At 69.2% G+C, this 114,302-nt stretch carries 96 protein-coding genes, 2 tRNA genes, 3 rRNA genes and 1 riboswitch (1 of these 102 running past the window's edge); of the genes, 40 read left to right on the forward strand and 61 right to left on the reverse strand.

Annotated features, from left to right (window positions below):
• Window positions 1-18: 18 nt before the first annotated feature.
• The 7 genes from rrf to ACQQ2N_RS00035 all read right to left on the reverse strand — a co-directional run bounded on the left by rrf (window position 19) and on the right by ACQQ2N_RS00035 (window position 6,136).
• Window positions 19-133, reverse strand: a 5S ribosomal RNA gene (gene rrf / locus ACQQ2N_RS00005).
• 118 nt (window positions 134-251) lie between these two features.
• Window positions 252-3,128: ribosomal RNA gene (locus tag ACQQ2N_RS00010) — 23S ribosomal RNA — on the reverse strand.
• Window positions 3,129-3,322: 194 nt separating this feature from the next.
• Window positions 3,323-3,398 (reverse strand) — tRNA-Ala (locus ACQQ2N_RS00015).
• Window positions 3,399-3,424: 26 nt separating this feature from the next.
• Window positions 3,425-3,501, reverse strand: a tRNA-Ile gene (locus ACQQ2N_RS00020).
• 146 nt (window positions 3,502-3,647) lie between these two features.
• Window positions 3,648-5,184: ribosomal RNA gene (locus ACQQ2N_RS00025) — 16S ribosomal RNA — on the reverse strand.
• Together the 16S, 23S and 5S rRNA genes with 2 tRNA genes alongside form the textbook arrangement of a ribosomal RNA operon.
• Window positions 5,185-5,606: 422 nt before the next feature.
• A complete protein-coding gene (locus ACQQ2N_RS00030) occupies window positions 5,607-5,816 on the reverse strand; it encodes a hypothetical protein (RefSeq protein ID WP_440223611.1) in 210 nt (69 codons plus the stop codon).
• Window positions 5,817-5,932: 116 nt separating this feature from the next.
• Window positions 5,933-6,136, reverse strand: a complete 204-nt coding sequence (locus ACQQ2N_RS00035; protein WP_440223612.1) for a rubredoxin — start codon at window positions 6,134-6,136, stop codon at window positions 5,933-5,935.
• A gap of 105 nt (window positions 6,137-6,241) precedes the next feature.
• On the opposite strand from ACQQ2N_RS00035, the gene thiE reads away from it, so the two are divergent.
• A complete protein-coding gene (gene thiE, locus ACQQ2N_RS00040; protein WP_440223614.1) occupies window positions 6,242-6,883 on the forward strand; it encodes a thiamine phosphate synthase in 642 nt (213 codons plus the stop codon).
• The gene (hemL, locus tag ACQQ2N_RS00045; protein ID WP_440223615.1) at window positions 6,880-8,166 is read left to right on the forward strand and encodes a glutamate-1-semialdehyde 2,1-aminomutase; all 1,287 of its coding nucleotides are present in this window, start codon (window positions 6,880-6,882) and stop codon (window positions 8,164-8,166) included. The genes thiE and hemL overlap by 4 nt, the downstream gene beginning before the upstream one ends.
• A gap of 4 nt (window positions 8,167-8,170) precedes the next feature.
• On the opposite strand, the gene ACQQ2N_RS00050 is transcribed toward hemL, so the two are convergent.
• The 8 genes from ACQQ2N_RS00050 to ACQQ2N_RS00085 all read right to left on the reverse strand — a co-directional run bounded on the left by ACQQ2N_RS00050 (window position 8,171) and on the right by ACQQ2N_RS00085 (window position 16,016).
• Window positions 8,171-9,391, reverse strand: a complete 1,221-nt coding sequence (locus ACQQ2N_RS00050; RefSeq protein ID WP_440223616.1) for an acetylornithine/succinylornithine family transaminase — start codon at window positions 9,389-9,391, stop codon at window positions 8,171-8,173.
• A 105-nt stretch (window positions 9,392-9,496) separates the two neighbouring features.
• Complete coding sequence (locus tag ACQQ2N_RS00055; protein ID WP_440223617.1) at window positions 9,497-10,150, reverse strand: hypothetical protein; 654 nt, start codon at window positions 10,148-10,150, stop codon at window positions 9,497-9,499.
• Window positions 10,151-10,221: 71 nt separating this feature from the next.
• Window positions 10,222-11,040 carry an SDR family oxidoreductase gene (locus ACQQ2N_RS00060; RefSeq protein ID WP_440223618.1) on the reverse strand — a complete coding sequence of 273 codons (819 nt, stop codon included), beginning with the start codon at window positions 11,038-11,040 and terminating at the stop codon, window positions 10,222-10,224.
• 7 nt (window positions 11,041-11,047) lie between these two features.
• A complete protein-coding gene (locus ACQQ2N_RS00065; RefSeq protein ID WP_440223619.1) occupies window positions 11,048-11,638 on the reverse strand; it encodes an LON peptidase substrate-binding domain-containing protein in 591 nt (196 codons plus the stop codon).
• A gap of 34 nt (window positions 11,639-11,672) precedes the next feature.
• Entirely contained in the window at window positions 11,673-12,347 is a 675-nt protein-coding gene (locus ACQQ2N_RS00070) for a response regulator (protein ID WP_440223620.1), read from the reverse strand.
• On the reverse strand, window positions 12,344-13,876 hold the full coding sequence (locus ACQQ2N_RS00075) for an ATP-binding protein (protein WP_440223621.1): 1,533 nt from the start codon (window positions 13,874-13,876) through the stop codon (window positions 12,344-12,346). Before ACQQ2N_RS00075 ends, ACQQ2N_RS00070 begins: the two co-directional genes overlap by 4 nt.
• 193 nt (window positions 13,877-14,069) lie before the next feature.
• The gene (gene mpl / locus ACQQ2N_RS00080) at window positions 14,070-15,425 is read right to left on the reverse strand and encodes a UDP-N-acetylmuramate:L-alanyl-gamma-D-glutamyl-meso-diaminopimelate ligase (protein ID WP_440223622.1); all 1,356 of its coding nucleotides are present in this window, start codon (window positions 15,423-15,425) and stop codon (window positions 14,070-14,072) included.
• Window positions 15,426-15,449: 24 nt separating this feature from the next.
• On the reverse strand, window positions 15,450-16,016 hold the full coding sequence (locus ACQQ2N_RS00085) for an adenylate kinase (protein ID WP_440223623.1): 567 nt from the start codon (window positions 16,014-16,016) through the stop codon (window positions 15,450-15,452).
• Between the two features lie 140 nt (window positions 16,017-16,156).
• Between ACQQ2N_RS00085 and ACQQ2N_RS00090 the strand changes: the two genes are divergently transcribed.
• The 8 genes from ACQQ2N_RS00090 to ACQQ2N_RS00125 all read left to right on the forward strand — a co-directional run bounded on the left by ACQQ2N_RS00090 (window position 16,157) and on the right by ACQQ2N_RS00125 (window position 29,912).
• A complete protein-coding gene (locus tag ACQQ2N_RS00090; protein WP_440223624.1) occupies window positions 16,157-17,416 on the forward strand; it encodes a 6-phosphofructokinase in 1,260 nt (419 codons plus the stop codon).
• A 75-nt stretch (window positions 17,417-17,491) separates the two neighbouring features.
• Window positions 17,492-18,364 (forward strand): bile acid:sodium symporter family protein, encoded by an 873-nt coding sequence (locus tag ACQQ2N_RS00095; protein ID WP_440223625.1) that lies wholly within the window; start codon window positions 17,492-17,494, stop codon window positions 18,362-18,364.
• An 80-nt stretch (window positions 18,365-18,444) separates the two neighbouring features.
• Complete coding sequence (locus ACQQ2N_RS00100) at window positions 18,445-19,494, forward strand: DUF3617 domain-containing protein (protein WP_440223626.1); 1,050 nt, start codon at window positions 18,445-18,447, stop codon at window positions 19,492-19,494.
• Complete coding sequence (locus ACQQ2N_RS00105; protein WP_440223627.1) at window positions 19,494-20,300, forward strand: D-alanyl-D-alanine carboxypeptidase family protein; 807 nt, start codon at window positions 19,494-19,496, stop codon at window positions 20,298-20,300. Before ACQQ2N_RS00100 ends, ACQQ2N_RS00105 begins: the two co-directional genes overlap by 1 nt.
• The gene (locus ACQQ2N_RS00110; RefSeq protein ID WP_440223628.1) at window positions 20,287-21,690 is read left to right on the forward strand and encodes a hypothetical protein; all 1,404 of its coding nucleotides are present in this window, start codon (window positions 20,287-20,289) and stop codon (window positions 21,688-21,690) included. Before ACQQ2N_RS00105 ends, ACQQ2N_RS00110 begins: the two co-directional genes overlap by 14 nt.
• Window positions 21,691-21,749: 59 nt before the next feature.
• On the forward strand, window positions 21,750-23,141 hold the full coding sequence (locus ACQQ2N_RS00115) for a hypothetical protein (RefSeq protein ID WP_440223629.1): 1,392 nt from the start codon (window positions 21,750-21,752) through the stop codon (window positions 23,139-23,141).
• Window positions 23,142-23,248: 107 nt separating this feature from the next.
• A complete protein-coding gene (locus tag ACQQ2N_RS00120) occupies window positions 23,249-25,345 on the forward strand; it encodes a sodium-translocating pyrophosphatase (RefSeq protein WP_440223630.1) in 2,097 nt (698 codons plus the stop codon).
• Window positions 25,346-25,745: 400 nt separating this feature from the next.
• Window positions 25,746-29,912, forward strand: coding sequence for a beta strand repeat-containing protein (locus tag ACQQ2N_RS00125; RefSeq protein ID WP_440223631.1), 4,167 nt, complete (start codon window positions 25,746-25,748; stop codon window positions 29,910-29,912).
• A gap of 342 nt (window positions 29,913-30,254) precedes the next feature.
• Here the strand turns inward: ACQQ2N_RS00125 and ACQQ2N_RS00130 are convergent, their stop codons facing one another.
• The gene (locus ACQQ2N_RS00130) at window positions 30,255-31,616 is read right to left on the reverse strand and encodes a hypothetical protein (protein ID WP_440223632.1); all 1,362 of its coding nucleotides are present in this window, start codon (window positions 31,614-31,616) and stop codon (window positions 30,255-30,257) included.
• Between the two features lie 226 nt (window positions 31,617-31,842).
• Here ACQQ2N_RS00130 and ACQQ2N_RS00135 point away from each other — a divergent pair, with 226 nt between their 5' ends.
• Window positions 31,843-32,205 (forward strand): nuclear transport factor 2 family protein, encoded by a 363-nt coding sequence (locus ACQQ2N_RS00135; RefSeq protein ID WP_440223633.1) that lies wholly within the window; start codon window positions 31,843-31,845, stop codon window positions 32,203-32,205.
• A 69-nt stretch (window positions 32,206-32,274) separates the two neighbouring features.
• Here ACQQ2N_RS00135 and ACQQ2N_RS00140 read toward each other — a convergent pair whose 3' ends face one another.
• Window positions 32,275-35,073 carry a protein kinase domain-containing protein gene (locus tag ACQQ2N_RS00140; RefSeq protein WP_440223634.1) on the reverse strand — a complete coding sequence of 933 codons (2,799 nt, stop codon included), beginning with the start codon at window positions 35,071-35,073 and terminating at the stop codon, window positions 32,275-32,277.
• On the reverse strand, window positions 35,070-35,645 hold the full coding sequence (locus tag ACQQ2N_RS00145) for an ECF-type sigma factor (protein WP_440223635.1): 576 nt from the start codon (window positions 35,643-35,645) through the stop codon (window positions 35,070-35,072). The genes ACQQ2N_RS00140 and ACQQ2N_RS00145 overlap by 4 nt, the downstream gene beginning before the upstream one ends.
• 194 nt (window positions 35,646-35,839) lie before the next feature.
• Between ACQQ2N_RS00145 and ppa the strand changes: the two genes are divergently transcribed.
• Complete coding sequence (gene ppa / locus ACQQ2N_RS00150) at window positions 35,840-36,379, forward strand: inorganic diphosphatase (RefSeq protein ID WP_440223636.1); 540 nt, start codon at window positions 35,840-35,842, stop codon at window positions 36,377-36,379.
• Window positions 36,380-36,418: 39 nt separating this feature from the next.
• Here ppa and ACQQ2N_RS00155 read toward each other — a convergent pair whose 3' ends face one another.
• The 13 genes from ACQQ2N_RS00155 to gspG all read right to left on the reverse strand — a co-directional run bounded on the left by ACQQ2N_RS00155 (window position 36,419) and on the right by gspG (window position 49,829).
• Complete coding sequence (locus ACQQ2N_RS00155; protein WP_440223637.1) at window positions 36,419-37,474, reverse strand: kelch repeat-containing protein; 1,056 nt, start codon at window positions 37,472-37,474, stop codon at window positions 36,419-36,421.
• 221 nt (window positions 37,475-37,695) lie between these two features.
• The gene (locus tag ACQQ2N_RS00160; protein ID WP_440223638.1) at window positions 37,696-40,101 is read right to left on the reverse strand and encodes a winged helix-turn-helix domain-containing protein; all 2,406 of its coding nucleotides are present in this window, start codon (window positions 40,099-40,101) and stop codon (window positions 37,696-37,698) included.
• A 28-nt stretch (window positions 40,102-40,129) separates the two neighbouring features.
• Window positions 40,130-40,405, reverse strand: a complete 276-nt coding sequence (locus ACQQ2N_RS00165) for a GNAT family N-acetyltransferase (protein WP_440223639.1) — start codon at window positions 40,403-40,405, stop codon at window positions 40,130-40,132.
• 31 nt (window positions 40,406-40,436) lie between these two features.
• Window positions 40,437-41,450: a DUF2333 family protein gene (locus tag ACQQ2N_RS00170; RefSeq protein WP_440223640.1), complete on the reverse strand. Its 1,014-nt coding sequence runs from the start codon at window positions 41,448-41,450 to the stop codon at window positions 40,437-40,439.
• Between the two features lie 112 nt (window positions 41,451-41,562).
• Window positions 41,563-42,171, reverse strand: a complete 609-nt coding sequence (locus ACQQ2N_RS00175) for a ferritin-like domain-containing protein (RefSeq protein WP_440223642.1) — start codon at window positions 42,169-42,171, stop codon at window positions 41,563-41,565.
• Window positions 42,172-42,348: 177 nt separating this feature from the next.
• Window positions 42,349-43,608: a hypothetical protein gene (locus tag ACQQ2N_RS00180; RefSeq protein ID WP_440223643.1), complete on the reverse strand. Its 1,260-nt coding sequence runs from the start codon at window positions 43,606-43,608 to the stop codon at window positions 42,349-42,351.
• 325 nt (window positions 43,609-43,933) lie between these two features.
• On the reverse strand, window positions 43,934-45,811 hold the full coding sequence (thiC, locus tag ACQQ2N_RS00185) for a phosphomethylpyrimidine synthase ThiC (RefSeq protein WP_440223644.1): 1,878 nt from the start codon (window positions 45,809-45,811) through the stop codon (window positions 43,934-43,936).
• A 55-nt stretch (window positions 45,812-45,866) separates the two neighbouring features.
• Window positions 45,867-45,961: riboswitch (TPP riboswitch) on the reverse strand.
• Between the two features lie 46 nt (window positions 45,962-46,007).
• Window positions 46,008-46,694: a class I SAM-dependent methyltransferase gene (locus ACQQ2N_RS00190; RefSeq protein ID WP_440223645.1), complete on the reverse strand. Its 687-nt coding sequence runs from the start codon at window positions 46,692-46,694 to the stop codon at window positions 46,008-46,010.
• Window positions 46,695-46,725: 31 nt separating this feature from the next.
• Window positions 46,726-47,679, reverse strand: coding sequence for a type II secretion system minor pseudopilin GspK (gspK, locus tag ACQQ2N_RS00195; RefSeq protein ID WP_440223646.1), 954 nt, complete (start codon window positions 47,677-47,679; stop codon window positions 46,726-46,728).
• Window positions 47,676-48,446 carry a type II secretion system minor pseudopilin GspJ gene (gene gspJ, locus ACQQ2N_RS00200; protein WP_440223647.1) on the reverse strand — a complete coding sequence of 257 codons (771 nt, stop codon included), beginning with the start codon at window positions 48,444-48,446 and terminating at the stop codon, window positions 47,676-47,678. Before gspJ ends, gspK begins: the two co-directional genes overlap by 4 nt.
• The gene (gene gspI, locus ACQQ2N_RS00205) at window positions 48,443-48,814 is read right to left on the reverse strand and encodes a type II secretion system minor pseudopilin GspI (protein ID WP_440223648.1); all 372 of its coding nucleotides are present in this window, start codon (window positions 48,812-48,814) and stop codon (window positions 48,443-48,445) included. The genes gspJ and gspI overlap by 4 nt, the downstream gene beginning before the upstream one ends.
• Complete coding sequence (locus ACQQ2N_RS00210; protein ID WP_440223649.1) at window positions 48,811-49,359, reverse strand: GspH/FimT family pseudopilin; 549 nt, start codon at window positions 49,357-49,359, stop codon at window positions 48,811-48,813. The genes gspI and ACQQ2N_RS00210 overlap by 4 nt, the downstream gene beginning before the upstream one ends.
• Window positions 49,360-49,373: 14 nt before the next feature.
• Window positions 49,374-49,829: a type II secretion system major pseudopilin GspG gene (gene gspG / locus ACQQ2N_RS00215; protein ID WP_440223650.1), complete on the reverse strand. Its 456-nt coding sequence runs from the start codon at window positions 49,827-49,829 to the stop codon at window positions 49,374-49,376.
• A gap of 57 nt (window positions 49,830-49,886) precedes the next feature.
• On the opposite strand from gspG, the gene ACQQ2N_RS00220 reads away from it, so the two are divergent.
• Both ACQQ2N_RS00220 and ACQQ2N_RS00225 read left to right on the forward strand, forming a co-directional pair.
• Window positions 49,887-51,260: an adenosylmethionine--8-amino-7-oxononanoate transaminase gene (locus tag ACQQ2N_RS00220; protein ID WP_440223651.1), complete on the forward strand. Its 1,374-nt coding sequence runs from the start codon at window positions 49,887-49,889 to the stop codon at window positions 51,258-51,260.
• A 71-nt stretch (window positions 51,261-51,331) separates the two neighbouring features.
• On the forward strand, window positions 51,332-52,066 hold the full coding sequence (locus ACQQ2N_RS00225) for a 16S rRNA (uracil(1498)-N(3))-methyltransferase (RefSeq protein ID WP_440223652.1): 735 nt from the start codon (window positions 51,332-51,334) through the stop codon (window positions 52,064-52,066).
• An 86-nt stretch (window positions 52,067-52,152) separates the two neighbouring features.
• Here the strand turns inward: ACQQ2N_RS00225 and ACQQ2N_RS00230 are convergent, their stop codons facing one another.
• The 8 genes from ACQQ2N_RS00230 to ACQQ2N_RS00265 form a co-directional block, all read right to left on the reverse strand.
• Window positions 52,153-52,815, reverse strand: a complete 663-nt coding sequence (locus ACQQ2N_RS00230) for an AbiU2 domain-containing protein (RefSeq protein WP_440223653.1) — start codon at window positions 52,813-52,815, stop codon at window positions 52,153-52,155.
• A 365-nt stretch (window positions 52,816-53,180) separates the two neighbouring features.
• Entirely contained in the window at window positions 53,181-53,645 is a 465-nt protein-coding gene (locus tag ACQQ2N_RS00235; RefSeq protein ID WP_440223654.1) for a chemotaxis protein CheW, read from the reverse strand.
• Between the two features lie 10 nt (window positions 53,646-53,655).
• Window positions 53,656-56,058 (reverse strand): chemotaxis protein CheB, encoded by a 2,403-nt coding sequence (locus ACQQ2N_RS00240; RefSeq protein ID WP_440223655.1) that lies wholly within the window; start codon window positions 56,056-56,058, stop codon window positions 53,656-53,658.
• Window positions 56,045-63,037: an Hpt domain-containing protein gene (locus tag ACQQ2N_RS00245; RefSeq protein WP_440223656.1), complete on the reverse strand. Its 6,993-nt coding sequence runs from the start codon at window positions 63,035-63,037 to the stop codon at window positions 56,045-56,047. Before ACQQ2N_RS00245 ends, ACQQ2N_RS00240 begins: the two co-directional genes overlap by 14 nt.
• 182 nt (window positions 63,038-63,219) lie before the next feature.
• Window positions 63,220-65,247 (reverse strand): methyl-accepting chemotaxis protein, encoded by a 2,028-nt coding sequence (locus ACQQ2N_RS00250; RefSeq protein ID WP_440223657.1) that lies wholly within the window; start codon window positions 65,245-65,247, stop codon window positions 63,220-63,222.
• A 61-nt stretch (window positions 65,248-65,308) separates the two neighbouring features.
• Window positions 65,309-65,860, reverse strand: a complete 552-nt coding sequence (locus tag ACQQ2N_RS00255) for a chemotaxis protein CheW (RefSeq protein ID WP_440223658.1) — start codon at window positions 65,858-65,860, stop codon at window positions 65,309-65,311.
• 11 nt (window positions 65,861-65,871) lie between these two features.
• Window positions 65,872-66,237 (reverse strand): response regulator, encoded by a 366-nt coding sequence (locus ACQQ2N_RS00260; RefSeq protein ID WP_440223659.1) that lies wholly within the window; start codon window positions 66,235-66,237, stop codon window positions 65,872-65,874.
• Window positions 66,238-66,277: 40 nt separating this feature from the next.
• Complete coding sequence (locus ACQQ2N_RS00265) at window positions 66,278-66,634, reverse strand: response regulator (protein WP_440225689.1); 357 nt, start codon at window positions 66,632-66,634, stop codon at window positions 66,278-66,280.
• Between the two features lie 370 nt (window positions 66,635-67,004).
• Between ACQQ2N_RS00265 and gshB the strand changes: the two genes are divergently transcribed.
• Both gshB and ACQQ2N_RS00275 read left to right on the forward strand, forming a co-directional pair.
• Window positions 67,005-67,952 carry a glutathione synthase gene (gene gshB, locus ACQQ2N_RS00270; protein ID WP_440223660.1) on the forward strand — a complete coding sequence of 316 codons (948 nt, stop codon included), beginning with the start codon at window positions 67,005-67,007 and terminating at the stop codon, window positions 67,950-67,952.
• Window positions 67,949-68,806 (forward strand): energy transducer TonB, encoded by an 858-nt coding sequence (locus ACQQ2N_RS00275; protein WP_440223661.1) that lies wholly within the window; start codon window positions 67,949-67,951, stop codon window positions 68,804-68,806. The genes gshB and ACQQ2N_RS00275 overlap by 4 nt, the downstream gene beginning before the upstream one ends.
• A gap of 3 nt (window positions 68,807-68,809) precedes the next feature.
• On the opposite strand, the gene ACQQ2N_RS00280 is transcribed toward ACQQ2N_RS00275, so the two are convergent.
• Entirely contained in the window at window positions 68,810-69,370 is a 561-nt protein-coding gene (locus ACQQ2N_RS00280; protein ID WP_440223662.1) for a type 1 glutamine amidotransferase domain-containing protein, read from the reverse strand.
• Between the two features lie 345 nt (window positions 69,371-69,715).
• Between ACQQ2N_RS00280 and ACQQ2N_RS00285 the strand changes: the two genes are divergently transcribed.
• The 4 genes from ACQQ2N_RS00285 to ACQQ2N_RS00300 are packed head-to-tail and all read left to right on the forward strand — an operon-like array spanning window position 69,716 to window position 73,392.
• Window positions 69,716-70,279: a YqgE/AlgH family protein gene (locus tag ACQQ2N_RS00285; protein WP_440223663.1), complete on the forward strand. Its 564-nt coding sequence runs from the start codon at window positions 69,716-69,718 to the stop codon at window positions 70,277-70,279.
• Window positions 70,263-70,739 carry a Holliday junction resolvase RuvX gene (ruvX, locus tag ACQQ2N_RS00290; RefSeq protein ID WP_440223664.1) on the forward strand — a complete coding sequence of 159 codons (477 nt, stop codon included), beginning with the start codon at window positions 70,263-70,265 and terminating at the stop codon, window positions 70,737-70,739. Before ACQQ2N_RS00285 ends, ruvX begins: the two co-directional genes overlap by 17 nt.
• Window positions 70,736-71,677, forward strand: a complete 942-nt coding sequence (locus ACQQ2N_RS00295) for an aspartate carbamoyltransferase catalytic subunit (RefSeq protein WP_440223665.1) — start codon at window positions 70,736-70,738, stop codon at window positions 71,675-71,677. Before ruvX ends, ACQQ2N_RS00295 begins: the two co-directional genes overlap by 4 nt.
• 26 nt (window positions 71,678-71,703) lie before the next feature.
• The gene (locus ACQQ2N_RS00300; protein WP_440223666.1) at window positions 71,704-73,392 is read left to right on the forward strand and encodes a hypothetical protein; all 1,689 of its coding nucleotides are present in this window, start codon (window positions 71,704-71,706) and stop codon (window positions 73,390-73,392) included.
• Between the two features lie 24 nt (window positions 73,393-73,416).
• Here the strand turns inward: ACQQ2N_RS00300 and ACQQ2N_RS00305 are convergent, their stop codons facing one another.
• The 4 genes from ACQQ2N_RS00305 to ACQQ2N_RS00320 form a co-directional block, all read right to left on the reverse strand.
• Window positions 73,417-74,163, reverse strand: coding sequence for a class I SAM-dependent methyltransferase (locus tag ACQQ2N_RS00305; RefSeq protein WP_440223667.1), 747 nt, complete (start codon window positions 74,161-74,163; stop codon window positions 73,417-73,419).
• Between the two features lie 46 nt (window positions 74,164-74,209).
• Window positions 74,210-75,340 (reverse strand): PilT/PilU family type 4a pilus ATPase, encoded by a 1,131-nt coding sequence (locus ACQQ2N_RS00310; RefSeq protein ID WP_440223668.1) that lies wholly within the window; start codon window positions 75,338-75,340, stop codon window positions 74,210-74,212.
• Window positions 75,341-75,444: 104 nt separating this feature from the next.
• Window positions 75,445-76,062: a hypothetical protein gene (locus ACQQ2N_RS00315; protein WP_440223669.1), complete on the reverse strand. Its 618-nt coding sequence runs from the start codon at window positions 76,060-76,062 to the stop codon at window positions 75,445-75,447.
• Between the two features lie 79 nt (window positions 76,063-76,141).
• Window positions 76,142-77,467, reverse strand: coding sequence for an MFS transporter (locus tag ACQQ2N_RS00320; RefSeq protein ID WP_440223670.1), 1,326 nt, complete (start codon window positions 77,465-77,467; stop codon window positions 76,142-76,144).
• A gap of 129 nt (window positions 77,468-77,596) precedes the next feature.
• Between ACQQ2N_RS00320 and ACQQ2N_RS00325 the strand changes: the two genes are divergently transcribed.
• From ACQQ2N_RS00325 to ACQQ2N_RS00340, 4 genes are read left to right on the forward strand one after another with little or no spacing between them, the layout of a single operon-like run.
• On the forward strand, window positions 77,597-78,124 hold the full coding sequence (locus ACQQ2N_RS00325) for a hypothetical protein (RefSeq protein ID WP_440223671.1): 528 nt from the start codon (window positions 77,597-77,599) through the stop codon (window positions 78,122-78,124).
• A complete protein-coding gene (locus tag ACQQ2N_RS00330; protein WP_440223672.1) occupies window positions 78,121-78,792 on the forward strand; it encodes a PspA/IM30 family protein in 672 nt (223 codons plus the stop codon). The genes ACQQ2N_RS00325 and ACQQ2N_RS00330 overlap by 4 nt, the downstream gene beginning before the upstream one ends.
• Window positions 78,789-79,484, forward strand: a complete 696-nt coding sequence (locus tag ACQQ2N_RS00335; RefSeq protein WP_440223673.1) for a YqiJ family protein — start codon at window positions 78,789-78,791, stop codon at window positions 79,482-79,484. The genes ACQQ2N_RS00330 and ACQQ2N_RS00335 overlap by 4 nt, the downstream gene beginning before the upstream one ends.
• A gap of 9 nt (window positions 79,485-79,493) precedes the next feature.
• Window positions 79,494-81,170 (forward strand): flotillin family protein, encoded by a 1,677-nt coding sequence (locus ACQQ2N_RS00340; RefSeq protein ID WP_440223674.1) that lies wholly within the window; start codon window positions 79,494-79,496, stop codon window positions 81,168-81,170.
• A gap of 518 nt (window positions 81,171-81,688) precedes the next feature.
• On the opposite strand, the gene ACQQ2N_RS00345 is transcribed toward ACQQ2N_RS00340, so the two are convergent.
• Window positions 81,689-82,726, reverse strand: a complete 1,038-nt coding sequence (locus ACQQ2N_RS00345; protein ID WP_440223675.1) for a type IV pilus twitching motility protein PilT — start codon at window positions 82,724-82,726, stop codon at window positions 81,689-81,691.
• Between the two features lie 73 nt (window positions 82,727-82,799).
• Between ACQQ2N_RS00345 and ACQQ2N_RS00350 the strand changes: the two genes are divergently transcribed.
• A complete protein-coding gene (locus ACQQ2N_RS00350; RefSeq protein WP_440223676.1) occupies window positions 82,800-83,483 on the forward strand; it encodes a YggS family pyridoxal phosphate-dependent enzyme in 684 nt (227 codons plus the stop codon).
• Window positions 83,484-83,559: 76 nt separating this feature from the next.
• Here the strand turns inward: ACQQ2N_RS00350 and ACQQ2N_RS00355 are convergent, their stop codons facing one another.
• A complete protein-coding gene (locus ACQQ2N_RS00355; RefSeq protein WP_440223677.1) occupies window positions 83,560-86,115 on the reverse strand; it encodes a protein kinase domain-containing protein in 2,556 nt (851 codons plus the stop codon).
• Window positions 86,116-86,226: 111 nt separating this feature from the next.
• Between ACQQ2N_RS00355 and ACQQ2N_RS00360 the strand changes: the two genes are divergently transcribed.
• Entirely contained in the window at window positions 86,227-86,529 is a 303-nt protein-coding gene (locus ACQQ2N_RS00360; RefSeq protein WP_440223678.1) for a hypothetical protein, read from the forward strand.
• Between the two features lie 40 nt (window positions 86,530-86,569).
• On the opposite strand, the gene ACQQ2N_RS00365 is transcribed toward ACQQ2N_RS00360, so the two are convergent.
• Window positions 86,570-87,130 (reverse strand): ECF-type sigma factor, encoded by a 561-nt coding sequence (locus ACQQ2N_RS00365; RefSeq protein ID WP_440223679.1) that lies wholly within the window; start codon window positions 87,128-87,130, stop codon window positions 86,570-86,572.
• Window positions 87,131-87,775: 645 nt separating this feature from the next.
• Between ACQQ2N_RS00365 and ACQQ2N_RS00370 the strand changes: the two genes are divergently transcribed.
• Window positions 87,776-88,543, forward strand: coding sequence for a lysostaphin resistance A-like protein (locus tag ACQQ2N_RS00370; protein WP_440223680.1), 768 nt, complete (start codon window positions 87,776-87,778; stop codon window positions 88,541-88,543).
• Between the two features lie 571 nt (window positions 88,544-89,114).
• Here ACQQ2N_RS00370 and ACQQ2N_RS00375 read toward each other — a convergent pair.
• Entirely contained in the window at window positions 89,115-89,486 is a 372-nt protein-coding gene (locus tag ACQQ2N_RS00375; protein ID WP_440223681.1) for a hypothetical protein, read from the reverse strand.
• 140 nt (window positions 89,487-89,626) lie between these two features.
• On the opposite strand from ACQQ2N_RS00375, the gene ACQQ2N_RS00380 reads away from it, so the two are divergent.
• From ACQQ2N_RS00380 to ACQQ2N_RS00390, 3 genes are all read left to right on the forward strand, one after another.
• The gene (locus tag ACQQ2N_RS00380; RefSeq protein WP_440223682.1) at window positions 89,627-90,604 is read left to right on the forward strand and encodes a transposase; all 978 of its coding nucleotides are present in this window, start codon (window positions 89,627-89,629) and stop codon (window positions 90,602-90,604) included.
• Window positions 90,605-90,838: 234 nt separating this feature from the next.
• The gene (locus tag ACQQ2N_RS00385; RefSeq protein WP_440223683.1) at window positions 90,839-91,126 is read left to right on the forward strand and encodes a hypothetical protein; all 288 of its coding nucleotides are present in this window, start codon (window positions 90,839-90,841) and stop codon (window positions 91,124-91,126) included.
• Between the two features lie 198 nt (window positions 91,127-91,324).
• Window positions 91,325-94,174, forward strand: a complete 2,850-nt coding sequence (locus tag ACQQ2N_RS00390) for a reprolysin-like metallopeptidase (RefSeq protein WP_440223684.1) — start codon at window positions 91,325-91,327, stop codon at window positions 94,172-94,174.
• 256 nt (window positions 94,175-94,430) lie between these two features.
• Here the strand turns inward: ACQQ2N_RS00390 and ACQQ2N_RS00395 are convergent, their stop codons facing one another.
• Window positions 94,431-94,832 carry a hypothetical protein gene (locus tag ACQQ2N_RS00395; protein ID WP_440223685.1) on the reverse strand — a complete coding sequence of 134 codons (402 nt, stop codon included), beginning with the start codon at window positions 94,830-94,832 and terminating at the stop codon, window positions 94,431-94,433.
• Between the two features lie 203 nt (window positions 94,833-95,035).
• Here ACQQ2N_RS00395 and rlmF point away from each other — a divergent pair, with 203 nt between their 5' ends.
• Window positions 95,036-95,989, forward strand: a complete 954-nt coding sequence (rlmF, locus tag ACQQ2N_RS00400) for a 23S rRNA (adenine(1618)-N(6))-methyltransferase RlmF (RefSeq protein WP_440223686.1) — start codon at window positions 95,036-95,038, stop codon at window positions 95,987-95,989.
• Between the two features lie 507 nt (window positions 95,990-96,496).
• On the opposite strand, the gene ACQQ2N_RS00405 is transcribed toward rlmF, so the two are convergent.
• From ACQQ2N_RS00405 to ACQQ2N_RS00415, 3 genes are all read right to left on the reverse strand, one after another.
• Window positions 96,497-96,820 carry a hypothetical protein gene (locus tag ACQQ2N_RS00405; RefSeq protein WP_440223687.1) on the reverse strand — a complete coding sequence of 108 codons (324 nt, stop codon included), beginning with the start codon at window positions 96,818-96,820 and terminating at the stop codon, window positions 96,497-96,499.
• Window positions 96,820-97,128 (reverse strand): hypothetical protein, encoded by a 309-nt coding sequence (locus ACQQ2N_RS00410; protein ID WP_440223688.1) that lies wholly within the window; start codon window positions 97,126-97,128, stop codon window positions 96,820-96,822. Before ACQQ2N_RS00410 ends, ACQQ2N_RS00405 begins: the two co-directional genes overlap by 1 nt.
• Before the next feature lie 756 nt (window positions 97,129-97,884).
• The gene (locus ACQQ2N_RS00415) at window positions 97,885-98,337 is read right to left on the reverse strand and encodes a hypothetical protein (protein WP_440223689.1); all 453 of its coding nucleotides are present in this window, start codon (window positions 98,335-98,337) and stop codon (window positions 97,885-97,887) included.
• A gap of 237 nt (window positions 98,338-98,574) precedes the next feature.
• Between ACQQ2N_RS00415 and proC the strand changes: the two genes are divergently transcribed.
• Genes proC through ACQQ2N_RS00430 form a run of 3 tightly spaced genes read left to right on the forward strand, consistent with a single transcriptional unit; the run spans window position 98,575 to window position 100,353 of the window.
• Window positions 98,575-99,402, forward strand: coding sequence for a pyrroline-5-carboxylate reductase (proC, locus tag ACQQ2N_RS00420; RefSeq protein ID WP_440223690.1), 828 nt, complete (start codon window positions 98,575-98,577; stop codon window positions 99,400-99,402).
• Window positions 99,399-99,977: a YggT family protein gene (locus ACQQ2N_RS00425; protein ID WP_440223691.1), complete on the forward strand. Its 579-nt coding sequence runs from the start codon at window positions 99,399-99,401 to the stop codon at window positions 99,975-99,977. The genes proC and ACQQ2N_RS00425 overlap by 4 nt, the downstream gene beginning before the upstream one ends.
• A 4-nt stretch (window positions 99,978-99,981) precedes the next feature.
• Window positions 99,982-100,353 carry a DUF4426 domain-containing protein gene (locus ACQQ2N_RS00430; RefSeq protein WP_440223692.1) on the forward strand — a complete coding sequence of 124 codons (372 nt, stop codon included), beginning with the start codon at window positions 99,982-99,984 and terminating at the stop codon, window positions 100,351-100,353.
• A 35-nt stretch (window positions 100,354-100,388) separates the two neighbouring features.
• On the opposite strand, the gene ACQQ2N_RS00435 is transcribed toward ACQQ2N_RS00430, so the two are convergent.
• Together ACQQ2N_RS00435 and pdxH are read right to left on the reverse strand one after the other, a co-directional pair.
• Window positions 100,389-101,204, reverse strand: a complete 816-nt coding sequence (locus tag ACQQ2N_RS00435) for an ABC transporter substrate-binding protein (protein WP_440223693.1) — start codon at window positions 101,202-101,204, stop codon at window positions 100,389-100,391.
• Window positions 101,201-101,824 (reverse strand): pyridoxamine 5'-phosphate oxidase, encoded by a 624-nt coding sequence (gene pdxH, locus ACQQ2N_RS00440; RefSeq protein WP_440223694.1) that lies wholly within the window; start codon window positions 101,822-101,824, stop codon window positions 101,201-101,203. Before pdxH ends, ACQQ2N_RS00435 begins: the two co-directional genes overlap by 4 nt.
• Between pdxH and ACQQ2N_RS00445 the strand changes: the two genes are divergently transcribed.
• Window positions 101,823-102,671, forward strand: a complete 849-nt coding sequence (locus tag ACQQ2N_RS00445) for a kinase (RefSeq protein ID WP_440223695.1) — start codon at window positions 101,823-101,825, stop codon at window positions 102,669-102,671. The two genes, pdxH and ACQQ2N_RS00445, sit on opposite strands and share 2 nt — an antisense overlap.
• Window positions 102,672-102,677: 6 nt before the next feature.
• Here ACQQ2N_RS00445 and ACQQ2N_RS00450 read toward each other — a convergent pair whose 3' ends face one another.
• The 6 genes from ACQQ2N_RS00450 to xrtH all read right to left on the reverse strand — a co-directional run bounded on the left by ACQQ2N_RS00450 (window position 102,678) and on the right by xrtH (window position 108,438).
• Window positions 102,678-104,219 carry a hybrid sensor histidine kinase/response regulator gene (locus ACQQ2N_RS00450; protein ID WP_440223696.1) on the reverse strand — a complete coding sequence of 514 codons (1,542 nt, stop codon included), beginning with the start codon at window positions 104,217-104,219 and terminating at the stop codon, window positions 102,678-102,680.
• The gene (locus ACQQ2N_RS00455) at window positions 104,216-104,716 is read right to left on the reverse strand and encodes a Rab family GTPase (protein WP_440223697.1); all 501 of its coding nucleotides are present in this window, start codon (window positions 104,714-104,716) and stop codon (window positions 104,216-104,218) included. The genes ACQQ2N_RS00450 and ACQQ2N_RS00455 overlap by 4 nt, the downstream gene beginning before the upstream one ends.
• A complete protein-coding gene (locus ACQQ2N_RS00460) occupies window positions 104,713-106,410 on the reverse strand; it encodes a hypothetical protein (protein ID WP_440223698.1) in 1,698 nt (565 codons plus the stop codon). Before ACQQ2N_RS00460 ends, ACQQ2N_RS00455 begins: the two co-directional genes overlap by 4 nt.
• Window positions 106,411-106,431: 21 nt before the next feature.
• Window positions 106,432-106,977 carry a hypothetical protein gene (locus ACQQ2N_RS00465; protein WP_440223699.1) on the reverse strand — a complete coding sequence of 182 codons (546 nt, stop codon included), beginning with the start codon at window positions 106,975-106,977 and terminating at the stop codon, window positions 106,432-106,434.
• A gap of 113 nt (window positions 106,978-107,090) precedes the next feature.
• Window positions 107,091-107,798, reverse strand: coding sequence for a response regulator transcription factor (locus tag ACQQ2N_RS00470; RefSeq protein ID WP_440223700.1), 708 nt, complete (start codon window positions 107,796-107,798; stop codon window positions 107,091-107,093).
• A gap of 112 nt (window positions 107,799-107,910) precedes the next feature.
• The gene (gene xrtH / locus ACQQ2N_RS00475; RefSeq protein ID WP_440223701.1) at window positions 107,911-108,438 is read right to left on the reverse strand and encodes an exosortase H; all 528 of its coding nucleotides are present in this window, start codon (window positions 108,436-108,438) and stop codon (window positions 107,911-107,913) included.
• An 81-nt stretch (window positions 108,439-108,519) separates the two neighbouring features.
• On the opposite strand from xrtH, the gene ACQQ2N_RS00480 reads away from it, so the two are divergent.
• The 5 genes from ACQQ2N_RS00480 (at window position 108,520) to hemE (ending at window position 112,441) form a co-directional block, all read left to right on the forward strand.
• Window positions 108,520-109,071, forward strand: coding sequence for a shikimate kinase (locus ACQQ2N_RS00480; protein WP_440223702.1), 552 nt, complete (start codon window positions 108,520-108,522; stop codon window positions 109,069-109,071).
• Window positions 109,068-110,153 carry a 3-dehydroquinate synthase gene (aroB, locus tag ACQQ2N_RS00485; protein ID WP_440223703.1) on the forward strand — a complete coding sequence of 362 codons (1,086 nt, stop codon included), beginning with the start codon at window positions 109,068-109,070 and terminating at the stop codon, window positions 110,151-110,153. The genes ACQQ2N_RS00480 and aroB overlap by 4 nt, the downstream gene beginning before the upstream one ends.
• Window positions 110,154-110,212: 59 nt before the next feature.
• Entirely contained in the window at window positions 110,213-110,473 is a 261-nt protein-coding gene (locus tag ACQQ2N_RS00490) for a WGR domain-containing protein (RefSeq protein WP_440223704.1), read from the forward strand.
• A 595-nt stretch (window positions 110,474-111,068) separates the two neighbouring features.
• On the forward strand, window positions 111,069-111,386 hold the full coding sequence (locus ACQQ2N_RS00495; RefSeq protein ID WP_440223705.1) for a hypothetical protein: 318 nt from the start codon (window positions 111,069-111,071) through the stop codon (window positions 111,384-111,386).
• A complete protein-coding gene (gene hemE / locus ACQQ2N_RS00500) occupies window positions 111,383-112,441 on the forward strand; it encodes a uroporphyrinogen decarboxylase (RefSeq protein ID WP_440223706.1) in 1,059 nt (352 codons plus the stop codon). The genes ACQQ2N_RS00495 and hemE overlap by 4 nt, the downstream gene beginning before the upstream one ends.
• On the opposite strand, the gene ACQQ2N_RS00505 is transcribed toward hemE, so the two are convergent.
• Window positions 112,438-114,302: the 3' portion of a two-component regulator propeller domain-containing protein gene (locus ACQQ2N_RS00505; RefSeq protein WP_440223707.1), read on the reverse strand. 1,696 nt of this gene lie beyond the right edge of the window; 1,865 of the gene's 3,561 nt are visible here — the last part of the coding sequence; its start codon lies off the right edge, out of view — the gene reads right to left on this strand; the stop codon is at window positions 112,438-112,440. The genes hemE and ACQQ2N_RS00505 overlap by 4 nt on opposite strands.

Raw genomic sequence — 114,302 nt, forward strand, 5'->3', positions numbered from 1 at the left:
GGGGGCGTTGGATAAAGCGCTCAGCGATGACCTACTCTTGCATGGCTTAAGCCACACTACCATCGGCGCAGCTGCGTTTCACTTCCGAGTTCGGGATGGGATCGGGTGGTTCCACAGCGCTATGTTCGCTGAGCAAGCGGTGGAGACAGCGCACGGATGCGCCGGTCTCACGTTGGGTCTTGGGACGTAATAAGTGGGTTTCGGCTTTCCGATCGACGTGACGTCGAGGAAGCGAAGCAACTTGGAGTTATATGGTCAAGCCGCACGGATCATTAGTATCGGTTAGCTCGGCATTACTGCGATACACACCCGACCTATCAACCACGTAGTCTTCATGGTTCCTTCAGGGGACTTGTGTCCCGGGAGATCTCATCTTGAGGCGCGCTTCCCGCTTAGATGCTTTCAGCGGTTATCGCTTCCGAACGTAGCTACCCGGCAGTGCCACTGGCGTGACAACCGGAACACCAGGGGTTCGTCCACTCCGGTCCTCTCGTACTAGGAGCAGCCCCTCTCAAATCTCCAACGCCCACGACAGATAGGGACCGAACTGTCTCACGACGTTCTGAACCCAGCTCGCGTACCACTTTAAATGGCGAACAGCCATACCCTTGGGACCGGCTACAGCCCCAGGATGTGATGAGCCGACATCGAGGTGCCAAACACCGCCGTCGATATGAACTCTTGGGCGGTATCAGCCTGTTATCCCCGGAGTACCTTTTATCCGTTGAGCGATGGCCCTTCCATACAGAACCACCGGATCACTAGGACCTACTTTCGTACCTGCTTGATCCGTCGATCTCGCAGTCAAGCGCGCTTATGCCCTTACACACACTGCACGATGTCCGACCGTGCTGAGCGCACCTTCGTGCTCCTCCGTTACTCTTTGGGAGGAGACCGCCCCAGTCAAACTACCCACCATACACGGTCCCCGATCCGGATTACGGACCTAGGTTAGAACGTCAAGCACATCAGGGTGGTATTTCAAGGATGGCTCCGCCAGAACTAGCGTCCTGGTTTCATAGCCTCCCACCTATCCTACACAGACGAACTCAACGTTCAGTGTAAAGCTATAGTAAAGGTTCACGGGGTCTTTCCGTCTTGCCGCGGGAACGCTGCATCTTCACAGCGATTTCAATTTCACTGAGTCTCGGGTGGAGACAGCGCCGCTGTCGTTACACCATTCGTGCAGGTCGGAACTTACCCGACAAGGAATTTCGCTACCTTAGGACCGTTATAGTTACGGCCGCCGTTTACCGGGGCTTCGATCAAGAGCTTCGCCTTGCGGCTGACCCCATCAATTAACCTTCCGGCACCGGGCAGGTGTCACACCCTATACGTCCACTTTCGTGTTTGCAGAGTGCTGTGTTTTTGATAAACAGTCGCAGCGGCCTGGTCACTGCGGCCCAGTCCCGCTCAGCTACGCATGTAGCCACGGATCTGGGCGCACCTTCTCCCGAAGTTACGGTGCTATGTTGCCTAGTTCCTTCACCCGAGTTCTCTCAAGCGCCTTGGGATTCTCACCCTGCCTACCTGTGTCGGATTACGGTACGGTTCTATCGCAGCTGAAGCTTAGAGGCTTTTCCTGGAAGCGTGGGATCAGTGACTTCGTCCTGAAAGGACTCGTCTCGGTGCTCGGCATGGATGGGAGCGGATTTGCCAACCCCCAATGCCTACCTCCTTTCCCCGGGACAACCAACGCCCGGTACACCTACCCTTCTCCGTCCCCCCATCGCACTGCGATAAAGTGCTGGAATATTAACCAGCTTCCCATCGACTACGCGTTTCCGCCTCGCCTTAGGGACCGACTCACCCTGCGCCGATGAACGTTGCGCGAGGAAACCTTGGGCTTTCGGCGGGGGGGCTTTTCACCCCCCTTATCGTTACTCATGTCAGCATTCGCACTTCCGATACCTCCAGCAGACTTCTCAATCCACCTTCACAGGCGTACGGAACGCTCCTCTACCGCTCACACATAGTGTGAACCCCGAGCTTCGGTACACGGCTTGAGCCCCGTTAAATCTTCCGCGCGGGCCGACTCGACCAGTGAGCTATTACGCTTTCTTTAAAGGATGGCTGCTTCTAAGCCAACCTCCTGGCTGTCTATGCCTTCCCACATCGTTCACCACTTAGCCGTGATTTTGGGACCTTAGCTGCGGGTCTGGGTTGTTTCCCTTTTCACGACGGACGTTAGCACCCGCCGTGTGTCTCCCGTGCTTGCACGTGTTGGTATTCGGAGTTTGCAATGGTTTGCTAAGTCGCGATGACCCGCTAGCCATAACAGTGCTCTACCCCCAACAGTGATACACGAGGCGCTACCTAAATAGCTTTCGAGGAGAACCAGCTATCTCCGGGTTCGATTAGCTTTTCACTCCTATCCACACCTCATCCCCTACCTTTGCAACGGGAGTGGGTTCGGGCCTCCAGTCCGTGTTACCGGACCTTCACCCTGGGCATGGATAGATCACCCGGTTTCGGGTCTACGCCGTGCGACTATGCGCCCTATTCAGACTCGGTTTCCCTTCGCCTCCCCTAGACGGTTAAGCTCGCCACACAACGTAAGTCGCTGACCCATTATACAAAAGGTACGCCATCACCCTTACGGGCTCTGACTGCTTGTACGCATACGGTTTCAGGTTCTATTTCACTCCCCTCTCCGGGGTTCTTTTCGCCTTTCCCTCACGGTACTGGTTCGCTATCGGTCGGTCAGGAGTATTTAGCCTTGGAGGATGGTCCCCCCATGTTCAGACAGGGTTTCACGTGCCCCGCCCTACTCACTTTCATCATGCAGGCCCTTTCGAGTACCGGGCTATCACCTTCTATGGCCGGCCTTTCCAGACCGTTCCTCTAGAACCTGCAAGACTTTTGGGCTGTTCCCCGTTCGCTCGTCACTACTTAGGGAATCTCGGTTGATTTCTTTTCCTCCAGGTACTGAGATATTTCAGTTCCCTGGGTTCGCCTCACATGCCTATGTATTCAGCATGAGATACTCCTTGCGGAGTGGGTTTCCCCATTCGGACATGACCGGATCAAAGCTTGTTGCCAGCTCCCCGGCCCTTTTCGCAGGCTGCCACGTCCTTCATCGCCTCTGACCGCCAAGGCATCCACCGTATGCGCTTAGTCGCTTGACCATATAACCCCAAGTCGCCTCAGGATCACATGCAAACAACTCGTATTACTTCGCCTACTTGCCTCAACGACACGTTCGACTCGTTCGAGCCAAAACGCTTATTACGTCCCAAGTTTTCAAAGAACACGGTGCCGACCTCAACGTCGGTCCGTTTCAAATCATCAATTCGTGTGCGCGCCGTTCAATGCGAGAATCTGGTGGAGCCAGTCGGGATCGAACCGACGACCCCCTGCTTGCAAAGCAGGTGCTCTCCCAGCTGAGCTATGGCCCCAGATGTGTGCCATCGGCATGACCAAATGGTGGGTCTGGGAGGACTCGAACCACCGGCCTCACCCTTATCAGGGGTGCGCTCTAACCACCTGAGCTACAGACCCAATCTGGAACGGGCCGTGTGACCCGTGGCGCCAACGCATCAACGAACCGTCCTCTCGGACCGTTCGAGCATGTGCCGCTGCCGGCTTTCTCGTTGAACGTGCAAGTGCCTTGTGTGGACGCCTTGGGATGGCGAAGTCTTATCTCGAAAGGAGGTGATCCAGCCGCACCTTCCGATACGGCTACCTTGTTACGACTTCACCCCAGTCATGAACCACTCCGTGGCAAGCGTCCTCCTTGCGGTTAGACTACCTGCTTCTGGAGCAACCCACTCCCATGGTGTGACGGGCGGTGTGTACAAGGCCCGGGAACGTATTCACCGCGACAATGCTGATTCGCGATTACTAGCGATTCCGACTTCACGGAGTCGAGTTGCAGACTCCGATCCGGACTGAGATTGGCTTTCTGGGATTGGCTCCACCTCGCGGTCTTGCAACCCTCTGTACCAACCATTGTAGTACGTGTGTAGCCCTGGCCGTAAGGGCCATGATGACTTGACGTCATCCCCACCTTCCTCCGGTTTGTCACCGGCAGTCTCCCTAGAGTTCCCACCATTACGTGCTGGCAACTAGGGACAAGGGTTGCGCTCGTTGCGGGACTTAACCCAACATCTCACGACACGAGCTGACGACAGCCATGCAGCACCTGTGTTCCGATTCCCGAAGGCACTCCCGCATCTCTGCAGGATTCCGGACATGTCAAGGCCAGGTAAGGTTCTTCGCGTTGCATCGAATTAAACCACATACTCCACCGCTTGTGCGGGCCCCCGTCAATTCCTTTGAGTTTCAGTCTTGCGACCGTACTCCCCAGGCGGCGAACTTAACGCGTTAGCTTCGACACTGAGCACCTAAGTGTGCCCAACGTCCAGTTCGCATCGTTTAGGGCGTGGACTACCAGGGTATCTAATCCTGTTTGCTCCCCACGCTTTCGTGCCTCAGCGTCAGTGTTGTCCCAGATGGCCGCCTTCGCCACTGGTGTTCCTCCCGATCTCTACGCATTTCACCGCTACACCGGGAATTCCACCATCCTCTGACACACTCTAGCTGGCCAGTATCCACTGCAGTTCCCAGGTTGAGCCCAGGGCTTTCACAGCAGACTTAACCAACCGCCTACGCACGCTTTACGCCCAGTAATTCCGAGTAACGCTTGCACCCTTCGTATTACCGCGGCTGCTGGCACGAAGTTAGCCGGTGCTTATTCTTTGGGTACCGTCATTCCCGCCGGGTATTATCCGACAGGTTTTCTTCCCCAACAAAAGTGCTTTACAACCCGAAGGCCTTCTTCACACACGCGGCATGGCTGGATCAGGCTTGCGCCCATTGTCCAATATTCCCCACTGCTGCCTCCCGTAGGAGTCTGGACCGTGTCTCAGTTCCAGTGTGGCTGATCATCCTCTCAGACCAGCTACGGATCGTCGCCTTGGTGGGCTTTTACCCCGCCAACTAGCTAATCCGGCATCGGCTCATCTTATCGCGAGAGGCCTTGCGGTCCCCCTCTTTCACCTTACGGTCGTATGCGGTATTAGCGTAAGTTTCCCTACGTTATCCCCCACAACAAGGTAGATTCCGATGCATTCCTCACCCGTCCGCCGCTCGCCGCCAGGTTGCCCCGCGCTGCCGCTCGACTTGCATGTGTTAGGCCTGCCGCCAGCGTTCACTCTGAGCCAGGATCAAACTCTTCAGTTGAACTCTTTGGTCAAGGCCGAAGCCCCAACCGATTTCTTCCGAGCGTGATCCAAGCATTTGGTTAAAGCTATGCTTTGACTTCTTGCTTGGACGCTCTTGATAACATCGATGGACTGTCATCCACCTCAAGGCGCCCACACAAGTCACTTGCGCACACTGTCAAAGATCAATGGCTTGCGAGGTCTTCTTCACCTCGCACCCCAGGACATTTCGTCCGAGGGAGCCGCTCACTATACAACCATTTTCGAAACCGTCAACACCTCGCAGCGATCTTTTTCAGCACCACCGCGTCAGTCCAGACCGCCTCTCCAACACCCCGCCGACAACCCCGTTCCCAGGGCCCCGCTGCGAGGGGGGCGAATCCTAACGAGGCATCGACGACTTGGGAAGGGGAAGCTGCGAACTTTTTGTCGCACCCCACCTCAAGCCAAGGCGTGATGCGGTTCTGCGGTGTCGACGGAGGTCTCGACGCGACGTTCGCGGGTCGCTGCGGAGCCCTCGACGGCCTTCGCGGCCACCTCGGCACGCTCGAGCAACGCGTGCTCGCAGACGACGCCGCACTGGTATGGCACGAGCATCGCCATCATCGCCGCATCGAACGGCACGTCTTCCATCGGTACGAACACACGCATCTGTCGCCTCCGCCTCGCGGGCTCTGCTGGGAGTGGCATCCAGTCCAGCAGGCGCAGATGCCGTCGTGGTGACAGGATGTGGCGATACGCGGGCAGCCCGCGCACGCCGGGTGACGTCAGATCTCGACCATCTCGAAATCGGACTTGGTGACGCCGCAGTCCGGGCACGTCCAGGTCTCGGGCACGTCTTCCCAGCGCGTGCCGGGGGCGATGCCGTCGTCGGTCCAGCCCTCGGCCTCGTGGTAGATCAGGCCGCAGACGACGCACATGAAGCTGCGGTAGGGCACGCCGTCGGGTGCCGTGGTGGGGTTCGGTGCCATCGTTGCCCGGTCTTGCTGAGGGGGAAGCCCGGGATTCTCGCAGCGCCACGCCGCGCTTCCAAGCGCGGGCGGCGGCCCGCACTGTCGCAGGGTTACCATAGCCGGATGCCCGTTCCGACCCTGCCGCCCTGCGGCCTCTACGCGATCACCGACGGTCCGCGCGACGACCTGCTCGACGTGTGCGCGCGCGTGCTCGAGGGCGGCGCACGCCTCGTGCAATACCGCGACAAGACCCGCGACGACGCGCGCCGCCTCGCCGAGGCCACGCGCCTGCGCGAGCTCTGCGACCGCCACGGCGTACCGCTGATCGTCAACGACGATGTCGAGCTCGCCCTGCGATGCGGTGCCGCGGGCGTCCATCTCGGCGAGGACGACGGCGACCTCGCGTCCGCGCGCGCGCGTCTCGGCGCGTCCGCGATCCTCGGCGTGTCCTGCTACGACGATATCGACCGCGCACGCCGCCTCGCCGCCGAAGGCGCCGACTACCTCGCGTTCGGCGCGTTCTTCGCCTCGACGACCAAGCCGCTCGCACGACGCGCGACGCCCGCCTTGCTGCGCGAGGCGCGCGCGTTCGGCAAGCCGCTCGTCGCGATCGGTGGCATCACGCCCGGCAACGCCGCACCGCTGATCGACGCCGGTGCCGACTTCCTCGCCATCGTCTCGGCCGTCTTCGCCTATCCGGACACACGCGCCGCCGCGCACGCGTTCGCCTCCCTCTTCCACCAGGATCCCGTTTCCACACCATGAGCACGAACCAGGAACTCTTCGACAAGGCCACCCACCTGCTGCCCGGCGGCGTCAATTCGCCCGTGCGCGCGTTCAAGTCGGTCGGCGGCACACCGTTCTTCACGGCGCGCGCGGATGGCGCGCACCTGTGGGACGTCGAAGGCAAGCGCTACATCGACTACGTGGGGTCGTGGGGCCCGATGATCGTCGGCCATAATCATCCGCACGTGCGCGACGCGGTCGCGCGCGCGATCGCCGACGGTCTGTCGTTCGGCACGCCGTGCGCAGCCGAAGTGACGATGGCCGAGGCGATCACGCGCCTCGTGCCGTCGATCGAGATGGTGCGCATGGTCAACTCGGGCACCGAGGCGACGATGTCGGCGATCCGCCTCGCGCGTGGTTTCACGGGCCGCAGCCGCATCGTCAAGTTCGAGGGCTGCTACCACGGCCACGGCGATGCGTTCCTGGTCAAGGCCGGCTCCGGTGCGCTGACGTTCGGCACGCCGACCTCGCCGGGCGTGCCCACCGCGCTGGCCGACCTCACCCTGACGCTGCCGTTCAACGACTTCGAAGCGGCGACGAAGCTGTTCGACGAAGCAGGCAGCGACATCGCCGGCCTCATCGTCGAGCCCGTGCCCGGCAACATGAACTGCATCCCGCCGCGCGAAGGCTACCTGCAGCACCTGCGCGAGCTGTGCACGCACCACGGCGCGCTGCTGATCTTCGACGAGGTCATGACCGGCTTCCGCGTCGCCCTCGGCGGCGCGCAGGCGCACTACGGCATCACGCCGGACCTCACCACGCTCGGCAAGATCATCGGCGGCGGCATGCCGGTCGGCGCCTACGGTGGTCGCCGCGAGATCATGCAGCGCATCGCGCCGGCCGGCCCGATCTACCAGGCCGGCACGCTGAGCGGCAACCCGGTCGCGATGGCCGCCGGTCTCGCAATGCTCGAACTGATCCAGGCCCACGGCTTCCACGACGAGCTCGCGCGCCGCACGCGCCTGCTCACCGACGGCCTGCAGGCGATCGCCGACGGCGAAGGCATCGCCTTCAGCACGACGCGGGTCGGCGCGATGTTCGGCCTGTTCTTCACGGCCGAGAAGGTCGAGACCTACGCACAGGCGACGGCCGCGGACACCGCGATGTTCAACCGCTTCTTCGGCGCGATGCTCGAGCGCGGCGTGTTCCTGGCACCCTCCGCGTACGAGGCCGGCTTCATGTCCGGCGCGCACGACGAGATCGTCATCGCGGAGACGCTCGAGGCGGCACGCGGCGCGATGCGCGCCGCGAAGGCGGGCTGACGACTCAGCCCGCGACGAATGCGCGCAAGGCCTCGCCGAGACGCGCGAGGCCGTCTTCGACTTCGTCGGAGGTGATCGTGAGCGCCGGCACCACCCGCACCACATCGGGGCCGGCCTGCAGCACGAGCAGGCCCGCGCGCGCGGCGTGGTCGAGGATCGCGCCGGCCTTGCCGGCGTAGGCTGGCGCGAGTACCGCGCCGAGCATGAGCCCGCGACCGCGCACGCCCGTGAACACGCCCGTCTCGTGGCCGAGGCGCTCGAGGCCCACCTGGAGTGCCACCGATTGGCGGCCCACGTTGCCGGCGACCTCGCGCGACGACAGCTTGCGCAGCGCGACACGCGCGACCGCCGCAGCGAGCGGATTGCCGCCGAACGTGGTGCCGTGCGAGCCGAACGGCAGTGTCTCGGCGACCTTCGAACCGACCAGCATCGCGCCGATCGGAAAACCGCCGCCGAGTGCCTTGGCGACCGTCATGACATCTGGCACGACGCCATCGGCCTCGTGCGCCCACAGCGTGCCGGTACGGCCCATGCCGCACTGGATCTCGTCGAACACGAGCAGCGCCCCGAGCGCGTCGCAGCGCTCGCGCAGTGCGCGCAGGAATTCCGGCGTCGCCGGGACGACGCCGCCCTCGCCCTGCACGGGCTCGACGAGCACGCCGGCCACATCGTCGCCGAGCAGCGCGTCGAGGCCGTCGATGTCGTTGAACGCGCCGTAGCGGAAACCACCCGGCAGCGGCTCGTAACCGTGCTGGTACTTCGGCTGCGCGGTCGCCGTCACCGCGGCCAGAGTGCGGCCGTGGAACGAGCCCTCGAACGTGACGATGACGCGACGCTCGGGCGGACGCCCCTGATCGGACGCGTGCCGGCGCACGAGCTTGATCGCAGCCTCGTTGGCCTCGGCGCCCGAGTTGCAGAAGAACACGCGCGACGCGAACGGCGTCGCCGCGACGAGCTCTTCGGCGAGGCGCAGCGGCGGCTCGCTGTAGAACACGTTGCTCGTGTGCCAGAGCTTGCCGGCCTGCGCGTGCAGCGCCGCGACGAGGTCGGGATCGGCATGGCCGAGCGCGTTGACCGCGATGCCGCCGGCGAAGTCGACGTAGTCGCGCCCGTCGAGATCCCAAAGCCGCGAGCCTTCACCGCGGTCGAGGATGAGCTCGCGCTGGCGGTACACGGGCACGAGGTGGCGTTGCGCGCTCGCGACGAGGTCGGCGGTATCGGACACGGAGGGATCTTCCTGCAGCGGGACGCGGATGGTCGCACACCGCGCCATGCGCTTCGATGCGACACGCGGCCTCGCCGTCCACCGCAGCGCGTGTGATGGCTGCCGCTACGGCCCCGACAGCGGGCAGATCGACTGCCCGACCGTGTCCTCGCGCAGGCCCGGCTCGATCTGCACGGCGGCGCCATCGGCCGCGGCGGCGACCGCATCGGGCTCGTAGCTCGCGATCAGCGAGGCGAGGAAGCTGTTGCAGTTGTTCGAACTCGTGTACTGCGTGATCGCGACCTGCGGCGCGGCGAGGTTGTCCACGTACACGCCGTCGACGCCGTCGGTGCGCATGAGGTAGTCGAGCGTGTAGCCGAGCACGACACCGGTCAGGCGCAGCGTGCACGAGCCCACGAAGCCTGCATCGATCGGCACCGCGATGTCGGCCGCGCTGCCGGGGCCGACCAGATGACCTGCGGCGAGGTCGCCCGAGAACGCGCCGGCCTGCAACGTGACCGGGCAACCCGGCACGCCGGTCCCGCAGCCGTTGGGGACGTTGCACGTCGTGTAGGTGATGCCGAGCTCTGTACCGCTCTGCGGCGCGATGCAGCCTTGCGTCCCATCGATGCTCGCGCGCACGCGCTCGAGGAACACGGGCCGCGTGACGGCCGTGTTCCAGCACGCGTCGTAGCCGTCGTGGAAGATCAGTGCGGCGTCGGCGGCCGACGACGCGACCAGTGCCGGTACGAGCACCGCGAGCATGCGGAATCCGCGCATGGCGTCCCCTCCCTCCCCTGTGGTGCGCGGATGCTAGCGCGGCGCGGGCTGGCCGCGCACGTTGCGGCGAATCAATCCAGGAACAGGTCCGGCAGCAGCGGCTGTCCCGGCGCGACGGCGTAGCGGTCGAAGTCGGTCACGCCGGCGGCCGCGAGCACCTCGTCGTCGATCAGGAAGCGGCCGGTGCCGTCGCGGCTCGGCGAGGTCAGGATCGCGTGGGCCGCGTCGGCGACGATCTCGGGCGTGCGCGCGTTGTCGGTCGACACGCCCGGGATCATGTTGAGCGCATCGGTCGCGATCAGCGTGCGCGGCCACAGTGCATCGACCGCGATGCCGTCGGCGCGGAACTCCTCGGCCATGCCGAGCACGCACAGGCTCATGCCGTATTTGGCGATCGTGTAGGCCACGTGAGGACCGAACCATTTCGGCTCGAGGCTCGGCGGCGGCGACAGCATGAGCACGTGCGGGTTGGCCGCCTTGCGCAGGTACGGCAGGCAGGCCTGCGTGCACAGGAAGGTGCCGCGCGTGTTGACCTGGTGCATGAGGTCGAAACGCTTCATCGGCGTGTCGGCAGTGCCGCGCAACCAGATCGCGCTCGCGTTGTTGACGAGGATGTCGATGCCGCCGAAGCGCTCGACGGCCTGTGCGACCGCGGCCTTGACCTGGTCCTCCTCGCGGATGTCGACCTGCAGCGCGAGCGCCCGGCCGCCGGCCGCCTCGACCGCCGCGGCGGCCGTGTGGATCGTGCCCGGAAGCTTCGGGTTCGGTACGCCGCTCTTGGCCGCGATGACGATGTTGGCGCCGTCGCGTGCCGCGCGCGTGGCGATCGCGAGGCCGATGCCGCGCGAGGCGCCGGTGATGAACAAGGTCTTGCCGTGCAATGACGTCATGAAGTTCTCAGGCGTTCTGGAATCGGGGAAGGAGATGCAGCAGGCGCTCGAGGCGCGCGACCGCGCCGTCGGTCTGCAGCAGGTGCTGGCGTTCGGCGGGCTCGAGCGGCAAGGCCTCGGCGAGGCGCCAGCCGACCCAGGCCGCATCGTCGAAGCGCGCGCGGTCGGTCTTCGCGGGCTCGCCGCCGATGCGATCGTAGAGACGCTCGAGGATCGTCGCGAGCAGGCTGCAATGCGCCGGCAGCGGCTCGACCGGATCCGCGGCGAGGAACGTGACCTCGCCGTGGATCAGGCCATTGTCGCGCACGCGCGTGCGCAACACGCGGAAACGCTCGCCGCCTTCGGCGTGGATGCCGAGCAGGCCGTCGTCACGCGTGTGGAAATCGGTGATGCGCGCGAGCGTGCCGACCGCGGCCGGTACGGCCGGCGCGCCGGCCTCGCGGCCGTCGAGGATCAGGCAGACGCCGAAGCCGCTCGCGTGACGCGCGCAGTCGCGGATCATGTCCAGGTAGCGCCGCTCGAAGATGCGCAGGCTCAGCGTGCCGCCCGGAAAGAGCACCGAGGACAGCGGGAACAGGGGAATGTCGTTCGACGTCACCGCCGCAGTCTAGCGCGCCGGTGGAGGATGCGTGTCACTCGATCACGAGGCGGAAGCCGACCCCGTACACCGACTCGATCGGATCGATGCCGAGCTCGTCGAACTTGCGTCGCAGGTTGCGGACATGGCTGTCGACCGTGCGGTCGCTGACGATGCGGTGATCCGTGTAGATCGCATCCATGAGGTGCTGGCGCGACCACACGCGGCCCGGATGGGCGACCAGCTTCTCGAGCAGGCGGAACTCGACCGGCGTGACCACCATCGGCTTGCCGTGCACGCGCACCTCGAAGCGCTGTGCATCGAGCTCGATGCCCGCGGGCGGCGTCGCCAGCGCGGTGACCTGCGCACGCCGCAGCACCGCACACACGCGTGCGACGACCTCGCGCAGGCTGAAGGGCTTGCAGATGTAGTCGTCGGCACCGAGCTCGAGGCCGATCAGGCGGTCGATCTCCTCGACGCGTGCCGTGAGCATGAGGACCGGTACCTGCGAGAAGGTGCGTAGCGCGCGGCACACGTCGAGGCCGTCGAGACCCGGCAGCATGACGTCGAGCAGGACCGCATCGGGTGTGTTCGCGCGGACCCATGCGGCGACATCGCGTCCGTCCGCGAGGCGGCTCGTGCGGTAGCCGGCGGCGCGCAGGTAGTCTTCGAGTGCGGCGGCGATCTTGTCCTCGTCCTCGACGACGAGCAGATGGGCGTTGGCGTTCATGGCGTCTCCACGATCGGAAAGTCGGCCTCGATGCGAACGCCACCCAGGTCCGAGGCCCGCGCCGCGATACGGCCGCCATGCGCCTCGACGATCGCGGCACAGATGGCGAGGCCCAGGCCGCTGCCGCCGCTCGAACGCGTGCGCGAGCGATCGGCGCGGAACAGGCGCTCGAACAGGCGCGGCAGGTCGGCCGCGTCGACGCCGGGCGCAGTGTCCTCGACGACGAGTCGCGCGAGTTCGCCTTCGCGCGACACGCGCACGACGATGTGGCCCGGCGCATCGGTGTAGTGGCGTGCGTTGAGCAGCAGGTTGTCGACGAGCTGCGCGAGCCTCGTCGCGTCACCGCGCACGTGCAGCGACGTCTCGGGCACCTCGACGGCGAGCACGAGGCCTCGCGCGCGCGCGCCGCCGCGGTGCATGTCGACCGCGGACTCGACGAGTTCGACGAGATCGAGATCCTCGAGACGGTAGGCGAGTCCGGCGCTGTCCGCGAGTGCGAGCTGGCGCAGGTCGTCGACGAGGCGCGACAGGCGCTCGCTCTCGCCGAGCAGCGACTGCAGGGCATTCATGTCGGTCGGACGCACGCCATCGATGAGCGTCTGCAGCTCGGCCTGCAGGATCGTCAGCGGCGTGCGCAGCTCGTGCGCGATGTCCTGGCCCCAGCGCTGGCGGGCCTCGCGATGCGTCTCGAGCGTGCCGGCGAGGTGGTTGAAGTCACGGGCGAGCATGGCCAGCTCATCCTCGCCACGCGACGGCACTCGCCGTGCGTAATCGCCTGCGGCGAGCGCGCGCGTACCATCGGCGAGCGCGCGCACCGGCTGCAGCATCCAGCGCGCGAGCCACCACGCGAGCGCGACGGCCGACAGCAGCGCGGCGAGCGCGGCGACCAGCGCGGTCTGCACATGCGCCCCCGCGAAATCGGCCTCGGGGCTGTCGCGCAGGTGCGCGGGCAGCGCGGTCACCTCGAGCGTGCCGATGCGCACGCCGTCGAGCTCGACAGGCACGCCGGGCAACGTCGACGCATCGCCACGGTTGCCGGCGACGTAGTCGCCCTCGGTATCGAGCAGGCGCAGGCGCCGACCGAAATCGAGCGCGGCACTCGCGACCAGCGGCGCGGACATGTCGACCTCCTCGCGCGGCGGACCCGCGAACGGCAGGCCGTTGCCGAACGGCGGCCCTGGACGCGGACCGCGCGGCGGGCCGTCACCGGACATCGGGCCCGGCGGACGTCGGGCCGCCATGGCGTCGCGGCGGTGCTCGTCGATGAGCATGCCGAACATCATCGGGTCGCGGCGCAGGAACGCCCAGTCGCCACGCTCGCCGTACGCCTTCGCGAGCACCGGCGCGGCGACGCGCGCGCGCTCGAGCGCGATGCGGTCGAGGTACGTCGCGAATCCGCTCGAGAACGCGCCCTGCTGCCACGCCGCGAAGCCGGCCAGTGTCAGCATCGACAAGCCTGCACAGGCGAGGAACAGGCGGTGCCAGAGGCGCATCGACGACGTGCTCGCGGCGGTGGCGGGAGTGACCATCATGCCTCCGCGACGACCGCGCAGGCGAGTCCGCTCGCGCCACGGGCGGCGCGCGGTGCGCACGCAGGCCTGCGGCAGGTGGTCATTCGTCGGCTTCCCTCGTCGCGGTGCATGCGCCCCGCGGCACAGCGTGCATGCCGACTGCGCAGAACACGCGCAGCGATCGCGCAGAAATCGCGCAGTCGCGCGCGGATCAGCCCGCGAGAAGGGCGAGGAAGCGGCGCGGTGCGGCCTCGAAGCCGCCGTTGGACATGAACACGACGTGGTCGCCCGTGCGCACCTCGTCGTGCAGTCGTGCGAGCAGCGCATCGACCGACGAGGCCGCGTGCCCGCGACCTTCGAGCGCATCGACGACGCGTGCCGCATCCCACGGCAATTCGGGCCGCTGCAGGAACACGACGCGATCGGCCTTGGCGAGCGACGGCGCGAGTTCGGCCGCGTGCGCGCCGAGGCGCATCGAATTGGAGCGCGGTTCGAGCGCGACCACGATGCGTGCATCGCCGACGCGCGCACGCAGGCCGTCGAGCGTCGTCGCGATCGCGGTCGGGTGATGCGCGAAGTCGTCGTAGACGGTGATGCCGTCGTGCACGCCGAGGCGCTCCATGCGGCGCTTGACGCTGCCGAACGTCGCGAACGCGGGCAGCAGGTCGGTCGCCGGCACACCGATCGCACTCGCCGCGGCGAGCGCGGCGAGCGCGTTCATGACGTTGTGGCGGCCGAGCAGCGACCAGCGCACGGTGCCGACCGGTTCGCCGCGCAGGCTCACGTCGAAGACCGAACCGTCTGCCTCGACGAGCGTCGCGCGCCAGTCGCCGGCGTCGATGCCGAAGGTATCGACCGGCGACCAGCTGCCCATCGCCAGCACCTCGGCAAGGTGCCGGTCCTCGGCGTTGACGACGAGACGGCCGTTGCGCGGCACGATGCGCACGAGATGGTGGAACTGGCGCTGGATCGCGGCCACGTCCGGGAAGATGTCGGCGTGGTCGAACTCGAGATTGTTGAGGATCGCGACGGTCGGCCGGTAGTGCACGAACTTCGAACGCTTGTCGAAGAACGCCGTGTCGTACTCGTCGGCCTCGATCACGAACGGCGTGCCGCTGCCGACGCGCGCCGAAACCGGGAAGTTCGCCGGTACGCCGCCGATCAGGAAGCCGGGCTCGCGACCGGCCGACTCGAGCAGCCAGGCCAGCAGCGAGGTCGTCGTGGTCTTGCCGTGCGTGCCCGCGACCGCGAGCACATCGCGCCCGCCGAGCAGACGCTCGCCGAGCCACTGCGGACCCGATACATAGCGCATGCGCGAGTCGAGCACGGCCTCGACCGCCGGATTGCCGCGCGACAGCGCGTTGCCGACGACGACGAGGTCGGGCCGCGGATCGAGATGCTCGGCCGCGTAGCCGTTGCGCAGCGTGATGCCGAGCTGCTCGAGCTGGGTGCTCATCGGCGGATACACCGCCGTGTCGGAACCTTCGACGCTCTCGCCGAGCTCGCGCGCGAGCGCCGCGATGCCGCCCATGAAGGTGCCGCAGATGCCGAGGATGTGCAGGTGCATGGACGACGCCGTGGCGGCGGAGGGTCAGGCCTTCGGCAGCGCCGCGAGGATGCGGTCGAACACGACGGAGAGTTCGCCGACACCGTCGACCGTGGCGAGCTTGCCCTTCGAGACGAAATAGCCGGCGACCGGTTCGGTCTGCTCGGCGTAGACGCGCAGGCGATCGCGCACGACCTCGGGCGTGTCGTCCTTGCGGCCTTCCGCGGCGGCGCGGCCGGCGATGCGCTCGACGATCAGCTCGTTCGGCACCTCGAGCTTGACCGCGATGTCGATCGGCTGGCCGATGCGCGCGAGCAGCGACTCGAGAGCGGCACACTGCGCGACGTTGCGCGGGTAGCCGTCGAGGATGAAACCGGTGTTCGCGTCGGGCTGGGCGAGGCGTTCCTCGAGCATGCCGAGCACGATGTCGTCGGAGACGAGCTGGCCCGCCTCCATGACCGCCTTGGCCTTGAGGCCGAGCGGCGTGCCGGCCTTCACCGCGGCACGGAGGAGATCGCCGGTGGACACGTGCGGGACGCCGAGCGCGGTCTTGAGCGAGGTCGCCTGGGTGCCCTTGCCCGAGCCGGGTGCGCCGAGAAGCACGAGTCGCATGAAGGTTCCTTCGGTGGGCGCATCCGCGGTGTGCCGCGGCACTGCGCTAGACTTTGAGCCGAAAAGCGGCCGTAACGCTATCCGCTGCACCGGATGGAGTCAAACCGCCGTCACACTCGATCCCGGACCCGGACACCTCCATGCAAGGCAACCTGCTCTACGCCCAATCCGGCGGCGTCACCGCCGTCATCAACGCGACCGCCTGCGCGGTCATCGAAACCGCACGCAAGCACAAGGTGCGCGTGCTCGCCGCGCGCAACGGCATCATCGGCGCGCTGCGCGAGGACCTCATCGACACCTCGCGCGAAACCGTCGCCGCGATTGCGGCACTACGCCACACCCCGGGCGGCGCGTTCGGCTCGTGCCGCTTCAAGCTCAAGTCGCTCGAGGAAAGCCGCGCGCAGTACGAGCGCCTCATCGAGGTGTTCCGCGCGCACGACATCCGCTGGTTCCTCTACAACGGCGGCAACGACTCCGCCGACACCTCGCTCAAGATCTCGCGCATCGGCAAGGCGCTCGGCCACGAGGTCACCGTGGTCGGCGTGCCGAAGACCGTCGACAACGACCTCGCCGTGACCGACTGCTGCCCGGGCTTCGGCTCGGTGGCCAAGTACACGGCGGTGTCGACGCTCGAGGCCAGCCTCGATGTCGCCTCGATGGCGGAATCCTCGACCAAGGTTTTCGTCATGGAGGTCATGGGCCGCCACGCGGGCTGGATCGCCGCGGCTGCCGGCCTCGCCGGCCACGGCGCCGACGAGCCGCCGCACGTGATCCTGTTCCCCGAGATCGTGTTCGACGAGGCGAAATTCCTCGCCCGCGTGAAGGCGACCGTCGAGCGCGTCGGCTGGTGCACGGTGGTCGTGTCGGAAGGCGTGCGCAACGCCGACGGACGCTTCCTGTCCGAGGTCGGCACGCGTGACGCGTTCGGCCATGCGCAGCTCGGCGGCGTCGCACCGATGCTGGCCCAGCTCGTCAAGGACCGGCTCGGCTACAAGTACCACTGGGCGATGCCCGACTACCTGCAGCGCTCGGCGCGCCACGTCGCCTCGAAGACCGACGTCGAGCACGCCTACGCGGTCGGCAAGGCCGGTGTCCAGTACGCGCTCGCGGGCCGCAACGCGGTCATGCCGGCGATCGTGCGCACCTCGGATGCACCGTACCGCTGGAAGATCGAGCCGGTGCCGCTGTCGAAGGTCGCCAATCACGAGAAGAAGCTGCCCAAGCGCTTCATCAGCCGCGACGGCTACGGCATCACCGACGCCGCGCGCCGCTACCTCGAGCCGCTCGTGCGCGGCGAGGATGCGCCGCCCTATGGCAAGGACGGCCTGCCGCGCTATGTTCGCCTCAAGAACACCAGCGTCGCGAAGAAGCTGCCGGCGTACGCGATCGCCGACAAGTAACACCCGACAGGCAAGCAGTACCCGCGCGCGTGCGACCGCACGCGCGCGATCCATCATCCTCGGGAGGGAGGGAGCATGGGCGACAACGCCATCATCACGGTGCTGCTGCCGATCGCGCTCGCGATCGTCATGGCCGGTCTCGGCCTGCATCTCGGCCCGGCCGATTTCAGACGCGTGTTGCGCGTGCCGCGCGCGATCGTCGTCGCCCTCGTCGTGCAGCTGCTCGTGCTGCCGCCGCTCGCCTTCGGCATCGGCAAGGCCGCAGGCCTTCCCGGCGAACTCGCGGTCGGCCTCGTGCTGCTCGCTGCCTCGCCGGGCGGCATCACGGCGAACCTGTTCAGCCATCTCGCCCGTGGCGACGTCGCGCTCAACATCTCGCTGACCGCGCTCAACAGCCTGCTCGCGCTGCTGACGCTGCCGATCTGGGTCGCGCTCGCGCTCGCGGTGTTCGTCGGCAGCGAGAACCAGGTGCCGCCGCCGACGCGCAAGATCGTCGAGGTCGGCGTGCTCGTGATCGTGCCGGTGCTGCTCGGCATGGCCGTGCGCGGCTTCCGTCCGGCCTGGGCCGATGCGGCGGAACGTCCGGTGCGCCTGCTGTCCTCGCTCGTGCTGGCCGGCGTGATCGTGGTCGCCGTGGTCAGCGAGTGGACGCTGCTGACCACCTACGCGCGCGTGCTCGGCGTCGCCTGCGTCGGCTTCAACGTGGCCAGCCTGCTGGCCGGTTACATCGCCGCGAAGGCCGCTCGCCTGCCCGAGGCGCAGGCCACCGCGATCGCGTTCGAGATCGGCATCCACAACGCGACGCTCGCGATCTTCATCGCGCTCGAGGTGCTGTCGCTGCCTGCCGCGGCGGTCGCGCCGGCCCTCTATTCGCTGAGCATGTACGTCACCGCCGCGCTGTTCGTCGCCTGGCTGCTGCGGCGCCGGCGCGCCGCGGCCGGGGCGTGAAGGGATCCACCACCGTTTCACGTAAGGGTCGTGCACGTCCCGCGCCCGCGAGGGCCATCGAAACCGTACGGAGCCTGTCCATGCGCCTGTCTTCCCGCCTCGTCCTCACCGCCGCGATGCTCGCGGTCGCCGCGAACGCCGGCGCGCAACCCGGCAGCGGCGACCGCTACTCGGTCACGAGCCGCATCGAGATGCCCGGCATGCCGTTCCAGATGCCGCCGCAGAAGACCGAGGTCTGCACCTCCAAGCAGGCCGCCACGGCGTCGATGGTGCCCAAGGAAGACAACTGCCGCGTCTACGACTTCAAGATCGTAGGCCAGAAGAGCTCGTACCGCATCGAGTGCACCGGCAAGGATGCGATGACCGGCGAAGGCGAGAACGAGCAGCTCGGCGCGACCGCCTACCGCGGCTCGATGCGCATGAAGGGCAAGGCCGAGGGCGAAGACGTCAATATCGTCATGCGCTACGACGGCAAGCGCGTCGGCGACTGCGACTTCGGCAAGGAATCGCCGCAGGCGATCGGCGCGGCGATGAACAAGCAGGCCTGCGACATGCAGGTCGACATCCCGGGGGCGTACAAGTCGTTCATCGGTCCGGACGCACCGTGCGCGTCCCAGCGCGCTGCCTACTGCGCCAACGTCGTCAAGCACGCCGACACGATGTCCACGCCCAAGGGCTTCCCCGAGCACGAGATGGGCATGGTCTGGGAGGGCTTCGAAGCCTGCGGCCGTCCGCGCGCGACGATCCTCGCCAAGGCCTGCTCGAGCGCCCAGTCCGGCGGTAACCTCGCCTTCATCGGCACGCACTGCCCGTCGATGGTCGCGCAAGCCTGCGCGGGTGCCGACGCGCGCCGCCAGGGCGGTTTCGTCGCCGCGCATTGCCCCGACCAGGCCAAAGCGCTCGCTGCGCAGCAGTGCCAGGGCCGCGGCTACACGGCGATGAACGCCTCGCCCTACCGCGATTTCTGCAACCGCTACGCCGGCCAGCGCCTGCAGGAGCGCAATGCCGGTGCGGCCAATCCGAACGCCACGCCCGACGAGGCCGCGCAGCCGGCTGCCGAGGCTGCGCCGGCCAAGCCGACCATGCGCGACCGTCTCAAGGGCCTCAAGGACAAGCTCGGCGGCGGTTGATGCGCCACGCGGCAATCCTCGCGCTCGCGTGCTGGCTCGGCGCCGCCCCCGCGGTGGCGCGCGAGCCGGTCGACGCCTACCCCGACATTGCCGCGGCGTACTGGGTCGAGGTCGACGACACGCCGCTGTGGGCCGGCAAGGCCGACCAGGCCTTGCCGATCGCGAGCCTGACCAAGCTCATGACCGCGCTCGTCGCGGTCGAGCACGGCGACCTCGACGCCGTCGCCACGGTGTCGCGCACGGCGGCCGCCGAAACCGGCTCGCGGCTCGGCCTGCGCGCGGGCGAGCGCATCCGTCGCTCCGACCTGCTCGCCGCGCTGCTCGTGCGCTCGGCCAACGATGCCTGCCGTGCCCTCGCCGACGACATCGGCGGTGACGAGCCGCGCTTCATCGCGCGCATGAATGCACGCGCGGCCGAACTCGGCATGGCGCGCACGCGCTTCGCCAATGCCTGCGGGCACGACGACGACGACAACCGCTCGAGCGTGCGCGACCTCGCCGTGCTCGCGCGCGCGGTGCTCGCGCAGCCGGTGCTCGCGGCCGATGCCGCGCGCACCGAGTTCGCGTTCGCGACGCTCGACGGCCGCCGCTACACGATGCGTTCCACCAACGCGCTGCTCGGCAGCCTCGACGGCGCGCGCGGCCTCAAGACGGGCTGGACGCCTGGTGCCGGCCGCTGCCTCGTCGCCTTCGTCGAGCGCGACGGCCGCCGCGTGCTCGCGATCCTGCTGCATGCGCCGGACCGCTGGTGGGACAGCGTCGGCGTCATCGAACTCGCGTTCGCGCAGCCGCGTGCACCCCGCTGACCCGCGACGCGCGGCCGCCGCGACGGTCGGCAGCGCCGTCGCACTCGCAGGCGTGGTCCTCATCGCCTATGCCAACGCGTTCGACGCGGCGTTCCAGTTCGACGACTTCGCCGTCATCGTCGACAACCCTGCCGTGCACGACCTCGCCGCATGGTGGGCGAGCATGCCGGGCATCCGCCCGCTGCTGAAACTCTCGTACGCGCTCGGTGCCCGCGCCGACATGCCGGCGTGGCCGTTCCACGCGACCAACATCGCGCTGCACATGCTCAATGCCGTACTCGCATGGCGGCTCGTGCTGCACTGGCAGTCGCGGCTCGCGCCCACGGCACCCGCGTTCTGTGCGCTGATGGCGGCCTTTCTGTTCGCGCTGCACCCCGCGGCGACCGAAGCAGTCACCTACGTGAGCGGCCGCTCGATCGCGCTGTCGTCGACGTTCGTGCTCGCGGCGCTGATCGCGCACGCACGTGCCGACGCACGTGGCGATCGCGTCGCCTGGATCGCCGCGCTGTGGTTCGCGCTCGCGCTCGGCGTGCGCGAGACGAGCATCGTCGTGCCGTTCGCCGTGCTCGCGCTCGCGGCCTGCGATCCGACGACGCGCTGGCGCACGACGCTGCAGCGGATGTCCGCGCATGCGGTCGTGCTCGTGGCCGCGGCATGTGCGACCGCCGCGATGGCCGGCTACCAGCGCTTCTTCGGCGTGAGCCTGTCCACGCGCAGCCTCGCCGACCAGCTGCTCGGCCAGCTGCACGCACACGCCTATCTCGTCACGGGCCCGCTGCTCACGCTGCGCACGAACATCGATCCACCGCTTGAGGTTCCGGCATCGTTCGACGCGGCGAGCCTCGTCATCGCCGTGGCGATGATCGCCGTCGCCGCGCTCGCGATCGCGATGCGCCGGCGCGCGCCCTGGATCACGTACGCGCTCGCGTGGTACGCGGTGATGCTCGCACCGTCGAACTCGCTGCTGCCACGCCTGGACTGGGCCAACGATCGCCACCTCTACCTCGCCATGCTCGGACCGGCGTGGCTGCTCGCGCTCGGCCTTTCGCGCCTGCCACGCCGCTTCGCGACGGTCGTCGCGGCCGTGCTCGGCGCGACGCTCGCACTCGCCACGCACCAGCGTAATGACGAGTACGCGAGCGAAGTCGCGCTGTGGCAGGCGAGCCTCGCCGACGCGCCGCGCAACGCGCGCGCATGGACGAACCTCGGTGATGCCTGGCGCCGCGAAGGTGACGTGGCGCGTGCACGCGACGCGGCACTGTGCGCACTCGCGTTCGATGCTCAGTACACGCAGGCGGTACTCAACCTCGATGCGCTCCCCGGCGCCGACCTCCGCGAGCGACGCTCACGCGACGAGTGCCTCGTCATCGCAGCGCACACCGCACGCTGACCTCGCGCGTCACGTCGCCACGCCTGCGCGACGTCGCGAACGTTTACCATGCGCGACGCATGCACGCTCCCGCACACGAAGCCACGACCGCGTCGCCATCCCTCGCCGATCGCACGCCCTCACGGGGCGATGGTGCGTGGGTCGCCGCGACCGCACTGATCGGCCTCATCGCGTCGCTGATCGTGCTGTACCCTGGCCAGTATCCGTTCGACTCCGCCTACCAGTTCTGGCAGGCGCGCACGGGTACGTATTTGAACCTGTCGCCCGTCACGATGCCGCTGCTGTGGTCGCTGCTGCTCGGACTCGGCGCCGGTCCCGCCGCGTTGCTGGTCCTTAATCTCGCGATGATGTGGAGCGGACTGGCGCTGTGCGCGTATGTGCTGCGCGGTCCGGGCTGGGCACGCGCGGCGTTCCTCGTCGCGTGCGGAGCGGCGCCACTCGTGCTCGTGCAGATGGCACACGTGCTCACCGACGCGCACCTCGCCGCGGTGCTCGTGCTCGCCACCGGCCTGCTCGCGCGTGCTGCGCATCGCGACACCGGCGTGCCGTGGCTTGCGATGGGCCTGCTCGTCTACGCCGCCGCGATCCGGCACAACGCGTTCCTCGCGGTCGTGCCGCTCGCCATGCTCGCAGCCTCGCACGCGGGCGTGTCATGGCGCACGCGCGTGCCGGCCTTCGCGGCGCTGATCGGCGCGGGATTCGCGTTCTCGGCCACCGTCGACCGGCTCGTGGTCGAGGAGCGCGTGACGACTTGGCCCACGGTGGCCTTGTGGGATCTCGCCGCCGTCTCGGTCGCCACGAACGACCTCAAGCTTCCGTCGTTCACGCACGGCCCCGGCATGACGGCAGACGAGCTACGCGAGACGCGCGCCTTCGATCCGGCCTCGAACACGCACCTGTTCACGCGCTCGCGCTCGGGCATCGGCGCAGGCCTGTCCAAGCCGTTCCGCGACGACCAGTACGCCGAACTCGCTGCAGCATGGCGCGACGTCGTGCTCGACCACACCGGCGACTGGTTCATGCACCGGCAACGCACGATGCTGCTGATGCTCGGCTACCGGATCCAGGGTCACGCCGGCATCGCGTGGTTCGAGGAGCGTGCCGCGTATCGCGACAACCCGCCGTGGCCCGACGCGATCGCACCGACGGCGCAGGCCAGGCTCTACGCGTTCGCGCAGACCCTGCGTGCGCATCGCCTGCTCGATGCGCGCCTCGCTCCGCTGCTTGCCTTGGCAGCCCTCGGCGTCGCGGTGATGCAACGGCGGTTCTCGCCCGTCGCACGCGTCGGCATCGCGGCCGCGGCGAGCTCGCTGCTCTACACGGCGAGCTTCTTCGTGCTGGCTCCGGGCGCCGAGATGCGCTACCTGACCTGGCCCATCGTGATCGGGCTCGTCGCACTCGCGCTGGTGATCGTCGCGAGGCCTCGCGCCACTCCTGGCCGCACGGCGTGATTGCTGCACTGCACGCGTGTGGCAAGGCGTCGCATGGCTATACTCGACGACGCTACGCCAGGGGCCAGCCTTTTCGCCTTCGAATGCCTGTCTAACGGGAGGGATAGATGCTGCAACAACACGGTTTGCTGTTCTCGATCATCTGCGCGGTGCTCGCGATCCTCTACGGGGTCTGGTCGATCCGCTGGATCCTCGCCAAGCCGGCCGGCAACGCACGCATGCAGGAGATCGCCGCGGCGATCCAGCTCGGCGCGAAGGCCTATCTCAACCGCCAGTACCTGACGATCGGCATCGTCGGCGTGGTCCTGTTCGTGATCATGGGCTTCGCGCTCGACTGGGCCACCGCGGTCGGCTTCGCCGTCGGCGCGATCCTGTCGGGTCTCGCCGGCTACATCGGCATGAACGTATCGGTGCGCGCCAACGTGCGCACAGCCGAAGCCGCGCGCCACGGCATCGCCGCCGCGCTCGCGGTCGCGTTCCGCGGCGGCGCGATCACCGGCATGCTCGTGGTCGGCCTCGGCCTGCTCGGCGTCGCCGGCTACTACGTGACCCTAGCGCGTCTCGGCTTCACGCCGGACCAGGCGCTGCACGCGCTGATCGGCCTCGCGTTCGGCTCGTCGCTGATCTCGATCTTCGCGCGCCTCGGCGGCGGCATCTTCACCAAGGGTGCAGACGTCGGCGCCGACCTCGTCGGCAAGGTCGAGGCCGGCATCCCCGAGGACGATCCGCGCAACCCGGCGGTGATCGCCGACAACGTCGGCGACAACGTCGGCGACTGCGCGGGCATGGCGGCCGACCTGTTCGAGACCTATGCGGTGACGCTGATCGCGACGATGCTGCTCGGCGGCGTCATGTTCCACGGCAACGCGAACGCCGTGCTCTACCCGGTCGTGCTCGGCGGCGTCTCGATCATCACCTCGATCGTCGGCACGTTCTTCGTGACGACCAAGCCCGGCGCCAAGATCATGAATGCGCTCTACAAGGGCGTCGCGGTATCGGCGGTGCTGTCGGCGGTCGCGTTCTGGTTCGTCACGCGCGAGCTGTTCCCGACCGGCCTCGACACCGGCGGCGGCCTCGTCATCCCGGCCACGAACATCTTCTGGTGCGGCGTCGTCGGCCTCGTGCTGACCGCGGCGATGGTCATCATCACCGAGTACTACACGGCCACCGAGTACAAGCCCGTGCGCCACGTCGCCCAGGCTTCGACGACCGGCCACGCGACCAACATCATCGCGGGCATCGGCATCTCGATGAAGTCGACCGCGTGGCCCGTGCTCGCCGTGTGTGCGGCGATCTGGGGTGCGTTCGAACTCGCCGGCCTGTACGGCATCGCGATCGGCGCGACGGCGATGCTGTCGATGACCGGCATGATCGTGGCGCTCGACGCCTACGGCCCGATCACCGACAACGCCGGCGGCATCGCCGAGATGGCCGAGCTTCCGCCCGAAGTGCGCGCGGTCACCGATCCGCTCGACGCGGTCGGCAACACGACCAAGGCCGTGACCAAGGGCTACGCGATCGGTTCGGCGGGCCTCGCCGCACTCGTGCTGTTCGCCGACTACACGCACAAGCTCGACGTCACCGCGCAGGCCAAGGCCCTCGCGGCCGGCGTGCCGGCGCCGATCTACACGTTCGACATCTCCAACCACTACGTGATCATCGGCCTGCTCATCGGCGGCCTGATCCCTTACCTGTTCGGCGCGATGGCGATGGAAGCCGTCGGCCGCGCGGCCGGTTCGGTGGTCGAGGAAGTGCGCCGCCAGTTCCGCGAGATCAAGGGCATCATGGAAGGCACGGCCAAGCCCGACTACTCGCGCGCGGTCGACCTGCTCACGCGCTCGGCGATCAAGGAGATGATGGTGCCGTCGCTGCTGCCGGTGCTCGTGCCGATCGTGGTCGCGTTCGGCTTCGGCTGGCTCGGTGGTCCGATCGCGGGCGCGCAGGCGCTCGGCGGCATGCTGATCGGCACGATCGTGACCGGCCTGTTCGTCGCGATCTCGATGACCACGGGCGGCGGCGCCTGGGACAACGCCAAGAAGTACATCGAGGACGGCCACTGCGGCGGCAAGGGTTCCGATGCCCACAAGGCGGCGGTCACCGGCGACACGGTCGGCGATCCGTACAAGGACACGGCCGGCCCGGCCGTGAACCCGCTGATCAAGATCATCAACATCGTCGCGCTGCTGCTCGTGCCGTTGCTCTGAGACGGCACGTCTCCGGCAAGGCTTGACGAAAGCCCCGCTCCGGCGGGGCTTTTTTTTGCGGCATGGCGATCCGTCGCGGTCGTTGCCGGTATCCGCGTCCGTACACCGTCGGGCCAGGCCGCGACGTCACTCGCCCGTACCCTGCCGCTCCCCGCAGGCCAGTCCGTGCCGGATCGTGCTGCGAAACAGCAAAGGTCGCCGGCAACGACATGTCCCACGACCACGCCAAAATGCGTATAGGGCATGAAAAGCATCTTCGTGGAAGATTATCTTTTTGCGCAAATGTGTTCAGGATCGCTGCCCGCGGCAGCGCTAAGCTTGGCTTTCCAACGTGCTCCATCACTCGAGGGGAGGAACCATGAGTGCGTACCTGGTAACGCGATCGCGTACGAGGCGGTCGATGCTGTCCGTGAGAAACGTCTCGACCTGGCTGGCGGCCGTCGCCGCCGCCGGCATCGCGACCGGCGCCAACGCGAAGACGTTCGAGGTGGAGCCGCACGCGCGGCTCGTCGTCGATGCGGTCGCCGGAACCTCCGCTACGACCTCGCTGCCGACACCGCACACCCCGCGAGGCGGCGCGCCGACGTCCTACACGAACAGCACGGCGATCACGATCACCGACTGTCCGAATCCCTGCCCCACATCGGGCCAGGCGGCGTCGCTGTATCCGTCGCCGATCACGGTCTCCGGCGAGACCGGCGTCGTGCAGAACGTACGCGTCACGATCAACGGTTTTTCGCACGCCTTCCCGGCCGACACCGACTTCCTGCTCGTCTCGCCGAGCGGCCGCAAGTCCGTGATCATGTCCGACTTCGGCGCGGGCTCGCCCGGCGTCTCGAACATCAACATGACGCTCGACGACTACGCCGATCGCCCGGTGCCGTCGACCGTCACCGGCAACACCGGCGTGCCGTTCGTGACCGGTTCGTACCGTCCGGCCAACTCGGGCACGACCGACCTGTTCCCGGCACCGGCGCCGGCCGCGCCGTACACGTACACGTTGTCGGCGTTCAACGGCGACAACCCGAACGGCACCTGGAACCTCTACATCATCGACGACGCCAACCTCGACGGCGGTTCGATCAGCGGCGGCTGGACCCTCACGTTCGACGCGCGTCCCGCACCGCCCGCCCCCGGTGACATCCTCATCACCGAATTCCGCACGCGCGGCGCCGGCACGACGCCGCCGGGCTCGGACGGTTCGTCCGACGAGTTCATCGAGATCTACAACAACACCGACGACTCGATCACGATCATCGACGCGATCCCGGGTGCGGATCCGACCGGCGTTGCGGGCGCCGGCTGGCGCTTCTCGGGCGCACAGGCCGGTACGGAGACGACGTACCTCGTCCTGCCGCAGACCCTGAGCACCGGAGGTCCGCTCGCACTGCCGCCACGTGGCTACTTCCTCGTCACGAGCCAGCCGACCACGCCTTCGCCCGCCGGCAACACCTACAGCCTCTCGACCTACCCGACCGGCACCGGCATCACCGCGAGCGGCTCGACCAACGTGGCGGTGAATCCCGCCTCGGCGACGGTCGGCTTCCTGCCGGACGACGTCGGCCTCGCCGTGTTCTCGACCGCGGCGGCGCTCACGGCCAACCGGCTCGACTCGGTCGGCTACAGCTCGGTCACGTCGGCCGATCACAAGGAGGGCGCGGGCCTCGCTCCTGCGGCCGGCATCACGACGGCAGGCCAGCACAGCTGGACCCGCAAGGCCGATACCGTCACGGGCGTACCCGTCGACACCGGCGACAACGCGGCCGACTTCACGCTGGTCGACACGACTGCGGCCACGCTGAACGGCATCGCGGCGATCCTCGGCGCACCGGGTCCGCAGCGTGGTCCGACGATGACCGCCTTCACGACGACCTCGGCACCGCTGCATGGCATCGGTACGACGATGACCTCCGCAATCATCGATCCCCTGCAGGCCGCCGACGCGGCACCGAACCTCGTCCGTGATCTCACTCCGGTCACGAACGGCACGCAAGGCACGCTCAAGATCCGTCGCACCTACACGAACAACAGCGGCGTGCACCTCGTCGCCGCACGCTTCCGCGTGGTCGCGCTGTCGACGTTGTCCGGAGGCGCGGCGCCGGCCGGCCAACTCGATCTTCGCCTGCTCAACTCTCCGACGCAGACGATCACGCTGACCGACACCACGACGGTGACGGCGCAGGCCCTCACGCTGCAGACACCCGCCGCGCAGGCCCTCGGAGGTGGCGTCAACTCGAGCGTGGCGATGGGCGTCATCACCACGACCGCGCCATGGGCGAACAACAGCTCCCAGACGGTCGAGTTCAACTTCGGCGTCAACACGCCCGGCAGCCTGCCCTACGAGATTACGATCATCGCGGAAGGCCTCTCCGGCACCGGCCTCGGCGACGTTTCGGCGACCGACACGTTCGGCATCGAACCGGTCGCCGACGTCTCGATCACCAAGACGGACGGCGTCACCCAGGCGATCCCTGGCACCTCGGTGACCTACACGATCACGGCCACCAACAACGGTCCCGGCGCGGCGACCGGCGCGACCATCGCGGACACGTTCCCGGCGGTCTGCGTCACCCCGACCTGGACGGCCACGACCACCGGTGGCGCGACCGGCTTCACGGCGAGCGGCAGCGGCAACATCGCCGACACCGTCACGATGCCGCCGGCCGCGACGATCACCTACCTCGCGACCTGCCCGATCTCGCCGGCCGCGACGGGCACGCTCGCCAACACCGCGACGATCGCGGTCACCGACGATCCCGACACGTCCAACGACAGCCAGACCGATACGGACACGCTGGTACCGACGGCGGACCTCGCGCTGACCAAGACCGACGGTGTCACGTCGGTGGTGGCCGGCGGCTCCACGACGTACACGATCACCGCGAGCAATGCCGGCCCGAGCAACGCCCCGGGCGCCACGGTCACCGATACGTTCCCGGCCGCATGCACGAGCGTCGCGTGGACCTGCGTCGCCGCCGGTGGCGGCAGCTGCAGTGCGAGCGGCAGCGGCAACATCGCCGACACCGTGAACCTGCCTTCGGGCGGCAGCGTCACCTACACCGCGACCTGCAACGTGTCGCCGTCGGCGACCGGCACGCTGAGCAACACGGCCACGGTCGCGGCCCCTGCCGGTGTGACCGATCCGGCCAACGGCAACAACGCGCAGACCGACACGACGACGATCCTCGCGCCCGCGGCGCTCACGATCGCACCGACGACGCTCGCGTTCGGCAACGTACCGGTCGGCACCACCAGCGCCGCGCAGTCGGTGACGCTCGGCAACAGCGGTGGCGTGTCGCTGCAGGTCACCTCGGTGACGGCAGCCGCGGCGCCGTTCGCGGCAGCCGGCGGCACTTGCGGCGCGACGCCGATCACGATCGCCGCGGGCGCCTCGTGCACGCTCGCCTACACGTTCGCACCGACCGCGACCGGACCGTCCAGCCAGCCGATCACGATCACGTCGAGCAGTCCGGGCAGCGGCAGCGTCACGCTGTCGGGCACGGGCGCGCAAGGCGTGCTCGCGGTGGCGCCGACCACGCTCGCGTTCGGCAACGTCGCGGTCGGCACGACCAGCGGTGCGCAGACCACCACGCTGTCCAACACGGGCGGCGCCAGCCTGACCGTGACGTCGGTGACCGCCCCGGCTGCACCGTTCGCGTCGTCCGGAGGCACCTGCGGCGCCACGCCGATCACGATCGCCGCGGGCGCCTCGTGCACGCTCGGCTACGCGTTCGCACCGACCGCGACCGGGCCGGCCAGCCAGGCGATCACGATCAGTGCCGGCGCGGCGGGCAACGGCAGCGTCGCGCTGTCGGGCACCGGCACGCAGGGCGTGCTCGCGATCGCGCCGACCGCCGTCGCGTTCGGCAATGTCGCGGTCGGCACGACCAGCGCCGCGCAGTCGGTGACACTGTCGAACAGCGGAGCCGCGAGCCTCGTGGTCACGACGTTGACCGCTCCGGCGGCACCGTTCGCCTCGATCGGCGGTTCCTGCGGCGGCGTGCCGATCACGATCACGGCAGGCGCGTCGTGCACGATCGACTACACGTTCGCACCGACCACGACCGGACCGGCCAGCCAGGCGATCACGGCCGACGCCGGTGCAGCGGGCAGCGGCACGACCACGCTCGGCGGCACCGGCGTGACCGGCGTCGTCGGCGTGCTGAATCCGTCCCTTGCGTTCGGCACGGTCACGGTCGGCGACGACGGCACGCTGCTGCTGACGATCACCAACACGGGCGGCGGCCCGCTCACGGTGACGTCGATCACCGCGCCGGCGGCTCCGTTCGCACAGGTCGCCGGTGGCAGCTGCACCGCGGTGCCGTTCACGCTCGCCGCAGGCGCGAGCTGCACGGTCGCCTACACGTTCAGCCCGACGGCTCCCGGCAGCTACACCTCGACGATCACCGTGACCGCCGACGTCGGTTCGGTCGACGTGACCTTGAGCGGCGAAGCGGTGGCCGGCACGCCGGCCGTGGCCCTGCCGATCGGCGGGCGACCCGCGATGCTCGTGCTGCTCGGCATGCTGTTGCTCGCAGCCGGCCTCGCGCTGCGCCGCAGGGCCTGAGTCACGCACAAGCCCCCCCGGCCGCGAGGCTGGGGGGCTTTCCTGGAAACGGAACGCCGGACGTCATGTCCGGCGTTTTTTTGCGCCGTGCCCGGCGATCTACCCGCCACCGCGACGGTGGCGACGCGTGGCGAATGGCCGGACCGTGCTTCCGATCGTCTCCCCCGGGCGATGACCGCCGCCAGGATCGTCGACGCAACATCCACCTCGGGCGCGATGTTGCGCAGGTACGCGACGATCAGGTCATCGACCTCGTCGCGTTGTCGCTCCCGCAGCGGCCGTGATCCGGCATCCCGAGACTCCGTGATGACGAAAGCCCGCGCTCCGGCGTGGATTTCCTGCTCAACGCGGCGTCATGACGGAGGCAGGAACGGCATCGAAGCCGTCGTCGAATCCCGTTCCCATCACGATGTCGCATGGACCTCCAGCCTCGAAACGATGCACCACGATCGCGCTCGCGATGCCGGCACCGGGCAGCCGGATGCCGGCGACGATCCAGCCCTGCGGCGCAGACGCGACACGTCCGTCGTCACGAAGGCCCAGCGGGGGAACGAAGCGGCATGCGGCTCCCGAGGCGGCGAACTCGGCGAAACCCGATTCCGAGGGGTTCCCGAAGCCGGCGGAACGCGAGCCCGCGACCAGCATGCGTCCGCCGGCGGACCTCGCCATCGCCTCGATGCGGTCGATCCGGCCGGCGGTCGTGTCGGACAGCACGTGGCCGTCGCCGCCCTGCACGCGCACGACGCGGAAGCCGCCCGGGACGCGCACGCCGAAGGGTGCGACGAACGCGTCGCCGTCGGCCGACACGATGAGTCCGGCGAAGAGATGGGCCGCGTCGAGTGGATCGCGGATCGCGATCCTGCGCGTCCACGCGCGCAATCCTGCGGGCGCGATCTTCCACACCTGTCCGCGGTGCACGCCCGCGGACGACTCGGGCTCCGCCGCGACGAGCACCGCGCCCGCCGCATCGACGGCCACGGCAGGCAGGCCGAGCGGATTGCCGAGGTCGCCGAACTCGCGGTCGACGAAGACCACATCGCCACCGGCCCCGAAGCGAACGGTCACGAAACCTTCGCCGATGCCGCCGGCGGCCGTCACGACGGCACCCCCGTCGGCGGTCGGCACGATCGTCGGCGTGACCAGCGTTGCGAATCCGCTCGACCATCGCCACTCAGGCAGCGACAGGCCACCGGCATCGCACCGCGACACCAGGACATCTCTGTTGGGCAGCGACACATGCAGCAGGTGACCTTGGCTCGAGACCGCTCCTGATCGACGCCCGGCACCGACGCTCGGTGCCGGCATTCCGCCGCGTGGCCATGTGCACGTGTGCAACAGTGTGCCGCTGGCGGCATCGAGCACGCGGGCCCCGGCGACCTCGTCGAACACGCCGAACACGGCGAGCCGTCCGTCGCCGGACCACGCGACGCCTTCGCTGAGTACGAGCCGTTCGTCGTAGCGCCAGGCCAGGCGGCCATCGGCCTCCCACATGCGCAAGGCGATCCCCGAACGGTTGGCGTGCGTCCACTCGGTGAGCAGGACACTGCGTCCATGCGCGTCGGCAAGGACGTCGATCATCCTGCCGTCGTGCATGTCCGCGGATTGAGGGTCCGCACTGCTCCACTCGGGCAGCCACTGTGCGTGGGCGAGCGCGGGTACCGCCACGCACCACGCCATCGACCATCCGAACGCTCTCGACCGCATGACCGTGCTCCAGGCTCGTGACACCACGGAAACGCGAAACGGTCGTGAAGTGGTCCAGTGCCAAGACAGGAACGATCATCATCGCTGCCCGTCGCCGCGACATCCGTCGAGGGCGGCCATCGCATCGTGCCGCGGACATGCGTTTCGTCGCGCTCCTGCGTGCATCGACGACCGCTCCGTGACGGCAGGTTAGGCTTGACCTCTCCGCCCACCCGTATCCGCACCCATGGCATCCACCACCGATACGCTGCTGCAACTCGAACGCGACCTTCTGGATCCTGTCGTGCGCGCCGATGCGGCACGGCTCGACGCGCTGGTCGCCGACGATTTCCTCGAAGTCGGGGCTAGCGGCCGCTCGTTCGGCAAGGACGAGGTGATGACGCGCCTGCCGGTCGAGCAGGACGTCGCGTTCACGGCCGAGGCGATGCAGGCGCACGTGCTCGCCGAGGGCGTGGTCCTCGTCACCTACGTAGCGGAACGGCGATCCGGCGGCGAGACCGTGCGCTCGCTGCGCAGCTCGATCTGGATCCGCACGGCACGCGGATGGCAGATGCGCTATCACCAGGGTACGCCGACCGCAGGTCCGTGATCGGCGACGTCGACCGTTGCAAGACGATTGTCCTGCCGCACGAGATGCGAGCACGCGGGCAACACGCGATCACGCCGCCTTGCGCTGCTCCTGCAACGCGGTCTTGATGCCGAGCGTCGCCGCAAGCCGCTCGAACAGCACGCACGGCGCCGAATCGAGCATGAACTTGGCGTAGACGTTGGCGTGCACGCGTTCGACGAGCGCGCGCGCCTCGTCACGCTGGTCGCGGCGCACGAGCACATCGGCGAGGTCGAGGCGCAGTTCGGTGACGGGATTGGATTCCTGCCCCGCCGAGGGCTCGATGACGGCCAGCGCGCGACGCAGCAGGGCCTCGGACTCCGGCAGGTGGCCGAGGTCGCGCTCGAGCAACGCGCGCGCACGGATGATCGTCGCGCCGCGCGGATGCTCGGCGCCGAAGTTCGCGGCGAGGTTGGCCTGGGCCTGGTCGAGGAAGCTCGCCGCCGTCTCGTGACGGCGGTTGAGGCGGTTCCACTCGGCAAGGCCGACGAGACGACGCAGGCGCGCGATGCGGCGGTCCTCGGAGCCGTCGTCGACGATCTCGCGCTCGATCAGCGCGAGCGCCTCGCGGTACTCGCCGCGCAGCATGAGCACGCGGCCGAGGTTCTGGCGGTAGATGTCGGGTCGCGAACTGGTCGGGTCGGTCTCCGCCTCGGCGAGCGCGAGCGCCTCGCGCATGAGCGGCTCGGCGAACGCGAGGTCGCCGATGTGCTCGCCGAACGAGCCGAGGTTGTTGAGCGCGACCGAATACGTCGGGGTGTTCGTCTCGCCGCGCGCCTTCATCGCCTCGACGTTCTCGCGCAGCATGGCCACGGCCTCGACCGGACGTCCGTCGTTGCGCAGGACCATCGCGAGCTGGTTGCGCAGCGAGATGACCCAGTCGCTGCCCGTGTCGAGCGTGCGCAGGCGCTGGGCGAGCACGCCGCGCAGCAGCACTTCGGCTTCGCCGAACAGGCCTTGCTCGGCGAGCACGGCCGCAAGGTAGGTGCGTGCGCTCAGCAGCGTGCTCTCGGGTCCGCTCGCCTCGAGCTCGGCGACGTTGCGGCGCGCGATCCCGATCGCCCGCGCGTTGTCGCCGTTGCGGATATAGGCCTCCGACAGCGCGTTGTTGGCCTCGCCGCGCAGCATCGAGGCCTTGTCGCCGGCCTTCGCGGCCGCGGCGAGCGCGCGCTCGGCATCCGAGATCGCCGCGACGAGCTGGCCGATGCGGCCGCGCGCGAGCGACACGCTCGTGAGCATCTCGGCCATGACCGCGGGATCGGCGTCGCCGCGACGCTCCTGCAGCGCGATGCCTTCGTCGAGCACCTCGACCGCCTGGCCGAAACGGTTGCTCGTGTTGAGCATGTTGCCGTACAACGCGAGCGATCGCGCGAGCGCGACGTCGTCGCCGCTGCCTCGCTGCAGCTCGATCGCGCGTTCGATCGTCGCGATGCCCTTCTCGGCCTGGCCGATCTTGGCGTAGATCTCGCCGAGTGCGGTGTACAGCCGCGCACGCGCCATCGGCTGCTCGTCGAGCTGGTCGGCGAGGTCGCGCACGCCGAGATCGACGAGTTCGGCCGGCGAGATCGGTCGCGCACCGGCCTTCTCGGGCGAAGCCGCGTCGAACAGGCCGACGAGGTAGTCGACGACCCGCGTCGCCGCGGCCGACTCGCGCTGCGCGAGCTGCTCGGCACGCCAGGCACGCTCGTTCTCGGCCGCGAGCCGCCACACGAACACGCCGGCCAGCGCGACGAGCACGAGCGTCGCGGCCGTCGCCCAGGCGTGCCGGCGCACGAACTTCGCCATGCGGTAGCCGACACTGTCGGGAGCGGCCTGGATCGGTCGTCCACGCAGGTAGCGTTCGAGATCGTTGGCGAGCGCCTCGGCCGACGCGTAGCGTCGATCGGGCTCGGGATGCGTGGCCTTGCCGACGATGATGTCGAGTTCGCGGTCGCCGCCGCGCGCGCCGTCACGCGTGCGCCGCGTCGACGGCTCGGCGATGCGGCCTTCCGCGTCGGGCCGCGGCACCTCGTCGGTGATCAGCTCGAACAGCAGCGCACCGAGGCTGTAGATGTCGGTCGCCGTGCTGACCGGCTGACCCGTGCGCTGCTCGGGGCTCGCGTAGGCGGGCGTGAACCACGGCATCCCGGTCTGCGTCTGGTGCTGGCCCGAGGCATTGGCGTCGAGGAGCTTGGCGATGCCGAAATCGAGCAGTACGGGCGCGCCATCGGCGCGCACGAGCACGTTCGCGGGCTTGAGGTCGCGATGGATCACGAGGCGCTGGTGCGCGTAGTGCACGGCGCGGCAGACCTGCTGCACGAGGCGCAGGCGCTTCGCACGCGGCATCGACGCCGCGCGCACGTGCCCGGTGATGCTCGCTCCGTCGATGTACTCCATGACGAGGTACGGCTGCCCCGCTTCGCTGGTGCCACCGTCGAGCAGGCGCGCGATGTTGGGATGGCTCAGGTCGGCGAGGATCTGGCGCTCGCGGCGCAGGCGCTGGCTCGCGTCGTTCGTGGCGATGCCGCGGATGATCTTGATCGCGACGCGATGGGCGAACTCCGAATCGACGCGCTCGGCGAGGAACACCGTGCCCATGCCGCCGCTGCCGATCTCCTCGAGCAGCACGTAAGGACCCAGGCGCAGGCCACTCGCGGGTTCGCGCAGCGCCTCCCCGGCCGCGCTGCCGATGCGTGCGGTGAGGCTGTCGGTGTCCTCTTCGTCGAGGTGCGCACGCACGAGCGCGAGCGCCTCCGCGGCGAGCGTGGCGTCGGGTTCGTTCGCGGCGAGCCAGGCCTCGTGCGTCGCGGCGGGCTGTTCGAGCAGCGCGTCGAACAACGCCTGCAGGCGCTGCCAGCGCGCGTCGCTCACGACGCGAGCCGCTCGCGCAGCCAGGCCTTGGCGAAGCGCAGGTCGCGGTCGACGGTCGGCACCGACACGCCAATCGCCTCGGCGATCTCCTCGCGCTTGAGGCCGAGCAGGTAGTGGTACTCGATGATCTCGTGCTTGCGTTCGTCGATCGCCTGCAGCGCGCGCAAGGCCTCGTCGAGGCCGCTCGCATCACCTTCGGTGCCGACGAGGTCCTCGGCGGCCGACAAGGTGACGTGGGCACGGCCACCGCCGCGCTTCTCGCTGCCGCGCGCACGCGCCGTGTCGATGAGGATGTTGCGCAGCGCCGCGCTGACCACGCCGTAGAAATGGCGGCGATCGCGCCATTCGACCTCGGCCTCGAGCAGGCGCAGGAACATCTCGTGGGCCAGTTCGGTCGCCTGCAGGGTCATGCCCGAGGCGTTCTGGCGCAGGTGCTTGCCGGCCATCGCGCGCACCTGGGCGTAGACGATGTCGGTCAGCCGCGAGGCCGCCACCGCGTCGCCCCCGCCCCAGGCGCGCAGGAGCACGGTCACGTCCTGGCGGGTCACGTCGGCGGGCGCTTCGGCGGTCATGGCGGGCTCGCGGGCGAAAGTGCAAGCAAAGCGCACTGCCGTGCGGCCGGCAAGTCCCTTCCGTGGGTACCGGCCCGCCTTGCAGGCCGCGGCGGTGCGCCGCGCCGCCCCCGCCCATGGTCGCCTATGCTGCCCCGCAACAATCCCTTATCCTTCCTGCCCCTTTTGAGAAGCCCCCCGCGAGGCACCTGCGCATGGCACTGGAACTGGTTTCGGCCGGCCGCGACGTCCCCCACGAGATCAACGTCGTCATCGAGATCCCGAAGGATTCCGAGCCGGTCAAGTACGAGGTGGACAAGTCGACCGGCGCGATCTTCGTCGATCGCGTGCTGTCCACGCCGATGCGCTACCCGTGCAACTACGGCTACGTGCCGCAGACGCTCGGCGGCGACGGCGACCCGCTCGACGTGCTCGTGATCCTGCCGCTGCCGCTGGTGCCGGGTTCGGCGATCCGCTGCGTACCGGTCGGCGTGCTGCGCATGAGCGACGAGGCCGGCAGCGACGAGAAGCTCGTCGCGGTGCCCGTGCCGAAGGTGTTCGAGGGCTACGCCCACGTCACCGACATCAGCCAGGTCTCGCGCCACTGGCTCGATCGCATCGGCCACTTCTTCGAGCACTACAAGGATCTCGAGAAGGGCAAGTGGGTCAAGATCGACGGCTGGTACGGCGCCGAGGATGCCAAGAAGGAAATCCTCGCCGGCGTCGAGCGCCACAACGCCGCCGCCAAGGCCTGATGTCACGGAAGGCGCGCCGTACGGCGCGCCTTCGTCGTTTCACGGTACCGGCGTGTCGAAACCGTCGGCGAAGATCGCGTCGGGCTGCGCGTTCGGATCGTAGATCTCGCCGAAGGTGACGCGCCCGGCCTTCGGATCGAGCATGTCGTCGCCACCGGTCAGCAGCACGCTGCCGTCGGCGAGCAGGGTCGCGTCGAGCGAACTGCGCTCGGTCGCCGGTCCCGGCTGGATCGACGTGAACGTGTCGGTCGCGGGATCGAACAGCTCGGCCGTGCTCGCCGCGAGTTCGTCGTTGTAGCTGCCGACGATGAAGATGCGTCCGTCCTCGAGCGCGCGCATGCGGAAGTCGATGCGGCCCATGGCCATCGACGCCGCGAGTGGCGAGAACGTGTTGGTGACCGGATCGAACACCTCGGCCGAGTCGTGCTGGCCGCCGCCGTTCATGTAGCCGCCGGCGACGAGCACGCGGCCGTCGCCGAGCAGCACGGCGGCATGGCGCTCGCGCAACGAGACCATCGGCGGGGTCACGGTCCAGATGCCGGTCGCCGGATCGTAGAGCTCGCCCTCGGGGCGCATGCCGCCCTGGCCGAGCCCGCCCGTGACGAGCACGCGACCGTCGAGCAGGCGTGTCGCGGTGTGCACGTAGCGGCCGAAGTTGAGGTCGCCGGTGCGCGCGAACGTGTCGGTCTGCGGATCGAACAGCCACGACTCCTTGCGGAAGCCGCCGTTGAAACCACCGACGACGAGGATGCGGCCGTCGCTCAGGCGCACCGCCGCGGTGCGCTCGCCGCCGACCGGCATGCCGGCGTCGACCGTCGTGAACGTCTCGTTCTCCACGTCGAACAACTCGGCATTGGCCTGCGTCTCGCCGTCGCCGTAACCGCCGACCACGAGCACGCGGCCGTCGCCAGTCGAGAGTGCCGCGTGGTCGACGCGCGGCACGCTCATCGGCGCGGTCTCGGTGAACTCGCCCGTGGCCGGATCGTAGATCTCGGCAAGCTCGGTGGTCGGCCGGGACGACGTGAAGACACCGCCGACGATCAGCACACGGCCGTCGCTCATGCGCGTGGCGACATGCGAGGAACGTGGGGTCACCATGTCTCCCGTCGGCGTGAACGCACCCTGCGCATGGACGGAGCCTGCCACGAAGGCCAGCGCGAGGACCGCTGCGCGGGCGGGACGGCGGAGGGACGATGACGCGTCGAACGGCAACATGGCGGAACCTCGGAAATTGGGAGTCCCGACCCTAGCGCGAGGGCGGTGCCACGCCGTTCCGCCGGCGATCGGATCCTGTGAGATTGCCGTGTGATCGCATGTCAGCGGCGTGACCGCGGCGTGGCAGCGGGTGACTCGGCCTCGCCGGACGCGACCGCCGAGGCTTCGGGCGCGGCGGCGAGTCCGGCCGGCACCTCGCGTTCCCCCGCGAGCGAGCGCGCACGCACGAGTGCGGCCGACCACGGGTCGACCTGCCCCACCGCATGGCGCACGCGCAGCTGCAGCAGCGCGGCATCGAAATCGACGCGGGCGGCATCGGCAACACGCGCGGCGGCGAGCATCGCGGCGTCGAGGTCCTCGCGTGCGAGATGCCAGTCCGCCTCGGCCTCGGCGACCCGCAGCACGTCGAACGGAACACGTCCGGCGGTCGCACGCCGCGACGCGCCGGCGAACGCGGCCGAGGCGCCGGCCTCATCGCCCTCGGCGACCCGCACGAGGGCCTCGGCGAGGTCCGCATAGGTCCGGGAATCCGCGGTACCGACGCGCGAGGCCCACGCCTGTGCGCCACCCGCCACGTCACGGGCCGCGCCGACGTCACCTTGCGCGAGCCGCGCACGGACCCGGGCGACGCGCGCGCGGCCCACGTCACGTCCCGGCTCCGATCCCGCCGGCCCGGCGAGTACGGCGTCGAGGGCATCCTCCCGCACTACGCCGAGGACATGACCCAGCCACGCATGCTGCAGCGGCCATTCGGGACACGCCGCTTCCGGCGATGCGGTGCACGCCTCCGCGAGCACGCGCCGCGCAAGACCGAGCCGTCCGTTGGCCGCGAGCACCTCGGCGCGGGTGAGCCGCGCCAGCGCACGCGCGCGCGACGGCGGCACCTGGGCGACGAGGTCGGCGAGGCGCGCCTCGCCCGCAAGCGCCGCACCGGGTTCGAGCAGCAGCAGGTGCACGTGCACGACGTGGGTGCGCGTGACGAGTTCGTCGTGAAGGTCGCCGAACGCCGCGAAGCGATCGACCGCGCGCTCGAACAACGGCAAGGCTTCGTGCAGCCGTCCCGCCGCCATCTCGAGCACGCCGGCCGCGCTCTCGGCACGCGCGAGGCCGAGGCGGTCGCCTGCCGCCTCGAACTGCATCCGCGCGAGGGCGAGGTCGTCGCGCGCGGCGTCCGGCGTGGCGCGACTCGTCGCGGCAGCCCGCCCGACCAGGGCACGCGCGCGTTCGACGCCAGCGTCCTGCGTGCCGAGCACCGCGAGCGCCTCGTCGGACGCACGGCGCGTGCCTTCGAGGTCGCCACGCGCATAGCGTACGTTGGCGAGCCCGTTGAGTACGCGGGCACGCAGCAACGGCTGGTCGACGAGCACGTCGTCCTTGAGCAGGGCCGCGTAGCGCGCCTCGGCACCGGCGAGATCGCCACCCTCGAACGCGGCCCAGCCGAGCAGGTAGCGCAGCTCGGGCGCATTGCGCTCGGCCTCGCCTGCGCCCTCCACGAGGCGACGCACGCGCGCACCGTCGGCGGCAAGCGCGGCGGCTTCGACGCGCACCAGCAGTTCGCCCGGCCCCGTTCCCGCGGCTGTTCCGCCGCCTGGCGCGACCTCGAGGCCGCGCTTCGCCGCGAAACGATCGGCAGCGAGGCGCGCGGCATCGATCGCATCGTCGGCCTCACCGATGCTGCGCGTGTCGTCCACGTCGCCTTGCGTGGCGAGGCTGACCTGCCAGCGGCCGTCGACACGGCGTGCCTGGGCGCGGATCGCGAACACGGCCGGCGACAAGGCGAGCACGCGCGCGACATCGGGTGGTGCCTCGAGGCGTGACTGCGTCGCACGCACGAGCGCAAGGCTGGCCTCGTCGGGAACGAGCCGCTGCCCTGCGGCCTGGAGGCGATCGCCGATGACGCCCATGAGGCCGAGCCGCATCCAGGCCTCGTCGTCGCCGACCGCAAGTTCGACAGGCAGAAGCACGGCGAGCGGCCGCGCATCGGTCCCGGCGCGTGGCGCCTCGCCGTCGCGCCACCACGCGGAACCGGCGGCCACCAGCAGGGCGAGCATCGCGAGGCCGGCGACCCATGCGGCGAGACCACGACGGTCGCGTGCCGCGACGACGGCGGGCCATGACGGCCGATCACCCTCGCCCGCCGCCGCGGCAGGCACGGGGGAGACCACCGCATCGTCGAGCTCGACGACCTCGGCGACCCAGCGGTAGCCGAACCGCGGCACGGTGCGGATCGCACTGTCGGCCGCGGGGGCATCGCCATCCACCAGACGGCGCAGGCGCGCGATGACCTGCGCAAGCAGGTTGTCGGGGGTACCGGCATCGCCCCACACGGCGGCGATGAGCTCGTCGCGTCCGACCGCGCGGTCGCGGTGGCGGATCAGCCAGGCCAGTGCATCGAACAGCTTGGGCGCGAGCGCGACCACGCTGCCGTCGTCACGGCGCAGTTCGCGTGACGCGACGACGAGCGTGCACGCGCCGAAGCGGTACGCGGACGCGACCTCGTGCGTCATGGGAGTCGCGGGCACCGCACGCGTGTCGTCAGGCGACGAGGTCCGCGACCTCGGGATGGCGCGCCACGTACGCGGCCGCATACGAACACGCCGGCACGACCTTCCAGCCCTGCCCTCGCGCGAGCGCGAACGCGTGGCGCGTCAGCGCGGCGGCGATGCCGCGCCCCTCGAGCGCGCGTGGCACGCCGGTATGCGTGATCGTCATCGTGGTGCCGGCGAGGCGGTACTCGAGCACGCAGCGCAAGCCCTCGACCTCGGCATGGAGCACACCTTGGGTACGATCGTCGTGGATGCTCAGGTCCATGGTCAGGCCCTCGTGGAACGTGCGGGACGCGTCAGCCGCGGCGCAGCAGTTCGCGCAGTTCGATCAGTGCCGCGTTGGCGCGCGACACGTAGTTCGCGATGACGAGCGAATGGTTGGCGAAGAAGCCGTACGGCGAGCCGTTGAGCACGATCGGGCTGCCGAGGCCCTTCTGTGCCTCCTCGAGCTCGCGGATCACCTGGTCGAGGCTGACGGCCGCGTTCTTGTCGCGCAGCACGGTGGCGAAATCGACGCGGATCGCCTCGAGCTGCGCACGCAGCGCCCAGGTGTAGCCGCGTGCCTCGTAGAAGTTGTCGTCGATCTTGAGCCAGGGCGTCTTGACCACGCGCTGCGCGGTGGCGGGCTTGGCCTGCTGCGCGCTCGCATCGTTGGCGAGGTCGGTGTCGATGCGCACCTGGCCGACGCTCGCCGACAGGCGCTGCGACAGCGAGCCGAGGCGCGTCGAGACCACCTGCAGGTAATCGGCGAGGTTGTCGGCGCGCGCGTAGAACTGGGCGTCGTTCGGATCGTCGTCGACGAGGCGGTTCGCGTAGCTTTCCACACGCTCGATCGCCTTGCGGTACTGGCTCTCCGAACTCGGCAGTAGCCAGCGGTCGTTCGGCGAACTGAACAGCGGATCGGCCTCCATGAGGTCGCGATCCTCGACCGACTGCGTCTGCGAGCGGCTGAACTCGTTGCGCAGCGCGCGCGTGAGGTCACGCGAGGCAGTCAGCACGCCGAATTCCCAGTTCGGCTGGTTGTCCATGAGCACGCCCGGCGGGAAGCGGTCGTTGCTGAGGTAGCCGCCGCGCTTGTCGAGCATGCGGCTCGCGGTCTCGATGAGCGCGATAGCAGTCATGGAGCCGGTCACGATCGGTCGCTGCGTCGCGGTGGCCCGCGCCTGGGCCGCGCGCGCCACGTCGACGCGATCCGGTTCGGTATCCCACCACCACATCAAGGCCAGCACGACGAGCGCATAGGCGGCCAGCACACCGAATACGATGGGCAATCGGCGACGACGGCGCGCAGGTGGGGGAACGGTGGCCATGTGGATCATCCTCGGCGCAGGGGTGCCATCGGGCACGCGGTCAGGTCGCTAGCTTCCCCGATTCGCGCCCCGCCGCCAATGGCCGGGGCGCGCGCGCCGGAAGGACCGCGCTTCAGTGCTTGCCGCGTGGCTTGGCAGGCTCGCCCTTCTTGCCGAGGTCCTCTAGCAGCGTCTTGAGGTCTTCGGCGTGTTCCTCCTCGCTGGCGAGGATCTCTTCCATCATGCGCCGCGTGGTCGGGTCGTCGTTGCCGAGGTACTGCACGATCTCGCGATAGCTGTCGATCGCGATGCGCTCGGCGACCAGGTCTTCCTGGATCATCTCGACGAGGCTTTCACCCTCGATGTACTCGGAGTGGCTGCGCGTGAGCATGCCCTCGGGCGAGAAGTTCGGCTTGCCGTCGAGTTGGGTGATGCGCTCGGCGATGCGGTCGGCGTGGCCCTGCTCCTCCGCGGCGTGCTCGAGGAATTCCGCCGCGACGCTCTTGGCGTTGATGCCGGACGCCATGTAGTAGTGGAACTTGTAGCGCAGCACGCAGACGATCTCGGTCGCCAGCGATTCGTTCAGCAGCTTGATGACGGTCTCGCGATCGGCCTTGTAGCCGTCGGTGACGGCACCACGCTCGATGTGTTCGCGTGCGCGACGGCGGATCGTCTCGATGTCGGTGAGGAACGGTTTCGCCTTCGCCTTCGCGGGCGTGATCTTGCTCGGTGCCGCCGCCATGGCCTGCCTCCTCGTGCGAGTGGGTGGGTGGACGCCGCGATGCCGGAGGACGGCCGGATGCGTAGCGCCCGGCGACGGTAGTCCGCGCAGCGGGAAAGGACGATGAACACGAAAAAGCCCGGCCGTCGCCGGCCGGGCTTCGTTCACGCTGGCGACCCGAGGCCGCCGTGCGAAGGGTCAGAGCGCGCGACGGCGCGTCGCCACGACACCGATCGCGACCAGCGCCAGCACCATCAGCAGCAGACCGACGGGACCCGACACCGGCAGTGCGACCGACTCGGTCGGACCACCGCCACCGGCGCCGAGCACCTGGAATGCGTTCGCGCGCGAGGCGACGAGGCCGCCCGGCGTCTGCGTCGCGGTGACGGTGCGGAAACCCGGGGCCGCCGCGGCATCGATCGCGAGCGTCGCGGTCGCGCTGGTCTCGCCGGCGATCACGACATTCGACACCGTGATGCCCGCGCCGAACGCGAACGTCGTCGCGGGGTCGAAGCCGACGCCCGAGATCGTGACGTTGACCGACGTACCCTGCGAACCGCTCGCCGGCACCACGCTGGTCACGCCGAACTGCGCGATGTCGGGCACGTCACCGAACGACGTCGCGGCCTCGATCGTCACGCTCTCGCCCGCGGCGATCGTGCGGTTCCACTGCAGCGCGGCACCGTTGTCGATGCAGGTGGTGCCGCCGGCGGAGCCGTCGAGCTGGCCCGCGCCGATCTGCGACCACACGTTGCTGTAGCCCGTGCCCGTGTAGGTGTCGGCCGGCGTCTGCGGGATGTAGAGGATGTAGTACGACGCCGGGCTGCCGCAGTCCCGGCCGCCAGGGCTCGTCGTCGCGCCCTCGAGGTACGGGATGCCGTTGTCGTCGCCGGCGAGGTAGATGTCGCCGCCGAGGAAGATGCGCGCGTCGACAGGGCCCTTGCCGCCGTTGGTCAGTGTGAGGCGCTTGCGGAAATAGTTGTCGCCGTTGACGTACAGCACCTGCTGGACCGTCGACAGGCCGCTCGCGACACCCGCGTTGACCGTCACCTGGAACGGATTGGCCTGGCTGCCGTCGCCCGTGACCGCGCTGATCGTCTGCGCCTGGAACGGCGTGTAGGTGCCGAGGCCGCCGGTCGCCGAGCCGCTGTGGCTTGCGAAGTCCGGCGCGTAGAGCACGCCATCGGTGCGCACGAACCAGCCCATGTCGGCCGTGCCCGTCGAAGAGGACGGGAAGATCTGGCCGACGCCAGGGACATCGGCGTTGAACACCTGGAACGAGTTCTCGTCGCCGACGACGATGCGCAACGGTGCGCCTTCGATCGTCGTGGCGGCCGGCAAGCCGCGACCGCTGTGCGGCACCATGCCGTCCTTTTGCGCGAACGCCGGCAACGCCGTGGCGAGCGCGAGCACGCCCGCGAGGCCCGCGCGCACGAGGGCCTTGGATTGGTTGTTCATGCAATCACTCCATCTGCTTCAGGGGGAAAAAGCCGCCGCATCGTACGGAAGCCACGCGATGGCGCACAGCCCGACGTGCGCGAAGTGCGAACCACGCAACATCGCGACAACGGCGTCCATCACGACCCCGTTACGTGAAACGATGGCAAAACCTGCAACACGCCTGCGCAGGCCCGCGAACCAGCGCAGCCTGGAGCCTGCAGACGGCATCGCACCGCCCGCGCCCGCCCCATCCCGCGAAGTCGCTCCCCGTGACGCGGGCATGCGTCACGGGATCGTCATGCGACACGCGGCCCCCTTGCCGCGTGCATCCCGGGGAAGTCTCTCAGTCGGGTCGGTAGATCTCCGCACCCGCGGCGCGGAACTCGCTCGCCTTCTCGGCCATGCCGGCCTCGAGTGCGGCCGCGTCGCCGACGCCGTGTTCCCTGGCGTAGTCCCGAACGTCCTGGGTGATCTTCATCGAGCAGAATTTCGGACCGCACATCGAGCAGAAGTGCGCGGTCTTGTGCGCGTCCTTGGGCAGCGTCTCGTCGTGGAACTCCTTGGCCTTCTCGGGATCGAGGCCGAGGTTGAACTGGTCGCCCCAGCGGAACTCGAAGCGCGCCTTCGACAACGCGTTGTCGCGCGCCTGCGCGGCCGGATGGCCCTTGGCGAGATCGGCCGCGTGCGCGGCGAGCTTGTAGGTGATGATGCCGTCGCGCACGTCCTGCTTGTCGGGCAGGCCGAGGTGTTCCTTCGGCGTCACGTAGCAGAGCATCGCGGTGCCGTACCAGCCGATCATCGCCGCGCCGATCGCGCTGGTGATGTGGTCGTAGCCCGGCGCGATGTCGGTGGTCAGCGGCCCGAGCGTGTAGAACGGCGCCTCGTGGCACTTCTCGAGCTGGCGCTCCATGTTCTCCTTGATGAGGTGCATCGGCACGTGGCCGGGGCCCTCGATCATGACTTGCACGTCGTGCTTCCACGCCACCTGCGTGAGCTCGCCGAGCGTGTCGAGCTCCGCGAACTGTGCGGCGTCGTTCGCATCGGCGATCGAGCCCGGACGCAGGCCGTCGCCGAGCGAGAACGCGACGTCGTAGGCCTTCATGATCTCGCAGATCTCCTCGAAGCGTTCGTAGAGGAACGACTCCCTGTGATGGGCGAGGCACCACTTGGCCATGATCGAGCCGCCGCGCGAGACGATGCCGGTCACGCGCTTCGCGGTGAGCGGCACGAACGGCAGGCGCACGCCGGCATGGATCGTGAAGTAGTCCACGCCCTGCTCGGCCTGCTCGATCAGCGTGTCGCGGAACAGCTCCCAGGTGAGGTCTTCGGCGACACCGCCGACCTTCTCGAGGGCCTGGTAGATCGGCACGGTGCCGATCGGCACGGGCGCGTTGCGGATGATCCACTCGCGCGTCTCGTGGATGTGCCGGCCCGTGGAAAGATCCATGACCGTGTCGGCGCCCCAGCGGATCGCCCAGACCATCTTCTCGACTTCCTCGGCGATCGAACTCGTCACGGCCGAGTTGCCGATGTTCGCGTTGATCTTCACGAGGAAGTTGCGGCCGATGATCATCGGCTCGCTCTCGGGATGGTTGATGTTGTTCGGGATGATCGCGCGGCCGCGCGCGATCTCGTCGCGCACGAACTCGGGCGTGATCGTGCGCGGGATCGCCGCGCCGAACGACTGCCCTGCATGCTGGCGCAGCAGGTGCATCTCGCGGATCGCCTCGAGCTTCTGGTTCTCGCGGATCGCGACGTACTCCATCTCGGGCGTGACGATGCCCTTGCGCGCGTAGTGCATCTGGCTCACGTTCGCGCCGCTTCGCGCGATGCGCGGCTTGGGCACGCTCGGGAAGCGCACCGCATCGAGCTGCGCGGCGGCGGCGTGGCGGCGCGTGAAAGGCGAGCTGAAATCGGCGAGGCGCTGCGTGTCGTCGCGCTCGTCGATCCAGCGTGCACGCAAGGCCGGCAGGCCCGCGGCGAGATCGACGCGATGCGCGGGATCGGTGTATGGACCCGAGGTGTCGTAGACGGTGAACGGCGCGTTCTTCTCGGCGCCGAACAGGCTCGGCGTGTCCTCGAGCGCGATCTCGCGCATCGGCACGCGCAGGTCGGCACGCGTGCCCTCGACGTGGATCTTGCGCGAACCCGGGATCGGGCGCGTGACGGTTTCGGAGAGTTCTTCGGCCTGGCGGAGAAGCGGGGCGGGAACGGCGTTCATCGGCATTCGTCCTCTGCGGAGTGGGACGAAGCGAGGCGCCGCCACGGGCACACGCGCCCCCGGCGACGAAGCTCCCTACACCGGTGCTAACCGGATCAGGTTCGAAGGGACTCTCTCAGCCGGCACGTGCCGGCACCCCCGCTTCAGGCCGGCATTCAACCACGTCCACGGGCGCGGCGAAACCCGCGCAGTGCGTTCAGCTGGCCGGGTTACGGGCGACGAGGATCAGCGAGGCCGGGCGGCCGGTCCGCGGATGCAGCGGCTCGCGGACTGCCTCGACGACGAGGCAGGACGACCGCAGCAAGGCGATCCAGCTCTCCAGCGTGCGGAAAAACCACGGCGCCGGATCGCGGAACGTGTCGTCGAAGCCGGCCCACGAGCCCTCACGCCAGCCGTCACGGTACGGCTGTGCACCGCAGGCCTCGAGCGGGTGCAGCGTCTGCACGATGAACATCCCGCCCGGCTCGAGAAGGCGCGGCATCGCCGCGACCAGCGCATCGACCGACGCGCCGCCGATCAGCGAGAAGTTGCACACGGCGAGATCGAACCTCGCCCCTAGCGCGCCGGCCGCGAGCGCCTCGTAGTCCATGACCTCGAAACGCCCGCCGCCTCCCGCGCGTGCGTCGTCGACGAGTGCAGGCACCGCATCGACACCGGTGACGTCGAGGCCGTGCGACGCGAGTTCGCGCGCGAGCCAGCCTTCGCCGCAGCCGACATCGAGCACGCGTCGCGGCGCGAGGGCGAGCACGGCCGCGACGACCGCCGCGTTCGTCGCGAGCACGCGGCTCGCGATCGCACCGTCGCGCACCGCGCGCGTCCACGGCGCGCCGTTGCGCTGCCACGAGGCGAGGATGCGGGCTTCGGCGTCGGTGATGTCGGTCATGGCGTCATTCGTGATGCAGTGGCGGAACGGCTCAGCGCGTCGCCGCGACGGGCGGGATCTCGACGCCGCGGCTGCGCGCGAGCACGCGCACGCCACGGTCGCGCTCGAGCAGGCTCGTGAACGAGAAAGGGATGCCGTCGAGCACGATGTCGCCGCGCGCGAGGAAATAATGGCTCGCCACGCCGAGACCCGCGCGGTCGGCCGGCGAGACCTGCACGCCTTGCCGCTCGAGTTCGGCGAGCGCGGTGTTCGCATCGGGCCAGTTGGCCTGCCCTTCGCTGCGGATGCGCTCGGCGAGCGCGGCCGTGATGCGGCTGTCGAGGCTCATGATGACGGCGGTGGTCGCGGTGTTGAGGTTGATCGGACTGTCGACCGGCAGCACGCAGACTTCGGGCGAAAGCCGCGCATACGCCGCGCCGTCGATGCCGCGCACGAGGCGCAGTTCGGATACGTGCGCGAACGCGCGGTTGGCCGTGCGGTACGGGATCGCCTGGGCGAGGTAGGCGTTGTCCTCGGCACCGCCGCGTGCATCGACGCTGGTGTCGGCATCGACCCAGTCGACCACGGCTCCAGACAGTGCGGGATCGAGCTCGAGCGTGCGCAGCAGGTTGTCGAAGCGCTTGCGCCACAGCGCCGCGTGCGTGCGCGACGCGAGGTTGTTGAGGTTGAAGCAGCCGTTGAGGTCGACCATCGTCGCGCTGATGCGTCCGCCCGGTACGTCCTGCGGCGGCATCGGCACGGCCCACATGTCGTTGCGCGCATCGCGACCACCATCGGCCTCGAGATCGCGCATGAGCACGTTCGAGGCGAAGGATTCGAGGCCTTCGGCATAGGCGACCGCCTGCGCGCCGCGCAACACATTGCGCGTGCGCGCGACGCCGAGTTCGCCGCGATCGAGCAGTGCACCGACCAGCACGAGCGCGAGCGCGACCGCAAGCAGCGCGACGATGAGCGCGACGCCGCGCTGCCGACGCGGCGACCTCATGGCACCGGCCCTGTCGCGGTTTCGGGTCCGACCGGCGCGCCGATCGGCACCGTGCCGGGCGGTGTTTCCGCGCCGGTCTCCTGCCCCGCCACCGGTGCTCCCGCGGCCCGCGCCGGTGGCACCGAGGGCAGCATGACGAGGCGGCGCAGTTCGCCGAGATCCTCGAACGCGAGTCGGAACTCGATCGCGCGCGGCAGCGCATCGACCGGCGACTCGCGGCGCGGTGGCCAAGTCTCGCGCCAGGCACCGTCGTCGCCGAGGTAGCGCAGGCGCAGCGTCTCGACGCCGCCGGCGAGTTCGCCACGCTCGGCCGAGCTGCCCGGCGCGCGATCGAGCACCGCGTAGCGGCCGCGCTGCAGCGCACGCGCGTCGACCGCGTAGACGACGCGCTCGACATGGCTGCTCGCCTCGCGACGCGGATCGGCGAAGCCGAGGCGGCTCAGCTCGATGCGGTCGCCCGCACCGAGCAGTGCGGGCAGCACCTCGCCGTAGCCGCCGCGCACGGGACGCGCGATCGCCTGGCGCAGGTCGCGCTCGAGCATGCCGACCGCGCGCACGGCCGCGGCGAAGCGATCCTGGCGTGCGGCCAGTTCGGTGCGCGTGCGCGCGACCTGCGCGAGCGAGGCCCAGGTGATCGCCGCGACGATCGCGAACACGGCCATCGCGACGAGCACCTCGATCAACGTGAAGCCGCGTACGTCCGACGCGTGGACGCGAACGCACGCAGCACGTGCCTGTGTCGACGGGATCGTCCGTGAGCGCATCATGGCTGCGGCAACTCGCTGCCGAAACCGCTCAGCGTCGCGCTGGGCTGGTCCTGGCCTTCGACGAACACGCTCACGTCGAGCCTGCGCATGCGGATGTCGGACGTGGCCTGCACGTCGAGCGTCCAGCGCCAGTCGCGTCCGCCGAGGCGCGTGCGGCCGTCGCGACGACCGGTCGCCGGCATCGGCGTGGCCAGCTTCGTCTCGGCCAGCACGTTCGCGGCGACCCAGCCGGCCAGCGTGCGTTCGCGCATCGCGTCGAACGCCGAGACCTGGCCCGCCGCGGTGCGCACGAGCGCGACGAGCGCGACCGCGACCACGGCCAGCGCGACGAGCACCTCGAGCAGGCTGAAACCCCGAGCGCGCCTCACGGTCGCGTCTCCGTGCGCTCGGACACGAGCCGGCCAGCCGCGGTCACGCGCAGCTCGTGGCGTGCGACGATGCCGGCATGCGCGAGGCGCAGCACGAACGACGAAAGCTCACCCGAGGCGAAGCACACGACCGCCGGCGCATCGTCGTGGCGCGCGAGCGGATCGAGCGCACGCCCGTCGCGCAGCAGCTCGACCTGCGTGCCGGGCGACCACGTGCGCGCGCGCAGTTCGCCGTCGCGCTGATCGGCCTGCCAGCCCTCGAACGCGAGCATCGTGAACGCGTAGCCGTCGGCATCGATGCGCACACCGATGTCGCGACCGAGCAGCTCGGCCTGTTCGCAGGCGTGGCGCACGAGCGCCTCGAAACGCTCGGCATCGCGTGCGAGCGTGCGTTCGCCACCGACCGACGAGACGCCGAGCGTGGCCACCGCGGCGAGCACCGCGACGACGACCACGATGACGAGGATCTCGACGAGCGTGAAGCCGCGCGCGCGTCGACGCGCATCGAACAAGGGCCGCGCGGACGCCGTGGCGCGCACGCGCATCGGGGTGCTCCTGCTCAGCGGGTCCAGTTGCCGATATCGGCCGCTTCGCCCTCGCCGCCCGGACGACCGTCGGCGCCGAGCGTGAAGACGTCGACCTCGGCATGCTGGCCCGGGGACTGGTACTGGTACTCGCGACCCCACGGATCCTTCGGCAGGAGGGCGTCGCGCAGGTACGGCCCACGCCAGTTCGGCGCCTCGGACTGCGACGACGGCCGCACGACCAGCGCCTGAAGGCCTTGCGCGGTGGTCGGGAACACGAAGTTGTCGAGCTTGTAATTGTCGAGCGCCGAACGCAGCGTGGCGATGTCGGCGCCGGCCTTGGTCGCGCGCGCCTCGCCGGTGCGCGGGATCACGTTGATCACCACTACCGAGGCGAGCACGCCGAGGATCACCACCACGACGAGGATCTCGATGAGCGTGAAGCCGCGCATCGCACGTCGGGCGCTGCGCGCGCGGAAGGAGGTCGGCATCGTCGTCATGTCGCAGTGGCTTGTCGGGGACCGTCGAGGCCCGGATCATAGCAAAGCATGTCGACCTCCCCCGTTCCGCCCGCCTCGCTCGCCTCGCTCGCCACGCGCGACCTCGCCGTGGTCTGGCACCCGTGCACGCAGATGCACGACCACGAAACCCTGCCGATGCTGCCGATCGCGCGCGCCGAAGGCGCGTGGCTGCACGCCGATGACGGCCGCCGCTGGCTCGATGCGGTGAGCTCGTGGTGGACCAACGTGCTCGGCCACCGCCATCCGCGCATCGTCGCGGGCCTGCGCGACCAGCTCGACCGCCTCGACCACGTCATGCTCGCCGGCATGACCCACGAACCCGCGGTCGCGCTGGCCGAGGAGCTCGTGCGCGTCGCCCCGCCGGGCCTGTCGCGCGTGTTCTACGCCGACAACGGCTCGAGCGCGATCGAAGTCGCGCTCAAGATGAGCTTCCACTACTGGCGCAACCTCGGCCAGGCCAAGCGCACGCGCTTCATCGCGATCGAGGGCGGCTACCACGGCGAGACGCTCGGCGCGCTGTCGGTCACCGATGTCGCGCTGTACCGCGACACCTACGCGCCGTTGCTGCTGCAGCCGATCTTCGCGCCGTCGCCCGACGACTACCTGCGCGAACCCGGCACGACGCGCGAGGAGCACGTGCAGGCACGCCTCGAGGCGATGCGTGTACTGCTCGAGCGTCACGCCCACGAGGTCTGCGCGGTCGTGATCGAACCGCTCGTGCAGTGCGCGGGCGGCATGCGCATGCACGATGCGGCCTATGTCGCGGGGCTGCGAAAGCTCTGCGATACGTTCGACGTGCACCTGCTTGCCGACGAGATCGCGGTCGGCTTCGGCCGCACGGGCACGCTGTTCGCGTGCGAGCAGGCCGGCATCACGCCCGACTTCATGTGCCTGTCGAAAGGCCTCACGGGTGGCACGCTGCCGTTGTCGGCGGTGCTCACGAACGAGGCTGTCTACGCCGCGTTCTACGCCGAGTACGCGGCCGGCAAGGCCTTCCTGCATTCGCACAGCTTCACCGGCAACGCGCTCGCCTGCCGCGCCGCGCTCGAGACGCTGCGCGTGTTCCGCGACGAGCCCGTGCTCGAACGCAACCGCGCACTCGCCGCGCATCTCGCCGCGCGCCTCGCGCCGCTGCGCGGGCATCCGAACGTCGCCGACGTGCGCCAGACCGGCATGATCGCCGCGATCGAACTCGTGCGCGACGTGCGCACGCGCGAGCCGTTCCCCGCCGCCGACCGGCGCGGCCTGCGCGTGTACCGGCACGGCCTCGAACGCGGCGCGATCCTGCGTCCGCTCGGCAACGTGGTGTACGTCATGCCGCCGTACTGCATCACGCCGGACGAGATCGACCTCGTCGTCGACATCGCGACCGAAGGCATCGCGCTCGCCGTCGCCGACTGAACGCGCGGCTCGACGCCCGCGCGGCGCGGCGCGAGAATGCATCGACCGCCGCGACCGCCATCGTCCACGCCATGCGCATCCCGAGAATCTGCGTCTTCGCGCCGCTCGCCGCCGATACCGAGATCGTGCTGCCCGAACAGGCCGGCGAGCATGTCGCGCGCGTGCTGCGCATGGATCGCGGTCATCCACTCGTGCTGTTCAACGGCGACGGCCGCGAGTACCGCGCCGAGATCGCGCAGCTGGCAAAGCGCGCGGTGACCGCGCGCGTGCTCGACGACGGCACCGAGACGGGGCGTGAAAGCCCGTTGCAGCTCACGCTCGCGCAAGGCGTCGCGCGCGGCGAGAAGATGGACCTGATCCTGCAGAAGGCGACCGAACTCGGCGTGCAGCGCATCGTGCCGTTGATCACGGGACGCACCGAGGTCAAGCTCGACGCCGAGCGTACGGGACGCCGCCTCGCGCACTGGCAAGCCGTCGTCGCGGGCGCCTGCGAACAGAGCGGCCGCACGCGCCTGCCGTCCATCGAGGCACCGGTGCGCCTCGCGACGTGGGCCGCCTCGCTGACCGACGAGGTCGGCCTGCGCCTCGCGCTCGATCCCGAAGGTTCGCTCAGCGTGCGCACGCTCGTCGCGCCGACCCGCGCCGTGCTCGTGGTCGGCCCCGAAGGCGGCCTCTCCGACGACGACATGGCGATCCTCGACCAGGTCGGCTTCGAAGGCCTGCGCCTCGGCCCGCGCATCCTGCGCACCGAAACCGCCGGCCTCGCCGCGATCGCGGCGCTGCAGGCGGTGCATGGGGATGCGTGAGGCCCCGGCTTCGCAGCTCGGACGAGGGTCGACACCGCATCGACATGCCGAGTCGAGCCGCGTGGCGGCGTCCAGACCGTAGATCGTCAGACCTTGCCCCATCGGCTGGAGAGAAGATCATCACGCGGGATGGCGCCCTGCTCGACCAACTCCTGGTATCTCAGACCCCGCGTGAGCGCAGCGATGAGGCTGTCACCATCGTCCTGAAGCACGACGAATTCGTAGGCCGTGCGAGTCCCGGTGAAATGGAGCTCGACACCGTTCATCACGTCACGCAATGCCTTCAATGCCACCTCGATCTCTTCGCGCGAGGGGCCAAGCAGCGACGCTTTTGCCTCCAGGTTGATCTGGAGGTCTGCGTGTGCAATGCGCTTGTTGCGCCTGTCCCTGATACTCGCGCAGGCGTCCTCATAGCGCCTCAGCAACGGCGGAAGCTCGGATGCCAACACACCCGAAGCAATGACCCGATCGAGTAGATTCTTTAGGGTCAGATTCTCTGCCCGACCACCTCTGACCGGCGTAGATGCTGGATCGCCGAGCTTTGCCAGTCCCAGCTGGACATCATCGAGCAATACGTCTTGAAGCATCCGGGCGAACGTACCGGCCGACTGATTCAGAACGTCGACGCGAGCCTCACTGGTGCCGTAGAGCTGTCTGTAGATCGCCCAACGGCCATGCAGCCATGTGACCTCGTAGTCGATGGCTTGCCATACCTCATCGATCGCCGCGACGCCGAGTGCGATTGGCATGAATGTGCTCCATCGCTCGTTGCACGGGCATCACGTATCACGGCGGAATCCGCTGCGCGGGTTCCGCCCTACAAGGGCGGCGTGGCGAAGAGGCCGGGTGGTGCGCGTAGCGCGGAACCGCCGCAGGCGATTCCGCCGCATGTCTCGGCGGATCGCGGACGGGACAGGCCTCCCCGCGCCTCAGGCTGCCATCGCCTCGGCCGCCATGCGGGAACACGCACGTCACGGCGGAATCCGCTGCGCGGGTTCCGCCCTACAAGGGCGGCGTGGCGAAGAGGCTGGGTGGTGCGCGTAGGGCGGAACCGCCGCAGGCGATTCCGCCGCATGCCTGAGCGGGTCGCGGACGGGACAGGCCTCGCTGCCCTTCAGGCCGCCATCGCCTCGGCGACCATCGCCTCGATCGCGCCGAGGTCGGGGATCACGGCGTGGTCGTCGCGCACGAGCACTTCGGCGCGAACACCGGGGGCGAGCTCGGTGTGGTCCCCGGTGGTCAGCAGCAGATCCTGGGTGACCGTGGTGAGGCGCGGGAAGCCCTGCGCGAGCATCGCGATGAACGGCATCTTGGCGCTGCCGCCGAGCGCCTTGAGGACGGTCACGCGTGCGTTCGACGTGCTCTCCTCGGTGGCGTGGCCGGCGAGGATCGGGAACGAGAACAGCGGCAGGCGCCAGCCACGCCAGCCGAGGCGGCCGAGCAGCCACGCCGGTGCGCCGTCGACGCGCTCGGGGGCGGAGTACGTGATGACTTCGGCGACCGTCGCATTCGGCAGCAGCACGCGGCCGCCGGTGACGGGGATCATGACGCCGCGGATTTCTCGGGGCAGTTCGGCCATCGCTGGATCCTCAGGAAGTCTTGCCGGCCGCCGGTCGTTCGGCGAGCACGCGCTCGGCGAGCGCGGCGGGTGAGCCCGTGAACGCGACGACGCCGGTCTCGATCACGCCGTCGACCATCGCGCTGATGACGCAGGTGTCGGGATCCTGCACGTAGACACGGCCGCCCTTCGCGGCGAGCTGCTTCGCGCCGGTGGCGGCGTCCTCGGCCATGCCCGAGAACACGATCGTGCCGGCGCTCGAGCCGAAACGTTCGGCGATGTCGGTGAGCAGGTCGTCGATCGACGGCACGTGCGGCGGACCGCCCGCCGGTAGTGCCTCGAGCACGATCACGCCCTGTGGATCGACGCGCAGGCGATGCGTGACCGGCACGATCACGAGGTCGCCGTGGCCGACGCGCTCGCCGTGCTGCGGCTTGCGCACCATGAGCTTGGTGGTCTTGGCGAGCTGCTGCGCCATGATGTCCATGAACTCGGCGCCCATGTGCTGGGCGAGCAGGAACAGCGCGGGATAGTCGGCCGGGATCTGCGCGAGGAATTCGCGCACGGCTTCGGGGCCACCGATCGAGGCGCCGAGCACCCACACCTTGCGCACGACGGCCTTCGGCGCACTGATCACCGAGGTATCGAGCCAGGCTTCGCGGACCACGTCGCCGGTCGAGGCACCGGAGGGCGCGATCGCTTCCTCGATCGGCATCAGTTCCAGCGACAGGCCGCCGAGTGTGACCGGTGGCGGCTCTGCGGTTTCTTCGACCTCGGGCGCGAGGTATTCCGCGGCCGACACGGTCTCGATGCCGAACTGCGCGGGGCCGGTCGGCGGTGCCGCGCGCGTCGCCTCCTCGTCACCGTCGAGCGGATCGAGCGTCCACGCGAGCGCGGACCCGAGCACGGGCGGTGGTGCGTTGACGACGGGTGCCTCGGCGGGCTTGCCTTCGTCGTCCTTCGGCGCATCGGCCCAGTCGAGGTCGAGCAGCTCGAACGTGACCGGCGTCTTCGTGTCGCCGGCGGTGCGGATCTCGTCCGCCGCCGCCGCGAGCGACGCGCCGACGTCGAGGGGTTCTTCGACCGCGGGCTGCACCTTGCCCGAGAGCAGGGCATCGAGGTCGACGGGGTCCATGCGCTCCTGCGCACGCTCGCTCGGCGAGGCACCGGCGTCCGCGTCGGGCAGGTCGAAGTCGGCGAAATCGCCGAGGTCGCCGAAGCCGAGGGCATCGTCATCGGAAGCCGTCGCCGGCTTGGCCGGCGCGGCCTCGTCGTCGGAAGCCGAGTCGATCGACACGAGTTCGAGCCCGGCGAACACCTCGGGGGTCGCCACGGCGAGTTCCCCGGGGACATCGTCGCGCACGATCCCGGAATCGGCTGCGGGCGTGTTCCAGGCGAACTCGAAATCCTCGCCGGCCTCGTCCTGCACGGGAGGCGACGCCACGGGCGCTTCCGCGACCGGTGCCGGTGTTTCCGTCGGCGCGTCGAAGTCGAAATCGAACGACGATTCCGCAGACGGTGCGGACGCCGGCGGCGGCTTCGGTGCCTGCACCGGAGGCGGTGCGGGCAAGTCGAAATCGGGCTCGAGCACGAGCCTATCCGTCGGCGCAGGAGGCACCGTCGGTGCGGCCGTAAGCTCCCAGTCGAGCAGAGGTTCGTCCGCCGCCGCGGGCGCCGTGGGCGCCGCGTCGAGCAGGGCATCGAGATGGGCGAAGTCGAGTGCGTCGTCCTCGGCGGCCTCGGAGGCTGCCACGGCCGGCGGCGGTGCAGGCGCGTCGACGACACCGAAGGCTTCGAGGACGAGGTCCTCGACGTTGCGCGCAGGCGGCTCGTCCCCCTCGACAGCGACGACGGACGTCTCCGGGCCGGACATCGGCACATCAGCGGATTCGGCGATGCCCGGCGCGCGCTGCGCTTCGATGGGTTCCTCGCGGACGACCTCGGCAACCGCAGGTTCGGCATCGACCTCGCGCGCGGCGTCCGCGTCACGCGGAGCGGCGAGCTGCTCCACGACCACCGCAGCCGCGACGGCAGCGACGACGGGCGACGGCGACGGCGGCGCTTCCGCGCCTTCGGGACGCGGCGGATCGGCGTTGTCGCTGCCGCGGATCTTGGCGGCGAGGTGGCGCGCCCAGCGCGCCTGTTCCCAGCCGGACAGCCGGCTCGACACGCCCGACTCGTCGAAGATCACGTTGTAACGATCGTCGTCGAGCAGCGCGTAGACGTCGTCGAGGTGCGATTCGACGTCGGCGTCGAGGTTCACGACGACGACGCGTGCGCCCGACTCCTCGAGCGCCTGGCGGTCGAGTTGCGCGGCCGGTGCTTCATAGACGATCGGCGTACCCGCGCCGGCGAGCGCATCACGCAGGTGGCGTCCCGCCTCGCCCGACTGCGACAGCAGCGCGATCGGGACGTTGGCCTCAGGGTTCTGCACGGCTCGCCCTCAGCGTTTCCTGGACATGGCGAAGCAGGTCGACTTCCTGGTACGGCTTGCCGAGGTAGCGTTCGACGCCGATTTCGAGCGCACGCTGGCGATGCTTCTCGCCGGTACGCGAGGTGACCATGATGATCGGCACCTTGCGCAGGCGCGAGTCGTTGCGCATGTAGGTCGCGAGCTCGTAGCCGTCCATGCGCGGCATCTCGATGTCGAGCAGCATGAGATCCGGCACGGCATCCTGCAGCTTCTCGACGGCGTCGAGGCCGTCCTTCGCGGTGAGCACGTCCATTTCGGCGCGCTCGAGCACGCGCGTCGTGACCTTGCGCATCGTGATCGAATCGTCGACCACCATGATGAGCGGGTTGCGGCGCGTCTCGACCACCGGCACGACCGGGGCGACCGGCGCCTCGACCTCGCCCGCGGCGACGCTCGCGCGCAGCGCGGCCGAACGGCGCACGAGCGGCGAGAGGTCGAGGATCATGACGACCGAACCGTCGCCCATGATCGTCGCGCCGAAGATGCCGGGTACCGAGCTGATCTGCGGGCCGACCGACTTGACGACGATCTCGCGCGAGCCGACGACCGCATCGATGCGCACCGCGGCGCGCTGGTCGCCCGCGCGCGTCATGAGCAGCGGCAGCTGGGTCTCGTCGACGACGCGCCCCGCGGGCACGCCGAGCAGCTGGGAGAGCTCGTAGATCGTGAACTCGTCGCCGGCATAGGCGTAGGTCGGCGAGCCGCTGGCGATGCGCTTGGCGTAGTCGTCGTGGGCGATGCGCACGACGCCCTGCACCGACGACATCGGCACCGCATAGACCGCTTCGCCGAGGCGCACGAGGATCGCCTGGGTGACCGCGAGCGTGAACGGCAGGCGGATCGTGAACGTGGTGCCCTTGCCCGGCACCGAATCGATCGCGAGCGAACCGCCGAGCTGCTTGATCTCGCTGTGGACGACGTCCATGCCGACGCCGCGGCCGGCGAGCTGGGTGACCTGCTCGGCGGTCGAGAAGCCGGCTTCCATGATGAAGCCGTAGAGGTCGCGGTCCGACAGCTGCGCCTCGGGGCTCAGCAGGCCCTGCTGGATCGCCTTGCGGCGGATCGCGTCGCGATCGAGGCCGCGGCCGTCGTCGGTGATGCGCAGCACGACTTCGGTCGCTTCACGTGCGACCGAGATCGTCACGCTGCCGTCGAGCGGCTTGTCGGCCTCGAGGCGCTGTTCGGGCGTCTCGATGCCGTGTGCGAGCGCGTTGCGCAGCATGTGCTCGAACGGCGCCTTCATGCGCTCGAGCAGGTTGCGGTCCATTTCGCCTTGGGCGCCCTCGACCTTGAGCTGCGCACGCTTGCCGAGTTCCTGCGCGGACTGGCGCAGCGTGCGACGCAGCGACGGCACGAGCGAGTCGAACGGCACCATGCGCGTGCGCATGAGGCCTTCCTGCAGGTCCGAGCTGACGCGCGACTGCTGCAGCAGCAGGGTTTCCGACTGGCGCGTGAGGTCGTCGAGCAGGCCCTGGATCGAGACCAGATCCGAGACCGACTCGCCGAGTGCGCGCGAGTACTGCTGCAGCTGCGAGAAGCGGTCGAGCTCGAGCGGATCGAACGTCGCGTCGCTGCCGCCCTCGTGATGCTCGCGCTGGTAGCGCGCGATGATCTGCGCCTCGGTCTCGATCTCGAGCTTGCGCAGCTGCTCGCGCAAGCGCGCGACGGTCTGCTCGAACTCGATGAGGTTGAAGCGGAACGTCGAGATCTGCTGCTCGAGGCGCGAGCGGTAGATCGACACCTCGCCGGCGTAGTTCACGAGCGAATCGAGCAGCTCGGAACGCACGCGGATCATTTCCTGCGGCGCGCGCGGCTCGTCCTCGGTCTCCGGGCCGGGCATCGTGCGCGGCTCGGGACGCGGCGCGGGCACCGCCGCCGCAACCGTCGCGGCCGGTACTTCGGACACCGGTTGCGGCGTCGACGCGGCCTTGATGCTCTCGTCGGTGGCCGTGGCGGCCGGAACCTCGCCGCTCAGCAACTGCTCGAGGCGCGCGATCGCCGCCTCGGGCATCGCGATCGCCTTGCGCTGGGCGACACGCTGCACGAGGCCGTGCAGGTGGTCGAAGCCCGCTTCGAGCGACTCGATCGCGGGGCGGTCCATCGTGTAGGTGCCGTCGTACACGGCGTCGAGCAGCGACTCCATGACATGGCTGAGGTCGCCGATCGGCGCGAGGCCGGCCATGCGCGCACCGCCCTTGAGCGTGTGCAGGTCGCGTTGCAGGCCGCCGATGAGCTCGCGCTCGTGCGGCGTCTCGCGCAGCTTCGCCATCACCGAATCGGAGTGGTCGAGGATGTCGTTGCCTTCCTGCACGAAGATGTCGAGCAGGTCCTCGTCCATCTCGGCGAGTTCGAGGCGGCCTTCGGGCTGTTCGTCGTCCGCGAACGCACGCACGGGCGCAGGCACCGCGTCCACCACCATCAGGTCCGTCTCGTCGGGCGCCCCGGCTTCATCGGCCGCATCGGCCGCATCGGTCACCTCGGGCGACGGCGCCGCGACGGCGAGCGTGGCGTCGGCCGGCTCGTCACCGGTCTCTGCAACCGGCAGCGGCGTGGCCTCGTCGTCGGCGGCCGCGGGAACCTCGACCTCGTCCTGGTATGCGGCGATCGCCGCCTCGATGTCGGCCAGCGCATCGCGCGCCTCCGCATCCGGCGTCACCTCGACCGCGGCGGCCGCATCTTCCCTCGCCTGCCATGCGGCGATCTCGGCATCGATGTCGTCCAGCGTGTCGCCGGCCCCGGTCACGTCGCGCAACGGCGCGTCGCCATCGAGGTGCGCGGGTTCGGCGGCGGCATCGACGTCGTCGACGACCGGTTCGTCGAACGAGGCGAGCAGCGCGCGCTCGAGTTCGAGCTCCTCGTGGGCTTCCGACACGGGCGCGTCGGGGGCATCCCCCGTCTCGACCGCGACGATGTCGCCGGACACGGCCGTCGGCTCGACATCGATCACTTCGACCGACCCGTCGGCATCGATGCGTTCGATCGCATCGTCGGCGTCGAGGAGGTCGGCGAGTTCGATGACCTCGGTCGGCGCGCCGCTGTCGGCCGGAGCGCCCGTATCCTCGTCGCGTTCGACCTCGTACGCGGGCTCCGCGGCGGCCTCGCCGGCCGGCACCGCGACGATGTCGTCGGCCAGCGCGTCGGCATCCGCGGCGAACACGTCGTCCGCGGCGGCCTGCGCCGCCTCGAGATCGGCGACGAGCACGTCACCGGCCTCGACGACCTCAACGGTGATGCCGGCGACGGGCTCGTCGGCCGGCGACCCGGACGTGGCGTCCGCCTGCGCAGGTGCCACCGGTTCGTCGAGCCCGAAGCGGGCCAGTTGTGCATCGAGCGACTTCGCGAACGCGTCGAGGTCGTCGTCGCCGATCTCGGACGCTTCCGAGGTGAACGCGGCGGACGTGTCGAGCCCCGGCGGGATCGACGCTGCCGATGCGGCGGCCGACTCGATGTCGAGCCAGTCGCCGTCGGGCGTGGATGCCGGATCGTCGAGGTCGGGAAGCAGCGCCGGGGCCTCGTCGGCGAGCGCGGCTTCCTCCTGATGGTAGAGCTGCAACGCGCTCGGCGGTTCGTCGAGCGCGTCGCGCAGCACGACGATGCGTTCGGCGAGGGCCGAGCTGTCGGGCAACTGGCTCGAACCCGCATCGAGGCGCTGCATGATGTCGCGCACGAGCGCAGCGGCTTCGCCGAGCACGGCGGTGCCCTCGACGTCGATCGGCGCAGCGTGCGCACGCGCACGCTTGAGATAGCCCTCGAGCGGGGCGAGCACCTGCGAGAGTTCGTTGATCTCGACCATCGCGATCGCGCCGCTGAGCGTGTGCACGGCGCGCAGGACCGGTTCGGAAACCGGCAGCGGCACGTAGCGCGACTGCTCGAGGAAGTCGTCGATCACCGACAGGTGCATCGCCGTTTCGCTCTTGAGGATGTCGAACAGCACGGGATCCAGGCCCGGCAGGGGGCCGGCGACGATCTCGTTCGACGCGGGCGCCTCGAACTGCGGCACGGCGGCGAGGATCTCGTCGATACCGCTCGCCATGGGTGCCACCGCTTCCGCGGGCGGCGCGGGCCGGCTTACGCGCACGCGTCGCGTGACGACGCGCTTGACCGTGCGCACGGGTGCATCGACGCGCTCGGGCAGCCAGACCATCTCGCCGGCGGCGAGGCGGTCGGCCGTGGCCATGATGCCGGCGATGTCGCTGGTCGGCGCACCTTCTCCACGCAATGCGCCGAGCAGGCCCGGCAATGCGCCGACGGCGTGCTCGACCAGCGCGCGCACCTGCGGCGTGGGCTGGATCGTGTTGTCGAGCACGCGGTTGAGCATGTTCTCGACCTTCCAGCTGAATTCGCCGAGCGCGAGCGCACCGACGAGACGACCGGAGCCTTTCAGCGTGTGGAACGAACGGCGGATCGGCTTGAGCAGTTCGGCGTTGTCGGCATGCGCCTGCCACAGCGGCAGCTGCGCGCGCAGGTTGTCGATCTCCTCCTGCACCTCCTCGACGAAAACGTCGCGGATCTCGTCGTCGATCTCGCTCGAGGCGGCGATCTGGAAACTGCCGTCGCCGACGTCCGCGGGCGCTTCGACTTCTTCCTCGACCTCTTCCTCGATCTCGATCCATTCCTCCTCGTCCTCGGACTCGAGGTCCGCCTCCGCATCGGCCTCGACCGCGGAGGGCGCCTCGGCGAGGACGTCGCGCGGCACGTCCTCGGCCGTCTCGGCCAGACGCAGGCCGCCGAGATCGTGTTCCTCAGCCGGCGGCATCGTGCTGTCGCCGACGATCAGGTCGCGCAGGTCGTCGCCCGCGGCGACTTCGACCGCGCTGTCGAGTTCGAGGGCCGGCTCCTCGCGCTGCGGCGACGACGAGGGGGCGCCCGGCACGTCGGGAAGGTCGCCGAAACTCAGGCCGTCGAGATCGAGCACGCGCGTGTTGCCGGCGGGCTCGTCGTCGAGACGCAGCAGGCCCGACTCGAGCGGGATGTTGTCGCCCCAGCTCAGGAAGGCCGCCGGCAGTTCCACCGCCGTATCCAGGCGCGGCACGTCGCGTGCGGGGGCGACGGGTTCGTCGGACGCGGGCGAGCCGCCGTAGGCGAGCGCTGCGGCGGCGAGCAGGTCGTCATCCGCGGCTGCGGACGCTGCGGGCACGACGGTTGCGGCCGGCGTGTTGCCGCCGGTGTCGGCGACCGGTGCGGGGGCCGGCGAACCGCCACCGCCGCCGGGGCCGCCCGAGCCACGCGGGTCGCCGTCGACACGCAACGGCCAGTAACCGAGCGCCTCGAGGCTGCTGCGGGTGACGTCGAGGATGCGCTCGCGGCCGCCACGCTGTTCGCGCGTGGCCTCGAGGTAGTACTCGATCGACGCGAGCGCGTCGGCGAGCTTGTCCATCTGCTCGTTGGTCGGCACGCGACGATGGCGGATCAGCTCGATCTCGACGAAGCCGACGATGCCGCCCATGAGCTCGGCGGCCGCGCCGAGGTCGAGCATGCGCAGCGCGCCCGAGATTTCCTCGAGCAGGCGCGGGATCTGTTCGACGCGCGCGTGATCCCACGGCGATTCGATGAACGCGATGACATCGTGCTTGGCCTGCTGGATGTTGATCGCGGCCTCGCGCATGAGCGCATCGAGGATCTTGCGCACCTCGGCCTTGGGCAGTTCCAGCGCGCCGTCGTCGTCGCCGCCACCGGCGGCACCGAGGCGCTCGATGTGGTCGTCGAGCGAAGCCTCCACGTAGAGCAGTGCACCGGCGACGTCGAGCAGCGTGCCCTCGTCGGCGGCGCGCTTCTCGGTCGCGATCTCCTCGACCACGCCGCGCTGCTCGGTGACGACGCGACGCGGCACGCCGAGGCCGAGCATGCCGAGCGTGTCGCGCACGCGATCGAGCACGTCGACCTGCGCGAGCAGGTCGCCGGGCACGCGGTTCTGCGCGCGCAGGAAGATGTCGAGCGACTCCTTGACGCGCAGCAGGTCGTCCTTGATCGCGGTGGAGACGGTGTCGAGCAGGGTGCGGTTGTGGCCCGAGATCGAGCCCTTGGCATGCGCGACTTCCTGATCGGTCGGCAGCAGTTCGCCGAGCCGGTAGGTCTCGCGGATGGCCTCGACGCGCGGCGTGCGGCTCTCCGAGTGCGCGATGTAATACAGCAGGTTCTGCACGAGCTCGCGCGGCGGCGCCGAGGTCAGGCCTTCCTCGCCGAACTCGGCGTAACGGCGGATCTCGCGGTCGATGCCGCCGAACAGCAGCTTGATCGCCGCGCTCGGTTCGAGGCTGCCGTCGCTGACCGCGTCGGCCACGGCGGCACTGATCCAGAACAGGCGGCGCGGCTCGTCGCCGTGCGCGACGGTCGTGCGCAGGCGGTCGAGCACGTCGCGCAGGCGCGCGGGGTTCTCGAGCGCACCGGAATCACGGAACCACTTGAGCAGCGCGGCCTGGAAGGCGAGGCGCAGGCGCAGCGCAAGCGCACGCACGTCCTTGAGCGGCAACGGCTGGGCCACGCCGGCGGCGGCCTGCGGCAGCGCGATCGAGAGATCGGGCGAGAACAGCACCGACTCGGTCAGCAGCTTCTCGCCACGGCACGCGCGCAGGTCGTTGAGCAGCGGCAGCAGGACGATCGGAATGTCCTTGTGGCCGCTCTGCACGCGCTCGAGGTAGTCGGGCAGCTGCACCATGCCGCGCATGAGCACGGAATAGGCCTCGTCGCGCTGGCGCACGCCGTCGGCGAGCAGCGCATCGGCGAGGCGTTCCATCTCCTCGATCACCATCGCCGCGCCGTACAGCTCGACCATGCGCAGCGTGCCCTGCGCCTGGTGCAGGTAGGTCGTGCAGAAGCGCATGAGGCTCGCGTCGGCGGGATCGTCGACGTAGGCCTCGAGCGCCTGGCGCGCCTGCTTGAGCGTCTCGTCGAGCTCGCCCTTGACCCAGCTGAGGGTGGTGAAATCGTCGTGCAGTTTCATCGTGTTCCGCTCGCGTTGGCGCGATCCGTCCGTTGTCACCCTACCCCGATGTCCGATCGCGAAACACTACGCCCAGCACAGGACCGCCGATGCGCCACGGTCCGCCCCTCCCGTGGCGGGTCCGCGATGCGGCTGGTCGTCCCGTGCGCGCGCGTCGTCTCCGTCGGGGCGGGTTGCGAAAATCAGCCCGGCAGCTTGAAGTCGGCGACCGAGCGGCGCAGGTCGGCGGCCAGGTGGGCCAGGTTGCCGATCGACTCCGCCGTCTGGCTCGCGCCGACCGAGGTCTGCGTCGTGATCTCCTGGATCACGTTCATCGTGGCCGAGATGTTGGTCGCCGCGGCCGACTGCTGGCGTGCGGCCGTGGAGATGTTCTGGATGAGGTCGGCGAGGTCGTGCGAGACCTTCTCGATCTCGCCGAGCGCGAGGCCCGCGTCCTCGGCCAGGCGCGCACCGGCGACCACTTCCGCGGTCGTCTGCTCCATCGAGCTGACGGCTTCGTTGGTGTCGGACTGAATCGTCTGGACCAGCGTCTCGATGCGCTTGGTCGCGTTGGTCGAACGCTCCGCGAGGCGCTGGACTTCGTCGGCGACGACCGCGAAGCCGCGGCCCGCCTCGCCGGCGGAGGCCGCCTGGATCGCGGCGTTGAGCGCGAGGATGTTGGTCTGCTCGGCGATGTCGTTGATGAGTTCGACGATCGATCCGATTTCCTGCGAGGACTCGCCGAGGCGCTTGATGCGCTTGGAGGTCTCCTGGATCTGGTCGCGGATCGAGTCCATGCCCTGGATCGTCTGGCGCACGATCGCGGCGCCCTTCGCGGCGATCTGCACGGAGCGCTGCGCCACGTCGGCCGACTCGGCCGAGTTCTTCGACACCTCGTCGATCGACACCGCGATCTCGTTGATCGCGGCCGACGCCGAGGTGATCTGCTGCGCCTGATGCTCGGCGGCCTCGGCGAGGTGCATCGCGGTGGCCTGCGTCTCCTGCGCGGCGGCGGACACCTGCACGGCGGTCTCGTTGATCGTGGTCACCAGCGAACGCAGCGCCTCGACCGCGAAGTTGATCGAGTCCGCGATCGCACCGGTGATGTCCTCGGTGACGGTCGCCTTGACGGTGAGGTCGCCTTCGGCGAGCGAGCCCATCTCGTCGAGCAGGCGCAGGATCGCTTCCTGGTTGCGCTGGTTGAGCTCGGCGGAGGTCTGGTAGCGGCGCTGCTGGTCGCGCACGAGGGCGACGCCGAGCAGGATGACGAGGATGATCGCGACGCCCGCGGCGACCGCACCCCAGATCGGGTTCGGGAACACGCGCTTGGTCGGCAGTTCGTCGAGGCTCTTGGCGACATCCTCGGCCTTGAGGGCGACATCCTTGCTGTCGACGATGATCGAGTCCGCGGCGCGCTTGATGTCCTGCAGGCCGGTGGCCACGTCGAGGATCTTGCGCACGGGCGCGTCGAGCGCGAGCCACTGCTGGGCCACGTCGGCGAGGATCTGGCGTGCATTCGGCTGGTCGATGCGCGCGCCGGCACCGCCTTCGATCATGTTGTTGAGCACGGACGTGTACAGCGCGGCGTCGCGCGACAGGCCGTCCGCGGCGGACTGGGCCTCGCGGCCACCCTGGCCGATCTCCTGCACGCGGCGGATCATGCGGTCGGCGAGCAGCATCTGGCGCGTCGCGATGTAGACCTGCCCTGCCGAGGCGCTGCGCTCGGTCAGAATGTTGACGACCTCGTTCATGCGCGAGTTGAGCACCGGCATCGTGCCGGCGAAGTCTTCCGAAGTCGCCGCGGTGTCGAGGACGAGGCTCTTGCCGTCGAGGATCTTGGTCGCGTTGACCTGCACGCGGACCCAGGAGCTGCCGAGCGCCTTGAGCGCCTCGCCGACGTCGCCTTCGGCCTCGTAGCCCGGCATGCCGGTCGCGGCGTCGCCCTGGTTGAGGTCGCGGATGAGCTTGTCGATCGTGTTGCGCGTGGACTCGAGCTCGTTGAACGAGTCGAGGTTGCCGCCCGCGGCGTCGGCCGCGTAGGTGGCCAGCGACTGCGAGAGCACGCGCACCTGGGTAGTCAGCGAGCTGGCCTGGCGATCCTCGTTGTTCTTGATCGTCAGCCAGCCGAAATCCACGGCCGCGAACGCGATCGCGAGCACGAGCAGGAAGATCAGGGCGGTATTGCCGCCACCTGGTCGTTCGCTGCCGACCGCACCGGAAGTCGTACTCATCGTCTCCACCTCGCCCCTGGGTTGCGGATCGGGCCGGCGTTCCTCGCCGTGTCCCGGTCCTTCATGCCGATGCCTGCTGGAACTCCGTCGTGCGCACCAGTGCGGTCATGCTGAAGAGACCCCACAGGATGTCGCCGAGCTGCACCTTCTCGCCGACGTACCGGGCGTAGCGGGCATCCTCCTCCCCGAAGGCCTGCGCACGCTGTTCGTCGGAAAAACTTCTCTGCCCGAGCACCTCGTCGACGAGCAGCCCGACGCTGCCGCCGTGCTGGCGCACGACGAGCACGCGGGAGGCCTCGGTGAGCTCGCTGCGCATGCCCTCGATGTGGCCGCGCAGGTCGATCACGGCGACGAGGTTGCCGCGCACGTTGGCCACGCCGAGCATCCACGGTTGCGTGCCGGGCACGACCGTGAGCGCGGGCATGGTCAGGATTTCGTTGACCTCGGAGATGCTGCTCACGAGGTGATGGCTGCCGACCCGGAACCCGATGCCGCGCCACAGGCCCGGCGCGTCGACCTGCTCGGGCAGGCCGGCGACATGCGCGAGGCTGCGCTGCTCGTAGTCGGCCAGCGTCGCGAACGGGGAGGACGGCGTGTCGGCAGCGTTGCCCATGCGCGCGTCCCTCAGGCCGCCAGCAGCGTGTCGATGCGGCTGAGCAGGTCGCGGGCTTCGACCGGTTTGGTCATGAAGTCCTTGGCGCCCTGGCGCAGCCCCCACACGCGGTCGGTCTCCATCGACTTGGTGGTGACGATGAGGATCGGGATGTCGGCCGTGGTCGCGTCGCGACTGAGGTCGCGCGTGGCCTGGAAGCCGTTCATGCCGGGCATGATGACGTCCATGATCACGAGGTCCGGCCGCTCGCGGCGGACCGCCTCGATGCCCAGCTCGGCGCTCGCCGCGCTGCTGACGCGATGTCCCGCCTTGGACAGCAGCGTGGTGAACACGTGCACGTCCGTCGGCGAGTCGTCGATGATGAAGATGTGCGCCACCGCCTTTCCCCTGTCAGTCGAATGGCCATGCCTGGTGTGCCTACTTCCACTCCACATGCCGGCGGATCGCCCCCAGCAGCTCCTCGCGCGTGAACGGCTTCGTGAGGTACTGCTCCGATCCGACGATGCGTCCCCTCGCCTTGTCGAACAGGCCGTCCTTGGAGGACAGCATGATGACCGGCGTACTGCGGAACATCTGATTGTTCTTGATGAGCGCGCAGGTCTGGTACCCGTCCAGGCGCGGCATCATGATGTCGACGAAGATGATCTGCGGCTGCTGGTCGGAGATCTTGGCGAGCGCCTCGAAGCCGTCGGTCGCCGTGACGACCTCGCAGCCTTCCTTGCGCAGCAAGGTCTCCGCCGTGCGACGGATGGTCTTCGAATCGTCGATGACCATGACCTTGAGGCCGCCCAAGCTGCCCTGTTTCGTCTCGTCCACCTGACTAGGACTCCCCAAACCACCTGAGAAACCGACATCGGCGCGGTCCGGGACCACGCCGACTCACCGACCCGGAACGTATCGGGAGCGCACCCGCGGGCACGCTCGCCGGAAGGGTGGAACGGCCGCTGTCGTCCGGCACCCACCGCTTCTTATCCAATACTTGACCAAGCTGTCAAGTAATGCGCCCAAGTCTCTAAATTTGCTGAAAACCTTAGGACTTGGCGACACCCTGACAGGCGAGCCCCCGTGGCCCGGAGTGTAAACTACGCAACCCCCTCGCAACGCGATCGCGCGCACAAATGACCGGTTCGTCCAGGAGCCCCGCATGACCCGCACCCTCGGCGTCCTCATGGACCCCATCGCCGGCATCACGATCAAGAAGGACACCACCTTCGCGATGCTGCTCGAAGCCCAGCGTCGCGGCTGGCGCATCGCCTACATGACCCAGGGCGACCTCGCGATCCGCCACGGCGAACCGTGGGCGCGGCTGGCGCCGCTCGAGGTGCGCGAGGACCCGCACGACTGGTTCACGCTCGGCGAGGCGACCTGGACGGACCTGCGCACGGTCGACGCCGTGCTCGCACGCAAGGATCCGCCGGTCGACGCCCAGTTCATCTACGACACCCATGTGCTGCAGCTCGCCCACGATGCAGGCGTGCTCGTGGTCAACGACCCGCGCGGTCTGCGCGACGCCAACGAGAAGCTGTTCACCCAGCACTTCCCGCAGTGCTGCGCGCCGACCCTGGTCGCGCGCGAGCCGGCCGAGCTCAAGCGCTTCGCGGCCGAGCACGGCAAGGTCGTGCTCAAGCCGCTCGACGGCATGGGCGGGCGCAGCATCTTCCTGTCGCACCACGGCGACCCGAACCTCAACGTGATCCTCGAGACGCTGACCGGCAACGGCCACGCGTTCGCGCTCGCGCAGAAGTTCATCCCCGAGATCAGTGCCGGCGACAAGCGCATCCTGCTCGTCGACGGCGAGCCGGTGCCGTACGCGCTCGCGCGCATCCCGCAGGGCGACGAATTCCGCGGCAACCTCGCCGCGGGCGGCCGCGGCGTCGGCGTGCCGCTGTCCGAGCGCGACCGCTGGATCGCCGCCCAGGTCGCCCCCGAACTGCGCCGTCGCGGCATGCTGTTCGTCGGCCTCGACGTGATCGGCGACTGGCTGACCGAGATCAACGTCACATCCCCGACCTGCGTGCGCGAACTCGACGCGCAGTTCGGGCTTAACATCGCCGGCATGTTGTTCGACGTCATCGAGAACCGCCTCGCGTGAATGCGTCCGCCTCACCCGCCGATCGCTTCGGCGTCACGTTCCTGTTCTCGCTCGTCGCGCATGCGGTGGTCGTGCTCGGGGTGACGTTCTCTTACGCCAAGCGTCCGCCGACGCTGCCGGCGCTCGACGTGATCCTCGTGCAGTCGGCCAGCGGCGAGGCACCCGACAAGGCCGACTTCCTGGCCCAGGCGGCCAACAGCGGCGGCGGTGACTCGGACAAGCCGAAGCGCCCGAGCGATCCGCTGTCGAGCGCGATCCCGAAGCCCACGCAAGGTGTCGTGCCGCGCGCGACCGAGGACGGCGCGCCACGACCGAGCGAAGCCACGCGCGCCGAGCTGCTGACCACGCGCCAGTCGGACGCGGCCGCCGCGACGGCACGCGAGACGCCCGACGCGCCCGACACGCGACTGCCGCTCGAACGCGAGATCGCCGAGCGCAAGCTCGAGATGGCCCGCCTCGCGCAGGAGATCCAGCGCGAATCGGAGCAGTACGCGAAGCGCCCCAAGCGCAAGTACATCTCGGCCAACACCAAGGAATACGCCTACGCCTCGTACATGAGCGCATGGGTCGCGCGCATCGAGCGCATCGGCAACCTCAACTATCCCGACGACGCGCGCCGCCAGGAACTGCACGGCCAGCTCGTGCTGACGGTCGGCCTCAACCGTGACGGGTCGGTCAAGAGCATCGACGTGATCCAGCCGAGCGGCCACAAGATTCTCGACGACGCGGCGATCCGCATCGTCAACCTCTCCGCGCCGTTCAACGCGCTGCCGCAGGGCAGCGAGGCCGTCGACGAGCTCTACATCACGCGCACGTGGCAGTTTCTGCCCGGCAACGTGCTGCGCAACCGCTGACGCTCACGCCGCGGCGCGTGCGCCGGTGCCGTCGATGCAGGCGACCAGCGCCTCGGTGAAGGCCTCGAGGTCGTCGGGCGTGCGGCTCGTGACGATGCCGTGGTCGACGACGACCTCGCGATCGACCCAGCGCGCGCCGGCGTTCTCGAGATCCCTGCGGATCGAGGCGACCGAGGTCACCGTGCGCCCCGCGAGCACTCCGGCATCGGCGAGTACCCACGGGCCATGGCAGATCGCGGCAACGGGCCGGCCGCGCGCGACCAGATCGCGCACGAACGCGCGCACGGTGTCATTGGCGCGCAGCTGGTCGGGATTGAACAGGCCGCCCGGCACCACGGCCCCGTCGTAGTCGGCCGCGTCGGCGACCTCGACCGAACGGTTGACCGCGACCGACTGCCCCTTCTCGAGATGCCGCATGCCCTGGATCTCGCCGGTCTCGGGCGAGATGACGTGCACCGCGGCCCCCGCGCGACTGAGGGCCCGCAGCGGCACGCTCAGCTCGGACTCCTCGAAACCGTGCGTCGCGACGATCGCGACGCGCTTGCCACGCAGGGAAGCGCTCATGGGTGTCTCCTTTCGCAGGGTGAAGGAAGGCGGCCACGACAGCGGCGGTTCCACCCTAGCGCACGCGCGTAAAGATGACGCGAAGAACGTGTTCGCAGGATGTGTCGCACGTGCGCCACGTCGCGGAACGCGAAGGCACGGCGCGTGCCCGCGCGTGATCGTCGCGCTGGCGCGGTCCCCGATGCTGATGCCCTGCCGCGTCGCCTGGATCCCGGCCCGCGCCATGGCCACGGCGCGCCTCGAGCGGACCGGCGGCCTGCCGGCTTCCCCGAGTCGTGACGCGTTGTGACGTTCGCGCGCCCCGCGAGCGTGGCCCGCGGGTCCCCCGCACCGTACAATGCGTGCATGCTCGAATCCGCGCCGCTCTCCAACCAGTTGCTCATCGCGATGCCGACGCTGCGCGACCCCAACTTCGCGCGCGGCGTGGCGTTGCTGTGCCAGCACGGCGAGGACGGTGCGATGGGCATCATGATCAACCGCCTCTCCGAGTACCGCCTCGGCGACGTGCTCGCGCAGATGAACCTGCGTTCGGAACTGCGCGAGGTCATCGATTCGCCCGTGCTGATCGGCGGCCCGGTGCAGCCTGAGCGCGGCTTCGTGCTGCACACGCCGCACGGGGAGTGGGATTCCTCGTTCCGCATCTCCGACGAGATCAGCGTGACGACCTCGCGCGACATCCTCGCCGCGATCGCCACCGGCCACGGGCCGCGCAACGCCGTCGTCGCACTCGGCTACTCGGGCTGGAGCCCGGGCCAGATCGAGCACGAACTGCGCGAGAACGCGTGGCTGACTGCACCCGCGAGCAATACCATCGTCTTCGAAACCCCTCTCGACGAACGCTGGCAGGCCTCCGCGGCGCTGGTCGGCGTCAACCTCACGCGCATCTCGCCGTATGCCGGCAACGCCTGAGCCGGCGCCTGCGTCGGCTGCCGGCGGCGGCAGCGTGCTCGCGTTCGACGTGGGCCGGCGCATCGTCGGCGTCGCGATCGGCCACCGCCTCACCGGTACCGCGCGCGCACTCGCGGCGGTGCCCGCGCGCAACGGCGCGACCGACTGGGACGCGATCGCGAAGCTCGTGCGCGAATGGCAGCCCGATGCGTTCGTGGTCGGCCTGCCGCTCGCGCTCGACGGCGGCGAACAACCCATGAGCGTGTTCGCGCGTGCGTTCGGCGACGAGCTGCAGAAGCGCTTCGCGCGCCCCGTGCACGCGGTCGACGAGCGCCATACCTCGCGCGAGGCCGCGCGCCGCTTCGCCGCGCAGCGCGCGGCAGGCACCGCGAAACGCAAGCACGCCGACGCGATCGACGCGCTCGCGGCCCAGATCATCCTCGAAAGCTGGCTGGCCTCCGCGCCGGCGACCTCCGCATGAACGACATCCAGATCGGCGCCGACGGGCGCCTGCGCCACCTTGTCACGCTCGACGGCCTCGGCCGCGAGCGCATCACCGCCCTGCTCGACCGTGCGGCCGCGCTGCGCGCCGCCGCGGCAGCCAGGCAGACGCCTCAGCTGCTGGCCGGGCGCACGGTGATCAACCTGTTCTTCGAGCCTTCCACGCGCACGCGCACGAGCTTCGAACTCGCCGCGCGACGGCTCGGCGCGCAGGTGCTCAACTTCGACATCGCGAGTTCGTCGACGAGCAAGGGCGAGTCGATCGAGGACACGCTGGCCACGCTCGAGGCCATGCACGCCGATGCGTTCATCGTGCGCCACAAGGAAAACGGCACGCCGGCGCGCCTCGCCGCGAGCGCGCATCGCGCGGCGATCCTCAATGCCGGCGACGGCAACCACGCGCATCCCACCCAGGGCCTGCTCGACGCGCTGACGATCCGCGACCGCCACGCCGACCTCTCCACGATCACCGTGGCGATCTGCGGCGACATCCTGCATTCGCGCGTCGCACGCTCGGACCTGCACGTGCTGCGCGCGCTTGGCGTGCGCGAGCTGCGCGCCTGCGGCCCGCGCGCCTTGCTGCCGCCGGCGGGCGAGCTGCCCGGCTGCACGGTCACCGAGGATTTCGACGCCGCCGTCGAGGGCGCCGATGTCGTCATCATGCTGCGACTCCAGAAGGAGCGCATGCAGCAGGCCCACGTCGACAGCGAGGCCGCGTACTTCGAACGCTACGGTCTCACCCCGGCACGCCTCGCCCGCGCGGCGACGGACGCGCTCGTGATGCATCCGGGCCCGATGAACCGCGGCGTCGAGATCGATTCGGCCGTCGCCGACGGTCCGCAATCGGCGATCCTGGCCCAGGTCGCCAACGGCATTCCCGTGCGCATGGCCTGCCTGGCTGCGCTGCTGTCCCCGTAACACCACACCACCAAGGAACCGGTTCCATGCTCGACAACCGATTGCTCCGCACCGCCGTGCTCGGCGGTCTGCTCGCGCTCGCCGCCTGCGGCAAGAAGGACGATGACGCCTCGCCGCTCGCGTTCGTGCCGGCCGACACGCCGTTCGTGATCGCCAACATCGAGACCGCGCCCGACGCCACCGTCGCCGCGTGGTCGCGCCAGATGCAGGCCGCATGGCCCTCGATCATCGGCCTCTACGAGCAGATGCTCGCGACGCCGACGCCGGACGATGCCGATCCGCGCGTGCAGACCGCTCGCCGCGTCGCGCAGGCGCTGATCGACGAGGTCAAGCAGCGCAACACCCCGGAAAAGTGGGCCGAAGTCGGCCTGGGCCCGAAGTCGCGCGGCGCGCTGTACGGCGTCGGCCTCGTGCCGGTCATGCGCGTCGAACTCGGTGATCCCGACGCCTTCCGCGCGATGGTCGCGCGCGTCGAGACCGCCGGCGGCGCCAAGCTCGGCACGCTCGAGGTCGGCGGCCAGGCGGTCTGGACGATCGACGTCGAGAAGGTCCGCGGCCTCATCGCGATCCAGGACAGGCACCTCGTCGCGAGCCTGCTGCCGGTCGGCGCCGACGACGCCCTCGTGCGCCGCGTGCTCGGCCTCGACAAGCCCGAGCAGAACCTCGCGGGCACCGGCGCGCTGGCCAAGCTCGAGAAGGAAGAAGGCTACAAGCCCTACGGCAGCGGCTGGATCGACCTGCGCCGCGTCGTCGCGCTGGTCGACAAGGACCCGGGTTACCAGGCTTTCGCGAAGCTGGTCAGCGAAGCACCGGCGCCGATCGACGACACCTGCCGCAGCGAGCTCGACGGCGTCGTCGCGCAGATGCCGCGCCTCGTGCTCGGCTACACGCGCCTGGAGCCCACGCACATGGACATGACCATGCGCCTGGACCTCGCCGCGCCGATCGCGCAGTCGCTGCAGACGCTGTCGGTGCCGCCGCCGGGCTCGGCCGCGCCTGCCGGTGCGCTGTACGACATCGCGTTCTCGCTGCCCGTGCTCAAGATCAAGGACTTCCTGCTCGCGCGCATCGAGCCCGTCGTCGCCACGCCGTTCAAGTGCCCGGCCTTCGCCGACTGGAACGTCAAGGCCGTGGAACTCAAGGAACAGCTCTCGCAGTTCGTGCCGCCGCCGCTCAGCGACTTCACCGGCCTGCGCGTCACGCTCGACCGCTTCGCATGGCCCGCGGATGGCGAACCCGACGTCGCCGCGCGCGTGCTCGTGGCGAGCTCGAACCCGGCCGCGATCGTCGGCATGGCCCAGCTCGCGGTGCCGGCGCTGGCCGAGCTCAAGCTCGCCGCCGACGGCCAGCCCGTGAAGCTGCCGGAAGGCCTCATTCCCGACAGCATGGGTTTCGCGCCCGACGTGAGCGTGGCGATGAACGACAAGGCACTCGCGTTCGCGACCGCCGGCGGCGACCTGCCGGGCTACCTCGCCGCTCCCGCGGCCAGCGATGGCCAGCTCATGCGCACCGCCTACACGGGGTCGTTCTACACGCTGCTGGGCGACCTCATGACGCGCTTCTCGGCGATGCTGCCCGAGAAGGAGCGCGCCAACCTCGACCAGCAGCGCGAGCTCTACGCACTGTACGCACAGTGGTTCAAGCACTTCGACGTGCACGTCAACGCGACGCCGAAAGGCCTGGAGATCGTGCAGAAGGTCGAACTCGCGCCCTGACGGGCCAGGCCGTCGCGCGCGGCGTCAGTCGCGCGTGACGTACCAGCGCCGGCCGGCCCATCCCGGGCCGGCCGCGCCATCCTCGAGCGAGACCACGAGGCGCACGCCGGGATGGCGCGCGAGGCAGGCCGCGAGCCACGCCTCGTCGAGGGCGTGCATCTCGAACACCGCGCCGCGACGCCACGCGAGCCGCCGCAGCACGTTGAGCCAGCGGTTCGGGACGTTGCGGTAGAAACGCCCGCGCCAGCTCGCGTCGGGTCCCGTGACGAACTGGAAACCGGCCACGCCACCGGGGGCGAGCACACGCAGGAACTCCTCGACGTAGCCTTGCGCGAGCACGGTCGGGATGTGCTGCAGCGTCATGCACGAGTACACGAAGTCCACGCTCGCATCGGCGACCATCGGCAGCCGTGGCGTCGCGTTCTCGACGAACCGCGCATTGTCGATGTCGGCATTGAGGGCACGCGCGGTGTCGAGCATGCCGGCCGAGACGTCGATGCCGAGCGCCTCGTCGAAGTGCATCGCGAGCGCGCGCGTGAGACGCCCCGCGCCGCAGCCGAAATCGAGCGCGAGGCCACGCCGGCGCGGCAGCCCCCAGGCGACGAGCGCGGCCACCTGTGCGTCGATCTCGGCACGCCCCGTGGCGAGAAACTCGTCGGCATCCCAACGACCGCCGCGCTTGTCGGGCCGCGACAGCACGGCCCACAGCGGATCGTCGCGCCCGAGCGTCGTCCAGACGCGGCGCAGGTGGTCGAGCTGGGCCTGGCTCATGCCTGGACCCGCGGCGCCGTGGAGGCGCCGCACACGCGGACAACGGTCATGAGGTCTCGATGAGCTCCACGCCGTCGAGGCCCTGCGACAGCGTGTGCGCGTCGCCGCCTTGCGCGAGCTTGATCTTCAGGCGCACCTCGTTGGACGAGTCGGCATGGCGCAGCGCGTCCTCGTAGGAGATCTCGCCGGCCTGGTAGAGCTCGAACAGGGCCTGGTCGAACGTCCGCATGCCGAGGTTCGTCGATTCCTTCATGACGTCCTTGAGCTTGTGGATGTCGCCCTGGCGGATGTAGTCCTGCACGAGCGGCGTACCGAGCAGCACCTCGATCGCGACGCGGCGCGACTTGCCGTCCGGCGTCGGGATCAGCTGCTGCGCGACCACGCCCTTGAGGTTCAGCGACAGGTCCATGAACAGCTGCGAGCGCCGGTCCTCGGGGAAGAAGTGGATGATGCGGTCCATCGCCTGGTTGGCGTTGTTCGCATGCAGCGTGCACAGGCAGAGATGGCCGGTCTCCGAGAAGTTGATCGCGTGCTCCATCGTCTCGCGCGTACGCACCTCGCCGATCATGATGACGTCGGGCGCCTGGCGCAGCGTGTTCTTGAGCGCGTTCTCCCAGGTGTCGGTGTCGATGCCGAGCTCGCGCTGCGTGATGATGCAGCCCTCGTGCTTGTGCACGTACTCGATCGGATCCTCGATCGTGATGATGTGGCCGGTCGAGTTCTGGTTGCGGTAGCCGATCATCGCCGCGAGCGAGGTCGATTTACCGGTACCGGTCGCGCCGACGAAGATGATGATGCCGCGCTTGGTCATCGCGAGCGTCTTGATGATCGGCGGCAGGCTCAGCTCGTCGACCGTCGGGATGCGCGTCTCGATGCGGCGCAGGACCATGCCGACGCAGTTGCGCTGGTAGAAGCACGACACGCGGAAGCGGCCGACGCCGGTCACGGCGATCGCGAACTGGCACTCGTGCGTCTTCTCGAACTCCTCGCGCTGCGAGGGCGTCATGACATTGAGCACCATGTCGCGCGACTGCTGCGGCGTCAGCGCGTTCTGGGTGATAGGTGCGATGCGCCCGTGCACCTTCATGGACGGCGCGACGCCCGCCGTGATGAACAGGTCGGACGCCTTCTTGTGCACCATCAGCTTGAGGAACGAGGTGAAATCGACGCTGCTCATGTCCATCTCCGTGCACCGGGCGCGGCCGGGATCGACGGCATCTTACACCGCGCCATGCCGGCGCCACTGCGACCGCCGACACGGCCACGATGCGGGCATCGGCGTCAGCGGCGCTGCGTGACGGCCCGCAGCGACATCCCCAGCAGCAGCACCGCCAGCAGCAGCATGCCGGCTCGCGAGCCCCACGGCAGCGTCACCGGCTCGGCAACGCCGTTCGCGACGGGTGGCCACGGTGCCTCGGGCGGCTCGACGACCGCGGGCTGGTTCACGTGGTAGAACGCCACGAGGGGCGGGAAGCCGATGCGATCGCGATTGAACGCGCTGCCGAGCCCGTACACCCCGGCCACCACCTCCTCGCTCGCACCGACCCGGTAAGGCGGTGCCGTCGCCACGCCGTCGGCATCGGTGAGCACGCCGAGCGGATCGTCGGGGCCCACGAAGGCGCCCACGGACGCGGGCGCGGCCCCACCCTGCTGGGCCGGATACGCCATTCCGTTCCTGAAGAACCACACCGTGAGTCCCGGCACCGGGCGCCCCTCGACATCCTCCACCTTCACGGCGAAACGCTGTGCGAGGACCGTGCCGGGCGACGCGCTGACGGCATGCGCGCCCACGAACGTGATGCGCGCGCGCAGGTTGTCGTTCTGCAGGTGCGCGGATGCCACGGCCGGCGCGACCAGCAATGCGATGCCGGCGAGGGCCGGCGCGAACTTCCCGATCATGTCCCACTCCCTCGATGGACGGACGACCCGTCGTGTCCCCGGGCGGCGGCCCCGATCGCGGGCGCCACGCTGTCCGGAGTCAGGACGCGCCGGATCGCGGTTCCGTCGCAGCGCCTGCACCGTCCCTGTCGATGAGCGAGTTCGCACGCGTATCGGGCATGCGCACGTACACCAGCAACGACACGGCGATGCACGCGGTCACGTACCAGTAGAACCCCTGCTCGTGGCCGATGCCCTTGAACCAGAACGCGACCGTCTCGGCCGTTCCGCCGAACAGCGACACGGTCAGCGCATACGGCAGGCCGACACCGAGAGCGCGGACCTCGACCGGGAACAGCTCCGCCTTCACCACCGCGTTGATCGCGGTGTAGAACGACACGATGACGAGCGCGACCATGATCAGCGCGAACGCCTCGACCGGGTCGTGCGTCACCTCGAGCCGGCTCAGGATCGGCACCGTGCCGAGCGTGCCGAGCACGCCGAACGCGATCAGCACGGGACGTCGTCCGATGCGGTCGGACAGCGCGCCGACCAGCGGCTGCAGCAGCATGTACAGGAACAGGCTGCCGGCCGAGACGAGCGCCGCCGATTCCTTGGCCATGCCGACGCTGTTGACGAGGAATTTGTGCATGTACGTCGTATACGTATAGAACGCGAGCGTGCCACCCATGGTGAGTCCGACCACGGTGGCGACCGCACGCGGATGCTCGAGCAGCAGCGTGCGCAGCGAACCCGAGCGCGCACGTGGCGCGTGCGACTTCTCGAACGACTCGGTCTCGACCATCGAACGCCGCAGGTACAGCGCCGTCACGGCCGCGAGCGCGCCGATCACGAACGGGATGCGCCAGCCCCACGCCTCGAGCTGCTCGGGCGTCAGGAACACCTGCTGCAGCAGGATCAGCACGCCGAGCGCGAGCAGGTGGCCCATGATCAGCGTGACGTACTGGAAGCTCGACCAGAACCCGCGGTGTTCCTTCGTCGCCATCTCGCTGAGGTAGGTCGCCGAGGTGCCGTACTCGCCGCCGACGCTGAGGCCCTGCAGCATGCGCGCGAACACGAGCAGCGCCGGCGCGGCGACGCCGATCTGCGCGTAGCCCGGCGTGACCGCGATGATCAGCGAGCCCGCACACATCAGCAGCACCGACACCATGAGCGCCTTGCGGCGGCCGTGGCGGTCGGCGTAGTGGCCCATGAGCCAGCCGCCGAGTGGCCGCATCAGGAAGCCCAGCGCGAAGATCGCCGCCGTATTGAGCAGCTGCGCGGTCGGATCCTCCTTGGGGAAGAACGCCTTCGCGAAATACAGCGAGAACGCCGCGTAGGCGTACCAGTCGTACCACTCGACGAGGTTGCCGACCGAGCCGCTGAAGATCGACCGAAAGCGCTGCGAAGGACGGAGGTTCGACATGCGGGCTCCACGCGGGCGAGCCCCCGATCTTCGCGGCGCCGACCGCCCGCGTCCAATCCGCGCACAAACGTATTGCATTCGTCTTACGATCAGCGTACGTTCGTATCCAAGTGTTTCGAGGACTGACGGATGGCCAAGCAAACCATTACGATCCGGCTCGACGAGGACGATCTGACCTACCTGTCCTCCGTCGAGCTGCCCGGGGCAGCGAACCTGAGCGAGAAGATCCGCGCGCTGCTCGCCGATGCGCGCGCGCAGAGGGAGGGGATGCACGACGCCGCGCTGGCCTACGACTTCACCCGGCGCCTGTTCGCCGGAGCCGAACGCGGCATCCGCAGCGCCGAGCTGCAGGCGCAGATGCGCTCCGAGCTCGTCGCGCGCGTGACCGCCTGGTTGCCCGATGCCGCCGCGATCGTGCTGTCGGCCGCGGAACTCGGCTCGGGCGATGTGCGCGGACGCACCGAACGCCTGAGGACGCTCGAACGGCAACTCGGCGAACGCACGATCGGTCTGCTCGACACGCTGCTGCAGATGTCGCTCGCGGGTTTCCCGGGCTGCTACGAACCCGAGGCCCTCGCGCGGCGCGCCCAGCCGGCCATCCGCACCGCGGCCCGCCACGCCACCCCATCGTCGCCACAGGAGGAACACGGATCATGAGCGAGACCCTCACCAGCCGCGTCGGGCGGCTCATCGCGGGAAGCTTCCACGCGCTCGTCGACGCGGTCGAGAACGTCGCCCCCGAGCAGGTCATGGAACAGGCGATCCGCGAGATCGAAAGCGCGATCGGCGACGTGCGCAACGACCTCGGCACGGTCGAGGCGCAGCGTCACCTCGCCGCCAAGCGCCTCGCCGAGGAAAGCGCGCGCCACGAGCAGCTGACCGAGCAGGCCACGCTCGCGGTCGGCCAGGGCCGCGAGGACCTCGCCAGCGCCGCGATCGAACGCCAGATCGACATCGAGGCACAGTTGCCGATCCTCGAGTCGCGCCTCGCCGACCTCGCCGAGGACAAGGCACGCCTGGAAGGCTACGTGACCGCCCTGCTCGCCAAGAAGCGCGAGATGCGCGACGCGCTCGCCGACTACCGCAAGAGCCTCGAACGCACCGCCAAGGCCACGGCCGAAGCGGCCGGCGAATTCAGTGGCCGCGTGCAGGATCGCGCCGAACGCGCGACCGATGCGTTCGACCGCGTGTTCCGCCGCCAGACCGGTCTCGGACCGGCCGCGGGCGGCTCGGCGCACTCGGCCGCGCAACTCGCCGAGCTCGAGGAGCTCACGCGCCGCAACCGCGTGCAGGAGCGCCTCGCCCAGCTCAAGGCCAAGCCGTGATCGACGCGCTGACCGCGCCCGGCAATGCGCCGTTCGTCGTCGCGCTGCTCGTCATGCTCGGCCTCGCGCTGGTCGAGTGCATCGCGCTGTTCACGGGCTTCAGCCTCAACGACATGGTCGACGAGTTCGTCGTGCCGCACTCGGGCGTGGAGACGCTCGGCCACGCACCGACCGGCATGGAAGCGACCGGTCCCGAGGCGGCTGGCCTCGTCGGCCGCTTCCTCGCGTGGTTGTACGTCGGCAAGGTGCCCGTGCTCATGGTGCTGATCGTGATGCTGACCGTGTTCGGACTCGCCGGCCTCGTCGGCCAGGGCGTGCTGCGTTCGACGCTCGGCTTCGCTGCGCCGTCGCTGCTCGCCGCACCGGTGGTGTTCGTCGCGACGCTGCCGCTGGTACGCGCCTGCGTCGCCGGGCTCGCGCGCATCCTGCCGCGCGACGAGACCAGCGCGGTCGATCCGGCCGTGTTCGTCGGGCGCACGGCGCGCATCCTGTCGGGCGTCGCGCGCACCGGCCTGCCTGCCGAGGCGCGCCTGCGCGACGGCTTCGGCACCGACCACCACGTGCTCGTCGAACCCGAGGAACCGGGCCAGACCTTCCCCGCGGGCAGCATCGTGCTGCTCGTGCGCCAGACCGGCGGCGGCCGCTTCACCGCCATCGCCAACCCCAATGACGCCCTCGTCGACCTGGAGTAAACGCAGACCATGGATTTCAACGTTCCGTTCGCCTCGACGATCACGATCGCGGTGGTCATCCTCGTCGCGCTGTTCGCGCTCGGCCTCATCTTCGCCAGGCTCTACCACCGCGCCAGCAAGGAGATCGCGTTCGTGCGCACCGGCCTCGGCGGCGAGAAGGTCGTGCGCGACGGCGGCGCGCTCGTGCTGCCCGTGCTGCACGAGACCATCCCGGTCAACATGAACACGCTCAAGCTCGAGGTGCTGCGCGCACGCGATGCCGCGCTCATCACGCGCGACCGCATGCGCGTGGACGTGCAGGCCGAGTTCTACGTGCGCGTGAAGCCCGATGCACCGGCGATCTCGACCGCCGCGCAGACGCTCGGTCGCCGCACGATGGAACCGACCGCGCTCAAGGAGCTCGTCGAAGGCAAGTTCGTTGACGCGCTGCGCGCGGTCGCGGCCGGCATGAGCATGGAAGAGCTGCACGAGAACCGCTCCGACTTCGCGCAGAAGGTGCAGGTCGCCGTGTCCGAGGACCTGCACAAGAACGGCCTCGAGCTCGAGTCGGTGTCGCTGACCGGCCTCGACCAGACCGCCGCCGATTTCTTCAATCCGCAGAACGCGTTCGATGCGCAGGGCCTCACCAAGCTCACGCAGGAGATCGAACGCCGCCGCAAGGAGCGCAACGACATCGAGCGCGACACCAAGATCCAGGTCGAGCTCAAGAACCTCGAGACCGAGCGCCAGTCCCTCGAGATCGCGCGCGACCAGGAGTACGCGCGCCTCTCGCAGGATCAGGAGATCAAGGTGCGCGCCGCCGAGGCCGCCGCGATGATCGCGCAGCAGGAAGCCGAGCGTCACCGCGAGGCCGAACAGGCCAAGATCTCGTCCGAGCGCGCGATCGCCGAGAGTGAGATCGACAAGCGCCGCACGCTCGAGCAGCGCGAGATCGAGCGCCAGCGCGCGATCCGCATCGCCGAGCAGGAACGCGAGATCGCGATCTCGCAGAAGTCGCAGGAAGAATCCGCCGCCAAGGCCGAGGCCGACACCGCGCTGGCCAAGGCCGTCACGGCCGAGGAAGAGGTCAAGAAGGTGCGCGAGACCGCGGTCGCCGAGCGCGCCAAGGCCGTGCGTCTCGTGCAGGCGCGCGAGCAGGCCGAGCAGGACGCGATCGGCCTCACCGTCGCCGCGGAAGCCGAGAAGAAGGCCTCCGACGACCGCGCCGAGGCGCAGCGTGTCGGTGCCACCGGTGAAGCCGACGCGATCCGCATCCGCGCCCTCGCCGACGAGGAGCGCTACCGCGTCGAGGCCGAGGGCAAGCGCAGCATCAACGAGGCACGCAACGCGTTGAGCCTCGAGCAGGTCCGCCTCGAGATCCAGCTCGAGCTGCTGCGCCAGTTGCCGCGCATCATCGAGCAGTCGGTCAAGCCGATGGAGCGCATCGACGGCATCAAGATCGTCGACGTGCGCGGCATGGGCGGCGTCGGTGGTGGCGGCGGGAGCGAGGGCGGTGGATCGGCCGGCGGCGACGGCAACCTCGCCCGCTCGGTCGTCGACCACGCGCTGCGTTACCGCGCCCAGCGCCCGCTCGTCGACGCGCTGCTCAAGGAAGTCGGCCTCGACGACCTGTCGGATCTCAGCGGCCTCGCGGCGACGGTGACCCCGACCACGCCACCGGCAACGGACGACGGCAAGCCGCACTGACGGGCGCGGCACGGAAACACGTCAGGCGACAGCGTGACGCGTAGGGCGGAACCGCCGCAGGCGATTCCGCCGTGGACCTCCTCGTCGCGATGGACCTCGCAGTCGCATCCGCCCACCGTGCCGTAACCTGCCTGCGATGGCGTCGCCGGCCATGCGAGGAAGCCGCGTCGGGCATGCGGCCGACGACACGGCACACGGCGGAATCCGCTGCGCGGGTTCCGCCCTACCCGACCTTCGCCGGCCCTGAAACGCAACGGCCCGGGCGAATCGCCCGGGCCGCTGGATGATGCCTTCCCACCGCACGGGGTCCACCGCACGGGGTCCACCGCACGGGGGCCACCGCACGGGGGCCACCGCACGGGGGCCACCGCACGGGGGCCACCGCACGGGGGCCACCGCACGGGGTCAGGTTCATTTTCCCGCGAGCGACGTTCGATACGCCATGCGCCTCACGGGAAAATGAACCTGACCCCGATCCTCGGACCCCGATCCTCGACCTGCCGGTGCCGGCGTGTGGATTACTTGAAGATTTCCTTGTTCTTCGCGTAGCCGATCGCCTGCTGGCGCGTGACGAGGCCGCGCTTGACGAGGTCCTGCAGGCACTGGTCGAGCGTCTGCATGCCGTGCTGCGCACCGGTCTGGATCGCCGAATACATCTGCGCGACCTTGTCCTCGCGGATCAGGTTACGGATCGCCGGGATGCCGACCATGATCTCGTGCGCGGCGATGCGGCCGCCGCCGACCTTCTTGAGCAGCGACTGCGAGATCACCGCGCGCAAGCTCTCCGACAGCATCGAGCGCACCATCGGCTTCTCGCCGGCCGGGAACACGTCGATGATGCGGTCGATGGTCTTGGCGGCCGAGCTCGTGTGCAGGGTCGCGAACACGAGGTGTCCGGTCTCCGCGGCGGTCAGCGCGAGGCGGATGGTTTCCAGGTCGCGCAACTCGCCGACGAGGATGTAGTCGGGATCCTCGCGCAGCGCCGAGCGCAACGCCTCGTTGAAGCCGTGGGTGTCGCGGTGCACCTCGCGCTGGTTGATCAGGCACTTCTGCGAGGTGTGCACGAACTCGATCGGATCCTCGACCGAGAGGATGTGGCCGTACTCGTTCTTGTTGACGTGGTCGACCATCGCCGCGAGCGTGGTCGACTTGCCCGAGCCGGTCGGGCCCGTGACGAGGATCAGGCCCTGCGGCTGCTCGATGAGCTCGCGGAAGATCTTCGGGCAACCGAGATCCTCGAGCGTGAGCACCTCGGACGGAATGGTACGGAACACCGCGCCGGCACCACGGTTCTGGTTGAACGCGTTGACGCGGAAGCGCGCCAGGCCCGGGATCTCGAACGAGAAGTCGACCTCGAGGAATTCCTCGTAGTCGCGGCGCTGCTTGTCCGACATGATGTCGTAGATCAGCGAGTGGATCTGCTTGTGGTCGAGCGCCGGGATGTTGATGCGGCGCACGTCGCCGTCGACGCGGATCATCGGCGGCAGGCCGGCCGAGAGGTGAAGGTCGGACGCCTTGTTCTTGACCGAAAACGCGAGCAGCTCGGCGATATCCATCGAATCGATCCCCTGGTGCGGCGACAGCGCCGACGTGCGGTGGCGGCGAGTATAGCCCGGTAAAATCAGCCCCATGCAAGACGAGAATCCCGTTTCACCCGATGCGGCATGGCACGACGTGACGGCACGCGCGGCCGCCGCGGCACGTGGCCGCCCGGTCACCGTGCTCGCGGTCGGCAAGACTCGCCCCGCGCAGGCGCTGCGCACGCTCGCCGCGCTCGGCCAGCGCGCGTTCGGCGAGAACTACGTGCAGGAGGCGCTGGCCAAGCAGCGCGAGCTCGCCGACGCCGGCCTCGAATGGCATCTGATCGGCCCGCTGCAGTCCAACAAGGCGCGCGAGGTGGCCGAACACTTCGACTGGCTGCAGACACTGGACCGCGCCAAGCTCGTCGAGCCGCTCGCGCGCTGGCGACCGCCCGGCACGCCGCCGCTCGAGGTGCTGATCCAGGTCAACGTCGACGACGAGGCGAGCAAGTCGGGCTGTTCACCCGACGGGGTCGACGCGCTCGCCGACGCGATCGCCGCGCAACCGGCACTGCGCCTGCGCGGCCTCATGGCGATCCCGGCCCCCGCACCCGATCACGACACGCGCCGCCGCGCGTTCGCGCGCATGCGCGATCTGTTCGACGCGCTGCGCGACACGCATGCCGGCATCGACACCTTGTCGATGGGCATGTCCGAGGACTTCGAGCTCGCGATCGAGGAAGGCGCGACGCTCGTGCGCATCGGCAGCCTGCTGTTCGGGGCGCGCGGCTGAAGCTGGTACGGCCTGACTCGTCTCACGACGAAGACAGGCCCAACGCATCGACGCTCACGCGGATTCGCTCGACGCCTCAGCGCGAGGCGGCACCGCCCTTGAGCCTTTGCAGCAAGGCCTCGGCCTCGCGCGTGTCCCAGGCCTGCTCGCCGACGCCGTCGCGCAGGCCGCGTATCGCCTCGGGCAACAGCGTGCGGGCTTCGTCGGCATGGCCGGACGCGGCGAGGCAGGCGGCATGGTGTGCGAGCAGCGCGGGGCCGAGGAAGACTTCGTGGATCTGTGCATAGGTCGTGCGCGCTGTGTCGAACTCGAGGCGGGCTGTCTCGAGATCACCGTCACTACAGGCTAGGCGCGAACGCACGTGATGCACGCGCGCCTTGTACGCGTCGGCGACACCCTCGGCCGCGGCGACCCGTTCGGCGCGTTCGATGTAGGCATGCGAGGCCTCGAGGTCGCCCGCCTCGAAGGTGGCCCAGGAGAGATACGTCATCGCGGGCAGCAGGTATTCGTGGTCCGGGCCGTAGACCTCGGTCAGGATCTCGAGCGCCTCGGCGAGCGTCGTACGCGCCTCGTCGAAGCGGCCGAGGCGCAGGTACAACAGACCCAAATTGCTGAGCTTGACGCCGACCTGGCGATGGCGAGGACCGAACGTCTCGCGCAGGCGTGCGATGCCGGTGCGGTAATTCTGCTCGGCCTCGTCGTAACGGCGCAGATCGAGCAGCATGTCGGCGAGCGTGACCAGCGCACGCGCCGTGTCGGGCGCCTTGTCGCCGAGCGCCTCGCGATTGAGCGCGACCGCATCACGCGCCGCGTCGACGGCGCGCTCCAGGCGCTGGCTCGCCGACTCGTGATCCGCCTGCAGCAGGCTCATCTCTGCGAAGAAGCGGGGATCTGTCGCGAAAAGCTCCTGACGCAACCGTGTGATTACCGCGTAGTGCGGATCGGCCTCGGCTGGACGCTGCAGGTTGCCGAGACTGATCGCCGCCGCGGCGTGCGCATAGGCAAGGTCGAGATCGTCTTGTTGCCCGGTGGCAGCGATGATGGCCTCCGCCTCCCGCAGACTGCGCTCGGTCTCCGAGATGTCCGCAGCGTCGAGCGCACTCGCAGCGCTGTCCTTGAGCGTGCGTGCGAACAGGGTCGGCTCGTCGGCACCCGGCTCGCGGAACGTGGCGAGGGCACGGTCGTACAGCGCACGCGCGGCCTCGTAGAGGCCGAGCCCCTGATACGAACGCGCCATCGTCGCCTCGAGCTGCGCCCGCGTGCGCGCCTCGAGGCGCGTTTCCTTGTCGAGGCGCGCGACACCGCGGTCGAGCAGCTCGCGCGCGCTGAGATCGGGCTCGCCGGTCTCCTGCGGGTTCGCGCCGCGGAACAGGTCCTGCAGGAAGCCCGCGATCACGAGGGCCTGGTCCCTCTCGGTCGCGATGCGACGGTTCTTGTCGGCGAGATCGACCACGTAGTACGCCGAGGCGACCAGCATCGCGAGCGCCGCCAGCGACGCGGCCCAGTTGCGGCGCAGGAACTTGTGCGTGCGGTAGCCGAGGCTGCCGCGGTGTGCACGCACGGGGCGACCGGCCAGCCAGGCTTCGAGATCCTGCGCGAAGGCCTGCGGCGAGGCGTAGCGCTCGACCTCGACTGTGGCCATTGCCTTGGCGACGATGCGCGCGAGGTCACCGCGCAGCTGCGCGCGCAGGCGTTCGGGCGAGGTGCCTCGTGCGAGCGCGACCTCGCGCCGGCGTGCCTCGGGCACGGCCTGCACGGTCAGGTCGAGGCGAGGCAGGCGGTGCGCCGGATCGGCCTGGCGCAGGTCGTGCGCGGCATGGCCGGCGAGCAGCTCGTACAGCAGCAGGCCGATCTGGTAGACATCGCTCGGCGTGCCGACCGGATCGCCGCGGCGCTGCTCGGGGCTCGCGTACGCCGGCGTCATCGCGAAGGTCTGGGTCTGGCGCAGGTCGCCCTGGCCGACCAGGCGCGCGATGCCGAAATCGAGCAGCTTGGGCGTGCCGTCCTCGGCCACGAGCACGTTGGCCGGCTTGATGTCGCGATGCACGACGAGATTCTGGTGCGCGAACTGCACGGCCGCGCAGATCGGCAGCAGCAGGCGCACGCGCGCGCGCACGTCGAGCCGGTGGCGGTCGCACCAGGCCGTGATCGGCTCGCCGGCCACGTACTCGAGCGCGAACCAGGGCTGGTCGCCGCTCGCGCCGCCGTCGTAGAGCTGGGCGATGTTGGGATGGCCGAGCCGCGCGAGGATGTCGCGCTCGCGCCGGAAATGCCGGTCCGGCCGCAACCAGCCGCCGCGCAGCAGCTTCAGGGCGACCCGGCGCTCGAAGGCACCGTCGGCGCGCTCGGCGAGCCACACCGCGCCCATGCCGCCGGAGCCGAGCGGGCGCAGCAACCGGTACGCGCCGAACAGGTCACCGGCCTGGAACGCATCGGCCGGCGCCGCGCGCTCGGGCTCGGTCTCGTCGTCGTGGCCGACCGCGTCGGCTCCGTCGAGCAGCTGCAGCACGCGTCGCTCGAGTTCGGCGTCACCGCCGGCGAGACGGCGCACGCACGCAAGGCGCTCGGCCGGGTCATCGACATCGAGCGCGTCGCGTGCAATGTTGAGCGTGCGCTGGGTCAGCAGGTCCATGCAGCCTCCGTGGCGGATCGCACGCCCGCACCCGGCGCGAGGGAAAGGTCAGCTTTGCGCGCTGTTTCTCGTACGGCTCGTCGCACACACCACCCACCGAGGAATTCGATCATGCTCGACAGCGAACTTCAAACCGCCGGCGCGGCTGGCGCGCACGCCCCCGTGCTCGATACCGACGCGCTGCTGCGCCACCTCGCCGAGGCCCTCCCGCGCCGCGGCGGTCGCTGGCGCATCGCCTCGCTCAAGGCGGAGCTGCCGGCATCCGGCCATCGTCTCGCTAAAGCCACCAGCGAGCCTTCCGCACCCAAGAAGGACGAGGACAAGGAGCAGGATCCCGCACCGACGCCCGACAGCGCGCCGATCAGACCCGGCGCACCGAAGATCGAGGTCGTCTACGAGTGGCAGGAAGCCTGAGGCACCGGCCGGCCGCGCCCGACCGGCGCGGCCACTCCGCTCACGCGCGCATGCGCTCCTGCAGCCACGCCTTGGCCAGCGACCAGTCGCGGTAGACGGTGCGTTCGTCCACTTCGAGCACGGCGGCTGCCTCGGCCACGCTGAGGCCGACGAAGTAGCGCAGCTCGACCACGCGCGCCATGCGCTCGTTGGCGACCGACAACTCCTCGATCGCCGCGTCGAGCTGGTGCAGGTCGGTCTCCTGCGGGATCGGCAGCTGCATCGCCTCGAGGAAACTCTCGCGCTTCCAGTCGCCACCGTGCTTCTCGCTCGCCGCGCGACGCGCGCGGTCGATGAGGATCTGGCGCATGATGCGCGCCGCCGTGCTGAAGAGGTGCTTGCGATTGGCGAGGTCGACGTGGTCGGCATCGAGCAGGCGCACGAACACCTCGTTGAGCAGCGCGGTCGGCTGCAGGGTGCGATGCCCCTGGTGCGCACGCAGCTCGCTCGCGGCGAGCGAACGCAGCTCCGCATAGACCTGAGGCAACAGGTTGTCGAGCGCGCGGCTTTCGCCGGCACTCCACCGTTGCAGAAGCTCGGTCGTCGTCCCCGTCCCCGTCATGCCCGTCGCGCGTGCCACTGGCCAGCGCGTGTTGTATCACGGCGCCTGCGCGGGTTCAGCTGTTGCGGTCGCAGGGCGCGATCGAGCTTCGTGGCGCCGAGGCATCGCGCCAGCTGTCCGCCACATCCGTTCCGGCGCCGCGGTGCGCGTGATGGCGACCGGCTCCCGCATCGTTCGACCGGGCATCCTCCCGGCGTTTGCATGGATGGAAGGCAGGCATGCATCACCGCCGTCCCGTGCATTCCTCCAGGAAACCCTCCCCACGCGAGAGACACCGGAGCGCGGCGTGACGTCGAAGCACAGCGCGCTACCGGTTCCCTGCCACGCCTGATCGACGAGGCGACGCCGCACTTCGCCGTCGGACGCTGCAACCCCGGCGCATCCACCGGTATCCCGGTCCCCGCGCGATCACCACGGCACGGGAACACGAATGCCCCTGATTTTCGGGCGTCCCCGAGACGACGACGCCCACGCGACCAGCACGTGGGATCGGATCGCGCGTGACCCGACGCCCTCCTCCGAGCGAAGCCCATGCCCCTGCCCGCCTCACCTTCCGCCGCTCACCCCGCACCGACCCTGTTTGCCCGATCGCGCCGATGGTTCTCCACGTCACGCACGGGCCATTGGCTCGCCGCGCTGCTGTTCGTGGCTCTGCCGTTCCTGGCCGCGAACGTGCTGACGAGACTGCTGCTGCCCGATCCCGACCTGCGCGACCTGCGCAACCTGATCAAGCTCGTGGTGCTCGGTGTCGCCTACTGGGCGTTCGTGCGCGTGTACGAGCGGCGCGACGTGCACGAGTTGTCGGCTCGCCACGCGATACCCGAACTGTTGTCCGGCCTCGTGCTGGGTGGCCTGTTGTTCTCGGGCGTGGTCGCCGTGCTCGCGGCGGTCGGTGCGTATGCGATCGCGTCCGTCGGCACGCTCGGCGACCTCGGCGCCGTGGCCGCCGACATGCTGCCGAAGATCGCCGCCGGCGCCTTGGTCGAGGAGCTGGTGTTCCGTCTCCTGCTGCTGCGGCTTCTCGAACGTTCGATCGGCACCGTATGGGCGCTGGTGCTCTCGAGCCTGGTCTTCGGCCTCGCCCACCTCGGCAATGACGGCGCCACGCCGCTCGTGGCGATCATGCTCGGCGCGGAGCTCGGCCTGCTGTTCGGTGCGGCCTACGTGTTGACGCGTCGACTCTGGCTGTGCGCGGCGCTGCACCTGTCCTGGAACTTCACGCAAGGCGCGATCTTCTCGATCGCGGTGTCGGGCCAGACCGGCGAGGGCTGGATCCGCGGCGCGCCGTCCGGCCCCGCATGGCTGACCGGCGGCGCGTTCGGGGCAGAAGGCTCGGTCGTCGCCGTGGTCCTGTGCCTGATCGCCACGGGCATCCTTCTGGGCCTGACACAGCGGCGTCGCGGATCGTGTTAAAGGCCACTGGAAGATCCACCGCCCGGGAGCGAGCCAAGACCCACTGCTTCGACAGAATCTGGATGCCCTGGATGTCGCCTATTCTTCTTTAAGGGAATGCCCACGGCCATTGGAGACTCGGCCGAACGGGAGCCTGAAACTAGCGGGTGGCCCCGACGCCGTGTCGCCGGCTGCTGTAAGGTTCATCCAACGGCTGATCCGTGTCCAACGTTGATGTTGCAGGCGCTAGCCTGCGTGAAGAGCGTAGAAGATCCGTGACCCGGCTCGGGCATCGTGCTCGCTCGGAATGCGGGTGCCCCAGCTCTACGCTCAGATCTCTCCTTGGTGGGTGTACCGGATCTCTCCTCTCGCGCCGTTTGCCTATACGGCGGCCAACCAAACCAGGAAAACGGCAAGCATGATTTCACAACACATAAGGAACCAGTAAGTCTTAGGCTCAGATGACCTGTCGGCACTAAAAGCCTCTCCACTGAACCACTCAACCTTCCCGCCAGCCAAAGAACGAACGACTGACACAAATAAAAGAAATGACAGGACGTAGAGGGATATATCAAGCATCGTCGCGATCCAATTAGTTCATCTTTTTATCTACTGCGGCAGAAATAATTTCACCCGATACATCCTGAATAACATACTGAGACGCCTCATCTGGAAACTCCTCTGCAGCTTCAGCACCAATCCTGAAAACTCTTCCCCTCAGCGAAGTCACTGGCAGACCAGGATTTCCAGTCACTGTAGTGGTAGTTAAAGCCTTGGCTGGCGCCTGAAGCACCTGCCCCGCCACCATCCCAGCGGCATTAACTCCCCCGGCAATGAGCGCTTTTTTAGTGTCAATTGGTCCATCACTGGTCATTGCTTGATTTGCAACATTGCCGGCGGCACCTGCTGCTGTTGTGGTGCATTCGGGACCCGGTGCATTCGGGACGGTGCATTGACGGTGCATTCGGGAGACGGTGCATTCGGGACAGCCATGATCTCGACATCGGGGTGCATTCGGGACAGCCATGATCTCGACATCCGCTTACAGTCGCAATCGGTAGGTTCCTACAGACATGTAGCGCGCATCGGTCGACCATGCATGTCATGACCACTGCACGCCATCGCCTCGTCGACCGGAATCAGTCCGGGTTCTACCACTGCATCTCGCGGTGCGTGCGGCGTGCCTGGCTCTGCGGTGTCGATGCGCTGAGCGGGCGGTCGTTCGAGCACCGTCGCAAATGGGTCGAGCAGCGACTGCTCGAGTTGGCGGACATTTTTGCGGTCGGACTCTACGCCTACGCGGTGATGAGCAACCACACCCACGTCGTGCTGCGGGTCGATCCGCGGACCGCGCGGGCGTGGTCCGATGAGGAGGTCGCCGTTCGGTGGGTCCGGCTTTTCCCTGCGCGCATCGACGGCATGGTCGATACGGAGCGTTGTCGCGAGAAGGAAGGCGCCCTTCTTCGCAACGCGGATCGCCTGGCGACATGTCGCGAGCGCTTGGGCGATCTTTCGTGGTTCATGCGCGCGCTCAACGAGCCGATCGCGCGTCGCGCGAACGAAGAAGATGCCTGCACGGGGCGCTTCTGGGAGGGGCGCTATACCTGCCAGGCGCTACTGGACGAAGCGGCCGTGCTCGCCTGCATGAACTACGTCGACCTCAACCCGGTTCGCGCTGGCATCGCCGAGGATCTACCGCGATCCCATCACACCGGAGTCAAGCGGCGCATCGAAAATCTCGGCGAGCATGATGCCGCGGCACCACTCCCTGCGCTCGCGGGTATCGAACCGGGTTTCGCGGTGCTTGCGATCAGCACGGCATCGTATCTGGATCTGGTCGACTGGACAGCGCGGCTGACGCGCCCCGACAAGCGCGGGCACATCACGGCAGACACGCCGCCCATCCTGCAGAAGCTCGGGCTGCGCGACACGGCGTGGGAGCGCCACGTGCTAGGGATTGAAACGCGCTATTCCCGCGCGGTCGGATCGGCACAGAGCCTGATCGACAAGGCCGCCGTGATGGGACAGCGATGGCTCAAGGGCGTAAGTGCGGCGCGAAGGCTCGTCCGTACGGAAGCCTGAAACGACCGCGCGGCCCCGATGCCGTGTCGCGGCCTGCTGAAAGACTCATCCAACGCCTGATCCGTGTCGACCGTTGACGTTGCAGAGGTCCGCCTGCGTGAAGAGTACCGAAGATTCGCGACCCGACTCGACCGTTGTGCTTGCTCGCTCGGAACGGAACGGAATGTGGGTGTCCCAGGTCTAGGTGTCCCAGGTCTAGGAGGCGCGTTCGGCGCGGAAGGCTCGGTCGTCGCCGTGGTCGTGTGCCTGGCTGCGGCACTGACGCGGCGGCTGTGGCTGTGCGCGGCGCTGCACCTGTCCTGGAACTTCACCCAAGGCGCGATCTTCTCGATCGCGGTATCCGGGCAGACCGGCGAGGGCTGGATTCGCGGCAGTCTTTCCGGCCCCGCATGGCTGACCGGCGGCGCGTTCGGGGCCGAAGGCTCGGTGGTCGCGGTGGTCGTGTGTCTGGTCGCCACGGGCATCCTTCTGAAGCTCGCGCGGCAGGTCCATCGACCTTGGCACCGGAAGACCGACGCCTGAGAGCGAGCGACCCCAGGCATCTGCGGCAGGCGTGGTGCCATTCCGGCCCCCATGCCAGGCGAGCGGCTTGGCGACCGATACCGCGCGACTCGCCGCTGCGGCCGATTCGCCCGGATCGGCACGCGGGTGTAGCATCGACGGTCTTGCCGTGCGGTTGCGCGCACGGTGCCTCGACGGTCCGTTCCAGGGGATTCATTCATGTCCATCCGTATCCGACTCGCGGCGGCCTTGGCTGCTGCGTTCTCGCTTTGCCTTGCCTCGACGGCTTCCGCCGCCACGCGCGACCTATGGCTCGACACGCCGAACCGCGCGCTGCCGGCCGATGTCGAGGCACCCGACGCGTACCGCGCCCTGAGCCTCGACTTCCGCGCGATGGAAGCCGAGATCGCGCGCGGCGGCATCGGCCTCACGCTGTCCGTGCCGCGACCGGACGGCGGCTTCGCCGACCTCGTGCTCTCGGATTCCGGCACGATGCCGCCCGAACTCGCGGCCAGGTACCCGCGCATCCGCAGCTTCCGCGCGACCACGCCGGAGGGCCTGCGCGCGCGCGTGGACCTGTCGCCGATCGGCCTCAACATCATGGTGTTCGACCACCACGACGTCTGGGTGGTGCGCCCGGTGCGCTTCGGCGAGGGCAGCGAGTACGTCGCGTTCTCGCGTCGCGACGCCGAGTTCGCGCGCGAGCCGTTCAACTGCGGCGTGCACGGCGAGTATCCGACTGCGCTCGTACCGGGACCGACGCCGGCGACCACCACCGGCGTCATCAAGCGCACCTACCGCGCCGCGGTCGCCGCGAACAGCCCGTACGTCACCGCGATCGCCGCACCGGCCGCGCCGACCGTCGAGATCGGCCTCGCCGCCGTCGTCGTCGCGATGAACCGCGTCAACGAGGTCTACGAGAACGATCTGTCGATCCACATGACGCTGGTGCCGAACAACGACCTCGTCATCTACCCGACCTCGGCGACCGACCCGTACTCGAACGGTACCGGTGCGCTGAACCAGAACACGGGCAACCTCAACGCCGTGATCGGCTCGGCCAACTACGACATCGGCCACGTGTTCACGACCGGCAGCGGCGGCGTCGCCGGCCTCGGCGTGGTGTGCAGCGCGAGTGGAAAGGGACGCGGTACGACGGGCCTGTCGAGCCAGGCCGCGCTCACCAGCGACGTGTTCTACATCGACTACGTCGCCCACGAGATGGGCCACCAGTTCGGTGGCAACCACACGTTCAACAACAGCTGCGGCGGCAACCGTTCGACGAACTCGGCCTACGAGCCGGGCAGCGGTTCCACGATCATGGCCTACGCGGGCATCTGCGCGCCGGACCTGCAGAACAACTCCGACCCGTACTTCCACGCGCGCAGCCTGCAGGAGATCGGCACGTTCTCGAGCAACGCCTCGACCGGCGGCTCGTGCTCGGTCAACGAGCCCAACCATGCCTCGCCAGTCGTCGCACCGCTGACCAACATGACGATCCCGTCGCGCACGCCGTTCGTGCTCAGCGGCAGCGCCACGAGCACGGCGCCGAACGCCTCGCTGACCTACAGCTGGGAGCAGTACGACCTCGGTGCCGCGACCACCAACATCGCCGTCGATCCGGGCAACGGCCCGATCATCCGCTCGCTGACGCCGACCGCCTCGGGCGTGCGCACGGTACCGAAGTTCGAGAACCTGATCAGCGGGGCGACGATGGTCGGCGAGCTGCTGCCGACCACCGAGCGAAACCTCACGTTCCGCCTCACCGTGTTCGACAACGCGCCGACCGGCGGCACCTCGGAGAGCCGTGACGTCACTCTCGCCGTCAAGGCCGCGGCGGGTCCGTTCGCGGTCACCGCTCCTGCCGCAGGCACGGTGTGGAACGGCCTGTCCAATCCGCAGCAGCTCGTCACCTGGAACGTGGCCGGCACCGACGCCGCTCCGATCTCGTGCGCAGCCGTCGACATCGACCTCTACACCGGCGGCCCGTTCACGAGCAGCGCGGCCATGCTCGCGACCGCGGTGCCGAACACGGGCAATGCGACCGTGAACGTACCCAATGTCGATTCGACGACCGCACGCGTGCGGGTGCGCTGCACGAACAACATCTTCTTCGCGATGAGCCCGGGCAACTTCGAGGTCATCGGCTCCGACATCCTGTTCGCCGACGGCTTCGATCCTGCGGTCGTGCCGACCTTCCCGCCGACGCTGGCGAAGGCGTTCTCGCCCACCAGCATCCTCGTGAATGCCCCGAGCACGCTGACGATCACGCTGTCGAACCCGAACGCCACGCCGGCAACACTGACGGCCGCGCTGGTCGACACGTTCCCGACCGGCCTCGTCGTCGCGCCGACGCCGAACGCCGCGACCACGTGCCCGGGCGGCACGGCGACCGCCACCACTGGCGCGGGTTCGGTGTCGCTGTCGAGCGGCGCGACGATCCCGGCCAACGCGAGCTGCACGCTGTCGGTCGCGGTCACCTCGGCCACCGAAGGCAGCTACGCCAACACGATCGCGGCCGGTGCGCTGCAGACCGACGTCGGGAACAACGCCGGTGCCGCGAACGCGACGCTGACCGTCACCAACCCGGCCAACAACGTGGTCTGCTCGGCGCCACTGAACCATGCCGTCGCGAACAACACCAACGGTACGGCGATCAACTGGATCACCGGTTCGATCGTCGATGCCGATCCCACCACCGGCTACGACATCAACCTCTACGGCAACGCCACGGGCTTGACGGTGTGGTGGAACAACTCGCCGGCGATCAGTGCGGGCGTCGCGGCATCCACGACCTCGTCGGATCTCTCGGTTCTCGCCGCCGGGGCCTCGGTAGGCCCGTCCTCGGTGTTCTCGCGCACGAACGGCGCGATGACCGCCTGGCGCGCCGGCACCGCCACGGGCAGCATGGGCTTCCGTTTCAACTGCTCGTCGCTCGGCACCTCGCCCTCGGGCACGTGCTACGGCTACCTGCGCATGACCACCACCAGCGCGACCGGCTTCCCGGCCACGCTCAACAGCTACTGCTACGACCGCAGCGGCGCGGCGATCACGGTCGCGGCGCCGTAACCACCCGGCCGAGCCGCGGCACCGCGAGGGTGCCGCGGTGAAACCCAACTCACGCCCCGTGTCGCGAGACACGGGGCGTTTTTCTTGCGTGGCCCGAAGACCCGCGAGGCGAACACCGGTATCGCGGACGGTCGCGAGCGGTGCCGTCGTTGCGGGACGGCATCCCGGCAGCGCATCGTCGCTCGCCTCCTTCGGCCGTCCTGCCTAGCGTTCGGAGGCATCCGGCGTCGGCCGACGCTGTACGCGTCGCGTCGCGTCACGGCACGCTCGCCAGCGGGACGAACAGCAGCATCAGCGCGAGACCCGTCAGCACCGCCAGCACGAACGCGACGAGCGTGAGCAGGAGCGCGCGTGACCATCCGAAGGCGACGCCGCGCGCATCCGTCACGCGCCCACGGAAGAATCCGCCGCCGAGCAACACGCACAGGGCGAGCCCGAGGGCCGAGGCGACGATTTCCGGCACATGCGGCGCAAGCCAGGCCATGCCTGCGCCGACGAGCATCGACACGAGCAGCAACAGTCCCGCATAGGCGAAAGCGTGCCGCCACGCGAGCCGCGCGCGACCGAACAGCAAAGCGGCGAGCTTCGCGAACGCGGCGTGGACCAGCACGAACAGAGCGGCTGGAATCACCCACAACAATACGTACAGGCCGCTCATCGTCGATCCCCCCGAATGCCCTCAACGTCCGGCGAGTATGCGGTGCGCGATCGGCGATACGCAGCGTTGTCGCGCCGACGCATTCCGGGCCGGCGACCCGGGGATGAGCGAGAATGACCGAAGCACACCACAGCGGTGTGCCCGCAAGGCTCTCGACCCGACACGTGACGGAGAGCTCCCACACGACACGCCGAGACCGACACATGGGTTCCCGCTCCACCGACGACCGCGAGCGACGCGACGCGTTGCACCCACGCAACCGCCACCAGGGTCGTTACGATTTCAAGCGTCTCGTGCGCGCCTGCAAACCGCTCGAAGCGTTCCTGATCCGCATGCCCGCGGGCACGACGAGCATCGACTTCAGCGATCCGCGCGCCGTGCGCCTGCTCAACCGTGCGTTGCTCGCGGCCGACTACGGCATCGCGCAGTGGGAGCTTCCCGAAGGTTACCTGTGCCCGCCGATCCCGGGTCGCGCCGACTACGTGCACGCACTCGCCGACCTGCTGGCCGAGTCACGCAGCGGCACGATCCCGCGCGGTCCCGGCGTGCGCCTGCTCGACATCGGCACCGGCGCGAGCGCGATCTATCCGCTCGTCGCGCATGCCGAGTACGGCTGGCACGTGCTCGGCAGCGACATCGACGCGACCGCACTGCGCGCCGCCGAGACGAACGTGCACGCGAACCGCCTCGACGCGGCGATCGAACTGCGCCGTCAGGCTTCGCACACGGCGATCTTCGAGGGTGTCGTGCGTGCCGGCGAGCGCTTCGACGCGACGCTCTGCAATCCACCGTTCCACGCCTCGGCGGCCGACGCCGCACGCGGCAGCGCACGCAAGTGGCGCAACCTCGGCCGCGGCGGCAGCGCACGACGGCCCGCGCTCAATTTCGGCGGCCAGTCCAACGAGCTGTGGTGCAAGGGCGGCGAAGTCGCGTTCGTCGGCCGCATGATCGACGAGAGCGTCGCCAAGCGCGACCAGGTGCTGTGGTTCACGAGCCTCGTCGCGACGTCGGACCACCTGCGCGACCTGCGCGCACGCCTTGCCAGGACAGGCGCTGTCGACGTGCGCGAGATCCCGATGTCGCAAGGTGCCAAGCAGAGCCGGTTCCTCGCGTGGACATTCCACGCTGCGGCGCAGCGAATGGCGTGGGGCGACTGAGCCCGCCCAGTCCCGGCGGATGAATCGCAATCGACGCACATCGGCTGGTTGGCCAAGGCGGAGCCGACGCGTGCGCGCTCTCATCTCGTCCTTGATCCGCAGAACTCACGGCGCTACACGCCTCTCGCCGCGCCGCTCTCCGGCTGCTTCAGTTGTGTCTGTCCCGGATCTTCCTGGTCGTCATGCGAAGCGACGCGTCATCCGCGGCGGTGACACCGCGCACGGCGGAGTCACCTGCGGTGGTTCCGCCCGACCCTCGATGCCGAAGCACCGCGACGCGAGTCTGCGGTCGTAGGGCGGAACCCGCGAAGCGGATTCCGCCGCCATGCGAAACGACGCGTCATCCGCGGCGGCGACACTGCATACGGCGGAATCACCTGCGGTAATTCCACCCTATCTTCACCCATCATTAATAATAATGTCCCCATATCCCTGCCTTTAGCGACGCCCCAGACTCTCCGCCGCGTCCTCCGCAAGCCTCCGCCCCCGCGCACGGCGGATAGTGCTCTATTGAAAAACCATCAATAAGCCAGCCAGGAACCATATCCATGCCGCCATGGTAGCCAACAGCATCACCGCGTGGCTGATGGCGAAGAATCTTACCCTGAAATCCATCTTCGGATGCCCTAGAGCAAACAACGCAGCCCTGAACGCAAACAAGTCGGCGAGAACAAGAACTCTGGCGGGAACCAGTTTTCTGGCGCATTCCTTTTTGCCAAAGGCTGACATCAGGATCATCCTGAGCACAAGAACAGAAAGTGTGCCTGCAGATGCAAAAAGACCTATGACGAACGTTATTCCAATATCAGCCTCATCGTGCGCGCGGTTCATCAGCGCGCCTTCTTGATGGAATAGTCATCATCCTTCGCCGAGCGCCTGAAAGTACTTGTGATGCTGGCGCCATCCTTGTCGACAACGGCGGTCGCGAGGCATGTGGAGGAATCATTGTCCTCACGATCCTTGCAATCGTACTCGAATTGAACGATGGGCCGACCTTCGATGTCACCGCGAAAGAGTACAAGATGACCGGGAACGATCAGGTATTCGTCCCCGAACGATGAATTCTTGATCTGATAAGTATCAGAACCTGTGTCGACACGCATCGAACACTCCATGGCCGGATCGCAGGTCACTTGCACGGACGATCCATCTGCGTACGTCACGGAGACCCCTCTCCTCCGGTCCTCCATGGGAGCAACCGCGAGAACAGTGCCCGAAAGCGCCAACAATATTGCGGCTGACGCGACCTTCATCAGTCACCACCTTTCTGGACACGATACCTGTCCCTCATCAGAAAACAGACTCCGTTCAAATCCGTCTTGACGATCATGATCGCGACTCGTCCGAATCACGCTCACCCTTGTTTTCGTAACCCAGAAGACCGGCCACGTACGTGGCCACGAAAATGGCGGCCGTACGTACCCCGACAAGATAGAATGCAATCACGCAGACGAACGAAGCACCATCAAGAGCCGCCCTCAGATCATTCCATACATGGCTTATGAAGATGACGCCTGCAACATAAACAAGAAAGGGAATCGCAGAAAGAATTCCACCCACAGCACCTACCCCATGTGATTAAAAAGCCGCCACGCTTTAGCCGGCATCGTGTGATGACGCATCGTCACCGGCGCGCGAGAACTGCTTCACGACCACGATACGCCGAACCGATGCCGTGATATCCACACAAACCCATTCCTTCCTGCGCCCTTCACGCGGGCATGAGCATCAAGGCCGGAGTCCGCCCGCCAGGAACAACACAGGCCTTGTCATAACCCCGTTCTCGCCTCGCTGAATCGTAAGCTCTCCCGGTGCGCGCCCCCCATCCATCCGGAGCATCCTGAAACTGCATTCGGAGAACAAGGATTCGAACCACGTTTTTCCATGCCCGCCGATCATCGTTCCGACGAACCGAAAAGGTAGAGCACATTGCCGTGTTCCCAGTCATTCCGGATCGCATCCGCATCCCTGTACGACGCAAACAGACCCTTCACGCAGCCACCGGATTCGATCGTCCAGCAGATGTCGTGGCGGTGGACTTCCCGTGCAGGATCCAGCACATCGGTATCGGCGACGCGGTACAGCAGGACGCGCTTCCAGCGGAGCGGCACGAGTTCTCGGGTCGAGGTGATGAGCATGGGAGCGTCGGTGAAACCATGGTCGACGATCACCAGCAGGAACCCGTCGGCTGCATGGTCGTGCAACAGCTTCGACGCGGTGTCGAGCATGGCCGAAGCGGATCGCATGCGTTCGTCGAAGGATCCGGCCACGTCGATGCATCCGGTGATGTCGACGTAGCCCGGCATGCTGCGCGACGAGAGAACGCGAACGGCTTCCTCGACGCTCACGGCTGGCGTCCACCTGGCGAGCCTCGCTGCGGGAGCGACCGGAAACCACATCGTCCCTTGCGCGCTCGAAGCGTCATCGTCATCCCGTCCCCGTGCCGAGGCATCGAACCTAGCATGCCCGGCACGGACACGCCGTATGACGCCGATTACGGCTTCGATTCGCACGCACGGCCATGTCGTCCATCGCATGTTTCCGCGCTTGGTATGCTTGCCTGCTCCACCGCACCGAGCGACGCCATGCCCGACACGTTTCCCACCCTCGCCTTCCTCGGCGGCGGCAACATGGCGCGCAGCCTCGTCGGTGCGCTGCTGCGCGACGGGCGCCCTGCAGCGTCGATCGTCGTGGTCGAGCCGCATGCGGGCACACGCGAGGCGCTGCACGCCGACTTCGGCGTGGCCGTGCATGCGGAAACCGACGCCGCGATCGCGCATGCGGCAACTCTCGTGCTCGCGGTGAAGCCGCAGGTGATGCCCGAGGTGTGCCGGGCTGCCGCGGCAGTGCTCGGCGACGCGCGACCGCTCGTGATCTCGATCGCGGCGGGGCTTCGACTCGAACAGATCGACGGTTGGCTCGGCGGCGGTTTCCCGGTCGTGCGCTGCATGCCGAACACGCCGGCACTGATCGGCGAAGGCGCGACGGGCCTGATCGCGAACCCGGCCGTCGCGGCGGCGCATCGTGCCGAGGCCGAGGCGATCCTCGGCAGCGCAGGCATCACCGCGTGGATCGACGACGAAGCACTCATGGACACGGTGACCGCGTTGTCGGGATCCGGTCCGGCCTACGTGTTCCTGTTCATCGAGTCGCTCGAGGACGCCGCCGTCGCACAAGGCCTGGCGCGCGAGACCGCGCGGACGCTCGCGATCCAGACCGTGCTCGGCGCCGCGCGCATGGCGCGCGAGAGCGACGAACCGCCGTCGCGCCTGCGCGAGCGCGTGACCTCGCCGAACGGCACGACCCAGGCGGCGCTCGAGCAGTTCGCCGCCGACGGTTTCCGTGACGTCGTGGCGCGCGCACTCGATGCCGCCGCGCGACGCGGGCGCGAACTCGCCGGAGGTGCGCGATGAACTACTTCGCCAATGCGGGACAGCTGCTGATCGCGTTCGTCTTCGGCATCCTCGTCACGCTGGTCGTGCTGCGCGTGCTGCTGCAGGTCGTGCGCGCGAACTTCTACAACCCGATCTGCCAGATGCTCTACAAGGTGACCAACCCGGTCCTCATGCCGATGCGCCGCGTGGTGCCGTCGTGGCGCAACCTCGACGTCGCCGGCATCGTGCTCGCGTGGCTGCTGCTGCTCGTCGAGCGCACGCTGTCGTTCGCGCTGGCCGGCAGCGTGCCGAACATCGCCGGCCTCGCGATCATCGCGCTGGCGGACCTGATCGGCTTCGTGCTCGTGCTCTACATCGTGCTGATCATCGTCCGCGTGGTGCTCGGCTTCGTGAACGCCGATGCGCGCCAGCCCGCGGTACCGCTCGTCTACCAGCTGACCGAACCCGTGCTCGCGCCGGTGAAGAAGCGCCTGCCCTCGTTCGGAGGCCTCGACTTCTCGCCGATGGTCGTGACGCTCGTGATCGCGCTCGCGCGCATCCTCGTGGTCGCGCCGATCTTCGACCTCGGCCTGCGCATCGGCATGGGACTCTGACGCCATGGGTGAACAACGTTTCGGCGACCTCGTCGTCCATTTCAATGCGCTGCCGACGATGGCGCTCGGCGAGGCGATGGCGCGCGAGTACGGCATCGCGCGCTCCGACCGCAAGGGCCTGCTCAACGTCTCGGTGCAGCGTGACGGCGAAGGCGGCACGAGCACCGCGGTCGCGGCGCGCGTGCAGGGCGAGGCGGCCAACCTCATGGGCCGCAAGCAGGCACTCTCGTTCCGCGCCGTGCCGGGCGCCGAAGTGAGCTACCTCGCGACGTTCGACGCGATCGGTCCGGACACGTACACGTTCGCGCTGACGATCCTGCCCGACGGCGCGGAGCGCTCGCTGGCCGTGCGCTTCAACCACAACGTCAGCGACTGACGCCTGCACCCGCGACACCGTCGCGGGCTGCCGGCTCAACCCGGGCCGGGCTTCGCGTGTGCGACCTCGGCAATGCGTGCGTGCAGCGCATCGAGTCCGTCGAACAGCGCAGCGGGCCCCGGCTGCAGGATGATCGGCGACTTGATCTCGTGCAGCGAGCCGCCGCGCACGGCCGGGATCGCGCCCCAGCCCGGGCGCGCAGCGACCTTGTCGGGACGGAAGCGCTTGCCGCACCACGAGCCGAGGATCAGGTCCGGACGGCGGCGAACGATCTCGCTGCTGTCGGCGATGATGCGATCGCGCGCGAGCGATTGCGCGGCGAGCTCGGGGAACACGTCGTCACCGCCGGCGATGCGCACGAGTTCGGCGACCCAGCGGATGCCGCTGATCGGCGGCTCGTCCCATTCCTCGAAGTAGACGCGTGGCCGCCACGGCAGCGCCGCGGCCGCACGCGCCACGGCATCGAGATGGGCCTGCGCGCGCGCGGCATAGGCCTCGGCGGCCTGTGCCGCGCCGACCATCGCGCCGAGGCGGCGGATGTAGCCGAGGATGCCCTCGACCGAGCGATGGTTGCTGATCCACACCTCGACGCCGGCACGGATCAGCTCGCGTGCGATGTCGGCCTGGATGTCCGAGAAGCCGATGACGAGATCGGGCTCGAGCGCGAGGATCTCGGGCAGCTTGGCGCTCGTGAACGCCGAGACCTTGGGCTTTTCCTTGCGCGCCCGCGGCGGACGCACCGTGAAGCCCGAGATGCCGACGATGCGGTGGTCCTCGCCGAGCGCGTAGAGGACTTCGGTCGGCTCCTCGGTGAGGCAGACGATGCGGCGCGGGAACGGATCACCGCTCACGGGTACAGCAGGCCGCGCGTCCAGGTGCCGTCCGCGAGCGTATAGCGCACGCGCTCGTGCAGGCGGAAGCCCGCGCCGTACCAGAACTCGAGCAGGTCGGGCTGCAGCACGTAACCACCCCAGTGCGGCGGGCGCGGCACTGCGCCGTCGGCGAAGCGTTCCTCGAACGCGGCGACGCGCGCCTCGAACGTGTCGCGATCGGGCAAGGGCTGGGACTGCAGCGACGCCCACGCGCCGATCTGGCTCAGGCGCGGGCGAGAGGCGAAGTAGGCGTCCGATTCGCCGTCACCGAGCGGCACGACGTTGCCCTCGGCACGCACCTGGACCTGCTCGCGCAGGTGCTTCCAGTGCAGCGTGAGCGCGGCCTGCGGATGCGCGGTGAGCTGTCCGCCCTTGGCGCTGTCGCGGTTCGTGAAGAAGCGCAGGCCACGCGCGTCGACGCCCTTGAGCAGCACGATGCGCGACGACACGCGTCCTTGCGCGGACACGGTCGCGAGGTTCATCGCGGTCGGCTCGGGTTCGCCGGCGACCTGCGCCTGCGCGAGCAGGTCGGTGAGCGTGTCGAGGGCCTGCTGGTACAGTGCGGACGAATCGTCGCGAGAGGGGTTTTCGGCATTCATGGGACGCCATGCTAGCAGCCCGCCGGCGGGCTACGACGACGCGCTCGTCGCCCGCGTGCTCGAGTCCGTCGCGACGTGGCGAGGCCGGCGGCGCCGGCCGTTCGTGCTCGGCCTGTCGGCACTGCAGGGCAGCGGCAAGAGCACGTTCGCCGCGCAGCTCGTCGCCGCGGCACGCGAACGCGGCTGGCGTGCGCTGGCGTTCTCGCTCGACGACGCCTACCTCGGCCGCCGCGATCGTGCGCGCCTCGCACGCGAGGTGCATCCGCTGTTCGCGACGCGCGGCGTGCCGGGCACGCACGATGTCGCGCTCGTCGAACGCACGCTCGCCGACCTCGCGCTCGCGTCGCCGGCTCGTCCCGCGCGCGTGCCGCGCTTCGACAAGGGCCGCGACACGCGCCTGCCGCCTTCGCGCTGGTACCGCGTCGCGGCCGTACCGGATCTCGTCATCCTCGAAGGCTGGTGCGTCGGCATCGGGCCGCAGGCGCCGGCTGCGCTCGCGCGTCCCGTCAATGCGCTCGAACGCGACGAGGATGCGGCGCGCATCTGGCGTTCGACCGTGAACGCCGCACTCACGGGCGATTACGCACGGCTGTGGTCACACCTGGATCGCCTGCTCGTGCTCGCGGCGCCGTCGTTCGACGTCGTCGTGCGCTGGCGCAACGAGCAGGAAGACGCGCTGCGCCGGCGTGGCGCGCCGCAGGCGATGTCACCCGCGCGCATCGCACGCTTCGTGCAGCACTACGAGCGCCTGAGCCGGCACGGCCTGCGCACGCTGCCGGCGCGTGCGGATCTCGTCGTGAGCCTCGATGCCTCGCGCCGTGTGCGCGGCGTGCGCAGGCGCGACTGACCGCGCTCAGCCGCCGACCGCGCGGCGCATGATGCGCACGAACTGCTCGATGTTGAGCGGCTTGGTCAGGTAATGGTCGGTACCCGCGGCGATCGCCGCGGCGCGCGCCTCGGCGGTCGGCGTCGCCGACAGCGTCACGATGCGCCCGCGGTAGCCTTGCGCGCGCAGGCGGAACACCACCGTGTTGCCCGACAGGCGCGGCAACTCGACGTCGACGAGCAGCACGTCCGGCGGGTTGGCGAGCGCCTCGGTGATCGCGGTGTCGGCATCGTGCACGACGCGCACGCGGAAACCGATGTCGACGAGCAGCATCTCAAGCAGCTGGGCGACGTCCGGATCGTCGTCGACGACGAGTGCGGAATGGCTGTGCATCCATGCCGCGCCTTCGGCGACCCGGTCGGCGTCACCGTTCTCGCGGCGCAGCGTCGGCAGCACGACGCGGAAGCACGTGCCCTGCCCCGTGACCGAGGTGAACGTGAGTTCGCCGCGCATCTGCTCGACGAGCCGCTTGACGATGCTCAGGCCGAGGCCCGCGCCCTTGCTGCCGTTGCGCACGCCGCGGTTGAACGGCACGAAGATGCGCTCGCGGAACTCCTCGGGAATGCCGATGCCGGTGTCGCGCACTTCGACCTCGAGCACGTCGCCGTGCCAGGCGAGGCGCGCGACGACACCGCCACGCGCGGTGTAGCGCACCGCGTTGGACAGCAGGTTCACGAGCACCTGGCGCACGCGCGTTTCGTCGAGGATCGGGCGCTGCTCGCCGCGATCCTCGAGCTCGATCAGGAACGCGAGGCCAAGGTCGGACGCGAGCGGCCGGAACATCGCGTCGAGGTCGTCGACGAGCGCCTGCAGCTCGATGCCCTCGGGATTGAGCAGGATGGCGCCCGACTCGCTGCGGCCGTACTCGAGCAGGTTCTCCGACAGCGTCAGCAGGTAGGTCGCGTTGCGGCGGATCGCACGCAGCGAGAGCTGGGTGTCGTCGTCGCGGTCGACGTGCTGTTCGAGCAGATGCAGGTAACCGAAGATCGAGGTCAGCGGCGTGCGGAAATCGTGGCTCAGCGTCGCGATGAGCGCATTCTTGAGCGCGTTGGCTTCCTGCAGGCGCGTACGCTGCTGCTCGAGCTCGCCACGGATCTCGCGCAGTTGCTGGATCGCACGCGTCTTCTGCTGGCCGGCCAGCGCTGCCTCGTTGCCGAGCTGCTGCTGCACGCGCTGGCGGTCATGTTCGAGCTGCGCATCGAGGAAGACGATCGTGTAGCCCGCGTCGCTCGGCACGAGGCTGACATGGGCGACGCGACCGGTCTTGAGCTGCACGAACGGCAGGTCGACCGGCTCGTCGAGCGGGAGGCCCAGGAACAGTTCCTCGAACTCGGTCGCGCAATCGCCGTCATCGGCGCCATCGCATCCGAACGCGGTGACGTCGCCATGCACGTCGACGATGCGCCAGTCGCGGTCGCAGCACACGACGAGCGGACGCGCCTTGTCGATGAGCAAGCGCGCGACGAGGTTCTCGATCTCCGGCGGGAAGCTGCCCTCCCGCGCGTTCATGCGACGACCCGCCCGGCCAGGTCGGCGAAGGCGCGCTCGACACCGTCGCCGAAGCGTGCACTGGTCTCGTAGACGGGCAGCGACTCGCGCAACTCCTCGAGCGTGGCGGGTGCGATCTCCCAGCGGTCGACGAGATCGAGCTTGTTGACGAGCAGGATCGCCTCGGCCTTCGGCAGCAGCGCGCGCGACTGCATGAGCAGGTCGAGTGCCGCGCGCAGGGTCGCCTCGCGCGTGCCGTCGGCGACCAGCAGGAGCCCCGATGCGCCGCGCAGGTAGCTCGTGTTGAGCGCGTCGAGCGCGCTGCGCCCGGCGATGTCCCACAGCACGAGCTTGACCGGGTCGGCGCCGTCGCGGAGCACCTCGCGGCTGTCGACCTTGACGCCGACCGTGGTCAGGTAGCGCTCGGAGAACGTATTGCTGACGAAGCGCGAGACGAGGCTGGTCTTGCCGACGCCGAAGTCACCGAGCATGCATATCTTGCGAGCCTGTCCGCTCATGGAGCCAACGCTTCCTGCACCACGCGCACCCGCGCGCCACGGACGAGGATAGCATCGCCTGCCGCCACGCCCACCTCGCCGGCCGCCTCGACCATCGTCGCGGGCACGCCGCGCGCGACCAGTTCGCGGGCCAGCCAGGCTGCCCGCGCGACGCGCAGGTCGGCGTTGACCGTTTCGCTGCCGGGCGCGTCGTTGAACCCTTCGGCATGCAACCTCAGGGCGACGCCCGCGGAGCCCGCCAGCACGCGGGCACGCGCGATGTCGGCGACGATCGCCTCGACACGCAGGGCCGCATCGGGGGCGACGTCGACGTCGTGCGTGAAGTGCACGAAGCGCGACCCGATCTCCTCCGCGAGCAACGCGAGTCCGGCCGCGGCGCGCGCCCGCGCATCGTGCGCGTCGGACACCTCGATCGACACTTCACGCACGCCGGCGATCCATGCTGCGCGTGCGCGCGCATCGTCGAGCCACGCCGAATCCGCCTCGCCGCGCAACGCGAGCATGCCGCCGGCCACCGTGAGCGACACGCCGTCGGGCGGCGCGAGCAGGCGCGTGGCGCGGCGCGTGACGACGGCGTCGTCGCCCGACACATAGCCGCGCGTCGCGAGCGTCGGCACCACGCCGCCGAGGTCGACACCGCGCCATGCCGCTGCGGGCGGCTCGGCATCGGCGTCGACGAGGCCCTCGATCGTGATCGAACGCCAGGTGCGCGACGACAGCGAGGTCAGCACGAAACCCGGATGGGCCTCCAGCACCGCGCGCACCGCGTCCACGCGCGACTCCCAGCGATGCGACCGCACCCACCACGCCGTGACGAGCGCGAGCAGGACGAGCACGACGATGCGCAGCGGCCACGGCGACCGCGCCGGTCCGGCCGATGCATCGGCATCGGCGGCGGCCGCGGCGACGAGCGCCTCGGGCGCGAGCGCGGCGGCTTCCTCGCCGAGGCTGCTGTCGACGCCGAGGTCGGCATGCGTCGCATGCAGGCGTTCGAGCGCGTCCGCCATCGCGGCGCGCAGCGATTCGGGCGGCACGCCGTCGATGAAACAGGCGAGGAAGGCGCGCGGGCCCTCGACGACCCACAGCACCGACGAGCCGACGCGCGCCGCCTCGAGCGCGTCGCCACCGTCGCGGCCGACCGAGTCGCGCACGAACTGGCCGATCGCCGTGAGCATGCCGGCGATCGCATCGCCGTCGAGTTCGGGCTGATCCGGCGCGGATGCACGGTGCAGCACGAGACCCGAATCGCGTTCGATCAGGAACACGTGGTCGACCCGGTAGCGCAGGCCGTGGCGCAGCACGACCTGCGCATAAGGCACGCCGCTGCGCATCGCCTCGAGGCGCCAGCGCAGCCCGCGCAGCGTGAAGCTCTGCTCGAGCACGCCGTTGAGGTCGCTCATGAGGCCGCGCAAGGCTTCGGTGATGGCCTTGCGGATCATCGGGCCGATGATCGGGAACAACGCGTCGACGATGCTGCGGCGATGCTCGCGCACGGCACTGCCGAGCGCCTCGGCCACGGGTTCGGCGAGTGCGCTGGCCATCGGCCGGGACGGCGCATCGCGGACGAGCTTCGGCAGTGCTTGGGCGAGTGCGGCGCGATCACGCTCGAGCGCCTCGACGCGCGCCTCCGCACGCGCGAGCGCCTCGCGCTCCTCGGCGAGCAGGAGTTCCTTGAGCCGGTCGAGATCGCTCATCGCCGCGGCACGTGCGCGGGATCAGGCGCCGGGAAGGTCGAAGTCACCCTTGAGACGCAGCGCGAGCTCGCCGAGCAGGCCGGCGAGATCCTCGCGGCCGACCTTGTCGGCGCGCAGTTCGGCGTGTGTCCGCTGCAGCGACGCCCCGGCCTCGCTCGCACGCGCGTCGAGCTGCGCCGACAACTCGGCGATCGCCGCGCGCAGACGCTCGTCGACGCCCGCCAGGTCCTGGCCGAGCGCGTCGATGGCGCCGGTGGCCTCGGCACGCGCGGTACGGGCAGCCTGCTGCACGCGCGACTCGAGGTCGTCCGTGGCCTGGGTGCGGTCCGCCACCTCCTGGCGCAGCTGGCGGGCGAGCTTGTCGACCTGCTCGTCGAGACGCTTGTCGATCTGGACGAGGCGCTTGTCGAGGGTGTCGCGCAGGCGTTCCATCTCGGCTTCGAGACGCTCCCCGAACGCCTGGAATCGGCGGTCGTAGTCCCGCATCTGGCCGCCGAACAGGATGTCGCGGATCTGGTCGACGTTGCGGTCGGCCCCGTCGGGGGCGGCTTTCTTGGAGTCGGACATGGACGGCGTTCCGGCGGCGACTGGCCGCGTTTCGGTCACGATGTTACGCGACTCGACCGGATCTGCCCCCTGGGGGCCACGCGAGGGACGGCGCCGTGACACCGGAACGCTCCTCAGGAAACCCCGACCTGCTCGAGCCGGTAGCCGTGCTGGTAGATCGCGACGAGGCGCCAGCCGTGCTCGCCGTTGAGCTCGAGCTTCTTGCGCAGGCGACTGACGTGGGTGTCGAGCGTGCGCGTCGACACCGAGGCGCCGAGGTTCCAGACGTTCTCGAGCAGCGCCTCGCGGCCGACGATGCGCCCGTGGCGGCGGAACAGGAACACGGCGAGGTCGAACTCGCGCTGGGTCAGCTCGACCTCGACGTCGTCGAACGCGATGCGCCGGCGGCGCGCGTCGACCGTATACGGCGGAAGGTCGATCGGATCGGTGCCGCGGCCGTCGATGCCGACGCGGCGGAACGCGGCGCCGACGCGCGCGAGCAGCTCACCGCGGCGAGCCGGCTTGACCATGTAGTCGTCACCGCCCGACTCGAGGCCGCGCACGAGGTCGGCCTCCGTGCTGCGTGCGGTCAGGAAGATGATCGGCAGGCTCGCGTTGGCCGACGAGCGGACCCAGCTGACGAGATCGGGCCCGACACCGTCGGGAAGCATCCAGTCCAGCAGCAGCAGGTCGATCGCCTCGGCGCCCTGGCGGCGCCGGAACTCGTTCACGGAACGGTACAGGCGCGGCGTGTAGCCGGCCTCTTCGAGCCAATGGGCGACGAGGGACGCCTGATCCGGGTCGTCCTCGAGGAAGCCCACCACGAGATCGAGTTTGCTCATGCTGCGACCGCCTGTCGTTGATCCTTCCGAACACGCCGCGCGGGGCTCCGCCGGCGCTGTCCATAGTTATGCCATCCCCGTGCCAACGCGTCACCTGCCTTCCGGCACTTGCTCAGGCGGGCGCCGGCACTCCGGGCGGGCGCGGCGACGACGGCCGACGCGGCACCGGCGGCAGCGTGCGCAGCCAGACCAGGAACACGATCAGCGCGTCGAGGATGATCAGCGCCTGCCACAGGTAGAGGTGGAACCAGTCGAACCAGACGCGGTTCCACAGGCCGAGGTAGAACAGGCTCACGATGCGCACGAGGTTGAGCGCCTGGATCGCGAGGAAGCCGATGCCGAGGCCGAACAGCTTGTGCTTCCACGGCGCGGGGAACGCGAGGATCGCCGAAAACAGGATGATCACGGCCTCGATGCCGTTGCAGCCGCGTTCGATCGAGATGATGAAGGATCCGTCGGCGTTCTGGATGTACTTGCCCGACGACGTCGTGTCGGCGTCGAACAGGTGGATCAGCCAGGCACTCGCATCGGCGAGCACACTCGTGAACGGCAGGATGACGTGCTTCTCGACCGGGGCCGTCAGTTCGGCGACGAACAGCACCACGAGCAGCACGAAGAAGACGAGGATGAAACGCAGCATCGGTACACGCGATCGGGTTCTTGGCCGGATGATTATAACGACGGATCGCGGCCATCACGCGCGGGCTGCTAGCATCGCCGCATGAATCCCGCCGCGAACCTCATCCTGATCGGGCCGATGGGCTCGGGCAAGACCTCGACTGGCCGACGCCTCGCCCAGGTCCTGCAGATGCCGTTCGTGGACCTCGACCAGGCCATCGAGCAACGCACCGGCGCGAGCATCGCGCTGACCTTCGAGATCGAGGGCGAGGACGGTTTCCGCCGCCGCGAGAGCGAGGTGCTGGCAGAGCTCGCGGGATCGCACGGCGTCGTGCTGTCGACCGGCGGCGGCGCGGTGCTGTCCGAGGCCAACCGCGCGCTCATGCGCGACAGCGGCTTCGTGGTGTGGCTCGATGCAGGGGTCGAGGCGCAGCTCGCGCGCCTGCGCCATGACCGCAAGCGCCCGCTGCTCGACGTGCCCGACCGTCGCGCGAAGCTCGTCGAGCTCGCCGCGCACCGCAACCCGCTGTATGCCGCCACCGCCGACCTGCGCGTCGAGTCGAGCGGGCTCGGCAGCAGCTCGGCGCTGACGCGCCACCTCGCCACGCTGCTCGAACGCGCGTGGCAACGCCCTGCCGTGGAAGCCCTGCCTTGACCACCGTCGACGTCGCACTCGGTGCGCGCAGCTACCCCATCCACATCGGCCCCGGCCTGCTCGACGAACCCTCGCGCTGGCGTGACGCGATCGGCGGGCACCACGTGCTCGTGGTCAGCAACGCCACGGTCGCACCGCTCTACCTCGCACGCATCGAGGCCGCGCTCGGCGGCCTGCAGCACGCCAGCGTCGTGCTGCCCGACGGCGAGCAGCACAAGACCTTCGACCATGTCGCGCGCGTGCTCGATGCGCTCGCCGGCCTCGGCGCGAGCCGTGATGCCACCGTGGTCGCGCTCGGCGGAGGCGTGATCGGCGACCTGGCCGGATTCGCCGCGGCGTGCTGGATGCGCGGCATCGCGTTCGTGCAGGTGCCGACCACGCTGCTCGCGATGGTCGACTCCTCGGTCGGCGGCAAGACCGGCGTCAACCTTCCGGCGGGCAAGAATCTCGTCGGCGCGTTCCACCAGCCGCGCGCCGTCGTCATCGACACCGCCACGCTCGATACGTTGCCGCCGCGCGAATACCTGGCCGGGCTCGCAGAAGTGGTCAAGTACGGCGCGATCGGCGACGCCGCGTTCTTCACGTGGCTCGAGGATCACGCCGGAGCCCTGCTCGCGCGCGAACCCGCCGCGGTGATCCGTGCGATCGCCGAGAGCTGCCGTTACAAGGCCGGCGTCGTCGCACGCGACGAGCGCGAGGACGGCGAGCGCGCCCTGCTCAATTTCGGCCACACCTTCGGCCACGCGATCGAATCGGAGGCCGGCTACGGCACGTTCCTGCACGGCGAAGCGGTCGGCATCGGCATGCTGCTCGCGGCGCGCCTCTCGGCCGACCTCGACCGCGCCCCGGCCGCCGACGCCGACCGCCTCGAACGCCTGCTCGAACGCCTCGGATTGCCGACGCACGTCCCGGCCGACCTCGACGCGGAGGCACTGCTCGCGCGCATGCGCCTCGACAAGAAGGCCGTCAGCGGCCACCTGCGCCTGATCCTCTGGCGCGCGCTCGGGGCGGCCGACATCGTCGGTGGCGTCGCCGACGAAGCGATCCTCGACGTGCTGCGACGCGGACGCACGACCGGCTGAGGCGCCCCGCCGCGCGGAACCAGCGGCGGAGGACGAGCGAATCGCGATAAAATCGGCGGATGCGCATCTTCATGCAGACCCAGCCGAACGCCGACGAGGCGCCCCGCTACTACCAGCTCGTCCTCCAGCAGGACCTGCTCGGCGGCTGGACGCTGTATCGCGAATGGGGCCAGACCGGTGGCCGCACCAGCAGCAAGCGCGAGGTCTACCTCGAACGCGACGCCGCGCTCAACGCGTTCGAGCAGGCGCGCGACGCGCAGGTCAAGCGCGGCTTCCGCGTCATGTTCAGCCAGGGTCTGGAAGGCCCGCGTGCGGGCTGACCTGCCCGCCGTCGCGCTGCTCCTGCTCGCCGCCGGCAGCGCGCTCGCGTTCGAGCCCGGCAGCCGCCGGGTCTGCGAACCGTCGGCCGACGGGCGCCGGTTCGAGTGCCGCGACGCCGCTCCGGATACTCCGACGCCACCACCGGAGGAGGCGAAACGCCAGGCTGCACCGATACCCGCCGCCGATGCGAGCGCTGCGCCCCGCGCCGCCTCCGCGGCAGCGGAATCGGTGCCCGCGGCGTCGCGTGACCTGCCGTCCTACCTGCGCCAGGCGCATGCCGACGATCCACTCCCGAGGGCGACGACTGCGCCTGCGGCGACGACTGCGCCTGCGGCGACGACTGCGCCTGCGGCGACGACTGCGCCTGCGGCGACGACTGCGCCTGCGGCGACGACTGCGCCTGCGGCGACGACTGCGCCTGCGGCGACGACTGCGCCTGCGGCGACGACTGCGCCTGCGGCGACGACTGCGCCTGCGGCGACGACTGCGCCTGCGGCGACGACTGCGCCTGCGGCGACGACTGCGCCTGCGGCGACGACTGCGCCTGCGGCGGCATCGACGACGCGGGCGTCCGTCGCACCCTCCGATGCTGCGATGCGCGTCGCCGATGCGCGCGCGTTCCGCGCGCTGCGCGGCGACCGCTACACGCTCGAACTCGCGCAGGCGCCGACGCGTGCCGCACTCGCGCCGCTGGTCGACGCGCTCGCCGCGACGTCCGGAACCCTCCATCTCGTCGTGCTGCGCGGTCCCGAAGGACCCGCCGTGCACGCGCTGTGGTCCGATTTCCCCACCCCGGAAGCCGCGCGTGCCGCACGCGACGTGCTTCCACCCGATGCCGCGATCACGTCCGGCTGGCCGCGTCGCATCGGCCCGCTGCAGTCCGAACTCGCCGGCGACCAGGAGTTGCCTTGACCGATCACCGTTTCCTGCGCGCGCTGCGCCGCGAGCCCGTCGACACGACGCCCGTCTGGATCATGCGCCAGGCCGGCCGCTACCTGCCGGAGTACCGCGCCACGCGCGCACGCGCCGGCAGCTTCCTCGCGCTCGCCAAGACGCCCGAGCTCGCCTGCGAGGTGACCCTGCAGCCACTCGAACGCTTCCCGCTCGACGCGGCGATCCTGTTCTCCGACATCCTCACCGTGCCCGACGCGATGGGACTCGGCCTGCATTTCGTCGAAGGCGAGGGCCCGAAGTTCGCGCATCCGCTGCGCAGCGCGGCCGACATCGCGCGCCTCGGCGTACCCGATCCCGAAGGCGAACTGCGTTACGTCACCGACGCGGTGCGCCTGATCCGCCGCGAGCTGCACGATCGCGTGCCGCTGATCGGCTTCTCGGGCAGCCCGTGGACGCTGGCCTGCTACATGATCGAGGGTGAAGGCTCGTCGAACTTCGCGCGCGCGAAGGCGCTCATGTGGAACGACCCGGCTTCGCTGCACCACCTGCTCGGCATCAACGCGCAGGCGGTCACGCGCTACCTCGCCGCGCAGGCCGCGGCCGGTGCACAGGCGCTCATGGTGTTCGACACCTGGGGCGGCATGCTCGCGCCGGCGGCGTTCCGCGAGTACTCGCAGCGTTACCTCGTGCAGGTCGCGCAGGCGCTCAAGGCCGACGCCGCGACGCGTGACATCCCGCTGATCCTGTTCTCGAAAGGCGCCAACGGGCACCTCGAAGGCCTCGCCGCGAGCGGCTGCGACGCGCTCGGCGTCGACTGGACGATCGAGCTTGGCGAGGCGCGCAGGCGCGTGGGCGACCGTGTCGCGCTGCAGGGCAACCTCGATCCGGCGACGCTGCATGCCCAGCCGGACGGCATCCGCGCCGCGGTCAGGGCGACGCTCGACAGCTTCGGTCGCGGCCCCGGCCACGTGTTCAACCTCGGCCACGGCATCACGCCCGACATCGATCCCGCGCACGTCGCCGTGCTCGTCGACGCCGTGCACGAACACGGACGCACGCTCGCCGCCGGCTAGCGCGCGAGCACCGCGTCGAGTGCTGCCTCGAGCGCCGCACGGGTCAGCGGCTTGCGCAGCAGCAGGTCCATGCCGGCGGCGCGCACGTCGGCATGCTCGTCGACGCCCGAGCGCGCCGTGACCGCGACCAGCGGCAGCTGCGGTCCGTCGATGCGCTCGCGATTGCGCAGCAGGCGCGCAAGCTGCAGGCCGTCGATGCCGGGCAGGTCGAGATCGACCAGCGCGACGTCGAGGTCGTCGCGGCGGCTCGTCTCGGCGAGCGCGGCGAGCGCGTGCGGCACGTGCGTAGCACGGTGCCCGGAGGCTTCCAGCATGCCGGTCACGACCGCAGCGACGATCGGATCGTCCTCGACGACGAGCACACGCAAGGCCCGGTGGCGTGCTGACGGCACCTCGTCGACACCCTGTGGCGTCGCATCGGGCGGTGCATCGATGGCCTGCAGAGGCAGGTCGACCGTGAACCGCGTGCCTTCTCCGATGCGGCTGTCGACGTCGATGCGCCCGCCCATGAGCTCCGCGAGCTGGCGGCAGATGGAAAGCCCCAGACCGCTGCCGCCATGCCGCTGCAGGACACCGTCGGATTGCTCGAAGCGGCCGAACAGGCGCGCCCGCATCGCCTCGCCCATGCCGGGACCGGTATCGGCGACGTGGATCCGCAGCCCGTCGCCGCGTGCGAGGCGCACGTCGACCCCGCCGTGCTCGGTGAACTTCAGGGCGTTGCCGACAAGGTTGAGCATCACCTGCTTGACGCGCATCGCGTCGCCGCGCACGCAGGCCGGCATGTCGTCGGCGATGCTGGTCGACAGCACGAGCCGCTTGCGCTCGGCGATCGGCTCCTGCAACGCGACGACCTCGCGCAGCAGCGCGACCGGATCGAAGGGCCGCTCCTCGAGTGCGAGCCTTCCGGCCTCGATGCGCACGAGGTCGAGGCCGTCGTTGACGAGGCGCATGAGCAGCTCGCCGGAGCGCGCGATCGCGTCGACCTGGCGCTGCTGGCGCGCATCCAGCGGCGTCTCGCGCAGGAGTTCGGTCATGCCGAGCATGCCGGTCATCGGCGTGCGGATCTCGTGGCTCATCATCGCGAGGAAGTCCGACTTCACCTCGGCGAGACGCTCGGCGGACCTGCGCTGCTGGTCGGCGAGTTCGAGCTCGTGGCGGCGCGCGATGCGTGCCCGCCAGACCGCCACCATCGCGAGCACGAACACGAAGCCGATCGCGGCGTAGCCGACATACGCCCACGGCGTCCGCCATGGCGCGGGCCGCACGCGTACCGCGTAGGTCGCGCCCATCTCGCTCCAGATGCCATCGGCGTTGGCGGCGCGCACGCGCAGCACGTGGCTTCCGGCCGGCAGCAGCGGGAACACGCGCTCGCCACGCGTGCCGGCATCGACCCAGTCCCCGTCGAATTCGTCGAGGCGGAACCGGTAGCGGTTGCCGCGCGCGTTGACGAACGACAGCGCGCGCACGACCACGGTGAGATCGCGGTCGTCGTGGCGCAGCACGGCCGGCACCGCGGGATCGAGCTCGACGCGCTCGCCGTCGCGGCGTACCGACACCCCGACGAGATGCAGCGGCGGCGGCGGGGCATCGAACCGCATCGTGGCGGGATCGAACGCGACGACGCCGTTGAGCGTCGCCGCGTACACCTCGCCGCCCGGACCGACGGCGAACGGACCGTCGAGAAGTTCGGAACCGGGCAGGCCGTCGCGCTCGGCGAAGCGGCGCAGCTCGCGCGTGCGCGGATCGAAGCGCCACAGGCCCCGCCCCCCGCCGATCCAGACGCTGTCGTCGCGCGCGACGACAAGGTCGGTCACGCGCATCGCAGGCCAGCCGTCGTCGCCATCGAGACGGTCGTCCAGCA

It is taken from the genome of Dokdonella aquatica, from assembly GCF_051987395.1.
Lineage (GTDB): Bacteria > Pseudomonadota > Gammaproteobacteria > Xanthomonadales > Rhodanobacteraceae > Dokdonella.

Excerpts from the sequence above, each read along its gene's own strand:
- proC (WP_440223690.1), top strand. The coding sequence starts at position 98,575 with ATGCCCGACACGTTTCCCACCCTCGCCTTCCTCGGCGGCGGCAACATG.
- ACQQ2N_RS00190 (WP_440223645.1), bottom strand. The coding sequence starts at position 46,694 with ATGACCGACATCACCGACGCCGAAGCCCGCATCCTCGCCTCGTGGCAG.
- ACQQ2N_RS00380 (WP_440223682.1), top strand. The coding sequence starts at position 89,627 with ATGACCACTGCACGCCATCGCCTCGTCGACCGGAATCAGTCCGGGTTC.
- ACQQ2N_RS00175 (WP_440223642.1), bottom strand. The coding sequence starts at position 42,171 with ATGGCGGCGGCACCGAGCAAGATCACGCCCGCGAAGGCGAAGGCGAAA.
- ACQQ2N_RS00405 (WP_440223687.1), bottom strand. The coding sequence starts at position 96,820 with ATGAACCGCGCGCACGATGAGGCTGATATTGGAATAACGTTCGTCATA.
- ACQQ2N_RS00470 (WP_440223700.1), bottom strand. The coding sequence starts at position 107,798 with ATGAGCAAACTCGATCTCGTGGTGGGCTTCCTCGAGGACGACCCGGAT.
- ACQQ2N_RS00070 (WP_440223620.1), bottom strand. The coding sequence starts at position 12,347 with ATGAACGCCAACGCCCATCTGCTCGTCGTCGAGGACGAGGACAAGATC.
- mpl (WP_440223622.1), bottom strand. The coding sequence starts at position 15,425 with ATGCACCTGCACATCCTCGGCATCTGCGGCACCTTCATGGGCGGCATC.
- ACQQ2N_RS00490 (WP_440223704.1), top strand. The coding sequence starts at position 110,213 with ATGCGCATCTTCATGCAGACCCAGCCGAACGCCGACGAGGCGCCCCGC.
- ACQQ2N_RS00055 (WP_440223617.1), bottom strand. The coding sequence starts at position 10,150 with ATGCGCGGATTCCGCATGCTCGCGGTGCTCGTACCGGCACTGGTCGCG.
- ACQQ2N_RS00305 (WP_440223667.1), bottom strand. The coding sequence starts at position 74,163 with ATGAGCCAGGCCCAGCTCGACCACCTGCGCCGCGTCTGGACGACGCTC.
- xrtH (WP_440223701.1), bottom strand. The coding sequence starts at position 108,438 with ATGCTGCGTTTCATCCTCGTCTTCTTCGTGCTGCTCGTGGTGCTGTTC.
- ACQQ2N_RS00445 (WP_440223695.1), top strand. The coding sequence starts at position 101,823 with ATGGGACGCCATGCTAGCAGCCCGCCGGCGGGCTACGACGACGCGCTC.
- ACQQ2N_RS00145 (WP_440223635.1), bottom strand. The coding sequence starts at position 35,645 with ATGACCGCCGAAGCGCCCGCCGACGTGACCCGCCAGGACGTGACCGTG.
- ACQQ2N_RS00220 (WP_440223651.1), top strand. The coding sequence starts at position 49,887 with ATGTCGACCTCCCCCGTTCCGCCCGCCTCGCTCGCCTCGCTCGCCACG.
- ACQQ2N_RS00170 (WP_440223640.1), bottom strand. The coding sequence starts at position 41,450 with ATGGCCACCGTTCCCCCACCTGCGCGCCGTCGTCGCCGATTGCCCATC.
- ACQQ2N_RS00360 (WP_440223678.1), top strand. The coding sequence starts at position 86,227 with ATGCTCGACAGCGAACTTCAAACCGCCGGCGCGGCTGGCGCGCACGCC.
- ACQQ2N_RS00105 (WP_440223627.1), top strand. The coding sequence starts at position 19,494 with ATGCGCCACGCGGCAATCCTCGCGCTCGCGTGCTGGCTCGGCGCCGCC.
- ACQQ2N_RS00245 (WP_440223656.1), bottom strand. The coding sequence starts at position 63,037 with ATGAAACTGCACGACGATTTCACCACCCTCAGCTGGGTCAAGGGCGAG.
- ACQQ2N_RS00280 (WP_440223662.1), bottom strand. The coding sequence starts at position 69,370 with ATGAGCGCTTCCCTGCGTGGCAAGCGCGTCGCGATCGTCGCGACGCAC.
- rlmF (WP_440223686.1), top strand. The coding sequence starts at position 95,036 with ATGGGTTCCCGCTCCACCGACGACCGCGAGCGACGCGACGCGTTGCAC.
- ACQQ2N_RS00125 (WP_440223631.1), top strand. The coding sequence starts at position 25,746 with ATGCTGTCCGTGAGAAACGTCTCGACCTGGCTGGCGGCCGTCGCCGCC.
- ACQQ2N_RS00100 (WP_440223626.1), top strand. The coding sequence starts at position 18,445 with ATGCGCCTGTCTTCCCGCCTCGTCCTCACCGCCGCGATGCTCGCGGTC.
- thiC (WP_440223644.1), bottom strand. The coding sequence starts at position 45,811 with ATGAACGCCGTTCCCGCCCCGCTTCTCCGCCAGGCCGAAGAACTCTCC.
- ACQQ2N_RS00430 (WP_440223692.1), top strand. The coding sequence starts at position 99,982 with ATGGGTGAACAACGTTTCGGCGACCTCGTCGTCCATTTCAATGCGCTG.
- ACQQ2N_RS00350 (WP_440223676.1), top strand. The coding sequence starts at position 82,800 with ATGCAAGACGAGAATCCCGTTTCACCCGATGCGGCATGGCACGACGTG.
- ACQQ2N_RS00210 (WP_440223649.1), bottom strand. The coding sequence starts at position 49,359 with ATGCGCGTGCGCGCCACGGCGTCCGCGCGGCCCTTGTTCGATGCGCGT.
- ACQQ2N_RS00425 (WP_440223691.1), top strand. The coding sequence starts at position 99,399 with ATGAACTACTTCGCCAATGCGGGACAGCTGCTGATCGCGTTCGTCTTC.
- ACQQ2N_RS00230 (WP_440223653.1), bottom strand. The coding sequence starts at position 52,815 with ATGCCAATCGCACTCGGCGTCGCGGCGATCGATGAGGTATGGCAAGCC.
- ACQQ2N_RS00095 (WP_440223625.1), top strand. The coding sequence starts at position 17,492 with ATGGGCGACAACGCCATCATCACGGTGCTGCTGCCGATCGCGCTCGCG.
- thiE (WP_440223614.1), top strand. The coding sequence starts at position 6,242 with ATGCCCGTTCCGACCCTGCCGCCCTGCGGCCTCTACGCGATCACCGAC.
- ACQQ2N_RS00390 (WP_440223684.1), top strand. The coding sequence starts at position 91,325 with ATGTCCATCCGTATCCGACTCGCGGCGGCCTTGGCTGCTGCGTTCTCG.
- ACQQ2N_RS00090 (WP_440223624.1), top strand. The coding sequence starts at position 16,157 with ATGCAAGGCAACCTGCTCTACGCCCAATCCGGCGGCGTCACCGCCGTC.
- ACQQ2N_RS00255 (WP_440223658.1), bottom strand. The coding sequence starts at position 65,860 with ATGGGCAACGCTGCCGACACGCCGTCCTCCCCGTTCGCGACGCTGGCC.
- ppa (WP_440223636.1), top strand. The coding sequence starts at position 35,840 with ATGGCACTGGAACTGGTTTCGGCCGGCCGCGACGTCCCCCACGAGATC.
- pdxH (WP_440223694.1), bottom strand. The coding sequence starts at position 101,824 with ATGAATGCCGAAAACCCCTCTCGCGACGATTCGTCCGCACTGTACCAG.
- ACQQ2N_RS00315 (WP_440223669.1), bottom strand. The coding sequence starts at position 76,062 with ATGATCGGGAAGTTCGCGCCGGCCCTCGCCGGCATCGCATTGCTGGTC.
- ACQQ2N_RS00115 (WP_440223629.1), top strand. The coding sequence starts at position 21,750 with ATGCACGCTCCCGCACACGAAGCCACGACCGCGTCGCCATCCCTCGCC.
- ACQQ2N_RS00295 (WP_440223665.1), top strand. The coding sequence starts at position 70,736 with ATGAACGACATCCAGATCGGCGCCGACGGGCGCCTGCGCCACCTTGTC.
- ACQQ2N_RS00265 (WP_440225689.1), bottom strand. The coding sequence starts at position 66,634 with ATGGTCATCGACGATTCGAAGACCATCCGTCGCACGGCGGAGACCTTG.
- ACQQ2N_RS00085 (WP_440223623.1), bottom strand. The coding sequence starts at position 16,016 with ATGCGACTCGTGCTTCTCGGCGCACCCGGCTCGGGCAAGGGCACCCAG.
- ACQQ2N_RS00450 (WP_440223696.1), bottom strand. The coding sequence starts at position 104,219 with ATGAACGCGCGGGAGGGCAGCTTCCCGCCGGAGATCGAGAACCTCGTC.
- ACQQ2N_RS00250 (WP_440223657.1), bottom strand. The coding sequence starts at position 65,247 with ATGAGTACGACTTCCGGTGCGGTCGGCAGCGAACGACCAGGTGGCGGC.
- ACQQ2N_RS00300 (WP_440223666.1), top strand. The coding sequence starts at position 71,704 with ATGCTCGACAACCGATTGCTCCGCACCGCCGTGCTCGGCGGTCTGCTC.
- ACQQ2N_RS00465 (WP_440223699.1), bottom strand. The coding sequence starts at position 106,977 with ATGTCCGACTCCAAGAAAGCCGCCCCCGACGGGGCCGACCGCAACGTC.
- ACQQ2N_RS00455 (WP_440223697.1), bottom strand. The coding sequence starts at position 104,716 with ATGAGCGGACAGGCTCGCAAGATATGCATGCTCGGTGACTTCGGCGTC.
- ACQQ2N_RS00395 (WP_440223685.1), bottom strand. The coding sequence starts at position 94,832 with ATGAGCGGCCTGTACGTATTGTTGTGGGTGATTCCAGCCGCTCTGTTC.
- ACQQ2N_RS00320 (WP_440223670.1), bottom strand. The coding sequence starts at position 77,467 with ATGTCGAACCTCCGTCCTTCGCAGCGCTTTCGGTCGATCTTCAGCGGC.
- ACQQ2N_RS00060 (WP_440223618.1), bottom strand. The coding sequence starts at position 11,040 with ATGACGTCATTGCACGGCAAGACCTTGTTCATCACCGGCGCCTCGCGC.
- ACQQ2N_RS00355 (WP_440223677.1), bottom strand. The coding sequence starts at position 86,115 with ATGGACCTGCTGACCCAGCGCACGCTCAACATTGCACGCGACGCGCTC.
- ACQQ2N_RS00120 (WP_440223630.1), top strand. The coding sequence starts at position 23,249 with ATGCTGCAACAACACGGTTTGCTGTTCTCGATCATCTGCGCGGTGCTC.
- ACQQ2N_RS00325 (WP_440223671.1), top strand. The coding sequence starts at position 77,597 with ATGGCCAAGCAAACCATTACGATCCGGCTCGACGAGGACGATCTGACC.
- ACQQ2N_RS00345 (WP_440223675.1), bottom strand. The coding sequence starts at position 82,726 with ATGGATATCGCCGAGCTGCTCGCGTTTTCGGTCAAGAACAAGGCGTCC.
- ACQQ2N_RS00310 (WP_440223668.1), bottom strand. The coding sequence starts at position 75,340 with ATGAGCAGCGTCGATTTCACCTCGTTCCTCAAGCTGATGGTGCACAAG.
- ACQQ2N_RS00030 (WP_440223611.1), bottom strand. The coding sequence starts at position 5,816 with ATGCGTGTGTTCGTACCGATGGAAGACGTGCCGTTCGATGCGGCGATG.
- gspJ (WP_440223647.1), bottom strand. The coding sequence starts at position 48,446 with ATGATGCGCTCACGGACGATCCCGTCGACACAGGCACGTGCTGCGTGC.
- ruvX (WP_440223664.1), top strand. The coding sequence starts at position 70,263 with ATGCCGGCAACGCCTGAGCCGGCGCCTGCGTCGGCTGCCGGCGGCGGC.
- ACQQ2N_RS00160 (WP_440223638.1), bottom strand. The coding sequence starts at position 40,101 with ATGACGCACGAGGTCGCGTCCGCGTACCGCTTCGGCGCGTGCACGCTC.
- ACQQ2N_RS00480 (WP_440223702.1), top strand. The coding sequence starts at position 108,520 with ATGAATCCCGCCGCGAACCTCATCCTGATCGGGCCGATGGGCTCGGGC.
- ACQQ2N_RS00460 (WP_440223698.1), bottom strand. The coding sequence starts at position 106,410 with ATGAGCGATCTCGACCGGCTCAAGGAACTCCTGCTCGCCGAGGAGCGC.
- ACQQ2N_RS00375 (WP_440223681.1), bottom strand. The coding sequence starts at position 89,486 with ATGCACCGTCAATGCACCGTCCCGAATGCACCGGGTCCCGAATGCACC.
- ACQQ2N_RS00135 (WP_440223633.1), top strand. The coding sequence starts at position 31,843 with ATGGCATCCACCACCGATACGCTGCTGCAACTCGAACGCGACCTTCTG.
- ACQQ2N_RS00075 (WP_440223621.1), bottom strand. The coding sequence starts at position 13,876 with ATGGTCACTCCCGCCACCGCCGCGAGCACGTCGTCGATGCGCCTCTGG.
- ACQQ2N_RS00495 (WP_440223705.1), top strand. The coding sequence starts at position 111,069 with ATGCGCGTCGCCGATGCGCGCGCGTTCCGCGCGCTGCGCGGCGACCGC.
- gshB (WP_440223660.1), top strand. The coding sequence starts at position 67,005 with ATGACCCGCACCCTCGGCGTCCTCATGGACCCCATCGCCGGCATCACG.
- ACQQ2N_RS00180 (WP_440223643.1), bottom strand. The coding sequence starts at position 43,608 with ATGAACAACCAATCCAAGGCCCTCGTGCGCGCGGGCCTCGCGGGCGTG.
- ACQQ2N_RS00165 (WP_440223639.1), bottom strand. The coding sequence starts at position 40,405 with ATGGACCTGAGCATCCACGACGATCGTACCCAAGGTGTGCTCCATGCC.
- ACQQ2N_RS00285 (WP_440223663.1), top strand. The coding sequence starts at position 69,716 with ATGCTCGAATCCGCGCCGCTCTCCAACCAGTTGCTCATCGCGATGCCG.
- gspK (WP_440223646.1), bottom strand. The coding sequence starts at position 47,679 with ATGAGGTCGCCGCGTCGGCAGCGCGGCGTCGCGCTCATCGTCGCGCTG.
- ACQQ2N_RS00035 (WP_440223612.1), bottom strand. The coding sequence starts at position 6,136 with ATGGCACCGAACCCCACCACGGCACCCGACGGCGTGCCCTACCGCAGC.
- ACQQ2N_RS00235 (WP_440223654.1), bottom strand. The coding sequence starts at position 53,645 with ATGGCCGAACTGCCCCGAGAAATCCGCGGCGTCATGATCCCCGTCACC.
- ACQQ2N_RS00225 (WP_440223652.1), top strand. The coding sequence starts at position 51,332 with ATGCGCATCCCGAGAATCTGCGTCTTCGCGCCGCTCGCCGCCGATACC.
- ACQQ2N_RS00365 (WP_440223679.1), bottom strand. The coding sequence starts at position 87,130 with ATGACGGGGACGGGGACGACGACCGAGCTTCTGCAACGGTGGAGTGCC.
- gspG (WP_440223650.1), bottom strand. The coding sequence starts at position 49,829 with ATGCCGACCTCCTTCCGCGCGCGCAGCGCCCGACGTGCGATGCGCGGC.
- ACQQ2N_RS00330 (WP_440223672.1), top strand. The coding sequence starts at position 78,121 with ATGAGCGAGACCCTCACCAGCCGCGTCGGGCGGCTCATCGCGGGAAGC.
- ACQQ2N_RS00130 (WP_440223632.1), bottom strand. The coding sequence starts at position 31,616 with ATGCGGTCGAGAGCGTTCGGATGGTCGATGGCGTGGTGCGTGGCGGTA.
- hemL (WP_440223615.1), top strand. The coding sequence starts at position 6,880 with ATGAGCACGAACCAGGAACTCTTCGACAAGGCCACCCACCTGCTGCCC.
- ACQQ2N_RS00340 (WP_440223674.1), top strand. The coding sequence starts at position 79,494 with ATGGATTTCAACGTTCCGTTCGCCTCGACGATCACGATCGCGGTGGTC.